The sequence below is a fragment of the Nocardia terrae genome (assembly GCF_009760405.1).
GTDB lineage: Bacteria > Actinomycetota > Actinomycetes > Mycobacteriales > Mycobacteriaceae > Nocardia > Nocardia terrae.
In genome coordinates, this window is sequence record NZ_WRPP01000001.1 from 1,022,423 (window position 1) to 1,134,794 (window position 112,372).

The following is a 112,372-nucleotide window of genomic DNA, read 5'->3' on the forward strand; positions in this document are numbered from 1 at the left end:
TGTGGTCCTCGCGGTATTTGGCGAGGGCGGCGTCCACCTGGTCGGCCAGCCACAGCAGCGCCAGCTCGCGCAGCGCGGTCAGGTTGCCGGGGCGGAAGTAGTTGCGCAGGGCCGCGTCCACCTTCTCGGCGGCGTAGACATTGCCGTGGGACATTCTGCGCCGCAGCGCTTCCGGCGTGATGTCGACCAGCTCCACCTGGTCGGCGGCGCGAACCACCCAGTCCGGCACCGTTTCCCGCTGCACCACGCCGGTGATCTGCTCGACCACGTCGTTGAGGCTCTCCAGGTGCTGCACATTGACCGTGGACACCACGTCGATGCCCGCGTCCAGCAGCTCCTGCACGTCCTGCCAGCGCTTCTCGTGCTTGCTGCCCGGGACGTTGGTGTGCGCGAGCTCGTCGACCAGCACCACCGCCGGTCGCCGCCGCAGCACCGCCTCGACGTCCAGTTCGGGCAGCGTGGTCCCGCGGTACTCGATCATCCGGGGCGGAATCCGCTCGATTCCCCCGAGCATCTCGGCGGTCTTGGAACGCCCGTGGGTCTCCACCACGGCCGCCACCACGTCCCGCCCGCGCTCCAACCGCCGATGCGCTTCCGACAGCATCGAGAAGGTCTTGCCCACGCCGGGGGCAGCGCCGAGATAGATCCGTAGTTGGCCGCGTTTCACTCGTCCATCATCGCGCGGGGTGCGCGGATGCCCTGCTGCGCCGTGCGGACGGGTGCGCGTGTGCCTTCGGCGGCGGCCAGTACGCGCAGTACCAGCGCGCAACCGATGAACCCGAAGATCACCATCAGGGTGACGGCGATGTGCGGCACGGGCGTCTCCTTACATACATGCCTGGTGTGTGTGCCCGGCCGCGCGTTCGTGGGCGCGGCCGGACTCTCCACTTCATACCGTCTGCGCTGGTCAACTAGCTGCCCCTAACGCTTTCTTTACGCCCGCGCGTCGCGATGTTGACGACATCCGAGCGGGCGGCGCGGGCGGTGTGCAAGGCCCGTCACAGACCATCCGGTACGAGATCTCGCGCGGTGAGGATGGCGACCCTAAGCTGTCGCACGTGAATTCCGGGCGGACTCTGGTCGACGGGCGTTTCGAGTTGATCGAACCACTCGGTAGCGGCGGCATGGGGACGGTGTGGCGGGCGTACGACGTCGCGCTGCATCGTGAGGTGGCGTTGAAGGAGGTGCGGGCCGAAGGGGAGGCGACCTCGGCCGAGGTGCAGCGGGAGCGGGTGCTGCGGGAAGCGCGGGCGCTGGCGCGGATCGCGCATCCGAATGTGGTGGCCATCCACCACATCGTGGACACGCCCGCGGAGCAGCATCCGTGGATCGTCATGGAGTTGGTCGCGGGTGGGTCGCTCGCGGATCGGCTGGACCAGGGGCCGATGGCGCCCGCGCAGGCGGCGGCGGTCGGGCGGGGCATCCTGGCGGGGCTGCGGGCCGCGCACGCGGTGGGGGTCCTGCATCGTGATGTGAAACCGCCGAATGTGCTGCTGCGCGCGGACGGTTCGCCGGTTCTCACCGACTTCGGGATCGCCGCCGTCAACGATCTGACCGGGCTCACGTCCACCGGCAGCGTGGTCGGATCGCTGCCCTACGTCGCGCCCGAACGCTTGCAGGGTCACGAGGGCAACCCGGCCTCTGACCTGTGGTCGCTGGGCTTGGTGCTGTTCGCCGCCGTCGAGGGCTATCAGCCCATGCGCCGCGACACCGATGTGGCGACCCTGGCCGCGGTCCTCATGGGCGCCGTCCCGCCGCCTCGTCAGGCCGGACCGCTGACGCCGGTACTGCAGGCCCTGCTGGTCCCCAACCCGGGCCATCGGCCATCGGCCGACCAGGTCGACCACATGCTCGCCCAGGTGGCCTCGACGGGTGGTTCGCCGGTGGAACCGCCTGCGCTCCAATACCCTTCGGCCTCGCAGCAGACGGTGACGTCTCCTCGGCCCCGCGACCACACCCCGCCTCCGCAACCCCGTGCCTTCTCAGCGGTTCGCACGCCGCAGCCTTACACTGCGCCGCAGTCCCAGCCTTTCGCAGTGTCGCAGTCTCAGCCTTTCGCGGTGCCGCAGGCTCAGTCCTTCACGGCAGCACAGCCCTTCCCGCAGACTCCTCCGGACCCGGTTCCGGTTGCGTCGCAGCGCAATCCGGTGCCGTGGATCCTCACGGGCGTAGCGGTCGTGTTGGTCGTCGCCGTTGCCGTGGTCGTGGCACTATGGCCCAAATCCTCGGGCGGCCAAGGTATGTCGGGTCGGCCGAGTGTCCAGGCGCAACCGGGCGGCGTCACGCTGTCGGGTGGGGCGATTTCGCCGACCGTCATCGCTCCCACCACCGCTGCTGGTGACTCCACGGTCGACCTGCTGACCCCCGACGGCGTGCGCAAGGCTGTCACGGCCCTCGAAAAGGCTTCCGGTGGAAAGCAGTTCGCGGAGACCACCATCTATCCCGAATACGTCATCGCGAAGGCGCCGCTGCCGGACCGGCCGAAGCACTACGACGAGTTCACCTACCGCGACGGCGCGGTCAAGCGCCAGACGGGTGGCCAGCTCACCGACGCCACCCTCGAACTGAGCTCCATCAACTGGGACATCCTGCCCGCCCTGCTGGCGGCGGCGAACCAGAACCTCGAGGTGTCCGACCCGACGTCGCGCTACATAATCGTCGACACCGCCGGCACGTTCACCGACGGCGTCCCCTGCCTGCGCGTCTACATCTCCAACGCGTACAACGACGGCGGATACGTCTCCGCGAGCCTCGACGGCACCATCAACCGGACCTACAAGAAATAGGCCCGTGACGGTGTGGGTGCTCAGACGCTCGCGCCACTCCGATTCAATCGCGAAACCAGCAGTACTCCGCCGCCGATCAGGAACAGTGCGCCGAGTCCGATGCCGCCCCAGCCGGTGGTGGTGTTGTCCGACTTCTGCGCGTTGTAGTCGCGCACCGCGGTGGTCGCGCCATGCTTGGTCTCCCGGCATTGATCGCCCTCGGTCATGATCTGACCGCCACACGTGACGTCGGTCTTGTTGAGCTGATTCATGCCCACGAAGATCAAGAAGATCCCGAGTACGACAGCGAAAATAGGCCGAATGATACGCATCGGCTAAGCCCCCCATAAACTTTCATGTCTTTCGAAGTCGAGCGGGTAGAACCTAGCACAGTGGTTTTCGGGGGATCCAAACGTTTCGACGACGAAGCCGCCGCGCCCTTTCGGATCGCGGCGGCTCCTGTCCCGGCACGCCCTGACATGCCGGTGACGGCTGTGCCGGAGGTTCGTCAGCGCTGGCTGGGCCGGTGGCCGTGATTGGCTAGAGCCGGTTGCTCCAGGTGGCCAGCCGGGTGCGGGCGCGCGAATTGCGCACCAGCGCTGCGGCATTCGTGGGTTCGCCGCCTTCGTAATAGCCGCCGTTGCGCACCGGGGTGCCCGGTGCGGCCAGGTGAACCAGCAGGGCCGCGGCGCTGTCGAGCGGCGCGGTGCGGTGGCTGCGCATCTGCGGCATGTCGATCTCGAAGTCGGCCGGGTGGACGCTGACCGTGGTCAGGCCGTCCGGTCCGGTCTCTGCCAGGGAGCGGCTGAACATGGTCAGCGCCAGCTTGGACTGCGCGTAAATGGCCAGCGGCGTGTAGATTCCGCGCCTGCGATCCAGATCCGAGTAGTCGATATTGCCCGCCGCGTGCAGTTTCGAGGTGACAGCGACGACCCGGCCCCGGGCGGCCTCGAGCGCCGGAAGCAGGGCCATGGTGAGGCGCTGCGGGGCGAGATAGTTGACCTGGAAGGTCAATTCGTGCCCGTCCTCGGTGTGGGTGCGCGCGAACGGGGCCGCGATCGACGCCGCATTGATCAGCGCGTCCAGTCGGCCGAGCTCCGCGGCGAGGGTGTGGCCGAGTTCGTCCACTTCGCTCAGCCGAGTGAAATCTGCCTGCACCATGCGCACCTGGCCGGACTTGGCCTCGGCCTGCAGGCGCTGCAGCGTCTCGTCGGCGTGGTTCTTGTCCAGGATGTGCGCGATGACGGTGTCGCCATCGGCGATCACCCGCTGCGCGGTCGCGAAACCGAGGCGCGTATCGGCCCCGGTCACGAGAACGGTGCGGGTGCTGGACAGGGTTGCGGACATAGGTCTCCGATCGTGAGGGTGCGATTGCGCGCCGAAGTGCGCAGCGGCACAGAAAATTTCGCGATTGCGCTCGCGAGAGTGTGGGAACGTCGCACAGTCGATGGCGACGCCGCACAGCCCGAATGCGCTGCGCGGCAAGAAATGTGACGGACCGGCTACACCGGACTCGGCGGCTCGTCCTCACTCTGGAAGCCGAACAGCTCCAGTGCGGACGGCATGCGCTCGACCCGGTGCCGGGCAACGCCGACGGCCACGCGCAGGGCGCGACGAGGGCCGACGGTTGCAGTCACCCTGCGATGACACCGCATTCGGAGACCGCCCGGCAAGATTTCGGGATCCGGATTGATGAATCCTTGACAGCCGCCACGGCTCAGCGCATGGCTCGGATCAGCGCTCGGTTGTCGGCCTGTGGCGCGACTCACTACCGCTGCTGAGGCATAGCCGAGGTCTGATTCGGGTAATCCGCACCTTGTGTCTGCTTGGAGCGTATACAGCCAGGTCACCGGCAAACGCTGGCTCACCTGCGACGGCACGGACTGGTTGGCCGATTCACTGACCACGGCACTATTGGGGCGATCGACCGCCGCCTTCCGAACACCCCCGCGCGGCGCGGAGCTCGACGACACTCAGCCCTACGAATCCCGGCTGCTGATCGCCGCGATGGACGTGATTCCCGCTCCGATCGCAGTAGGACACACCCCGCCTGGACGCGGCCCGAAATAGCAGGTCCTGACGGTTTCTTGATGGATCGGCGGGGTATGTCGACGACAATTGTGCGCCACGCCACGCGACGCTGTAAGTGGAGCGTCAATGCGGCGGTCTGGGACGCTAAGAAGGCGTAAAGGCCCTCGAATATGGGCTTGTCGGGCGCTTGACTCACTCCGGCGCGTCTCGGGACGTGTCACGTAGAGAGAGGTTTCGAGAGATGTCCGTCGTGGTGTTCACTGTGCTGACGGTGGCGATCTTCGCCCTGTTCGGCTTGATCCAACGCGGGGTGGAACGGCTGTGACTCAGAACATTGTCGGTCTGGTCCTGGCCGTCGGCATCGCCATCTATCTGGTGGCGGCGCTGCTGTATCCGGAGAGGTTCTGAGTGAGCACCACAACCGCGGGGATCCTGTTCGCGGCATCCCTGGTCATCGCGCTGGTCGCGGTGCATGTGCCCTTGGGCGACTACATGTACCGGGTCTACAGCAGCGAGAAGCACAACAAGGCCGAAAAGGGTCTCTACAAGCTGATCGGCGTGCAGCCGGGCGTGGAGATGACCTGGGCTGTCTACGCCCGCAGTGTGCTGGCCTTCTCGGCCATGAGCGTGCTGTTCCTGTTCTTCCTGCAGCTGATCCAGGGCAAACTGCCGCTGCACCTGCATGATCCGGGCACCAAGATGACCGCGGATCTGGCGTGGAACACCGCCATCAGCTTCGTCACCAATACGAACTGGCAGAACTACGCCGGTGAGTCGACCATGGGCCACGTGGTCCAGGCGGTCGGCCTGACCGTGCAGAACTTCGTCTCCGCCGCCGTCGGCATGGCCGTGGCGATCGCGCTGGTGCGCGGTTTCGCGCGCCGCCACACCGGCGAACTCGGCAACTTCTGGGTGGATCTGGTGAGGGGAACCACCCGAATCCTGTTGCCGTTCGCCATCATCTTCGCCGTCGTGCTCGTCGCGGGCGGCGTGATCCAGAACCTGCACGTCTACGACCAGGTCGCGCAGACGGTCGGCAACACCGATTCACAGACCCTGCCGGGTGGATTGGTGGCCAGCCAGGAAGTCATCAAGGAGCTCGGCACCAACGGTGGCGGCTTCTTCAACGTGAACTCTTCGCACCCGTTCGAGAACCCGACCGCGTGGACCAACTGGCTGGAGATCTTCCTGCTGCTGGTGATCAGCTTCTCGCTGCCGCGCACCTTCGGCCGCATGGTCGGCTCGAAGAAGCAGGGCGTCGCCATCGCGGCCGTCATGGCCGTCCTGGCGCTCATCTCGGTCACCCTGATGAACCTCTTCCAGCTGCAGCACCACGGCACCGTGCCCAGCGCCATCGGCGCGTCCATGGAGGGCGTGGAATCCCGCTTCGGCGTATCGAATTCGGCGACCTTCGCCACCGCGACCACGCTCACCTCGACCGGTGCGGTGGACTCGGCGCACGACTCGTACACCAGCCTCGGCGGCATGATGACCATGTTCAACATGCAGCTCGGTGAGGTCGCGCCCGGCGGTACCGGTTCGGGTCTGTACGGCATGTTGATCCTGGCGGTCATCACCGTGTTCATCGCCGGTCTGATGGTCGGGCGTACCCCGGAATACCTGGGCAAGAAGATCACTCCCAAGGAGATCAAGCTCGCCGCCGCGTACTTCCTGGTGTCGCCGCTGATCGTGCTCGTCGGCACCGCGTGCGCGATGGCGCTGCCGGGAGAGCGCGCGGGGATGGCCAACTCGGGCCCGCACGGACTCTCGGAAGTGTTGTACGCCTTCACTTCCGCGGCGAACAACAATGGCTCGGCCTTCGCCGGCCTGTCCGGCAATACGGTGTGGTGGAACACCGCACTCGGCCTGGCCATGGTCTTCGGCCGCTTCATCCCCATCATCTTCGTGCTGGCCCTGGCCGGTTCGCTCGCGGCGCAGGGGCATACCCCCGCGTCCGAAGGAACGCTGCCGACGCACCGTCCGCAGTTCGTGGGCCTGGTCGTGGGCGTGACCGTCATCCTGGTCGCCCTGACCTTCCTGCCCATGCTGGCGCTCGGCCCGCTCGCTGAAGGAATCCACTCATGACCACTCCCACACTCGATTCCGCGCCCGCGGACGCGCCGGCCAAGGCCAAGCGCAACGGGCCCTCGGCCGGGTTGTTCGATCCCAAGCAGATGCTGAAGTCGCTGCCGGACGCGCTCAAGAAGCTGGATCCGCGCATCATGTGGCGCAACCCGGTCATGCTGATCGTCGAGATCGGCGCGGTGTACTCCACCGTGCTGGCGCTGGCGAAGCCGAGCTTCTTCGCCTGGGCGATCGTCGTATGGCTGTGGCTGACCGTTATTTTCGCCAACCTGGCGGAGGCGGTGGCCGAGGGCCGTGGCAAGGCGCAGGCCGATACCCTGCGAAAAGCCAAGACCGACACCGTCGCTCGCCGTCTGAAGGACTGGTCTCCGGGCGCGCGTGTGGTCGAGGAGAAGGTGCCGGCCCCGGAACTGCAGCGCGGCGACTTCGTGGTCGTCGAGGCCGGACAGGTCATCCCCGGTGACGGTGATGTCGTGGAAGGCATTGCCTCCGTGGACGAATCGGCCATCACCGGCGAATCCGCGCCGGTCATCCGCGAATCCGGCGGTGACCGCTCGGCCGTGACCGGCGGCACCACGGTGCTCTCGGACCGCATCGTCGTGCGGATCACCCAGGAGCCGGGCGGCTCGTTCATCGACAAGATGATCGCGCTCGTCGAGGGCGCGTCGCGGCAGAAGACGCCGAACGAGATCGCGCTCAACATCCTGCTGGCCGCGCTCACCATCATCTTCGTGTTCGCGGTGGCGACCCTGCAGCCGGCGGCCATCTTCTCCAAGGCCAACAACCCTGGCGTGCTGGACAATCTGGCCCTGGACGGCAATGGCGTCACCGGCATCGTGCTGGTCTCGCTGCTGGTCTGCCTGATCCCGACCACCATCGGCGCGCTGCTGTCGGCGATCGGCATCGCGGGCATGGACCGGCTGGTGCAGCGCAATGTGCTGGCCATGTCCGGTCGGGCCGTCGAGGCCGCGGGCGACGTCAACACCCTGCTGCTGGACAAGACCGGCACCATCACCCTGGGCAACCGCCAGGCCGCGGACTTCGTTCCGATGCCGGGTGTCACCTCCGACGAATTGGCCGACGCCGCACAGCTTTCCAGCCTCGCGGACGAGACCCCCGAGGGCCGCTCCATCGTGGTGTACGCCAAGACCGCGTACAACAAGCGCGAGCGCACCCCCGGCGAGCTCACCGGCGCGACCTGGGTGGAATTCACCGCCCAGACCCGGATGTCGGGTGTGGACCTGCACGACGGCCATCAGTTGCGCAAGGGCGCGGCCTCGGCCGTCACCGACTGGGTCCGCAACAACGGCGGCGAGATCCCCACTGAGCTCGGCGTGACCGTCGACGGCATCTCCGCCTCCGGCGGCACCCCGCTGGTGGTCGCGGAGATCAAGAAGGGCACCGCCAAGCTGCTCGGCGTCATCCACCTCAAGGACGTCGTCAAGCAGGGCATGCGGGAGCGCTTCGACGAGATGCGCAAGATGGGCATCCGCACCGTCATGATCACCGGCGACAACCCGTTGACCGCCAAGGCCATTGCCGACGAGGCGGGCGTCGACGACTTCCTCGCGGAGGCGACTCCCGAGGACAAGCTCGCGCTCATCAAGAAGGAACAGGCCGGCGGCCGCATGGTCGCCATGACCGGTGACGGCACCAATGACGCGCCCGCGCTCGCGCAGGCCGACGTGGGTGTCGCCATGAATACCGGTACGTCCGCTGCGAAAGAAGCGGGCAACATGGTCGACCTGGATTCGGACCCGACCAAGCTGATCGAGATCGTCGAGATCGGCAAGCAGTTGCTGATCACGCGTGGCGCGCTCACCACGTTCTCGATCGCCAACGACATCGCCAAGTACTTCGCGATCATTCCCGCGCTGTTCGTGTCGATGTTCCCGGGCCTGGATCTGCTGAACGTGATGCGGCTGCACTCGCCGCAGTCGGCGATCCTGTCGGCGGTCATTTTCAACGCCATCATCATCGTGGCGCTGATCCCGCTGTCGCTGCGCGGCGTGAACTACCGGCCGTCCAGCGCGTCGAAACTGTTGAGCCGCAATCTCTATATCTACGGTCTCGGTGGCATCATCGCGCCGTTCATCGGGATCAAGCTCATCGACCTTGTCGTCCAATTCTTCCCGGGGATGTAGTCAATGCGTATGTCAGCCTGGATTCGCCAGCACATCGCGGCGCTGCGAGCGCTGCTGGTGCTCACGGTGATCACCGGAATCATCTATCCCGCAGTTGTTCTCGGTATCTCGCAGATACCCGGATTGAAGGACAAGGCGGACGGGTCGCTGCTGAAGCGGGACGGCAAGATCGTCGGGTCGAGCCTGATCGGTCAGGCCTACACCGACGGCAAGGGCACGCCGCTGAACCAGTACTTCCAGACGCGTCCGTCCAACTCGGCCCCGTCCGACGGCAGCATCCCCGACGGGTACGACCCGACCAACACCAGCTTCGGCAATCAGGGCCCGGAGTCGGTGGTGGACAGCCTCGACGCCACCGATCCGAAGAAGGACAAGCTGAGCCTGCTCAGCACGGTCTGCCAGCGCAGCCAGTCGGTCGGTCAGCTGGAGGGCGTCGACGGCAGCCGGCCGTACTGCACCTCGGGCGGGGTCGGCTCGGTGCTGGCCGTGATGGGCAAGCGTGACGCGCATGGCAAGGTCGAGCACCCGACGCAGGTCATCAGCGTCAACGAGGCGTGCTCCACCGACCCGAAGAACCCGACCACGCCGTTCCAGGACGCGTACGAGGGCGTCAAGGTCGAATGCGCCAAGCGCGGCGAGGACTACTCGGCGGGCCAGATCGTGCCGATCCGCGGCGACGCCTCCGCCGACACCCCCGTGCCGACCGATGCGGTGACCGCCTCGGCGTCGGGCCTGGACCCGCAGATCTCCCCGGAGTACGCGGCCATCCAGGTGGCGCGAGTCGCCAAGGCCCGCAACATCTCCGCCGACCAGGTCAAGGCTCTCGTGGACGCCCACAAGAGCGGCCGGGCCCTGGGCTTCATGGGTGAGCCCACGGTCAACGTCGTCGAGCTGAACTACGACCTGGACAGCAAGTACCCGTTCAAGGGCTAGAGCTCCCCCGCCTCCCCGCGACTTTCGCCGGTTGTGGGGAGGCGTTGACCTTTCGCGCCGGGCCGGCGGTCGACGCCGTGGCCGGGTTTCGGGCGTGCCCGGTGAGTTACCCCGGTCGCAGTGAGATCAGTTGTCGCCTCGCTCAACGAGGGCAACCGGGGTCTTTGTCCCTTCACGGCGTGCAGGACGTCGGGTTGGGCAGTTCGCCGCACGGGGTGTTGCCGTGGGCGCGCAGCACGTCCTTGCCGGTGCCGCCGGTGAGGAAGCGCAGGAAGGCCGCGGCCAGGGAATCGGCCGGGAGTTCCCCGTTGCTGTAAGCGTATTCGACGCTCCAGAACGGGTAGGTGTGGCCGAGCACCTGGTCGCGGTCGGGCGTGTGGCCCTCGATGGTCACCGTCTCGACGCCGGAAGCCCTGGCGGCGTCGGAGTATTCGCTGTAGCCGATCGAACCCGGCAGGTCGGCAATGGTTTTCAGCATGTCGTTGGTGACCGGGACCTCGCAGAAGGAGACGCCGGGCGGGTTGGTCGCGGCGATGCCGCGGCAGCTGGTGACGGCCGGCGAAGGGGGCTGGCCGTCACCGAGCACGTGCGCGCGGAAGGCTTCGCGGGTCCCGGAACCCAAGGCGCGATTCACCACGCGCACCGGCAGATCCGGGCCGCCGAGCAGCTGCCAGTTGTCGACGCGGCCCGCGTAGACGTCGCGGATCTGCTGGACGGTCAGATCGTGCACGCCGACAGCGGGATTGACGATCATCGTGAACGTGGACATGGCCAGGGTGCGGGGGACCAGGCTCGGATACCCGACACCCTTGGGCCCGTCGCTGATCGCCAGCAGGCCCGGATTGTTCTTGCCTTCCTCGTCCTCTCGGCTCAAACCCCGGTCGCTGCTGTCGAATTCGAAGGTGAACCGCGCCTTCGCGCAGTGCTTGCCGTACTCGGCCGCGGCGTCGCGGACGGCCGGCTCGAAGGCGGTCGACCCGACCAGCGTGAGCGTGCCGGACACGCAGTCCGCGGCCTCGCCGGAGGCCGGGTTGTCGTCGAGGTTGAACACGAACTGCGCGGCGATGACCGCCACCAGAAAGCCGATGAGCGCCAACAGCTTCGGCGAGACTCCCACCCGGCTGCGGGTCTCCGAGACCCGCCCGCCCTTGAGCTTGGCCCGCACCACCGGTTCCGGATACTCACCCGCCCCGGCGGTCCGCTGCAGGATCGCCAGGATCTTGTAGTGGTCCCCGCGGTCCATCGGCACCTTGGGCAGATCGATGATCCCGACCCGATGCTGGGTGTCCTCGCGGCTCCCGATCCCCGTCCCCGGTTTGAGACTGTCGCCGAGGGCGTCATCGGACAGTTCGGTCACCGCCATCCCGATCACCCGCCGATGCGGAAAATGGATGTGCAGACCCACCGGATCGCTCTCGGGTGACGCGTAATCCGCGCTGTCCACATCGGTGATGCCGCTGTTCTCGATCCGCACCAGCACCACCGACAGGTCCTGCAGATCCGGTGCGGTCGCCCCGCCGTCGGGCCGCAACTGCGGCAGCACCCCCGGAAACACCGACTCGATCTCCCCGGTGACAGGCGTATCCATCTGCACCCGATACCCGAGCCGCTTCCGCCCCACCAGCACGAATTCCCACACGAAGGCCACGATCGGCACCGCGATACCGATGATGGCCAGCACGATGTCGAGGGGAAAGCCGTTCACCGAAACCCCGAATTCTGTTGTCCGACCGCGTCGTCGGTAGAGCGTAGTGACAGCCGTATGAATTCGGTAAAGATGGCGCGTCGCGGCGTCCAGGGGCCGTCAAGATCGCCCGTCCAGCCCACCCGGTGGGCCTAGCGTCGGATCAATGGAGAACCCGGCGGATGAACTATCCGCTCTGCGTGAACTGGTGAACCACCGCGGCGTCGTGGAAATGCTGGACCTGCTCTCGAGCGGGACCCACACCGTGCGGGACCTGCGCATCGAGCTGGGAATGCGCCGCCCCGGCGTCTGGCGGGTCCTGCGACTGCTGGCGGCCTACGGCGTGGTCACCGCCGACACGACCGGCAGCTGGGACGGCCCCCTGGACATCGCCGAACCCGTCCGGTTGACCGAGACCGGCTGGCGCACAGTCGAACTACTCGCCAGCTTCGCGGTCTGGGAAGCCCTCTACCAGCCGGACTCGCCTCAGGCCGCGGGGCGCCCGGCCGAATGAGGCTGCCGCCCCTGCTGCTCGATCAGCTCGATCAGCTCGTCCACGGCGGCCAGCGACGACCATTCGTTGCGTGCGACGAGCCCGGGGTACCGATCGGATCGGGCGATGAATTCGGCATCCTGGGGTGACCAGTGCACCTGGAAAGACGACAGGCAGACACCGCTGTCGATGATGCCCATGATTGCTTCCTCTTCTCCCGGTCATCGGCTCGGGACCTCGATTCAACCCTGGCAGGACGGGCCTCCCCGGGACTTTTACGGATCCATTACCGCGGCGCGCATCGGATTTCCGATTCCTTTGCGGCCAACTCGTTGTCGCGATCACCGGCCGGACTCGTGGAAGGCGGCATCGGATAGGTGTCAGGTTCATGTCAGGTCGATGGCAGGCCGGTCGAGGACGGTAGTAGCCGTCAGTGACCGAACAGCCATTTGGAGCTCATGTCATGCCTGCCGTCGAAGACGCCACGTCGAACCGAGTCGTCCGGTCGCTGTTGAGCGACAGACACCCGCTGCCGCTGTCGATTCTGCTGCATCTGGTGCCCGGCGCTCTCGTCGTCGCGGCGTATCTGCTCATCGGTGAACCGTTCGTGAAGGCCATTCACTATCCGGTCCTGCTCGGCTGGGCGATCGCGCTGTGCCTGGTGCTGATTCCGATCCTGCTCGGATTGCTGTGGCTGGGCCGCACGCGCAACGGCCACCCCGGCCTGCGCGGCGTGCTGCACTACACCGACATGCCGCTCCCGCGAGGGAAACTCGTCGCGCTGGTCCTGCCGCTGATCGCGTGGATGACGGTGCTCAGTGTCGTGACCGGACCCTTGAACCGCTTCTTCCTGCACCACTTCTTCATGTGGGTCCCGTTCACCGAAGGCGCGGGCAGCTTCACCGGATTCATGAGCGGATACTCACACGCGACCATGGTCACCACCATGCTGGTCTGCCTGCCGCTGACCGGAATCTTGTTGCCGCTCATCGAGGAGCTGTACTTCCGCGGCTTCCTGCTGCCCCGCATCGCCTACCTGGGCAACTGGGCGCCGGTGGCCACCACGGTCCTGTTCTCCCTCTACCACTTCTGGACGCCGTGGGTCTTCGTCTCCCGCGTGATCTTCATGTTCCCGGGTTTCTGGCTCGCCTGGCGCACCAAGGACATTCGGGTGTCGATCGGCATGCACGTCGGCGTGACCTCGACCATGGCGATCTTCGGCGCCATCGCCGTCGCCCTGAATCTCTTCTGAGTTCGGCCGGTCACCACCAGCCCAGGATGGGCTGGAGTTCGCGGCCGAGTTCGGGGGCCAGGGAGCGTGAATAGCTTGCGGTCAAATGGTGTTCGTCGTGGTAGATGAGGATGTTGCCCTCGACGACGGCGCACACGTCGGGTTCGCAGACGGCGTTGTTGGGGTCGATGAGGTGCAGGTTCGGGAAGGCGGCGGCGGGGGCGGCGGCCGGGTTCTCGGGAGAGAGGGCCTCGCTGCGCTCGAGGCCGCAGCTGATGCGGTCGCCGCCACCCGCGAGGCAGTCGATGGCGCGGTAGCGGATGCCGTTGCGGCGCAGCCACGGAGTGTCGCGGATGCCGATGATCTGCAGGTTGCGGTCCGACAGAGCCGACCAGACGTCGACGTAGTCCTGCGGGGTCTCGTCGCCGCCGTTGTCGCTGGGGCGGGTGGCGGTGGTGAAGACGTAGTCGGGGTGCTCGACGCCCAGCCGGTCGATGACCTCGGCGGACCAGTCCCGGCAGTCGGGGTTCTGCTGGCCCTTGTACACCGGATCCTCGGCCACCGTGAGCGGACAACCCATCTTGAGGTAGACGACGACGCGGAAGTGGTACTGCTCGCCCAGGATCTGGAAGGCCGGAATCCAGTGCTCGGCATGCGAATTGCCGACCACGGCGATGGTGCGGTGGGCGTTCTGGTCACCGTAGGTGCAGGTGACCACCGCGCGGGTGTCGAAGTCGGCGATGCAGCCGTCGCGGGTGGGGTAGGCGATATCGGCCGGTGCTTCCTCGGTCGTGGGCCGCATGGGTGCGCGCGGCACCAGTGCGTGATCGGTGAGGGCTGCCGCGCCGGGGTATTTGGACGGATCCAGCTCTCCGACGGCATGCGCCTTCGCGCCCATCGTCCACTGCCAGGCCAGGGTCGAACCCAGCAGCAGGACACCGACGGTGGAGACCGCCACACCCGCGAGCAGGCGGCCGCGGGCCGGGGTGGCGGACGGCTTGGACCGCATCCGCAGCGGCTCCTCGACCAGGTGATGGGTCAGGTAGGCCAGCAGCAGCGACACCAGGATGATGGCCAGCCCGCCGACCGCCCCCGCCCGGCGCTGATGCGTCTCGCCCAGGTAGAAGATGAGAATCGGCCAGTGCCACAGGTACAAGGCGTAGGCGAACCCGCCCAGCTGCACGATCGGGCCGGACGCGAGCGCGCGATTGACCAGCGGCTGCTCGGCGGTGTCGCGGCCCGCGCCCGCGAGAATCAGTGCGACCGTGGCCAGTACGGGAATCAGCGCGGCGGGACCGGGGAACACCAGCACACCGTTGACGATCCAGCCGCAGCACGCGATGGCCGCGATTCCGGTCCAGGCGAACACTTCTCGCGTGGGCCGGGGTAGCCGGATGTAGGGCGCGGCGATCGCCAGCAGCGCGCCTGCGAGAGGTTCCCAGGCCCGGGCGAAGGTGTCGTAGTAGTTCCAGCCCTGCTGGGTCGAAACCCCTTCGGTGGCATAGCAGAACGAGGCGACCGCCACGACCGCGAAGATCACCGCGAGGGTCAGCCGCAGCACCCCCTGCTGCCCGGCTCGCCGCAGGAACGCATGCCGCGCGGCCGTTTTCCACGCACCCGCCGCGACGGCCCGCCGCAGCGTCCACGCCACCAGCGCCACCACGGCCAGCAACACCAGATACATCTGCCCCTGCACCGACATCGACCACAGATGCTGCAGCGGGCTCACCGACGGATCGGCGGCCAGATAGTCCGACCACGACAGCGCCAGATACCAGTTCTGGTAGTAGAACAGCGAAGCCAGCGTCTGCCCCGCGATATCCGACCAGCGGGTGTGGGGGAGCAGCGTCACCGTCGCGACCACCACGGCCGCCAGCACCACGACCATGGCGGGCAGCAGCCGCCGCAGCGTGCGGCGCACGGTGGTCAACACGCCCACCGGCCCGCCGTCGGCGCGGCGCACCAGCATGCCGGTGAAGAAGAATCCGGAGAGCACCAGGAAGACGTCCACGCCGCCGGACACGCGCCCGGCCCAGATGTGGAACGCGACGACCAGGGCGATAGCTACGCCGCGTAATCCGTCCAGATCCAGCCGGTAGGCGCCGGGACTGGCGGGGCCGGCCGGGGCGTCCTGGCGGTCGCTGTCCGGCGCGGTCGGATGATCGGTGCTGGATATGGACATGGCGGATGCCATTGTCGGTCAGGGTTCGCGAAAATAGCCAATCGCCACTCGGAAGGTGTCCGTGTTGTTCCCTTTGTCGCTGGTCAGGCGAATGCGAAATAGCGCAGCCACAGATATGGCGCGGCCACCACAATCGTGACCGCGGTCACCACGATGCCCTTCCTGGTGAATTCCCAGAACGAGATCGGATGATCCGAACGCTTGGCGATCCCGAGCATCACCACGTTCGCGCTGGCCCCGACTGCTGTGAGGTTGCCACCGAAATCCGCGCCCAATGCCAGCGCCCACCACAGGGCGTCCGACTGCAGGGGGCTGTTCACGTGATCCGCGAGCTCCGCCACCAGTGGGCTCATGGTCGCCACGTACGGGATGTTGTCGATGACGCCCGACAGCACCGCCGAGACGACGAGTATCAGCATGGTTGCCACGAGCGCGTTTCCGCCGGTGAGTTCGGTCGCGTATTTCGCCAATCGGCCGATCACACCGGTTTTCACCAGCGCCCCGATCATCACGAACAGGCCGGCGAAGAACAGCAACGTCTCCCATTCCACCGCGGACAGGTAATCGCGTTGCGGCAGACCGGAAATCAACACCAGCGCACCGGCGCCCAGCAATGCCACCAGTGACGGTTCGAGATGGAAGATCGGGTGGCCGAAGAATCCCGCGAATACCAGCGCGAGCACAATTCCGCACTTGATCAACAGCTTCGGCTCGCGAATCGCCTCGCGCTCGTTGAGCAGCATGATGTCGGCGGCCCGTTCGGGATGGACGTCGAAGGAGCCCTTGAACAGACGCGGCAGCAGCAGCGTGAACACCAGCAGCTCGATCAGCACGATCGGGGTGAGATTCAGGAAGAAGTCGTTGAACGACAGGCCCGCCCGGCTGCCGATGATGATGTTGGGCGGGTCGCCGATCAGCGTCGCCGCGCCGCCGATATTGGAGGCCAGCACCTCGGCGATGAGGAACGGGGTCGGCGGCACCTCCAGGCGCTCGCACACCAGCAGCGTCACCGGGGCGATGAGCAGCACCGTGGTCACGTTGTCGAGGAACCCGGAGGCGGTGGCGGTGATCAGCACCAGCAGGATCATCACGCGCAGCGCGGATCCCTTGGCGCGCTTGGCCGCCCAGATGGCGACGTACTCGAAGATGCCGGTCTGCCGCAGCACGCCGACGATGACCATCATCCCGAGCAGCAGATAGATGACGTTCCAGTCGATGCCGGTCTCGTGGGAGTAGAACACGTCGTCGGAGTCGACGATGCCGACCGCGATCACCACACCGCCACCCACCAGCGCGGCGATGGTTTTGTGCACGCGCTCGGAGGCGATGAGGATGTAGGAGATCGTGAAGACCGCGATGGCGACGGCGACGGTCATGACCGCCGCCCGGGCGGGCTCAGTTCGCGAGCGCCACTTCCAGCAGCCGCGAGGAGGTGATCACCCCGAGCAGCCGGTCGCCGTCCTGCACCGCGACCAGCGGCGACTTGTACTTGGCCATGAGCGCGGCCACCTCGACGAAATTGTCGTCGGCCTTGGCGGCCGGAATCTTGGTCAGCCGCTCCGGAATCACGTCCCGAACCCGCTTGCCCCGCAACCGCTTCACCACCTGCCCGCACATACCCTCGGTGAGCACCCCCGCCAGCGACGGATCGTCCTGCACATACTTCGGCACGATGAACAACACCACCTGCGAGGCGGGCAGCACCGAGTGCGGTTTCCCATTGGCGTCGATCACCAGGATCCCCGGCAGCCGATGCTCGGCCAGCAACTTCGCCGCGTCGATCGCGTCGGAGTCCAAATCGATCACCGGATATTCCTCGGCCATCTGAGCGGCATGCATAGTTGCAGGATACGACGAATAGCCGAGCGTTCACGGCAAGAGAATACGTCAAGATCGAAAACGATCGCCGCATCGAAACTCCCAGGTCGGACCGTACGGCCCGAGGTTTCGGACCGGCCGACCAGACTTCCCGGCGCGCCTTCGGTAGAGATTTCGTAAAAGAATACCGGCCAGGGGTTCAGGGGTTGCCCGGATGTGTCAGCTCGTACACCCGGTAGGCCGCGCGAATGACCGCGTAGGAGACGTTGCGGACCTCGACGCCGGTCGGGGTGCGGCCGAATTCGGTCCCGCCGTGGGCGTGTCCGTGCACGGCGAACACGGCGCCGCCGCCGTCCACCGCGTCGGCGAGATCCTGGCAGCCGAGGCCGGGGTAGATCTTGGGGTCCTCGCCGACCAGGGTGTCGACCACGGGGGCGAAATGCATGAGGGCGATGCGCATGTCGCAGTCGAGGGAGTCCAGGGCGGCGCGCAGGCGCACGGCGTCGGCGGGGCCGCGGCGGAAGCGCTGCCGGTGTTCGACGCTGCCCTCGGCGGGATTGCCCGGGTGCCCGGGGAATCCGCCGCTGCCGCCCATGACGCCCGCGATGCCCAGGCGAATGCCGTTGACGGTCAGTGCGATCGCGGTGCCGTCGAGCATGTGCACACCGATGTCGTTGAGCTGCACCGAGATCCGGTAGCCCAGCCGCCGATCGTGGTCGTGGTTGCCGAGCACGGCGACCACCGGGATCGGGAGGCCCTCGATCTCGGCGCACAGGGCATCGGTGTCGCGCAGGGTGCCGCCGTTGGTGAGATCGCCCGCCAGCAGCAGTACGTCGGCGTGTGCGCCGAGGTCGAGCAGCGCGGGCCGGAAGTGCCCGCGCATGCTCTCCCGCATGTGCAGATCGCCGACGGCGGCGATCCGCACGCGTCCGCTCGTACCCTCGATGCCGCTGGCCATACCGTCAATCAGCCACAGACCACGCGGCCTGTCAACGGCGTTCCGTGTGCGACTAGGACTCGAGCGGTTCCATGCGCAGCGGCACGCCGAGCCGGTTCCACAGGTTGATCTGGGCGGTCACCGCGACCAGTCCGGCGCGCTGACCTTCGTCGAAGTGCTTCTCGACCCCGGCCCAGACCTCGTCGCCGACCCCGTGCGGGCCCAACTCCGTTGCGGCCTCGGCGTATTCCAGAGCCGCGCGCTCGGCCTCGGTGAACAGAGCCGACTCCCGCCAGGCGTTGAGGTGCCACAGGCGGCGCTCGGTCTCGCCCTCCTTGCGGGCCTCGGTCGAGTGCATGTCGATGCAGAACAGGCAGCCGTTGATCTGGGAGACCCGGATCTTCACCAGTTCCCGCACCGTGGCGTCCAGCGGTCCGCGCCGAATGGCGGTCTCGGCGGCGATCCACGCCTTGTAGACCTCGGGGGCGACCTCGCTGAGGTTCATTCGCGACATGATGTCGTCCTTTCGTCCGGTTCGAATGCATCCCTTGGACGAGGCGGCGTCCGTGGACGTGACGGGTGGTGAGCTATGAGCCCGGTCACACCGGCATGCCACCCGATCTAACCAGTGCGACCGGTCGGGTTGTGACGCCTGGAAGGCTGTGTTTGCCGTAATTGTGCGAAATGCCGCGCATACGGCAATAATCCGCACGTGGGAACCGTGCTCTTGATCGCCGTGGGTGTGTTGTGCTTTGTCACCGGACCCGCACTGGTGCTGGTCATCGTGCAGGCCGTGCGTAGTTCGGCCCGCGCGGCCGCCGCGCCGCGACAGCCGGTCGCCCGCGATGCCGAACGGATACCCGTCCCCGCAAATTACGCACAGCGCCGCTGATTCCGGCGTGAGCCCGGGGATCGCTTGCGGCGGCCGGGTTCCGGTGGTTCCGTCGGGCGAGTCACCGGAACCCGGACCTCTCACCGGTCACCCCTGAGCCGGTGCGTGCAACCCGCTACGGCCGCGTCAGCGCGGCATAACGGGAGATGTGCTGATCGGTGCTGCCGAACTCGTACTGAACGGCCGTGAGGCGCTTGAAGAAATGGCCGATCGCCAGCTCCTCGGTCATGCCCATCGCGCCGTGCAACTGCACCGACTCCTGCCCGATGCGCCGGGCGGCGCGGCCGATGGTGGCCTTGGCGGCCGAGGCGGCCCGGGCCCGCTCCGGCGCGGGCGCGTCCAGCTTCAGCGTCACCAGATAGGTTGCCGCCACGGCTTGTTCGAGCTCGAGCAGCATGTCCACCATGCGGTGCTGCAGCGCCTGGAAACTGGCGATCGGCACGCCGAACTGGCGGCGCTGCTTGGTGTAGGCCACGGTGTCGGCGACCACCTTGCGCATGGCCCCGACCGTCTCGGCGCAGACCGCGGCGATGGCCTCGTCGACGGTGGCCGCGATGGCCGCGCCGGCCTGCGCGAGTAGCAGCGCGTCCGCGGGCACCCGCAGATTCTCGAAGCTCAGGTCCGCGGCCGGACGCTCGTCGATGGTGCGGTAGGACCGCGCGGTGAGCCCGGCGGGCGGGGCGGCGGCGGCGTCGACATCGACCACGAACAGCGCGATATCGCCGTCCACGGCCGCGGTCACCAACAGGTGCGTGGCGATCGGCGCGGAGGTGACGACGGTCTTCTCGCCGGTGAGCAGCCAGTCGTCGCCGTCGCGGACCGCGGTGGTCGCGACATCGGTGTAGTCGTAGCCGGATCGCGGTTCCAGCGCGGCGAATCCGGTGACCACCTCACCGGCGGCGATGCCCGACAGCAGATCCTCGGCCCGCTTGCCGGTACTGCGCTTCAGCAGGCCCCCGCCGACCACGACCGTGTCGACATACGGTTCCAGCACCAGCGCGGCCCCCAGCGCCTCGCTGATGATCATCGTCTCGACCGGTCCGCCCCCGATGTCGCCCGCCGACTCCGGCAGGCTCGCCCCGAGAATCCCGACCTCCTCGGCCAGTCCGCGCCAGATCTCCGGCTGCCACCCGGCCCCGGTGCGGGCCGCCGCCCGGCTGGGCTCCAACCGGTAACGCGCCGCGAGGAATTCGGTGACGGTGTCGCGCAGCAGTTCTTGTTCTGCGGTGAAAGAGAAGTCCATGGTCACAGTCCCAGCGTGGCTTTGGCGATGATATTGCGCTGAATCTCGTTGCTACCGGCGTAGATCGAGCCGGCGCGGTCGTTGAAGTACCGCAGCGGGGCGACCGCCTGCCACTCCTCGCCGGTCACGAAACCGTCGGCGGGCGGGGTGAAGTCGGCGACCGGAGCGCCCGGCATGGTGGCGTGCGGCTGGTAGGCGCGACCGCGCGGACCGGCGGCCTCCACCGCGAGTTCGGTGAGGACCTGGCTCAGCTCGGTGCCCAGGATCTTGATGGTCGAGGCGGCCGGGCCCGGATCCTTGCCGCTGGAAACCAGTGCGAGCGTGCGGTATTCGAGAATCTCGAGCACGTCGGCGCGCAGCCGGGCATCGGCCAGCTTGTGGGCGAAGGCCGGATCGTCGATGAGCGCGCCGCCGTTCGGGCCGGGCTGGTCCTTGGCGGCCTGGGCCAGCTCCTCGGCCATCACCTGCAGCATCGGCGACGCCGCGCCGCCGCCGCGCTCGAAGTTGAGCAGGTATTTGGCCACGGTCCAGCCGTCGTCGATCCGCCCCAGCACATTGGCCTGCGGCACCCGCACCTGGTCGAAGAACACCTGGTTCTGCACCTGTTCGCCGGAAGTCATGACCAGCGGCCGGATTTCGATGCCCGGGGTGCGCATGTCGATGAGCAGGAAGGTGATGCCCTGCTGCTTCTTGGCCTGCTTGGAGGTGCGCACCAGCGCGAAGATCCAGTTGGCCTCGGTGGCGTGGGTGGTCCAGATCTTGGAGCCGGTCACCATGAAGTCCTCGCCGTCGGCGACCGCTGCCATGGACAGCGAGGCCAGGTCCGAACCCGCCTCGGGCTCGGAATAGCCTTGGCAGAAGAAGATTTCGCCGGTGAGGATGCGCGGCAGGAAGAAGTCCTTCTGCTCGGGGGTCCCGAACGCCATGATGGCGTGCGAGACCATCCGGATCCCCATGGGCGACAGGTTCGGCGCTCCCGCCAGCGTGCACTCGCGCCCGAAGATGTAGTGCTGGGTCAGGCTCCACTCGCAGCCGCCGTACTGCACCGGCCACGCCGGCGCGGCCCAGCCCCGCTCGTGCAGGATCTCCTGCCACTTCATGCTGGCTTCGTGGTCCGGATAGACGCTCGTCGCCAGGCGACCCGCCCGCCGAAGATCATCCGTTAACTTTTCGTCGAGAAATTCGCGCACTTCGTCACGAAACGCCAGATCGGCAGGCGACCAGTCAAGGTCCACGATGACTCCTTGTCCGAGAACTGTCACTAACGATCGCATTCCATAAGCCCTGCTGGCAAATGTGCTGGCACCCGCCTTCACTTGAATCGCTTGACATTCCACTTTGGAGGTTTACCCTGGTTCTTACGTTCCACAATGGAATATCAGGCAGCGCCTCACCGTTAGGCATCGACATGGACATCACCACCGGCACCCGAGCCTCCGACACCGAACGCGCCCAGATCGCCGACCTGCTCGGCCGTCACCTCACCGAGGGCCGCCTCGACCTCGCCGAATACAACGACCGCCTCACCCGCGTCTACGGCACCACCACACGCGAAGACCTCCAACTGGTCCTCCAGGACCTCCCGAAACTGACCGAGGCCGCTGCGTCCCAGCCGGTCTCGCGCACCCGGCTACCCCTCTGGCAGCAAATCGAGGGCAGCGCCTGGCTCGGCGTCAGCCTGCTCAGCCTCGTCATCTGGGCCGCGATCTCCATCGCCGCAGGCGAATTCACCTATCCGTGGCCCATCTGGGTCATCGGCCCCTGGGGCGCGGTCCTCGTCTTCCGGGTCGTCATGGGCTGGGAATCCGCCGCCTGGAACCGCCACCGCACCCACTGAGCCCGGCCCCGCCCGCTCCCCGAGGAGGTGGGCCATGCCCGCCTATACCGTCCTGCTGGCCCTCCATATCACCGCCGGCGCCCTCGGCCTGCTCCTCGGCCCGGTTGTCGGCTGGGCCGACGCGAGGTCCCGGCCCGACGCCGCCCGCTCGCGCCACTCCGCCGATTGGTGGCCCTGGTACCTGAGGGCCCTTGCCGCCATCGGCATTACGGCAACGATCATGGTCCTCTGGCACCGCACCGATCTCTGGTGGCTGATCCCGCTCTCGGCTCTCACCTACGCCCTGGCCTTGCTCGGCCGCAGAGCGGCAGGTCGCCCCGAAGCGTGGACCCACGCCTACGTCCACGGTCTCGGCGGCTCCTACATCGCCCTCTGGACCGCAACCCTGGTCGTGGCCTTCGCCCTCCACGGCCCCCTCCGAGGTCCCTTCGAGCTCGTCGCCTGGTTAGGGCCGACCCTTCTCGCTCTCCCCCTGCTGGAACTGTGGCGCCGTCGTCTTCTCGTACCGGTCGGCATCTGATTTCGCCGCGTGCCGCTGGCGACGCGCGACCCGAAGCCACAGGGCGCGATGTCCTGCCGGAGCGGCTGTCGCCAAAGTTCGGCGCGCTGAGTGCACAGGAAGCGGCCACTGTCTGCGGCGTGGTGCCGTGCTTCCCGTTCGTGTAGCACGGCACACTGCTCGGATCTGGACCTGATCCGATGCCCTACGACTGTGCGAGATCGACTCGGAGTGCGGTGGCGAACCATGCGAAAGTGGGGCCCAGGTCCGGCAGCGGCGGCCAGCCGTTGATGGTCGCCACGAGCTGCCAATACCGTTCCACCCGGCGATCATCGGCCATCTCCAGGCGCTCCAGGATCCACTCGCGCAGCGCGCGGTCGTCCGGCTTGTCGAAGGTCTCGGCGTATCGGGCGGTCAACTCGCCGATGATCGCCGCGGCGGCCGGGCCCTCGGGCTCGACGCCGCTCGACAGCGCGTGACCGACCTGGTCGCGCACCGCCTCGGTCAGGTCGTGGTGCAGGCCGGTGTCGTCGCCCGCGGCTCGCTCCTCGGCCTGGTATTCGGCCATGCGGCGGATGGCCGCGCGGAAGTCGTTGTCCTGGACCAGGTCCACCAGGTCCATCCAGGCGCCGACCTGCTCCGGGGTCGGGTCGTCGGGGAGTTCGGGCATGGTCGAGCGGAGCAGTTCGACGACGGCGGGGTTGCCGTCGAAGGCGCCGAAGGTGTCGTCCACGAAGTCGTGGATGATGCGGGCGCGTTCGGCCTCGGACAGTTGGACGAGCTTGTGCATGAATTCCATCTCCTTTTCGGTCGAATCTCGTTTGGCTACCGCGCGCAGGACCGCGCGGCGCAGGCGCAGGACGCGGATCTGGACGTCCACCGCTTCGGCGTGGGCGGCCGCGACCTCGGTCAGGGAGGTTTCGCGGGCGAGCACGCGGCGCACGGTGGCCAGGTCCATGCCCAGTTCGCGCAGGGTGCGGACCAATTCGAGCCGCGCGACGGCTTCGAGGTCGTAGAGGCGGTAACCGCCGTGGCTGTGCGTGGTCGGCGGAACGATCCCTTTGTCGGAGTAGAAGCGGATGGTCTTGACCGTCAGGCCGGTTCGGTCGGCCAGGGCTCCGATGGTGTAGAGCGTTTCGTCGTCCATGGGTCGAAGCTTCGTGCTTCCCCTTGGTGGAGAGTCAAGGGCGGGGGGATCGGCGCAGATGGGACGCGACGTTCGGCATACTCGGGGCAATCGTGGGGGAGCGGGTAGTCTGAGCCGCTGTGCACCTGAAGAGTCTGACGCTGAAGGGGTTCAAGTCCTTCGCGTCCGCGACGACATTGCGTCTCGAGCCGGGGATCACCTGCGTGGTCGGGCCCAATGGGTCGGGGAAGAGCAATGTCGTCGACGCGCTCACCTGGGTGATGGGTGAGCAGGGCGCGAAAGCGCTGCGGGGCGGGAAGATGCAGGACGTCATCTTCGCCGGTACCGCGGGCCGCGCCCCGCTCGGTCGTGCCGAAGTCACGCTGACCATCGACAACTCCGACGGGGTGCTGCCCATCGAGTACTCCGAGGTGTCGATCACGCGCCGCATGTTCCGCGACGGCGCGGGCGAGTACGAGATCAACGGGAACTCCTGCCGCCTGATGGATGTGCAGGAACTGCTGTCGGACTCCGGTATCGGCCGCGAAATGCACGTCATCGTCGGTCAGGGGCAGCTTTCGGCGATTCTGGAGTCGCGGCCCGAGGATCGGCGCGCCTTCATCGAGGAGGCCGCGGGGGTGCTCAAGCACCGGCGGCGCAAGGAGAAGGCGGTCCGCAAGCTCGATGCCATGCAGTCGAATCTGGCCCGCCTCACCGACCTCACCACCGAATTGCGCCGCCAGCTCAAGCCGCTGGGGCGGCAGGCCGAGGTGGCGCGTCGCGCCGCGACCGTCCAGTCCGAATTGCGTGATTCCCGATTGCGGCTGGCCGCCGACGATCTGGTGAGCCGCCGCCGCGAACTGGAGAGCCAGCAGAGCAAGGAAGCCTACGCGCGCGAGCAGCACGTCAATGTGCAAGCCGAGCTGGATGCCGCCAATGCCGCGCTGGCACAGCAGGAATTCGAGCTGTCCAAGCTGACTCCGAGCGCGGAGGCGGCCGCCCAGATCTGGTTCGGGCTGTCCGCGTTGACCGAACGTGTCAATGCCACTATCCGCATTGCGCGGGATCGTGCGCGCAACCTCACCATCGAGCAACCGACCGGCACCGGCCGTGATCCCGAACAGCTGGAGCGCGAGGCGGATCGGGTCGAGGCCGAAGAGGCCGAACTGCGCGAAGCGGTCGAAATGGCCACCGAGACGCTGGAAGCCGCGCGCGAGGCCCTGCACGAACGCGAAATGGCCGCCAAGGCCGCCGAACAGGCCCACCTCGCCGCCGTGCGCGCCGTCGCCGACCGCCGCGAGGGCCTGGCCCGCCTCTCCGGCCAGGTCGACACGCTGCGCACCCGCGCCCAGTCCTCCGACGGCGAGATCTCGCGCATGTCCACCGCCATCGCCGAGGCCCGCCGCCGCGGCGAGGAGGCCAACGCCGAATTCGAGGCCGTCCAGAGCGAACTCAGCGAACTCGACGCGGGCGAGGAGGGCCTCGACACCGCCTACGAACACGCCGCCCAAGCCCTCGCCCTGGCCGACCAGCGCGTCACCGAACTCCGCGAAAAGGACCGCGAGGCAGGCAAACGCGTCGCCTCCCTCACCGCCCGCATCGAAGCCCTCACCATGGGCCTGCGCCGCAAGGACGGCGCGGCCTGGCTCCTCGAACACCGCACCGACGGCCTGCTCGGCCCCCTCTCCGGCCTGATCCGCGTCCACGGCGGTTTCGAAGCCGCCGTCGCCGCCGCCCTCGGCCCCCTGGCCGACGCCGTCGCCGCCGACACCGGCCCCGCCGCCCACGCCGCCGTTCGCGCGCTCAAAGAAGCCGACGGTGGCCGTGCCGCATTGGTATTCGCCGACGCCGCCGATTGCCGCCCGGCCGGAACCTTCGCTACCGGACAGCCCGATGCGGGAATCGGCGCACAGCCCGGCAGCGCCGCGACCGGCGTGCAGGCAGGCATGGGTCCTGACGCCGGTGCCGCGCGGGTGGATTCGCGACTACCTGCGGGCGCGCGCTGGCTGTCCGAAGTGGTGGATTGCCCTGCGAACCTGCGCACGGCGATCGCGGCTCTCACGGCGGGCATTGCCGTCGCCGATGATTTGGACACCGCAGCGTGTGTCATCGCCGAGCGTCCGGAGTCGCGGGTAGTTACTCGGGACGGTGATCTGACCGGCACCGGGTGGGTGCTCGGCGGGTCCGATCGCGCGCCGAGTCAACTCGAGGTGCAGGCCGATATCGATTCGGCCAAGCAGGAATTGGAGTCCTGGCAGCGGCAGGCCGAGGAGCTCGAGGCCGCGCTCGCCGGGGCGCTGGCGGAGCAGACCGATCGTAAGGATGCGGTCGATCACGCGTTGCTCGCGTTGCACGAATCCGATCAGGCGCTGGTCGCCATCTATGACCGGCTCGGGCGGCTCGGGCACAGTGCGCGCACGGCGCAGAAGGAATGCGATCGACTGCTGGCGCAGCGCGCCGATGCCGAAACCGGCCGGGAGGAAACGCTTTCCAAGCTGGCCGAGCTCGAGGATCGGCTGCGCAATGCCGAGAGCGAGCAGGCCGAGATGGATCCGGAGGCCGCCGGGACCGAGACCGCCGGGTACGCCCGGGAGGAGGCGGCGGCCGCGCTCGCCGAGGCCCGGTCCATGGAGGTCGAGGCCCGCCTGGCCGTCCGCACAGCCGAAGAGCGCGCGGAATCGGTTCGCGGCAAAGCGGATTCGCTGCGCCGCGCGGCGCGCGCCGAACGCGAGAACCGGCAGCGCGCCGAACGCGCCCAGGCCGCCCGCCGCCAAGCCGCCGAGGTCGCGGCCGTCGTCGCCGCGTCCGCGGAGCAGGTGGCCGCCGAACTCGAACAGGTGGTGGCCCAGGCCGGTGCCCGCCGCGACGAATTGGTGCGCCGCCGAACAGAATTCGCGGCCCAGGTGGATCAGACCAAGGAGCGGTCGCGCGCCCTGGCCGCGCAGCTGGCGCAGCTCACCGACGCCGTGCACCGCGACGAGGTGGCCCGCGCGCAGGCGGCCCTGCGCATCGAGCAGGTCGAGACCAATATCGCCGAGCAGTTCGGCGTCAGCCTCGAGGACCTCATCGCCGAGTACGGCCCGGACGTCCCCATGCCGCCCACCGCGCTCGAGATGATGGAGTACGAGCAGGCCCGCGAGCGCGGCGAGGACGTCAGCGAACCCCAGCCGATGCCCTATGATCGCGCCACTCAGGAGCGTCGCGCCAAGCGCGCCGAGAAGGACCTCGTCACCCTCGGCAAGGTGAATCCCCTTGCCCTGGAGGAGTTCGCGGCCCTCGAGGAGCGCTACACCTTCCTCAACACCCAGCTCGAGGACGTCAAGAAGGCCCGCCAGGACCTGCTGGATGTCGTCGCCGAGGTGGACGAGCGCATCCTGCAGGTCTTCACCGAAGCCTACGAAGACGTCGAGCGCGAATTCGAAGGCGTGTTCTCGCGGCTGTTCCCAGGCGGTGAGGGCCGGCTGCTGCTCACCGATCCCGCCAATATGCTCACCACCGGCGTCGAGGTCGAGGCGCGCCCGCCGGGCAAGAAGGTCAAGCGCCTCTCGCTGCTCTCCGGCGGCGAGAAGTCGCTGGCCGCAGTGGCTTTCCTGGTGTCGATCTTCCGTGCCCGCCCCTCCCCGTTCTATGTCATGGACGAGGTCGAGGCGGCGCTGGACGACACCAACCTGCGCCGGCTCATCGGGCTGTTCGAGCAGCTGCGCGAGAAGAGCCAGCTGATCGTCATCACCCACCAGAAGCCGACCATGGAGATCGCCGACGCCCTCTACGGCGTGAGCATGCGCGGTGACGGCATCACCCAGGTGATCTCGCAGCGCATGCGCGGGGAGAACCTGGTGGGCGCGAACGCTTCCTAGCGTCCCGTCCCGCTCAGCGGGATCGGGATGGCCGGGCAAAGTGAAACGCCTGCGCGTCGCACTGGGTGGGCGCTAGCGTCCGCGCCATGAGACGCTCCATCGCCGTACTGGCCGCCGGCATCACCGTCGGCCTGGTCGCCCCGCTGCCCGTCGCCCTGGCCGATTCCGGTTCCTCCGCACTGGGATCCGGCTCCGCCTCGGGCTCGGGCACCGGGTCCCTGTCCGGATCGGGCGGCAGCAACAGCAATCTGCCGCCCTACAGCCAATGGATCAGCGACGTCACCACGGTCGCCAACGCCGCCAAGACCTACCTGACGACCGCGCTGCCCGGGGCCACCAAACCCGCCATCGTCTTCGACGTCGACAACACCGTGCTCGAGACGAGCTACCACCCCGGTCCGATCACCCCGGCCATCCCGCCCATGCTGGCACTGGCGCAATGGGCGAAAAGCCAAGGCGCGTCGCTCATCTTCGTGACCGGGCGGCCCGCGCTCATGAACTTCTACACCCAGATCAACCTGAGCTCGGTCGGCTACTCGGTGGACGGGCTCTACGGCGGCGGCCTGACCACCGGCTCCAGCGGCGCGGCCGCGCTGGCCGAATACAAGACCGCCACCCGCGCCTCGATCGAGGGCCAGGGCTACACGATCGTCGCCAATATCGGCAACAGCGACTCCGACCTGTCCGGCGGCCACGCCCAGCAGACCTTCAAGCTGCCCGACTACAACGGCGCCCTGCCCTGATCCGCACCCCGCCCTGGGCGCGGCGGGGAGGGCATCGCGCGACCTCCCCGCCGGTCTCAGTCGGCGAGCAGCGTCTTCAGCCGCGCCGCACCGGATTCCGCCAGCCACGCGTCGAGAGTCCGCAGCCCGGGGTGGATTTCGCGGAGCGCGGGGATATCGGCGTGCCAGCCCTCGCCCTCCCGCGACAACCGCCACACGGCCCCGACCTCCGCTCCCATCGCCTCGGCCTCCTCCTGCGTGGCCTCGACATAGCGGACCGGCTGCCCGATGGCGGCGCTCACCGCGATCGCGGCTTCGGACATGGTGAGGGCGTCACCGGCCAATTCGATGGTCTCGCCGTGGAATCGGGCCGGATCGTCGAAGGCCAGCTGCGCGAACACGGCGATGTCCTCCAATGCGATGGACTGCACCGGCCGGTCGGCCGGGAACAGATGCTTGTGCACGCCGCCGTTGATGCCGTCCACCGGGTAGCCCTGCATGAAGTAGTTCTCCATGAACCGGGCCGGACGCAGAATCGTCCAGTGCAGGCCGCTCTCGCGTAGCGCCGCCTCCACCTGCCGCTTGCCCTTCGCGCCCCACTGGCCGTCCGCGGTCAGGGACGCGACGGTCGTGAACACGAGGAACCCCACCCCGGCCGCCCGGGCCGCCGTGATGAACCGGGTGCCGCGCTCGACCTCCAGATCGACATCCCATCCGTTGGGTCCGAAAGTCGCGGGCGGCACCAGGAAGGCCGCGCCGACACCCGACAGTGCCGCGTCGAGCGTCTCGGCCGCGTCGAAGTCCCCGACGGCCAGTTCCGCGCCCGCCGCCGCGAGTTCCTGCGCGGCAGGCGATTCCGGATCGCGCACCAGCACGCGCACCCGACGGCCGGCCGTGAGCAGCCGCCGCGCGGTCACACCGCCCTGCTTACCGGTCGCGCCGGTCACCAGGATCAGCTCACTCTGAGAAGACATTGTCACCCGTTCGTTCGGTAATATTCGGGTCGGTCGACCCGTATACGGACGCTAGAACCGCCCGATTCCGGTTGGCCAGCACCGGAAAGGAACCGCGTAACGAAATGTCCGCGCCCACCTTGCCCCACGAGCAGCCCGCCGCGCTCCACGAGAAATCCACCGCGCCAGGCGGAAAGGCCACGGCGTCCGGTGCGAAGGGCGCCTCGCCCCGTGCGACGGCTCCCACCTCTGTCGAGCTGGTCGCCAGGCCGAACCAGGCGTCTGCCGCGCCGAGTGTGCGGGCGGACGCGCGTCGCAATCGAGCCCTGGTGCTGGCCGCCGCGCACCGCGCGCTCGCCGAGCGCGGCGCGGCCGTCTCCCTCACCGAGGTGGCCCGCCGCGCGGGTGTCGGCGCGGGCACCGTCTACCGCCATTTCCCGACCAAAACCGCACTGCTGGAAGCGGTTATGGAGCAGCGCATCAATCGCCTCACCGGCCTGGCCCACCGCCTGCGCGATGCCCCCGACCCCGGCGCTGCCTTCTTCTCCTTCTGCACCGAGGTGATCACCTCCACCCATCGCAACCAGGCCCTGTGCGACCTGGTCAGCAACGACGGCTGGCCCCGCGAACTGGTCCGCGACGCCGGCACCCGCTTCCACACCGCCCTCGAAGACCTGCTCACGGCCGCCCAACGCCAGGGCGTGGTCCGCTCCGACCTCACGCTAGCCGATGTTCTGGCCCTCTTCACCGGATGCGTTGCGATCCAACGACTCACCTCGGAACACGAACTGTCGCGCCCCGCGGCCCTGGTCCTGGACTCGATGCGAGCCCACCCCTCCACTATCCCCGTAACGAAACCCCGAACCACCCCCCGCTCCCGTGACGAATCCACCCGCCGTCACGAAACCCCGCACTGCCCGATCTGCACCACCCCCATTCACCCCGCCCCCACCGGCCGCCCCGCCCGCTACTGCTCCCCGGCCTGCCGTCAAAAGGCCCACCGCCGCCGCCACACCCCCGAATCCGCCTGAACACCGGCTGCTTCGTCGCGTCCCTTTCGGTGCCCGCTTCACCCCACCGGCACCGGCCGGCCCGCTACTGCTCACCCGCCTGCCGCCAGAAGGCCCACCGTCGCCGCCACGCCCCCGATCCGCCTGACCTACAGCCACTTCGCCGAGTCGGTATCGAGGGCCCGCCCCGAAACCGCCTGAGCCATGGCCCGCTTCGCGGCACGCGGCTGCTCGGCGACGTCGCCCCGTGCGAGGCCGCATTCCGCACGGCCGGGACTTCTGCCCGGCGTGACCACCACGGCAACGGCCCCCGAATCGGTCGGCGTTATCGCCCGGGATCGACATCCATTTCGTCGAGTGGCCCATCCTGGAGGGGATTTGTCTGATCCCCCCTCCAGGATGCGCCACTCGGTGAATCGGGGAGGTGGGGGTCCCTAACGAGCCCCTAATGCGAGGCTGGGGCGAAAGGTATTGGGGCGCTTCGTGACCTGGGTGTGTCCTAACCGGTGCGAAGGTGTGACGAGAGTGGGTTGTGGGTGAAAAATGCTGGTGGGAGGGGATATTCGGGGGGTTTGTAACGACCCGCAAACGGGCAGTGGGGAAGTACGCTCCCTGCGTGGTTTGGGTGTCGGCCGCGGCGTTCGGTGTCGCATGGTGGCTCGGTTTGTATCTGCTGGCGCGGGATCCGCGAAAGCCGTTGTTACGCAGGGCGGCTATCGGGTTGCTGGTTTATTCGGCGGCGGTGGTGGCCGATCGGCTGGCCGGGGGCGGTCCCTGGTTCGACGGAGTGCGGATCGTGCTGGTGTGTGCGCCGGCGCTGGCCTTCAGCGGGGCGTTCGTGCGGCTGCTGCCGGCGCGGGCGGTCGAGCGGGTGGATCGGGTATGGCGGTTGGGACTGATACCGCTGTGCGCGGTGCTGGCCATTCCGGCGGCCGGCGGCTTCCTGCCCGCCGGGTACCTGCTCGGCGCGCTGACCCTGCTCGCGCTGCTGGGCACCATGCTGGGCATGCTCGGCCAGCACGCCGAATGGTCGGAGGACTCGCGGCGCTCGGCGGGCGGACTGCTCACCGTGGGCGCGCTGCTGCTGGGACTCAGCGCGGCGCTGATCCTGTTGGGCCTCAATGTGCTTCCGCAGACCGCCATGCTGTCGGTGCTGGCCGCCGACCTGGTGGTGCTCGGCCTGGGCATCGCGGTGATCGACGCCTACGACGAGGGAGAGTCCCTGCGGGCGGCCATGATCCACTCCCTGGTCGTCTCGGCGGCCACCGCGGCCGTGTTCGGCGGCCAGGCCGCACTGGCGCTCGCCCTCGCGGGGGAGCGGCCCGCCCTGGTGGCGCTGTTCTTCGCCGCCGTCGCGGCCGCCATCACCCTGCAGGTGCTCAATGCCCCGCTGCAGGCCGGCGCGGATCGACTGGCCTTCGCCTCCGACCCGCGCCTGTGCGCGGCGCGCGTCGAATTGCGCAGTGCCAACGAGGCTTTGCTGCGCGGTGCCAACGAGGCTTTGCTGCGCGGTGCCAACGAGGCGCTGCTGCGCAAGGCCAGCGAGGCGCTGCTCGGCAAGGCCGATGAGACCCCGCTGCGCAGGGGCGACGACAGCGGGCTGCCTACAGTAGGTCGCTGACGTCGTCGGGGACGTCGACGGCGTACTTGCGCAGGGTCTCCATCGGAACGACCTCGAGCGCGTTCTCGTGGGTGGCGGCCAGCACCACCGGTGCGGCCACCCCGTCCTCGTGGGCGTGCAGCCAGCGCACCGCCACCACGCACCATCGGTCGCCCGGCTGCAGGCCGGGGAAGTTGTTCTCCGGCCGCGGGGTGACGAGGTCGTTGCCGATCGACTTCTGGTGCTCCAGGAACTCCGCGGTCACCACCGTGCAGACGGTGTGGCTGCCCAAATCCTCGGGGCCGGTGCTGCAGCATCCGTCCCGGTAGAAGCCGGTGAGAGGATCGGTGCCACACTCCTCCAGCGGTCCCCCAAGCACATTTCGATCGGTCACGTCGCCGATCCTATTGTCTCGGTGTCGCATTCGCCGCTCCTTCCGCACTGTGGCACGTAGTCGAGCAGACCGGTCGGTAGTTGTCGGGATTTCCGAGCCCCACCCCGGCGTGTCGACGCTTGCGCGGCCCAACTGTGTGATAGACGACACTGCTCCCAACGTACGAGCAGGTGTGTGAAACCGGCAATACGACTGCCTCTGAAAGGATGGGGGCGTGACGACTGCAGAAGTTTGGATCCTGATCGCCGCGATCGTCGCGGTGCTGCTCGTGGCGCTGGTTGCCGGATACGCCCTGAACAAGCGCCGCCGTATCTCGCTGACCCCGGAGGCCGCCGAAACCAAGGAGGTCACCGACCGGTCCGGCGGATATCAGGCATCGAGCGGATTCAGCTTCAGCCAAGGAAGCACCGCCGAGAAGGAGAAGGTCCCCGCGGCCGAGTCCAAGCCGGTCCCGCTCCCGCCCGAGCGCACCGACGACGAGGGCCAGCCCCATGTCGGCGACGACGCCGCCGTCCCGCGCGATGCCGCCAGGCGCAGCATCACCGATGTCCGCCTGCCCGAGCCGGTGCAGGGCCCCGAGCCCGCGCCTGCCGCCGCGGAGGCCGTCACGCCCACCGGCTCCGCTCCTGCCCATACCGACCAGGCCGCCGCCGGTCGGGACGCCGCGACCGCAGAGAACGTGCCGTCGGCCGACGCCTCGGCTGCGGGCGAATCCGGCTCGGCGACCCCGACTTCCGTCGCGGGCGGCGCTCCCGCCGCGCCGACCGAGGACGAGGCGCGGACCGCTGCCGTCGAAGCGGCCGGGCAAGCCGGTGAGACCGCCGCCGGTCAGGGCGCGGGAGAGGTTGCCGAGCAGCCCCTCTCGCAGGAGGCCGCCGCCGAGGAGGCCGCCGAAGCCGCGGTTGCCGCCGCCGAGGTCGCCGCCGGCGCCGAGGCCGCTGTCGCCGCTCGGTCGGGCGCACCGGCCGCCGCACCCGAAACCGCTGTTCCGGCCGAGGCTTCCGCCCCGGCCATCGCCGAGATCGAGCCCACCGCGGGCCGTCTGAACCGCCTGCGCGGTCGTCTGTCCCGCTCGCAGAATGCCGTCGGCAAGTCGCTGCTCGGTCTGCTGGGCGGCGGCGATCTGGACGAGGAGTCCTGGGAGGAGATCGAGGACACCCTCGTCATGGCCGACCTCGGCACCGCCAGCACCGCCGCCATCGTGGAGCGGCTGCGCGAGGAGATGGCGTCGCGCACCGTGCGCACCGCCGCCGAGGCGCGCGCCGTGCTGCGCGAGGTTCTCGTCGAAGCCCTACGACCCGAGCTGGACCGTTCCATCCGGGCGCTACCGCACGCCGATCATCCGTCGATCCTGCTGGTCGTCGGCGTGAACGGCACCGGAAAGACCACCACCACCGGCAAATTGGCGCGGGTGCTGGTCGCCGACGGCCGGCGTGTGCTGCTGGGCGCTGCCGACACCTTCCGCGCGGCGGCCGCCGATCAGCTGCAGACCTGGGGTGAGCGCGTGGGCGCGGAGACCGTGCGCGGCAAGGAGGGCGCGGATCCCGCGGCCGTGGCGTTCGACGCCGTGTCCGCCGGTATCGATCGCGGCGTGGATGTCGTGCTCATCGACACCGCGGGCCGCCTGCACACCAAGACCGGCCTGATGGACGAGCTGGGCAAGGTCAAGCGCGTGGTCGAGAAGAAGGCCGCCGTGGACGAGGTCATCCTGGTGCTCGACTCCACGGTCGGCCAGAACGGCCTGATGCAGGCGCGCGTGTTCGCCGACGTCGTGGACATCACCGGCGTCGCGCTGACGAAGCTGGACGGAACTGCCAAGGGCGGCATCGTGTTCCAGGTGCAACACGAGCTGGGCGTACCAGTCAAACTGGTCGGTTTGGGAGAGGGAGCGGATGATCTCGCCCCCTTCGAACCCGGCGCCTTCGTCGACGCGCTGCTCGGTTGATCAACCCTGAACTGCATCGATATCGAAATCAACATCATCCTCACAATGTCGTCGTAACAGTGGCGCGGTTTCGGAAACGTGACCGCAACACTGCACTCTCATCCGTTCACCTACGCGAAACGCCGCAGGATCACGGCTGAAACACCAACTGACGAATCTCATTGCAGGCTTATTCGCAGGTTGCTGCGGGGCTGAAGATGAGGAGGACAAAAGGTGGCGTACCCCATCGTTGATGTGCCGAACACCGGCGACACAGCATGGATGCTCGCGAGCTCGGCATTGGTGTTGTTGATGACCCCAGGGCTCGCGTTTTTCTATGGCGGCATGGTCCGTAGCAAGAACGTGCTCAACATGATCATGATGAGCATCAGTGCCATGGGCATTGTCGGCGTCCTATGGGCGATTTTCGGCTTTTCGGCATCGTTCGGCGACAACAAGTTCGGACTGATCGGCAATCCGACCCAGTTCTTCGGGCTCAAGGGCCTGATCGGCGCGGACGCGCATCCGGCCGTGGCCGCCGACCCGTCGAAGGGCATTCAGGCCGCCGACGCGATCGGCATCCCGCTCGCGGGTAACACCGGCATTCCGATGACCGTGTTCGTGGCCTTCCAGCTGATGTTCGCGATCATCACCGTCGCCCTGATCTCGGGCGCGGTCGCCGACCGCCTCAAGTTCGGAGCCTGGGCGCTGTTCGCCGCCATCTGGGCGACCGTCGTCTACTTCCCGGTCGCGCACTGGGTCTTCGACTTCAACGCCACCGACTCCAGCGGCAACATCATCCACGCGGGTGGCTGGATCGCCAACAAGCTCAAGGTGATCGACTTCGCGGGTGGTACCGCCGTCCACATCAACGCCGGTGCCGCTGGCCTGGCGCTGTGCCTCGTCCTCGGCAAGCGCAAGGGTTGGCCCAAGACGCCCATGCGCCCGCACAACCTGCCCTTCGTCATGCTCGGCGCCGGTCTGCTGTGGTTCGGCTGGTTCGGCTTCAACGCCGGTTCGGCGCTGTCCTCCAACGGCACCGCGGGTTCGACCTTCCTGACCACCACCTTCGCCACCTGCTCGGCCATGCTCGGCTGGCTGCTCGTCGAGAAGCTGCGTGACGGTCACGCCACCTCCCTGGGTGCCGCCTCGGGCATCGTCGCGGGCCTGGTCGCCATCACCCCGTCCTGCTCCTCGGTGAACGTCCTCGGCGCGCTGGCCATCGGCCTGGTCGCCGGTGTGGCCTGCGCCCTGGCGGTGGGCCTGAAGTTCAAGCTGGGCTTCGACGACTCGCTCGACGTGGTCGGCGTCCACCTCGTGGGCGGCATCATCGGCACCCTGATGGTCGGCCTGGTGGCCACCAAGGAGGCGCCGGCGGGTGTCCAGGGTCTGCTCTACGGCGGCGGCTTCAACCAGCTGTGGCGTCAGGCCGTGGGTGCCGGTGTGGTGCTTGCCTTCTCGTTCATCGTGACGCTCATCATCGCGCTCGCCATCAAGTACACCATCGGTCTGCGTGTCACCGAGGAAGCCGAGTTCGAGGGCATGGACGAGTCGGACCACGCTGAAACGGCATACGATTTCGCTGCTGTGGGTGGTGCGGCGCGCACCGCCGCCGTCAAGGAGGCATGACGAAAATGAAACTGATCACTGCGATCGTGAAGCCGTTCACTCTGGAGGACGTGAAGACCGGCCTGGAGCAGGCGGGCGTGCTCGGCATGACCGTCAGCGAGGTTCAGGGCTACGGCCGCCAGAAGGGCCACACCGAGGTCTACCGCGGTGCCGAGTACTCCGTCGACTTCGTCCCGAAGGTCCGGGTCGAGGTGGTCGTGGACGACGCTTCCGTCGAAAAGGTCGTCGAGGTCATCGTCGAGGCCGCCCGCACCGGCAAGATCGGTGACGGCAAGGTCTGGGTGACCCCCGTCGACGCGATCATCCGGGTGCGCACCGGCGAACGCGGAGCAGACGCGCTCTAACCGAAGAAAGATCGAGCGGCGGCCCGCTCCCGCTCACATGAACGGGACGGGCCGTCGCTGTGCTCGCGCGGTATCGGCCGAACAAATTGCATATCCGGTGCATTCGCCCATGTGGGTCGCGGCCCGTCTCGTTCTGGACTGAGCGGAGCGGGGGAGCGAAGCGGAGGAGCGGAGGGAGGGAAGAACGAGACCTCCAGGGCCGCGACCCCGCCGGAGCGCAGCGGAGGCAAACAGACACAGGTGGTGGGTTGTGGGTTTTCAGCAAGCACGCGACGAGAAGGCCGGAGACGACAAGGTTTCCAATGGGGCTTCGGATCTGGTGAAGGCCCGCGACCAACTGCTCGCCGAGCACGGACCCACCGGCCGCGTCACGCGGCTGGACGCCGAGGCGCTGCGGGAAGCGCTGGTGGACCTGTTCGAACTGTGGCTGACCACCAAGGGTCACGAGGTCGGCATCACCGCCGACAGCGGGCTCGCCATCGTCGCGGTGGGCGGACTGGGCCGCCGGGAGATGCTGCCCTACTCCGACCTGGATCTGGTGCTGCTCTACGACGACATCGACCCCGCCCGGGTCGCCGAGGTCGCCGATCAGCTCTGGTATCCGCTGTGGGACGCCCACATCAAGCTCGATCACAGCGTGCGCACCGTCCCGCAGGCGCTGCGCGTGGCCTCCGACGATCTCACCGCCGGCCTCGGCATGCTCGAGGCGCGGCACATCGTCGGCGACGAGGGCTTGAGCAATCTGCTGATCAGCGGGGTGCGACGGGACTGGCGTGCCGGAATCCGGTCCCGTTTCGACGCCCTGCTGGAGCAGGCCCAAACCCGTTGGCGCCGTAGCGGAGACGTCGCGCACCGCGCCGAGCCCGATCTCAAGAACGGGCGCGGCGGACTGCGCGACATCCAACTGCTGGACGCGCTCGCCATCGCACAGCTGACCGATGCCATGCCGGGGCTCGGTCCGGAGGTGCCCGGTGGCGGGTTGCGGCAGGCGCATCGGCGGCTGCTGGACGTGCGGACCGAACTGCACCGGGTAGCGGGCCGGGCCCGCGACCAGTTGCGGGCCCAGGACGCGGACGAGATCGGGGCGGCCCTGCGGATCGGCGATCGCTTCGATCTGGCCCGCACGCTGTCGGACGCGGCTCGCACCGTCAGCTATTCCACCGATGTCGGGCTGCGGACCGCCGGGAACGCGCTGCCTCGGCGCGGTCTCGCGCGCCTGCGCCGGGTCCCGGTGCGTCGACCACTCGATGAGGGGGTGGTCGAGCATTCCGGGGAGGTGGTGCTGGCGCGGGACGCGCGCCCGCAGCGCGATCCGGGTCTGGTGCTGCGGGTGGCCGCCGCGTCGGCGCAGTCGGGGCTGCCGATGTCGGCCACCACGCTCAACCGGCTCGGCGAGGATGCGCCGGAGCTACGCGAGCCGTGGCCCAAGGACGCCGTCAACGACCTGTTGATGCTGCTCGGAGCGGGCCGCGGCGCCGTCGACGCCATCGAGGCATTGGACCGGACTGGCCTGTGGGGCAGGCTCTTTCCGGAATGGGGCGTGGTGCGCGACCTGCCGCCGCGCGATGCCATCCACACCTGGACCGTGGACCGCCACCTCACCGAGACGGTCGCCCAGTCCGCGGCGCTGGCCACCCGGGTCTCGCGCCCGGACCTGCTGCTGCTGGGCGCGCTGCTGCACGATATCGGCAAGGGGCGCACCGAGGATCACAGCGCGGTCGGCGCGGAACTGGCCGTCTCCATCGGAAATCGCCTGGGGCTGTGGCCCTCCGACGTGGCGACGCTCGCGGCCATGGTGCGCCACCACCTGCTGCTGCCCGACACCGCCACCCGGCGCGACGTCACCGATTCCGACACCGTGAAACTGGTGATCGACGCCCTCGACGGCGATCCGCACCTGCTCGATCTGCTGGCCGCCCTGGCCGAGGCGGACGCGCTGGCCACCGGGCCCGGGGTGTGGAACGACTGGAAGGCCTCGCTCATCGGCGAACTGGTGCGCAACTGCCGCCGCGCCATGGCGGGCGAGGAACTGCCCGAGCCGACCCCGATTCCGGACGAACTGCGCGAGCGCGCGGAATCCGGTGGCGTGCACGTGGATCTGAAGCCGGGGGAGGGCCGTTACCACCACGTCGTCACCGTGGTCGCCCCCGACAATCCCGGACTGCTCTCGGACGCGGCGGGTGTGCTCGCGGTGCATTCGCTGCGGGTGTTGTCGGCCGAGCTGGCCAGTGTGGGCAAGTCCGCGATCGACACCTTCGTGGTGGCGCCGCGATTCGGTGACCCGCCGGACCCGGGCCTGTTGCGCCAGGAGCTGATCCGCGCCATCAACGGCGATCTGGATCTGGCTTCGGTGCTGGCGCGCAAGGAGCGCGACGCGGGCGGGACCCAGCCGAGTCCGTTCGCGCAGGCGGAGCCGCGGGTGTTCTGGCACGAGACCGCCGAGCCGGGGCGGGTGCTGCTGGAATTGCGGGCCGAGGATCGGATCGGCCTGTTGAGCCGGTTGGCCGCGGCCCTGGCCGAGGTGGGCGTGAACGTCTCGTGGGCGAAGGTGGTGACCATGGGCACGGCGGTCATCGACACCTTCGGACTGGATCTCGGGGCGACCGACACGCCGGAGCGCCGCGCGGAGATCGCCGCGGCGGTGCTGGCGGTGGTGCCGCCGCAACAACCGAAGAAACCTCTCGAAGCGGACAGCTGAATCGGATCTTCCAGCAGTTTCCTGACCGATCGCCATGGACCGGGATTAGCTGGCAAACCGTACGTTTGCCAGTTAATCAGAATGTTGCAGGCAATTTGCTGTAATACCGGTCGAGTGATCGGTGTCACACCCTAGTATTCGCGTGCAGGTGCCGCTTGCCAGACCCCGGACCTCCTGGGGGTTCGGGGGCGAAGCCCCTGAGAGTCCCGAGAGTTGGGTAGAGCTGTCGCGAGAACGAGGGGAGCAGGTCGGTGGCAATCGAAGTCGTCTCCGCGTCGATGATGACGAGTGATTTGACCTCGCACATCGCCCGCTGTGTGGGCGGCGACCGCTGGGTCGTCTCCTGGCTCCCAGGTCGCACCCTCACCGGTCAGCAGGCGGTGACCGCCATGACCATCGCCTCCACCGTCACCGAGCACCTTCCCAGCGACGTCGAATGGGCGCTGCTCGACGGGCTCGCACTGGAATTGGGGCTGACCGCCCGCGAGGCCGTCGGCATGGTCACCACGGAGAAGCACGACCTGCGGCGTCCGAGCCCGCGGCCACGTTCCCTCGAATAGCCCACTACCCTGGTATCTCGAGTGACAGTCCCTCGAGATCAGGAGCATCGGTGTTCGAATCCCTTTCCGACCGGTTGGCCGGTGCCCTCAAGGATCTGCGTGGCAAGGGACGCCTGTCGCCGGCGGACATCGACGCGACCGCGCGCGAGATCCGGCTGGCCCTGCTCGAGGCCGACGTGGCGCTGCCCGTCGTGCGCGGCTTCATCGCCAAGATCAAGGAGCGCGCCAAGGGCGCCGAGGTCTCCGCGGCCCTGAACCCGGCCCAGCAGGTCGTCAAGATCGTCAACGAGGAACTGATCAATATCCTCGGCGGCGAGACGAGAAGGCTTGCGCTGGCCAAGAACCCGCCGACGGTCATCATGCTGGCCGGTCTGCAGGGTGCCGGTAAGACCACCCTCGCGGGCAAGCTCGCCAAATGGCTGAAGGGGCAGGGGCATACGCCGCTGCTGGTGGCCTGTGACCTGCAGCGTCCCGGCGCGGTCACCCAGCTGCAGGTGGTCGGCGAGCGGGCCGGGGTGCCGGTCTTCGCGCCGCACCCGGGCACCTCCATCGGCGGCGGCGAGAACCCGCTGGGCGTCTCGGCGTCGGATCCGGTCGATGTGGCGCGCGCCGGTATCGACGAGGCGAAGCAGAAGCAGTACGACGTGGTCATCGTCGACACCGCCGGTCGCCTCGGCATCGACGAGGAGCTCATGCGGCAGGCCGCGGGCATTCGCGACGCCGTCAACCCCGACGAGACCCTGTTCGTCCTCGACGCCATGATCGGCCAGGACGCGGTCTCCACCGCTGAGGCCTTCCGCGACGGCGTCGGCTTCACCGGTGTCGTGCTCACCAAGCTCGACGGCGACGCCCGCGGTGGTGCGGCGCTGTCGGTGCGCGAGATCACCGGCCAGCCCATCCTTTTCGCCTCCACCGGCGAGAAGCTGGAGGACTTCGACGTCTTCCACCCCGACCGCATGGCCTCGCGCATCCTCGGCATGGGCGACCTGCTCACCCTGATCGAGCAGGCCGAACAGGTCTACGACGCCAAGCAGGCGGAGGAGGCCGCCCGCAAGATCGGCTCCGGCGAGCTGACCCTGGAGGACTTCCTCGAGCAGATGCTGGCCATCCGCAAGATGGGCCCGATCGGCAACCTGCTCGGCATGCTGCCGGGCGCGGGCCAGATGAAGGACGTGCTGGCCCAGGTCGACGACCGCCAGCTCGACCGCGTGCAGGCCATCATCCGCGGCATGACCCCGGCCGAGCGCGCGAACCCGAAGATCATCAACGCTTCTCGCCGCCTGCGCATCGCCAACGGCTCCGGCGTTTCCGTGTCCGACGTGAACCAGCTGGTCGACCGCTTCTTCGAGGCCAAGAAGATGATGGGCGCCATGTCCCGTCAGTTCGGCATGCCCGGCGCGCGCGCGAACAAGGGCAAGGGCAAAGGCAAGAAGGGCAAGAAGGGCGGGCGCGGCCCGACCCCGCCCAAGGCTGCACGCGGTGGCTTCCCGGGCATGCCCGGCCTGCCGGGCGGCATGCCCGCCGGTATGCCCGACATCTCCAATCTGCCCGCCGGGCTGAACGAACTCCCGCCGGGCCTGGAGGGTTTCGACCTCAGCAAGCTGAAGTTCCCCAAGAACTGACCCGAATCGCCCTGAGGCGGACGCGATCTCGCGTCCGCCTCAGGCGTTTCCGCGGCCCGGGTGCGTCTACTCGACCGGCTCCGAGAGGATTTCGACGTAGCCGTCCGTGCCGTTCACGCGGATGCGCTGGCCGTCCTGGATCAGGTCGGTGGCGTGCTCCACGCCGACGACGGCGGGCAGGCCGTACTCACGGGCGATCACCGCGCCGTGGGTCATCAGGCCGCCGACCTCGGTCACCAATCCCTTGATCGCGACGAACAGCGGGGTCCAGCTCGGATCGGTGTAGGCGGTGACCAGGATGTCGTCGGGTTCGAGATCGGCCTGGGCGATGTCGGCGACGACACGGGCGCGGCCCTCGACGGTCCCGGCGGACACCGCCATGCCGGGCAGCGCGCCCGCGGGCAGATCCTCGCGCCGGTACGCGCCGGTGAGGGCGCGGCCGTCGGAGGTGAGCACCCGGGGCGCGGTGAGCGATCGGTACACGCGGAAGGCCGCCTTGCGTTCGTCGATGAGCTCCGCGCTCGCGCGCTGGGTGCCGACCACCTCCTGTAGCTCGTCGAAGCGCAGGTAGAAGATGTCCTCCGGATCGCGCAGGATCCCGGCCCGCACCAGGCGTCCGGCCTCGGCCAGCAGCGCCCGCTTGTAGACGAAGTAGCGGCTGACCATGCCGTACTTGGGCCACTCGCGATAGCCGGAGAAGGTGCGGACCCGGTCGATCATCTGCTCGGTCTCGGCGGCCTTGCGCTGCCCGTCGGGCAGTGCGCGCAGGCGCTCGAGCAGCCTTTCCCTGGTTCGTTCGGCGTCGCGCAGGCCGTTCTCGAAGCGCTGTCCGCCCGCGCCGGGCTCGAAGTTCTTGATATTGCCCAGGATTGTCGGCACGAGGGTGGCGGGGCTTTCGCTCCACCGCGGCCGGGTGATGTCGATCTCGCCGGCGCAGCGCATCCCGTACTTGCCGAGGAAGTCCTCGAGGGCGGCCCGAGCCTCACGGCCGCCCCGATAGGCGTCCAGCTCGCCCAGGAAGTCGTTTCCGGCGGGACCGGCGTGTTCGATCCGCCGCAGATAGGCCACGACCTCCGGATGGGGCCGGATCGCGTCGGCGACGTCCAGCAGTGCCAGGCCCATCTCCGAGGTCACGTTTCCGGGCACCGATTGGGTCAGGGCATCGGCGGAGTTCTTCTCGCCCAGCCATTCCCGCAGCTGATCGTTGAGCCAGGTCGAGGCGTTCATCGCCGTCGTGATCACGGCCAGGCCGCGCGGGGTGAACAGCACCCGTTGCAGCTCTTGGATATCGGCTCGGATGAAGTCGAGCAGGGCGGGCCCGGAATGGGTTCCGATATCCCGTTTCAAGGCGGCGAGGGAGGCTTCGCCGTCCGCGATCAGTTCGGCGACGAGAGCGGGATCGGCGTCCAGCGGCGGGGCGGCGGCACTGCGCAGGACGGCCGGAGCGGAATCCTCCTGTGGCACTTCGGGAACGAAGCCGCTCTCGATCACGCTGCGCAGGGCGTCGCCGATGAGGGGATCGGAGGAGCCGAGTCCGGCGATCAGCGCGGGCCGGGTGGTCGGTGACGACAGTGCTGCGGTCACATCCACGAACAGCCGGCCGCCCGCGTCGCGCATGGGTGCGCGGCTGGTGAGCTGCCACAGCGAAATGCCCAGGGGTTTCATGGCATCGGTCATCATCTGCTGATGGCCGACCGACACGTAGACGCGGTTGCCGTCGTCCGCGGCCACCGGGATCGGAAACAGGGTGGTGATCGGCCGGCTCTGAACGATGCGGAAATCCGCTCCGTCCAAACACCATTCGATGTCCTGCGGGCTGCCGAAATGCGCCTCGATGCGGCGGCCGAGGGCCGCGAGCCGCAGCACCTCGGTATCGGAGAGGACCGGCTCCTCGCGACGCTCGGGATCGATCTCGCGCACTCGCGTGCCACCGCCGGGCGCCGGTTCGATGGACAGTTTCTTGGCGGCGATCGTCCGCTCGGTGATCTCGCCGTCGCGCACCTGGTAGACGTCGGCGTTCACCAGGCCGGACACCAGCGCCTCGCCCAGCCCGAAACCGGCGTCGATGGAGACGACCGTCCGGTCGGAGGTGACGGGGTCGGCGGTGACCAGAATGCCCGAGGCGCGCGGGAACACCATCCGCTGCACCACCACGGCCATGCGAACCGTCTCGTGCCCGAACCCGTTTCGCTGCCGATAGGTGACCGCCCGCTCGGTGAACAGTGAGGCCCAGCAGCGGCTGACGTGCTCGAGGATCGCCGTCGGTCCCACGATGTTCAGATAGCTGTCCTGCTGTCCGGCGAAGGACGCGCCCGGCAGATCCTCGGCGGTGGCACTGGAGCGGACCGCGTACGCACCCTCGAGGCCGAGCCGCGCGTGCGCGTCGAGGATCGCGGCCGCCACGTCGCCGGGGATCGGCAGCGCTTCGATCTCCCGCCGGATGGCCGCGCTCGACACCCGGATCCGTTCCTGATCATCCGGTTCCAGGCGGGACAGCTCGTCGAGCCGGCCATCGAGCGCCCCCGCCACCGTCTGCGCGAAGGCGTCCGTCGTGACGCAGAACCCGTCCGGCACCGCGACCCCCTCGACCCGGGACAGCTCACCGAGGTTCGCGCCCTTGCCGCCGGCGATCGCGACCTGCGTCCTGTCGATCTCCCCGAAGCCCAGCACATAGGCCATTCCGCAACTCCTCACCTGGTGGTTTGGCATTTCGCGAGCCGATTATGGACCACGATCGGACGCCTCATGAGGACCCGGATTCGTGTATAGAGTGGAAGGGGGAGAGGGACGAACCGGTTCGACGGCTCGTGGTCGAAGCTCGAATTGCCGGTACGGTGCTGCGTGAGCATCCGGCCGGGAGGGACAGCGAGTGAAGATCGATCAGGTTTCCGAATCCGTGTACGTCGTGGCGGGCACGAACGTCAACTGGGCGTTGGTCAGTGACGATCGAGGCGTGACCCTGGTCGACGCCGGATATCCCGGCGACACCGGCGACGTGTTGAAGTCGGTGCGCGAGATCGGGCACGACCTCGCCGATGTCGCCGCGGTCCTGGTGACGCACGCGCATCTCGACCACATCGGCGCGATTCCCACGCTGGTCGAGCAGCTCGGGGTGCCGGTGTACACGGGAGCGGAAGAGGTCCGGCACGCCAAACGTGAGTACCTGCAACAGATCACGCCGGTGCAGATGGTGCAGCGCCTGGGAACGCGGCGCGGAATCGTCTGGGTGGCACAGACATTGCGGGTGTGTGCCGGGCATATCGGGATGAGCGTGCCGACCGCGCAGGCACTCGACGCCGAGGTGCTCGCTGGGCTGCCCGGCGGCCTGATCGAGGTCCCGACGCCCGGGCATACGAACGGCCACACCGCCTACTTCATGCCCGGTGAGGGCGTGCTGTTCTCCGGCGACGCCCTGGTCACCGGGCACCCACTGCTGCTGGAGACCGGGCTGCAACTGCTCCCGGGCTTCTTCAATCACGATGAGCCGGGAACGCTGGCCAGCGCCCGCGGGCTCGGCAGCGTCGACGCCGACATTCTCGTCCCGGGCCACGGGTTGCCGATCCGCGGGGACTTGGCGAGGCAGCTGGTCGAATTCGCTGGATGACGGCTCCGCGCGCGCAGTCGCTCATGGGTCAAATCGTGGAGGTCGCGGGGGTCAGGTGCATGCGTAGGAGGCCGCACGCGCAGCGCGTGTAGGTGACCAGGCCCTCCGAGGTGCGATGGCGCGAAAGGACTTGGAAGGGTTGGTCGATGGGCCAGCCGCAGCGTGCGCAGTGGTGATCGGATCCGGTCATGGGACCAGTCTTCGCGGCGGCGGTAGTCTCGGTCCATCGAAAGTTTTCGCAGCGAATCGTATGGGAAAACCACATGATCGATCCTCGATTGCAGGCCCTGCGGGTATTGCGTGACCACGGCACCGTGACCGCGGCCGCGGCGGCGCTGCATCTCACGCCGTCCACGGTGTCGCAGCAATTGCGCGGGCTGGCAAGGGAACTGGATGTCGAGTTGCTCGAGCAGGTGGGGCGGCGGGTGCAGCTGACCCCCGCCGGGCAGGCGCTGCTGCGGCACGCGGATCTGCTTGCGGCACAGGTGGAGAGCGCGCGGGCGGAACTGGCGGAGCATCGGGCGGGGATCGCCGGGATACTGCGGATCAGCGCCATGCCGACCGCGCTCGCGGCCCTGGTGGCACCGGCGGCCGCCCGGCTGCGGGACGCGAATCCGGGTTTGGCCGTGGAATTGATCGAGGACGAGAGCGCGCACTGCTTCGAGACGCTGCTGACCGGCGACAGCGACATCGCGATCGTGCTGCCCGCGCCCGGCGGCCCCGCGCCCGACGATCCACGTTTCGAGCAGCGGCCCCTGCTCGCGGAGCCGCTGGATCTGCTCGTGCCCGCGGGACATTCGCTCGCCGAGCGGGGCGGTGTCGCCCTGGCCGAGGCGGCGGCCGAGCCGTGGATCACCGGGCGGGCGCGCATCACCCATCACCTGGTGGTGTCGGCGGCTTGCGCCGCCGCCGGGTTCGCGCCTCGAATCGCCGGGCAGGCAGTCGATTTCCCGGGTGTGGCGGCCATGGTGGCGCACGGATTCGGCGTCAGCCTGGTGCCCCGGCTCGCGGTCCTGCCGCCCGACGCGGCCGTGATACGCGTTCCGCTGCGGGACGATCCGGCTCCGGTCCGCCGTCACCTGTCCGCGGTGCGGCGGGGCGGCGCCGAGCATCCGGTGATCGAGGCCGGGCTGGCCGTCATTCGCGAGGTGTGCCGGGAGCGGACCGGCATCACGGTCCTGGGCGACTGATGCGATAGTGGATCCGGGTTTGTGTCGAGACAGATCGTCCCCGGCGAGGAGGTCGGCATGCGGTGGCATTTCCGCGGTGTGGTCCTACCCGACGGTGAGGTGCGCGACCTCTGGGTGCGCGACGGCCGGATCTCCGCCGAGCCGATCCCCGACGCCGACACCGTGCACGCCTCCGGGTGGATCCTGCCCGGGCTCGTCGACGCCCACTGCCATGTCGGCATCAAATACGGTGGCGGACACGAGGATTCCGCGGGCGCGGTCGCCCAGGCCGAGGAGGAACGCGACGCCGGCGCGCTGCTGTTGCGCGACGCGGGCTCGCCCATCGACACCCGCTTCCTCGACGACCGCGCCGATCTGCCCCGCGTCATCCGCGCGGGCCGCCACATCGCCCGCTCCAAGCGCTACATTCGCGAACTGGGCATCGAGCTCGACGACGAACGCGAGCTGCCCGAGATCGTGGCCGAGCAGGCCCGCCGCGGCGACGGCTGGGTCAAGATCGTCGGCGACTGGATCGACCGCTCGATCGGCGATCTGGCCCCGCTCTGGTCCGACCCGATCCTGAAGGCGGCCATCGACGCCGCCCACCGTGAGGGCGCGCGCGTCACCGCCCACGTCTTCGGCGAGGACGCGCTGCCCGGCCTGCTCGGCGCGGGCATCGACTGCATCGAACACGGCACCGGACTCACCGACGACACCATCGCCACCATGGCCGCCAACGGCACCGCCCTGGTCCCGACCCTCGTCAATATCGACACCTTCCCCGAAATCGCCGACGGCGCGGGCAGATTCCCTGCCTACGCCGCCCACATGCGCGATCTGCACCGCCGCTCCCGCGACACCGTCGCCAAGGCCCACGAGGCCGGTATCCCCATCTACACCGGCACCGACGCGGGCGGCTCCATCCGCCACGGCCGCATCGCCGACGAGATCCTCGCCCTCACCGGCGCGGGTTTCACCCCGCACGATGCCCTCGCCGCATCCTCCTGGCACGCCCGCACCTGGCTCGGCCACCCCGGCCTCGAACCCGGCGCCCCCGCCGATTTCGTTGTCTACCAAGAAGATCCCCGACAGAACCTGGCAACACTGTCCACCCCGGCCTGGGTCGTCCTGCGCGGCCGCCTCTACGACCGCCGCTCCCCGGTCACCGCGAATCGGTAACCGAATCCGTCACACGGCCAAGGTGCTCGGCGCCGAGTTGCGTGCCCGGATTCCGGTGACCGATCACGCATGCGAGAGCATGCCGCGCCCGCGCATGGCCTTCGCGCGGCAGTCGCTGGGCGGTCGCGCGGTCGTGGTGTGCGCCGACGCGGCAGACCCGTCCGATCTGGCCAGCGGCCGGTACGGCGATCGCAGCGACCGCGCGCAGACCAGGGTGCGCTGCGCCGACCCCGATGCCGTCGAGCGCGTACTGACCGTGGACACCGTGTACCGGAAACCCGCCGAGCACGAGTGCGTGAATCAGATCGGTCCCGACACGGCGGTCCTGCGTGGCAATGACACGACGGATCTGACCGTGGTGATCTGCCCGGGCCCGATCGACCGGCACGATCTCCGCTACGCCGACCTCTACGACTGCGTGGACGACAAGGCCACGGCCGCCGAGACCCGCATCGTCGACAGGTCTGGTGATTCCGGCCCGCCAATGAAGTGAATCGGTCATGCTTCAGACGTTTGTTGTTCACCGTTTTGAGGAGATGACCGTGGGGTCCATCGAAAGCTTGGCTATCAGCGTGCTGGCGGGTTTGATCGTGCACGCGATCACGTCCGGAAGCTCCGGCCCCGGTCCGGTCCAGCAGTAGCCGGTTGCCGTCCACAGCCCATCGGGGTCGTCCCCGATGGGCTGTGCTGTTTCCCGGGTCGATTCGGGGCGATTTCTTCGGGGGAGCGGGGGTCTGGCAGAATGGTCGATCGTCCTCGTCGAGGACAGTGTCAGCCCGTCCCCGGTTACGTACCGCGCGGCGGTCACAGCACTTGACGCAAAACCGGGTCCACCTCGTGTGGACTGCTGAATTGCGACGTGACCAACCATTTGAAAGGCATCAGCTCATGGCTGTTCGTATCAAGCTGACCCGTATGGGCAAGATCCGCAACCCGCAGTACCGCATCGTCGTCGCCGACGCGCGTACTCGTCGTGACGGCCGCGCCATCGAGTCCATCGGCAAGTACCACCCGAAGGAAGAGCCGTCGCTCATCGAGATCGACTCCGAGCGCGCCCAGTACTGGCTGGGTGTCGGCGCGCAGCCGACCGAGCCGGTGCAGCGCCTGCTGGAGATCACCGGTGACTGGCAGAAGTTCAAGGGCCTGCCGGGCGCCGAGGGCACTCTGAAGGTCAAGGCCCCGAAGCCGTCCAAGCTGGACCTCTTCAACGCCGCGCTGGCCGCCGCCGACAACGAGCCCGTTGCCGAGGCCGTCACCCCGAAGAAGAAGGCCGCCAAGAAGGACGAGGCCGCCGAGGCTGAGGCCGAGGCCACCACCGAGGCCGCCGAGTAATGAGCGCCGTTGTCGCCGATGCCGTCGAGCACCTGGTGCGCGGCATCGTCGCCAATCCCGACGACGTCCACGTCGAGCTGATCACCAGCCGTCGTGGCCGGACCGTCGAGGTGCACGTGCACCCGGATGATCTGGGCAAGGTGATCGGTCGCGGCGGTCGTACCGCGACCGCCCTGCGCACCCTGGTCGCCGGGATCGGCGGTAAGGGCATTCGCGTCGACGTGGTCGACACGGATCAGTAGATGGAACTGGTCGTCGGGCGGGTCGCCAAATCGCACGGTGTGCGTGGCGAACTCGTCGTAGAAGTCCGCACCGACGAGCCGGAACTGCGGTTCGCGCCCGGCAGCGTCCTGAAGGGGAAGCTGCCGCGCGCGAAGCAGACGCAGCAATTCGAAGTGGAGTCGGTCCGGGAGCACTCGGGCCGGCTTCTGCTGCGTCTGGACGGCATCGCCGACCGCACGGCCGCGGATGCGTTGCGGGGCTTGCTGTTCGTGGTGGACACCGCGGACCTGCCGCCCTCGGAGGACCCGGACGAGTACTACGATCACGAGCTCGAAGGGCTGCGTGTCGAACTCGGTGACGGCACCGTCGTCGGCACCGTCAACGAGGTGCTGCATTCCGCTGCGGGAGAACTGCTTTCGATCAAGGCCGGGGACGCGTTCCCGCCGGCGGGCCGGGAGATCCTGGTGCCGTTCGTGCTGGCCATGGTGCCGACCGTGTCGGTGGCCGACGGCTTGATCGTCATCGACCCGCCCGAGGGCCTGCTGGACCCGGAGTAGCGGCATGCGTATCGACGTGGTCACGATCTTCCCCGAATACCTCGAGCCGATGCGAGCGGCCTTGCTGGGCAAGGCCATCGACAAGGGACTGCTCGAGGTCGAGGTGCACGACCTGCGCCGCTGGACCCACGACGTGCACAAGTCGGTGGACGACACCCCGTACGGCGGCGGACCGGGCATGGTCATGAAGCCGACCGTGTGGGGCGACGCCCTCGACGAGGTGTGCCCGGACGACGCGCTGCTGGTGGTGCCGACCCCGGCGGGTGTGCCGTTCACCCAGGCGACCGCCGAAAGATGGTCTGCCGAAAAGCATGTCGTGTTCGCCTGCGGGCGTTACGAGGGCATCGATCAGCGCGTCTTCGACGACGCCGCGCGCCGCGTGCGGGTCGAAGAGGTCAGCATCGGCGACTACGTCCTCATCGGTGGTGAGGCCGCCGTGCTGGTCATGACCGAGGCGTTCGTCCGGCTGATCCCCGGCGTGCTGGGCAATCAGCAGTCCCACGAACAGGATTCGTTCTCCAACGGTCTGCTGGAAGGCCCGTCCTACACCCGCCCGGTATCCTGGCGCGGACTCGACGTCCCCGAGATCCTGTTGTCCGGCAACCACGCCAAGATCGACGCGTGGCGGTACGAACAATCACTGCGCCGCACGGCCGAACGCCGACCCGATCTGCTCCCCGAAGCCGAGGTCTCCCAGCGGGATTGAGCCGAGGCTCAGTGCTTCACCGGAATGACCGCGTAGCCGTTGTCCGGTCCCGTGACGAGCAGGCCCCAGGAAGCCGGGTCGATTCCGGTGTCGACGGCACCCAAATTCATGGTGAGAGTGGGCTTTTCGCCCGCGGCCGTCGGACCGGGACCGGCGACGACGGTGCGCTTGCCGTCCTTCGTGTCATAGGCGATGAGCCACGCCTTGTAGCTCGAGTCCGCGCGCTCGCCCACGAGCGTAAAGACCGCGTTGCCGCTGCTCGCCATGAGCGGCTGGCTCTCTTCCTTCGGGTCGAGCGTGACGGTCCACCGGGTCGTGCCGTCGGGTTCCTGCAGCCGCATGTTCTTGTTGTCGGCCATGACATAACTGTCCAGGGTCAGCGCCGACCCGTCGGCCAGTTGGATGCGAAGTTCCTTGTCGGAGGATGGTTTCCGGCTGCTGAGTGATTTCCCGGTCCCCATGTCGATGGTCTCGAGCTTGCCGTCGATCTCTACGGTGCCGATGCGACCCGGCCCGCGCAGGAAGCTGCCCTTCTCCGGAACTTCGCGATGCCAGGCGGTCGCGCCGGTGGTGCGATCGAGTCCGCCGACGACGAAGCGTCCATTCGGCGCGGCACACCGGAACGTGTCGACGTCCGGGGGTACGGCCAGGCTCGGGACATCCAAATCGAACAGGGCTGGAAGGTCTTTCGACAATGGCGTGGCGCAACCCACGGTGCCGGGATCGACGCTCCACCGCTTCGCGCCGGTGCGGGGGTCGTTGTGCACGAACTGTCCCGTGGAATCGTCCGATTCGAACCACTCCTCGGCGGGCGTGCTCCACAGCTGCTGACCGGTGCCCGTGTCATAGGCGGTCAGTCCCGGCGCGTCTTTTGCCCCCACCACCAGCACGTGGCCGGAGTCCACAACCTGGATCTTGTTCTTGTCAGGCGTCGTGGGTGACGAGATATGCCAAAGCTTCTGTCCGGTATGGATATCCACCCCGGTGATGTCCTGACCTGCGACCGTGTACACGCCATTGGTCATGACCCCGAAACTGTCGTTCGCGTCGAGGGTGAGGGCCTTCACCGCGCCCAGGTCCAGATCGGGAACGACGGGTTTGGCGGAATCCGTGGACGAGTCGTGGGAACCGCACGCCGCGGAACCGGCCAGTACGGCCACCGTGACTGCGGCTCGGAGCGTGCGCTGCGGAAGACGTTCGCGGAGAGTCGAGGTCGGCACCAGGCGATCTTGCCATCGGCAGGTGAGGAGGTTGACCCGGCGCGCCGTGATCCGGACAGAGACCGAATCGTGTGTGGGTGTTGCACGGGACGTCGGGGTGCGCCGGTAGTGTCTGCGGGCGTGACGACAGCCTCCGAAACCGTCAGCGCAGCATCCACCAGTGCCGAGAGCACCGTTCGCCTCGCCAGTGTCGGCAGGCGTATCGCCGATGAGCTGGGGGTGCGCGAGGATCAGGTGCGTGCCGCCGTCGAACTGATCGACGGTGGATCGACCGTGCCGTTCATCGCCCGCTACCGCAAGGAAGTCACCGGCGGGCTCGACGACGCCCAGCTACGCACCCTCGACGAGCGCCTGCACTACCTGCGCGAACTCGACGAGCGCCGGGGCTCGATCATCGAATCCATCCGTGGCCAGGGCAAATTGGACGAAGCGCTGCACGCGCAGATCATGCTCGCCGACACCAAGGCCCGCCTCGAGGACATCTACCTGCCCTTCAAGCCCAAGCGGCGCACCAAGGCGCAGATCGCGCGCGAGGCCGGGCACGAGCCGGTGGCCGACGCGCTGCTGAACGACCCCACCACCGATCCCGCCCAGTACGACGCCGAACAGCTCGACGGCGCGCGGGCGATTCTGGTGGAGCGTTTCGCCGAGGACGCCGACCTGCTCGGTGAACTGCGCGAGCTCATGTGGGAGCGCGGGCAGATCAGCTCCACCGTGCGCCCCGGCAAGGAGGAGGCGGGCGCGAAGTTTGCCGACTACTTCGAATTCTCCGAGCCCTTCTCGAAGCTGCCCTCGCACCGCATCCTGGCGCTGCTGCGCGGCGAGAAGGAAGAGGTGCTCAACCTGCACCTCGAATCCGACACCGAGGAGCTCGAGGACGGGCAGCGCTCGATCTACGAGGGCCGCATCGCCATCAAGTTCGGCATCGCCGAGCAGGGCCGCGCCGCCGACTCGTGGCTGCTGGACACCGTGCGCTGGGCATGGCGGACCAAGCTGCAGGTGAGCCTGGGCATCGACACCCGAATGCGGTTGCGCCAGTCCGCCGAACGCGACGCCGTGGACGTTTTCGCCGCCAACCTGCGCGACCTGCTGCTGGCCGCGCCCGCCGGTACCCGCGCCACCATGGGCCTGGACCCGGGCTACCGCACCGGCGTGAAGGTGGCCGTCGTCGACGCCACCGGCAAGGTGCTGGCCACCGAGGTCATCTACCCGCACAAGCCGCAGGGCCAGACCGAGAAGTCCCTGGCCGTGCTGGGCGCGCTGGTCGCCCGTTTCAATGTCGAGCTCATCGCCATCGGCAACGGCACCGCCTCCCGCGAGACCGACGCCCTTGCCGCCGAACTGATCTCGCGCATCCCCGAAAACAAGCCCACCAAGATCGTGGTCTCCGAGGCGGGCGCGTCGGTGTACTCGGCCTCGGCCTACGCCTCGGCCGAACTGCCCGACATGGACGTGTCACTGCGCGGCGCGGTCTCCATCGCCCGCCGCCTGCAGGACCCGCTCGCCGAGCTGGTGAAGATCGACCCGAAGTCGATCGGCGTCGGCCAGTACCAGCACGACGTGTCCGAGACCCTGCTGGCCCGCTCGCTGGGCGCGGTCGTCGAGGACGCGGTGAACGCCGTCGGCGTCGACGTCAACATCGCCTCGGTCCCGCTGCTGTCGCGGGTCTCGGGCATCTCCAACTCGATCGCGGAAAGCATTGTGGCCCACCGCGACGCCAACGGCCCGTTCCGCAGCCGCGCCGGCCTCAAGGACGTTCCGCGCCTGGGCCCCAAGGCCTTCGAACAGTGCGCGGGCTTCCTGCGCATCCGCGAGGGCGACGACCCGCTCGACACCTCCGGCGTCCACCCCGAGGCCTACCCGGTGGTCCGCCGCATCCTCGATGCCAGTGGCAAGGACATCAAGGAGATCATCGGCAACACCTCCGCCCTGCGCGCCCTGCGCCCCGCGGACTTCACTGATGAGCAATTCGGTGTCCCCACCGTCACCGACATCATCGCCGAACTCGAGAAGCCCGGCCGCGACCCGCGCCCCGAGTTCAAGACCGCCGAATTCGCCGCGGGCATCGAGAAGGTCGCGGACCTGAAGCCCGGCATGGTCCTCGAGGGCGTCGTCACCAATGTGGCCGCCTTCGGCGCCTTCGTCGACGTCGGCGTCCACCAGGACGGCCTGGTCCACGTCTCGGCCCTGTCCCACAACTTCGTCAAGGACCCGCGCGAGGTCGTGAAGTCCGGCGACGTGGTCAAGGTGAAGGTCCTCGAGGTCGACGTCCAGCGCCAGCGCATCGGCCTGTCCCTGCGCCTCGACGACGAACCCGGCAAGCCCAAGCAGGACCGCGGCGACCGCGGACCCCGCAACAACCAGGGCGGCGGCCAGCGCGGCGGCGGCAACCGCGACAACCGCCAGGGCGGCCAGCGTCAGGGCGGCCAGGGCGGCGGCAACCGCGGCAACGACCGCCGCAACCAGCCCGCCCCCAGCGGCTCCATGGCGGACGCCCTCCGTCGCGCGGGTTTCGGCAAGTAAGAACGCACCGACGAGCGGCCCCCGGGACATCCCGGGGGCCGCGTCGTCTCGGTGGCGGAAGCGCCGACGCGAGCTCTCGGCTGGCTGGGCATCCGAGGATGAGCCGGAGGCGCGGGTGCGGCCGCGCTCCCGAGGATCGGGGGAGACCCTGGCCCGGGACCTGTGGTGGCCGCGCGAAATCCCAGGAGGCCGTACGGTTTCGAATATGTCGGCGGCGGAAGGGCCGCGTCGCACCGGTTCTCATCGGATTCGGCGGCGACAAGCCCGCCGAGCGCGCGGACTACGGCTCCGCACGCCGCATCGAATACGCCGGATCAGTCCGGAGCGAGCCGCCAGAGCGAGGTGATCTCGCCGACGCGTGCGGCATGGAGCGGATCGTTCGGGTCGTGCGCGCGCGGGTGCCGGGGCCGGGTGTCGAGACGGTCCAGGACCCGCAGCCCCGCCGAGCCGAACAGGGCCGGAACCTGGCCGGGTGCGCGGAGTCCCAGGCGTTCGGCGAGGTCGGACAGGACGAGCCAGCCTTCGCCATCGGCGGTGAGGTGCTTGGCCATTCGGTCCAGCACCGCACGCAGGACCCGGCTACCCGGGTCGTAGACCGCATGGTCCAGCGGTGACCTCGGTTTCGCGGGCAGCCAGGGCGGATTGCACACCACGAGGGGCGCACGCCCCGGCGGATAGAGGTCGGTGCGCCTCAACTCGACGCGGTCGCCGTAGCCGAGCCGATCCAGATTTTCTCGGGCACAGGCCAGCGCTCGCGGGTCGTCGTCGGTCGCGACGATCGACTCCATCCCGCGCTGTGCCAGTACAGCGGCCAGCACCCCGGAACCGGTTCCGATATCGAACGCCAGCCGGGTCGAGGGCAGCGGCGCGCGGGCGACCAGATCGACATACTCATCGCGCACCGGGGCGAACACACCGTAGTGCGGATGGATGCGCGCCCCCAGCGCCCGCACCGCCACACCCTTTCGCCGCCATTCGTATGCGCTTGTCACGCCGCGCAATTCGCGCAACGACACCACGGCGGGACCGGACGCCTCGCCGTAGGCGTGCCGACAAGCGCGCCGCACATCGGGGGCTCGTCGCAGCGGGACCGAGAGATCAGCGTCCAAGGGCACGAGGACTCCGCCCAGAATCCGTGCCCGCCGCGTCTGTCGTCGGCGATACGCATGGAAGTCGGTGGCCGATCCGCGAACCGACCGTTCGATTCTCCGATCGAGTGCGTTCAGCAGTTGATTCGCGCCGTGGAAATCGCCCCGCCACAGCAGGGCGGTGCCGGCGGCCGCCGACCGCAGCGCGGCATCAGCGTTCAACCGGTCGTCCACGACGAGAACGTCGGTCGGTGGCGGTGTGCCATTGGCGGATAGCCATGAGGCACTGTGCGTTTCGTGATTCTCGACCCACCGCACGGCGGGTTCGACGGAACAGGCGGCCGGATTCGACCGCACCGGAAGGGATTCGAGCATGACGTTCGCTCCTTTATGGGCCCGTCAACGCGCACGCCGGTGACGCGGATGCCGTGAGGTGAGGGGCATCCGCGAGCGTGGCCGGGCACGACGAGACTGTGGTTCGGAAACGGTCGCGCGAAAGCGACCGGAACTACGGCAGTCTCGGTGTCAGTGTGGAACGGCTGCGTGAAGCGGGGTCGTCACCAACCCAACGTATCGCTTACCCACCGTCGCGGGCAAAGCGCGGCGATCAGGGTCCGGGGTGCTCAGATCGGGAGGCTGGAGCCGACGCGGTGGAGGGTGCCGTCGGGGTCGACGTAGGCGAATTCGCGCAGGCCGTATTCGGTGTCGACCGGTGGGACGAGCCGGCCCGGCAGGTCCGCGCCCAGCCACTCGGCGTACAGCGCGTCGGCATCGGAGACGTAGAGATAGACGGCCGAGGCGGTGCGTTTCGGGTCGTGGTCGGGCCACTCCGTCAGGTGCAGGGCGACGCCGCCGCGATCGGCGAAGCCGTAGCGGGCCTGGCCTTCGTAGGCGTAGGCGGTGAACCCGAGACGGCGGTAGCGGTCCAGGGCGGCGTCGAGGTCCAGGACCGGGATCACCGGGGCGACGCGTTCGAATTCGATCTCGTCCGACACGGTGTTCCCTTCCTCGGCGGCGGTTCGCGGCCGAGACTACCGCCCTCCACCGACACCCGTTCGCGTCACGACCGGGTGAAAAACGAAGCGGCCGAGCTGAACCCCGACGGGTCGCCGCGGCCGCTTCGGATGAGGGGCTATTCGACGCCGAGGGAGACCTCGGTCGACTTGATCAGGACCTTCACCCGCTTGCCGTCGGCCAAGCCGAGGTCTTCGGCGGCGTCGCGGGTGATGGAGGAGGTGATCTCTTCACCGCCGTTGAGGCGGACGCGTACTACCGCCATCGCCTCGCCGTGGGTGACCTTGGTGACGGTTCCATCGAGTTGGTTGCGTGTACTGAGCTTCATGAGGCTGAGCCTAGTCACTTCGGGAAGGGCCGATCGCGTTGGCTGTGAGGTTGCTACATCACCGTGCCTGCGATTGTGATCTACCCGTGCCCGTCCCGGGCGCGGGTAGCGTGGCTGTGGTTGGTGTTCGCGCGAGGGTTCCGGGAGACGACGCGGTGATGCATGTGCATCGGTGGTGGGAAGATGTCGTGGTGGCGCACGGCCGATTGCCGCTGGCATGCCTGCTGCTCGGATTCATCGTGGGGTTTCTGCTGATTCGAATCAGCGTGCGGCTCATACGCAAACAGGTCCGCTGGTGGCCGGGCAACGTGCGGGCCGGCGACGTCCACATCCACCACATGGTGTTCGGCGTCATCCTCGTGCTCGGCTCCGGGATGGGACTGGTGGCGCTGTATCAGAGCCCGGTCGGCGTGATCAGCGCGGTGTCCGCGGTCTTCGGGGTGGGTGCTGCGCTGGTGCTCGACGAGTTCGCGCTCATCTACTACCTGCGCGACGTCTATTGGGAGGAGCAGGGCCGCACCTCGGTGGACGCGGTGTTCGTGGCCATCGCGGTGACGGGGCTGCTGCTGCTCGGATTCCATCCGCTGTGGCTGCTCGACGTCGGCAATGTGCGCGACTTCCGGTCGGATCCGAATGTGCCGGAACGGTTGTTCACCGTCGCCTTCGCGCTGGCGAACCTGCTGCTGGCGGCCGTCGTGATCGCCAAGGGCAAGATTTGGACCGGACTGTTCGGCATGTTCTTCCCGCCGCTGCTGGTCATCGGGGCGCTGCGGTTGAGCCGCCCGGGCGCACCGTGGGCGCGCTGGCGCTACGCCTCGGGCTCGGGCCTGATGCGCCGGGCCATGCGGCGCGAGCGTCGCTACCGCCGTCCGGTGATCCGGGCGAAGATCTTCGTGCAGGACCTGCTGGCGGGCAAGCCCGACGCCGCCCACGTGCTGCGCGCCGCCGAGGAGGAGCTGGCCCGGACCGTGGTCCCGGCCCCGCCCGCGCCGCCCTCGGCCCACCTGCACCTCATGCCCCGGCACAGGGTGGCCGATCGTTCCCCGGAAGCCGAGTCCGCGGAGCGACCCACGGAACCTATCGATAGCCAATAGGTTGCTGACTGTCCGTCGGCGTGCCAGTGTTGACCCATGGGCTACGTTGTCGGCGACTACCTGCTCGATCGGCTCCAACAGCTCGGCGTCACCGAGATCTTCGGCGTCCCGGGCGATTTCAACCTCCAGTTCCTCGACCACGTCATCGCGCACCCCGACATCCGCTGGATCGGAAGCGCCAACGAGCTCAACGCGGGCTACGCCGCCGACGGCTACGCCCGCCTGCGCGGCATCGGCGCGGTCGTCACCACCTACGGCGTGGGCGAGCTGAGCGCGGTCAACGCCATCGCCGGCAGCTACGCCGAGCACGTGCCGGTGGTGCACATCGTGGGCGTCCCGGCCAAGGACATCCAGGCCCATCACCGCGTCATCCACCACACCCTCGGCGACGGCGACTTCCACCATTTCCGCCGCATCGCCGCCGAAGTCACCTGCGCCCAGGCCGATCTCGGCGCGGCCGACGCGTGCCAGGAGATCGACCGGGTGCTGAACTCGGTGCGCGTGCACCGGCGGCCCGGGTATCTGATGCTCGCCACCGATACCGCGCGGATCGAGGTCTCGCCGCCCGCCACACCGCTGGCCCCGCCCGCCGACTTCTCCAGCGCGGGCGCGCGGGCGGCCTTCGCCCGAGCCGCCCGTGCGTTCCTCGGCGGCCGTCGGGTGACCGTGCTGGCCGACATCTTCGTCGACCGGGTCGGCGCGACCGGCCGCTTGCGCACCCTGGTCGGCCCCACCTCGGCGCAACCGCACGGACTGCCGCACGCCACCCTGGCGTGGGGCAAGACCGTCGTCGACGAATCCGCGCCGAATTTCCTCGGCGTCTACACCGGCGCGGCCTCCCCGCCGCACGTCCGCACTGCCGTCGAGGACGCCGAACGCCTGGTGACGATCGGTGTCCAGTACACCGACAGCATCACCGCGGGCTTCAGCCAGAGCATCGATCCGCGCCGGACCATCGACATCGGTCCCGAGCGCAGTGTCATCGGGGGAGTCGACGCCTTCGCACCGCTGTCGCTGAGCGCCGCGCTGGACATCCTCACCGAGCTCACCCCCGAATTCGCCTCTCCCGCCACGTTTCCCGCCCACGCCGACACCGAGTTCGCCGAACCCCTCGCCGCCGATGCCCCGCTCACCCAGGCCGCCCTGTGGCCGCTGGTCGCCGAGGCCCTGGGCAACAACAACATCGTCGTGGCCGATCAGGGCTCGGCCTTCTTCGGCCTGGCCACCCTCCGCATGCCCACCGGCATCACCTTCCTGGGCCAGCCGCTGTGGGGTTCCATCGGATACGCGCTCCCGGCCGCGCTCGGTGCGGGCATCGCCTGCCCCGATCGCCGCGCGGTGCTGGTCATCGGCGACGGCGCCGCCCAACTCTCGATCCAGGAACTCGGCACCTGGATCCGCGAACAGATGAACGGCGTGATCATCCTGGTCGACAACAACGGCTACGCCATCGAACGCGCCATCCACGGGCCCGACGCGCCCTACAACGACATCGCGCCCTGGCGCTGGGCCGAACTGCCCCACGCCTTCGGCGGCGACGCCGAATCGGTGCTGACCCTGCGCGCGACCACCGTCGGCGAACTGCGCGAATGTCTGAAAGCCGCAGCGGCGGAGCAGGATCGACTGATATTCCTGCAAGTCGTCACCGGCACGACCGACTACCCGCCGCTGGTCTCGGATATCGCCTCCGCGCTGACCCGCGCGAACACGGGATCCTGACCGGAGCGATTGCGCCACGCCCGGGCCGAGATTCGCATCATGGACACCGCGAGCGGCGTCCTGGATCCCGCCGACACCGCGGATGCCCGGGTGCGGGATTTCCGGGCCGACTGCGTCGCCGAACTGCGCGCCGCCATCGGGATCGTCGACGAGAAGGTGTTCGTCGAGCTCAGCCCCCTCGACGGCGACGGATGACGCCGCCTACCCCGATTCGCGGCCGGATCCGGCCGTCTGGCACAATGCTCAGGTTGCCTTGGGCGTAGTCATGCCCGGGCACCGCCCAAATTATCCGGAGCACGAACCGGTTGAGCACCCTGCCCGGGTGGCCGCCAGGTTCCTCTGTTCGCGCGAACTCCAATAAGGACGGAAATGAACACCCTCGACTTCGTCGACGCCAGCTCGCTGCGTAGCGACATCCCGGACTTCCGCCCGGGTGACACGGTCAACGTGCACGTGAAGGTTATCGAAGGCAACAAGGAACGCGTCCAGGTCTTCAAGGGCGTCGTCATCCGCCGCCAGAACGGCGGCATCCGTGAGACCTTCACCGTGCGCAAGGTCTCGTTCGGTGTCGGCGTGGAGCGCACCTTCCCGGTGCACAGCCCCAACCTCGACAAGATCGAGGTCGTGACCCGCGGTGACGTGCGTCGCGCCAAGCTGTACTACCTGCGCGATCTGCGCGGCAAGGCCGCCAAGATCAAGGAAAAGCGCTGAGGTAGCGACCGCCCGACCAGTTCGGGGACGGTTCCTCACAGTATCCAACGGTCGGCTCGCCGACGCCGAGTAGCCCGGCACCGCATGGTTCTTCGCGGTGCCGGGCTACTCTGTTCCGGTGGCAGACGAGAGCGAGTCGGTGACGATGTCTGGATCAGGCGATGAGAGCGGGGCCGAGGCCCCCGAGGCCCCCCAGCCGAAGCCGAAGAAGAAGCAGCGCCCGTTCTGGCAGGAGCTTCCCATCCTGGTCGGTTTCGCGGCGCTCATCGTGGCGCTGCTGGTGACCTTCATCGGCCGGCCCTACGTGATCCCGTCGCAGTCCATGGAACCCACGCTGCACGGCTGCTCGGGCTGCACCGGCGACCGCATCTACGTGGAGAAGCTGAGCTACTACTTCGGCGACCCCAAGCCGGGTGACGTGGTGGTCTTCGTCGGCCCGACCTCCGACTGGAACCGCCACTACAAGTCGATCCGCTCCTCGAACACCGTGGTCCGCGGTGTCCAGAACTTCCTGTCCTTCTTCGGCCTGGTGCCGCCGGACGAGAACGATCTCGTGAAGCGCGTCATCGCCACCGGCGGACAGACCGTCCAGTGCTGTGACGCGGAGGGCCGAATCCTGGTGGACGGCAAGCCACTCGACGAGCCGTACGTCAAGTTCAACAACCCGTTCGACCCCCAGCACCCCGACGTGCAGTTCAACGCGGGCGGTCGCGCCTTCGGCCCGGTCAAGGTCCCGGACGGCAACCTGTGGGTGATGGGCGACAACCGCGCCGAATCCGCCGACTCCCGCTACCACATGAAGGACGAGAAGCAGGGCACCGTCCCGGTCTCGGATGTGCGCGGCAAGGCCGTGTTCAAGATCTGGCCGCCGGGCCGGATCGGTCCGGTCCGGGCGCAGGACCCCCAGTAACACCGAGGATCGCGGGATAATCGACCGGTGGGGAAGATGGCTGGCGGCAAGAAGATTCAGCGGATCGAGCGCGGTGACTGGCCGCCGCGCGTGGTCATGCGGCAGGCCGGTGGGCTACGCACGCTGGAGGCCGCGCTGATCCGCAGCGGGCTGGGGCCCGTCGCGGGCGTGGACGAGGCCGGGCGTGGTTGCGCGGCCGGGCCGCTCGTTGTTGCCTCATGCTTGCTGCCGCCCAAGGCCTACACCTCGCTGGCCGATCTCGACGACTCCAAGAAGCTCACCGAGAACACACGCGAGAAGCTGTTCCCGATCATCAAACGGCTGGCGCTGGCGTGGAAGGTGGTGGTGATCCCGGCCTGGGAGATCGACGCCATCGGCATCCACGTGGCCAATATCGAGGGCATGCGCCGTGCCGTGGCCGGGCTCGATCCGGTGCCCGGCTATGTGCTCACCGATGGCTTCCGGGTACCCGGCATTCCGGTGCCGTCACTGCCCGTGATCGGCGGCGATGCGTCGGCGGCCTGCATCGCGGCGGCCAGTGTGCTGGCCAAGGTGACCCGCGACCGCATGATGGTCGAGATGGACCGCCAGTACCCCGGGTACGGGTTCGCCGCCCACAAGGGCTACAACACCCCGGAGCACAATGAGGCGCTGACCCGCCTCGGCATCACCCCCGAGCACCGCCGGTCCTGGCGAAACGTCCGGGAGACCGGCCGAGTGGCTACCGACAAGGCGTATGCGGGATGATGTCTCTACACCCAGTTGGGCGACAAGGAGGACGTTCCACCCGATGAGCGCCGAGGACCTCGAGAAGTACGAAACCGAGATGGAGCTATCCCTGTACCGCGAGTACAAGGACATCGTCGGGCAATTCTCGTACGTGGTGGAGACCGAGCGTCGCTTCTACCTCGCCAATTCCGTCGAACTGCGTCCGCAGAACGCCGATGGCGAGGTGTATTTCGAAGTCCGGATGTCGGATGCATGGGTATGGGACATGTACCGGCCCGCGCGCTTCGTGAAGCACGTTCGCGTCATCACCTTCAAAGACGTGAATATCGAAGAGCTGGAGAAGACGGACCTGCGGCTTCCGGAGTAATCCACAGCCCCCGGGTTGTCCACAGCCCGACCGTTTCCCCAGTTCGGCATGGCCGGTCCCGGCGCGGGCCCGGTCATGCTGGCTGAATGGCACAGCATCTGGCGCTCGGAGCGCAGGGGGAGGACCTGGCCGCGGACCATCTCCGCGAGGCCGGTCTGGAGATCATCGACCGCAACTGGCGTTGCCGATCCGGCGAACTCGACCTCATCGCCCGCGATGGCGAGGTCACCGTCTTCGTCGAGGTCAAAACCCGTTCCGGCCTGACCTTCGGCCCACCCGAGGAAGCGGTCACCCGCCTCAAGCAGCAGCGCATCCGCGCGGTGGCCCAGCACTGGCTGCGTGAGCAGCCGGGTCCCTGGCGTCGAGTCCGCTTCGACGTCGTCGCGATTCTCGTCCGTCTCGGCCGACCCCCGGAGATCCGCCACTTGAAGGCGGTGTTCTGAGATGCCGCTGGGCCGGGCCTACTCCGTCGCGGTGAGCGGGGTGGAAGGCCAACTCGTCGAGATCGAGGCCGACATCGGCCAGGGCCTGCCTTCCGTCCACCTCGTCGGCCGTCCCGACACCACGTTGCAAGAATCCCGCGACCGTGTGCGGGCCGCGGTCACCAACACCGGCGAGAAATGGCCCGACGGCAGGGTCGTCCTGGCCCTGTCCCCGGCCACCCTGCCCAAAGTCGGGAGCGTTTACGATCTCGCCCTCGCGGGCGCGGTGCTCGACGCGGCCGGGGCCATTCCCTCGAATCGGCTGTCCGAATCGGTGCTCCTCGGTGAACTGGCCCTCGACGGCCGGGTCCGGCGGGTGCGCGGCATCCTGCCGGCGGTCCTGGCCGCCCGCACCGCGGGCCGCCGCACGGTCATCGTGCCCAGTGCCGCCCTGCCGGAAGCGGGCCTGGTGGACGGCATCCGGGTCCTCGGCGCATCGACCCTGCTCGAACTGCTCGATTGGTTGCGCGGCGGCGGCGAACTCACCCTGCCCGAACCGATCGAACCCGTCGCGAAGCCCTCGATCGGCGACCTGCGCGAGGTGGTGGGCCAGGACGAGGCCCGCTGGGCTCTGGAGGTCGCCGCGGCGGGCGGCCACCACCTGCTGCTGACCGGTCCGCCCGGCATCGGCAAAACCATGCTGGCCCAACGCCTCCCGAGCCTGCTGCCACCCCTGCGGGAACGAGATTCCCTGGAGGTGACCGCGATTCACTCGGTGGCGGGCACGCTGTCCGACGATTCACCCTTGGTCACCGCGCCGCCCTTCGTGGCCCCGCATCATTCCTCCTCGGTCGCCGCCATGATCGGCGGCGGCTCGGGATCGGCTCGTCCCGGCGCGGTGAGCTGTGCTCATCGGGGAGTCCTGTTCCTCGACGAATGCGCCGAGATCTCCGCCAAAGTCCTGGAGGCACTGCGAACACCGTTGGAAGAGGGCGAAGTTCGCATCGCACGGCGCGACGGCGTCTCGCGCTACCCGGCCCGATTCCAACTCGTCCTCGCCGCCAACCCCTGCCCCTGCGCCCCCGCCCGCGACATCGACTGCATCTGCGCGCCTTTGGCCCGCCGCCGCTACCTCGGCAAACTCTCCGGCCCCCTGATGGACCGCATAGACCTCATGGTCCAAATGCACGCCCAGGCGGCGGGGGCCTTCGCCGGTGACGAAGTCGAGAGCAGCGAGACCGTCCGTACCCGAGTGACGGCCGCCCGGGAATCCGCGGCGAAGCGCTGGGCGGAGCTCGGCATGTCGACCAACGCCGAGGTCCCCGGACATGTGCTCCGCCAACGTTTCCGGCTGCCGCGGGAAGCCCTCGCACCAGTGGAACACGCCCTACACCACGGCCGCATGTCGGCCCGCGGCGCCGACCGCGCCATCAGGGTCGCCTGGACCATCAGCGATCTGCGCGGCGGCGAACTCCCGACCGCACAGGATGTCCTGCAAGCCTTGAGCTTTCGGCAGCGGAGTGGTGCGTGAGCGATCTGGTTCGCGCACGCGTGGCGGTCTCGTGAGGGGCCGGGGCGACGAGTGCCTCCCTCGCATGGGTTGAGAGCCGTATACGGCCTTTGTCAGCTGGCAGGTTTGTGGCCGGGATCCGCCGTCGCATCGCCAGGTTCGGTCGCGTGGACATACCGCATGTTCAGGACATTGTGTGGGCATTGAGGTTTCGAAAGGGGCGGAATATGAGCGAGGAGTCGCAGGGCGCCGACAGTGGGCGCGGCTCCGGGATCGGGCGTGGCTCCGGCTGGACCGGGGCGATGTATCGGGGGCGTGTCGGCGCTGCTGCCCGACGTTCGGTGCCGGGTGGGGATGTCGATCAGCGGCGGCTGGCTTGGGTGTATCTGTCGCGGGTGGTGGAGGGGCCGTGTGCGGCGTTGTCGGCGCTGATCGAGTCGGTGGGGGTGGTGGAGGCGGCGCGGGCGGTTCGGGAGTGTGCGCTGCCGGAGGTGTTGCGGGGGCCTACCGAGTTGCGGCGGGAAGTTGATATGGCGGAAAGGGATTTGGTGCAGATGGAGCGTCTGGGCGGGCGGGTGGTGACGCCGGACGATGAGGAGTGGCCGGCGTGGCGGCTGTTGGGGTTGGGGCAGTTGGATCCGGGGCAGGATGCGGATGCGGCTGTGCCGCTGGTGTTGTGGGTGCGGGGGAGGCCGTCGTTGTCGGAGTGCACCGATCGGGCGGTCGCGGTGGTCGGGGCTCGGTGCAGTACGGGGTATGGGAATCATGCGACGGGGGAGATCGCGGGGGAGTTGGCCGCGCGCGGGTGGACTGTGGTGTCCGGGGCCGCATTTGGGATCGATGGAATGGCGCATCGGGCGGCGCTGGCGGTTGGCGGGATGACGATCGCTGTGCTCGCCTGTGGGCCGGATCGGCCGTATCCCGTTCAGCATGATCACCTGCTGGCCGAGATCGCGGACACCGGGCTGGTGGTCACCGAGTACCCGCCGGGGACTTCCGCGCGCAAGCATTACTTCCTGGCGCGCAATCGCCTGATCGCCGCGCTCGCGGATGGTGTCGTCGTCGTGGAGGCCGGAGTTCGCAGTGGGGCACGCAATACGGTGAAATGGTGCCGCCGTCTCGGTCGCCCGGCGATGGCCGTGCCGGGGCCGATCACCTCCGCCGCATCGGTCGGCTGCCATCGGATGATCCGCGAGGGCGAGGCGTTCATCGTCACCCGGGCCGAGGACATTCTGGATGAGGCCGGGCCGCTGCGTCTTTCGCTGCCGGGTGCGGTGCCGCCCAGCCCGGAGGACAACCTGTCCAGGGACGAGGCGCTGGTCTTGGCCGCGCTTCCGCGCACCGGCTCGCGGCTGCCACGCGCCGTGGCAGCGGACACCGGCCTGCCCTTGCCCGCGGTCCGCGCCACCTTGTCCGCGTTGGAGATCGCGGGCCTGGTCGCGTGTGACGGCGATGGCTGGTATCGCCTGAATTCACACGCGACCTCGGCCACCGCCGCCATCGCCGCCGCACACGAGCGTCACCGGTGAGCGGGCGATCCGCGAGGGCGGAGCGGCCCTCAGTCGGGCAGGCCCGCGAGCCGGTGCGGGGCGAGCAGTTCGGCCACCGCTTCCGGTGCGAGCAAACCGAGTTCGGTGGCGACCTCGGCGACCGGTTGCCCGGTGTGCAAGGCGTGCTTGGCGATTCGCGCGCTGGCGGCGTAGCCGATGTGCGGTGTCAGCGCGGTGACGATGCCGATGGAGCGGTGCACACCCGACTCGAGGTGGTCCCGATGGGCGGTGATGCCGTTGACGCACTTGGTGGCCAGGGTGTCCGCGGCCGCGGTGAGGTGCGCGGTGGTGCGCAGCAGGCTGTAGGCGATGATCGGCTCGAAGGCGTTGAGCTGGAACTGCCCGCCCTCGGCGGCCATGGTCACCGTCATATCCGCGCCGATGGCCTCGAAGGCGATCTGGTTGACGGTTTCGGGAATGACCGGATTCACCTTGCCCGGCATGATCGACGAACCCGCCTGTACCGGCGGCAGGCTGATCTCGCGCAGCCCGGTGATCGGGCCGGAGGACATGAGCCGCAGATCATTACAGGTCTTGGACAGCTTCACCGCCACCCGCTTGAGGATGCCGGAGACCTGGACGAACGCGCCGCAGTCCTGGGTGGCCTCGATGAGGTTCTCGGCCGGAACCACCTGTTCGCCGGTGAGTTCGCTGAGTCGCGCGCAGGCCAGCGCCGGGTACAGCGGATGGCCGTTGATGCCGGTGCCGATGGCGGTGCCGCCCAGATTGACCTCGCGCAGCAGCGCGGTGCCCTCCTCGAGTCGCGCGCAGTCCTCACGCAGCATGATCGCGAAGGTGGCGAACTCCTGTCCGAGCGTCATGGGCACGGCATCCTGGAGCTGGGTGCGGCCCATCTTGAGCACATCGGCGAATTCGGCCGACTTGCGCTCGAATTCGCCCGCGAGCCGCTCCAACGCCGCGACGAGCTGCCGAATGTGCCCGATGACAGCGAGTTTCACGGCGGTCGGGTAGACGTCATTGGTGGACTGACCGAGGTTCACATGATCGAGCGGATCGAGTTCGGCATAGCCGCCGCGTTCGTGGCCCAGCAGTTCCAGCGCGCGATTGGCGATGACCTCGTTGGCGTTCATATTGGTCGAGGTGCCCGCACCGCCCTGGATCGGATCGATCGGGAACTGATCGTGCAGCGCGCCACCGCGGATCTCGGCGCAGGCCGCCTCGATGGCCTCGGCGCGGCCCTCGTCGAGCAGGCCGAGCTCGCGATTGGCCTGGCAGGCGGCCTGTTTGACCGAGGCCAGGGCGGTGATCAGCGCCGGGTACTGCCCGATGCGCTCCCCGGAAATGGTGAAGTTGCCCAGTGCGCGGGCGGTGTGAACGCCCCAGTACGCGTCCCGGGGTACATCGAGCGCGCCCAGCGAATCGTGTTCGGTCCTGGTCTCGGTCATTGTCGTCTCCATGCGATCGGCTCGTGGCTGGCAGGGAATGGGGTGGAAATCAGTGCACGGCAGGGGAATCGGCGAGTTCGCCGAGCAGATTGGTCGTCATCCATCGGCGCAGCTCGTCCGCCGGGAGCCCGAGGTCGGCGAGGTGGCCGAGCTTGGCCAGCGCGGCCTCGCGCGTCATGTCGCCGCCCCCGATGGCGCCCGCGGCGAGCAGCGCCCGCCCGGGCTGGTACCGCTCGAGGTCGACGGTTCCGCTGTCGCAGTGGGTGATCGCCACGACGGGCGTGCCGCGCTCGGTCGCCTTGCCGATCGCGGCGACCGCGGCCCGCGACATCGGCATGGTCCCGGCTCCGTAGCACTCGAGCACCACGCCGCCGTGGTAGATGCGCAGCGCGGCATCGAGCAGATCGGTGTCCATGCCCGGAAAGACGGTGAAAAGGCCGACCGGAGCGGCGGTTTCGGCCGAGTCGGCCGCGACCGGGTGGACGACCGGCGCCGGCGGCGGGGTGAGCGGGCGCACGGTGGTGAACCCGTCGTAGCCGTCGCAGCTGCGCTTGCTGGCCCGCACCGCCGGATGCAGCGCCGACCCGAACGCGAGGAACACGCCCGGAGCGGGTTGAGTCGCAATCGAATTCAACGCCAGCATCAGGTTGTCCCCGGCGTCGCTGGCGGGCAGTCCCAAGGGGATCTGCGCGCCGGTCAGCACCACCGGGACCGGGATGTCGTGCAGTTCGAACGCCATCCGCGCGCCGGTGTAGGCCATGGTGTCGGTGCCGTGGATGACGATGACACCGTCGGGCGGGGTGGCGCCGATCCGGGCGCGCACCCGTTCGGCGATCAGGCGGGCGGTGCCGGGCTCGGCCTCCGCGCTGTCGATGACCCGGTCGAGTTCGGTATAGCGGAACTCGACCGGAATCCCGTAGCAGTCGCTGTAGGCGTCGATCAGATCGGCGACCTCGCCACCGATTCCGGCGCGCGGGCGCAGCCCTTCACCGTGGTCGATCATGCCGAAGGTGCCTCCGGTGTACAGGATCTCGACCCGCAGTGTCGAAATATCCTGTGCCACAGCGCTGGACGCGGCGTTGGTCATAGTGCGGACTTCCCTTCCATGCTGTCGGCGGGCGTGAGCACCCCGGAATTCAATCGCCCGCGCACCCGATACCATCCGGCCACCATGGCCGCGACCACGCCGAGGAACACCACCAAGGTGATCCGCCCGACCTCGGCGTCGAAGAACATCAGCACCACGACCGCCGCCAGGAATCCGAGGGTGAGCACATTGAGCACCGGTGCGTAGGGCAGCCGGAACTCCGGCCGCGCGTAGTCCCCCCGCTCGGCGCGGCGCACGAAGATCCAGTGGCAGATCATGATCGACGCCCAGGTGCCGACGATGCCCAGCCCGGCCAGGTTCAACACGATCTCGAAAGCCTTCTGCGGCACCACCAGATTCAGCACCACGCCCGCGATGCCGACCACACTGGTGATCAGGATGCCGCCGTAGGGTACGCCCCGCCGGTTCATGCGTGCGGCGAAGCGCGGCGCGGTCCCCGCGACCGCCATCGATCGCAGTGTGCGCCCGGTGGCGTACAGGCCCGCATTGAGACTGGACATGGCGGCGGTGAGCACGACCAGGTTCATGACATCGCCGGCGTGCGGAACACCGATCCTGCTCATGACGGTGACGAACGGGCTCTCCCCGGCCGAGTAGGCGGTCCACGGCAGCAGCAGCGTGAACAGCACGACCGAACCGGCGTAGAACAGCACGATCCGCCACATGATGGAGTTGACGGCCTTGGGCACCACGGCCCGCGGATTGTCGGATTCGCCCGCGGCCACGCCGATCATCTCGGTGCCGCCGAAGGCGAACACCACGCCGAGCGCGATGGTCAGCATCGGGGCCAGCCCGCGCGGGAAGATGCCGCCGTTGTCGGTGATGGTCGACAGCCCGGGCGTGTGCCCGCCGATGTCGGTGCCGGTGACGATGAATCCGATTGCCACCAGCATGAACACGATGATGGTGCCGACCTTGACCAGCGCGAACCAGAATTCCAGCTCACCGAAGAGCTTGACCGACACCACATTCAGCCCGACGACCACGGCCAGCGCGATCAGCGCGAGCACCCACTGCGGCACCGGCACGAAGAACGACCAGTAGTGCACGTACAGCGCGACCGCGGTGATATCGGCGACCAGGGTCGTCGACCAGTTCAGGAAGTACAGCCAGCCCACCGAGTAGGCGCCGCGCTCACCGAGGAACTCGCGGGCGTACGACACGAACGCCCCGGACGAGGGCCGGTACATGACCAGCTCGCCGAGCGCCCGCACCACCATGAAGGTGAAGACGCCGCAGACGATGTAGACGATGGCCAGCGACGGGCCGGCCAGGGCCATGCGGCCGCTGGCGCCCAGGAACAGGCCGGTGCCGATGGATCCGCCGATGGCGATCATCCGCAGGTGCCGCTTGCGCAGGTCCTTCTGATAGCCGAGATCGCCGGCGTCGATCCGCGCTGATCCGGACGGGGCGGTGGTGTGCGCCGCGGACGGCGGTTGGTCGAGCTGCATGGGAAACCTTCCTCGGGCCGCATCCAGCCTCCGCGAGCGAGGAATGAGCGCTCAGGCAGTAAGGCTGTCAGGCTGTAAGACAGGTGAACGGTAATGGGCGTCACACTCGCTGTCAATGGCGGGATGACTCACCGGTCGCCGGTGTTTTGCGCGGCTCGAGCCGGGTCGCCCATACTGGTCGCGTGACTGTCGAAGAGGGACGTGTGCAGCGCATCGGCGCTACCGAAGCGGTCTTTCGTCGACTCAAGAGCCTGATCACCGGTGGTGAGTACGCCGTCGGTGACCGCATGCCCGGTGAGATCGCCCTGGCGAAGGAATTCGGCGTCAGCCGACCGGTGGTGCGTGAGGCCCTGCAGGCCTGCGCGATTCTCGGGCTCACCGAAACGCGCAGTGGCCGAGGAACTTTCGTGATTTCCGTCGAGGAGAAGCCGCAGCTGACCTTCGCCGGCATCGACGCCGGAGACCTCATCGAGGCCCGCCGCCTGGTGGAGATTCCCGCCGCCGGTTTCGCGGCCGAGCGCCACACCCCCGACCAGTTGGAGCGGCTGTTCACCCTCCTGGACAAGCTGGCCGCCACCGGCGACGCCCGGGAATGGGTCCGCTACGACGGTGAACTGCACACCGCCATCGCCGCGGCCAGCGGAAACAAGATGCTGACCTCGATGGTCGCCGACACCCGCCGCGCCCTCGACGTGCAGTCGGAGTTCCTCAACCTGACCCAGGACCGCCGCGCCGACTCCGACCGTGAACACGAGGCGATCGTGCGCGCGATCCAGGCCCGCTCCGCCGAGGAGGCGCGCCTGGCCATGGCCGATCACCTGGAACGCGTCGCCGAGACGGTCGCCCGCATCGACGGCTGACCGCACAGCCGAAACCGTCGTCCGCATCGGTGTCCGGCACCGCCGCCGATATCGAGGACCGGATCGCTTGAATCGGCGGTGCGAACCCGCACCTGATCCGGGTCACCCGGTAGGGCCTCGCCGCGAAGGTCGCCCGGTGTGAGCGGGTGTCCAGGTGCCGCAATCGGTACCGCGTGCCGGGGCCGGGTGAGGCCGCTCACCGGCGAGGGCGCTTGCCATGCGGCGGGATTCGGGTCAGCGTGGGGGAATGAGTGAGCTGCCCGAGGATTTGGAGGCGTTGCTGGCCGAATATGGGCGGCATCTGCGGTTGGGGAGGAATCGGTCGGAGCACACGGTGCGGGCCTACGTGGGGGATGCGCGGGGACTGCTCGAGCATCTGCTGAACCGGGCCGTGGATTCCGGTGTGGGGGAGGTGGATCTGCCGTTGCTGCGATCGTGGTTGGCGGCGCAGGCGGCGCAGGGCGTGGCGCGGACCACCATGGCTCGCAGGGCCTCGTCGGCGCGGACCTTCACAGCGTGGCTGACCCACACCGGACGACTCGCCGTGGATCCGGGGCCGCGGCTGGCCTCGGCGCGGGCGCATCGGGTATTGCCCTCCGTCCTGGGCAAGGAGCAAGCGCGTGCGGCGATGGAGGCGGCGGAATCGGGCGCGGCGCAACAGGATCCGATGGCTCTGCGGGATCGGCTGATCGTGGAGATGTTGTACGCCACGGGGATTCGGGTCAGCGAGCTGTGCGGGCTGGACGTCGAGGACGTGGACCGGGAGCGGCGGCTGGTACGGGTGCTGGGCAAGGGGAACAAGGAGCGGGCGGTGCCGTTCGGCGGGCCGGCCGAGCAGGCGTTGGAGGCGTGGCTGCGGTTCGGGCGCGCCGCGCTGGCGACGCCGGAGTCGGGGCGGGCGCTGCTGCTCGGGCGGCGGGGGCGGCGGATCGACCCGCGGCAGGCCAGAACGGTTGTGCACGACGTGGTTTCCGCGATTCCCGGCGCACCGGACATCGGGCCGCACGGGCTGCGGCACACCGCGGCCACCCACCTGCTCGAGGGCGGGGCGGATCTGCGGGTGGTGCAGGAGATCCTGGGGCACGCCAGCATGGCGACCACGCAGCTGTACACGCACGTCTCGATCGACCGGCTCAAGAAGGTGCACGACCAAGCCCATCCCCGCGCCTGACATGACCGGCCCGAGCGACCTACCCGACTCGGTCGAGCTGCTGCCCGGGGCCGCCGATTCACCGGTGGTGCTGCACGTACCGCATTCCGCGCGCACGATTCCCGCGGCCGTGCGCGCGGACCTGCTGCTCGACGATCGCGCGCTCGCCGCGGAACTCGGCGCGATCACCGACGCGCACACCGCCCGGCTGGCCGAACTCGCGGCGGACCTCGCTCCGGTGCGGCCCTGGCGATTCGTGAACCGGCTGTCCCGCCTGGTCGTCGATCCCGAACGGTTCCCGGATGAGCGCGAGGAGATGCGCGCGGTCGGCATGGGCGCGGTGTACACGGCCACCACGGACCGCGCCCCGCTGCGTGCGGCCGATTTCGATCCGGATCCCTTGCTGGACCGCTACTTCCACCCCTATGCCCGGGCCATGACCGAGCTGGTCGCCGACCGGCTCTCGGCCGTCGGTCGCGTCGTGATCATCGACGTCCACTCCTATCCGGCCGAGCGGCTGCCCTATGAACTCCACGGCGACGGCCCCCGCCCGCCGATCTGCCTGGGCGCGGACGCCTTTCACACGCCGCCCGAACTGCTCACCCGCGCCGCCGGGGCCTTCGTGGACTTCGGCGGCATCGGCGTGAACAGCCCGTTCGCGGGAACCTATGTGCCGCTGGAGTTCTACGGGCGGGAGCCGCTGGTCTCCGCGCTCATGGTGGAGATCCGCCGCGATCTGTACCTGGCCGAACCCGGTGGCCCGCCCGGCCCGGGAATAGATCGCCTGGCCGCGGCGCTGGCATCTCTGATCGCCGGAATCCCATGATCAACGGCATATCGATTTAGGTATCGACGACCTATCGGAATTCGTGCTAGCGTCACTTAGGTAATCCTAATTATGGAGGTGGCCTCTTGGCACGCGCACGCACGACGCTGGTGGTCCAGAACACGATCCGCCTGACCGATCACCTGATCCGGGTTCGGCTGGGCGGTCCCGGCTTCGCGTCCTTCCAGCCCAACGACTTCACCGACGCCTACGTCAAGCTCGTCTTCCCGGGCGCCGACGGCGACACCGTGCGCACCTACACCGTGCGTGAGGTGGATCCGGCGGCGCAGGAGATCGCCATCGATTTCGTCTATCACGGCGACGAGGGGGTGGCCGGTCCGTGGGCCGCGGCGGCCGAGCCCGGCGACACCATCGAGCTGATGGGCCCCGGCGGCGGGTACGCGCCGCGCGCCGACGCCGACTGGCACCTGCTGGCCGGCGACGAATCCGCGCTGCCGGCCATCGCCGCCGCCTGCGCGGCCTTGCCCACCGACGCGGTCGGGCAGGTCTTCGTGGAGGTCGCCGGTCCCGCCGACGAACTCTCCTTCGCTCATCCGGAAGGCGTGGAGCTGACCTGGATTCATCGCGGCGAGGCCGCACCGGGCGAGCGGCTGGCCGCCGCCGTCCGCTCCGCCCCCTGGCACGAGGGCCGGGTACAGGTCTTCATCCACGGCGAAGCGCAGGCCGTCATGCACGACCTGCGCCCCTACATTCGCAAGGAACGCGGCGTCCCCGCCGAATGGGCGTCCTCGATCTCGGGCTACTGGCGGCGCGGCCGCACCGAAGAGGGCTTCCGCCGCTGGAAGTCCGAGCTCGCCGAACGCGAGAAGGCCGCCCCCGCAGGCGTTTAGGCCACGCGCTCGTCCCAGTCGATGTGATGTTCGTAGGTGCGGCGCATGGACTTGCCGCGCGCCAGGAGCGGCAACACGATCGGCAGGAACAAGCCCTGGACCACCCGCTCCACCCGGCCTGCGGCCTTGGTGCGGTTCACCTTCGCCGCCCGTTCGATGATCTCCTCGACCCGCGGGCGTCGCAGCGTTTCGAAGCGCCGCAATGCCTCGGGGATCGGTAGATCCCGCAGGCAGCGGGCGAGCATCACGCCGTCCTCGATCACCAGTGACGCGCCCTGTCCGGAGCTTCCGGACGGGGCGTGCGCCGCATCGCCGATGACGATCATCCGCTGGCTGTGCCAGTGCGGCAGATGCGGCAGGTAGTAGATGTCGGTCAACGGCATGAGGTCCTCGCCCGCCGCGATGAGCCGGGCGGCGGGGCCCGCGTCATCCGCGAAAAACGATGCGAGCCAATCCCGTAGATCGCCGCCGGTGAAGGTCGGGCCGACAGCCGCGGGCAGGTTGACGAACCACCACACCTCCTCGGCGGACGCCGCGGCGTAACCGAAGAAGCCGTGCTTGCCGAAGATCATGGTGACGGCATTCGGGTCGGCTCGCACCGGCACGCCGAAGGTGTAGCCGCCGCTACCGGTGACGCCGGTGTGGGTAGGTGCGGGTGCCTGCGGGTCGATGAGCCCTCGGACCGTCGAATGGATGCCGTCGCATCCGATCAGCAGATCGCCGAGGGCCGCACTGCCATCGGCGAATATCGCTTGCACCCCGGTGGCTGTCTCCCGGGCGTCCACCAGCCGCTTGTCGTATTCGAACGGAATGCCCCTGGCCGCGGCCTCATTGCGCACCGCCTCGTACAGATCCGTCCGGCGCATGGTCTGGCTGGGTGGAATGTCGTGGCGTGGTGAGCCGGTGGCGACGGTCCCGAGCTTGCGTCCGCCCGCGCTCCTGAGCACCATGCCCGGTGTGGGGAAGCCCGAGGCCAGTACCCGCTTGTCCGCCCCGATGGCGGCCAGTGCGTCGACGCCGTTGGTGGCCAGGGTCAGGAAACTGCCCAGTCCCTCGGCTCCACTCGAATGTGCTTCGTGGACAACTGCATCGATGCCCGCCTGCTGCAGCGCCATCGCGGTGACGGGCCCCGCGATGCCTCCTCCGATGATCAACGCCTTGGTCATGATCGATCCCAACTAGTTCAATCAATTGAATGAAATTAATAGTACGCTCGGCGGCAATGCTCGTGCACCCTTGGAAAGGTCTCGAATGTCCACAGCCCGAGACGATTTGATCGCCCAGGTGATGGCCGCGGGCCGGGCCATGAGTACCGCCGCGGTCATGCACCACGCGGCGGTCGCCGAACACCTCGGCCTGTCCGCCGTCGAAGAGAAGACCCTGGAGTTGTTGCAGCGCACCGGCCCGCTCACCGCGGGCGAGCTGGCCCGCCGCTCCGGCCTGGCCCCCAACACCACCACGTATCTACTGGATCGCCTGGCGCAGAAGGGTTTCGTGCGCCGCGCCAAACACCCGGACGACGGCCGCAAGGTCCTCGTCGAGGTGAACGAGCACCACATGGTCGGCGGCGCTCGCTTCTTCGTCGAATTCGCGCGGCAGACAGAGCAATTGCTCGCCGGTTACACCGACGAGCAACTCCGCACCATCCTCGATTTCTCGCTCCGCATCACCGAGATCAACCACGAGGCCACCGCCCGACTCGCCGCCGATTGACTGCGAAAAATACTCGACGCGACCGGTTTGCCGCCGTACGGTCCCGATCATGACCGCCGAGACCAGCCCCCTTCGCGACCGCCTGCGCACCGCTCTCCCCGCCGCGATGAAGGCCCGCGACCGTGCAGCCACCGCTGCCCTCCGCTCGGCCCTTGCCGCGATCGACAATGCCGAGGCGGTGGACGGCTCCGAAATCCGCGCCGGGGCCATCGAAAACAGTGCGGTCGGTCTGGGTACCGCCGAGGTCGCGCGCCGCGAGCTCACCGAGGCCGACGTCGCGGCCATCGTCCGTGCCGAAATCGATGATCGCCTCACCGCCGCAAAGGAATACGAGACCCTCCCCGGCGGATTCGACCGCGCCGCCGCCCTCCGCGCCGAAGCCGCCGCCCTCACCACCCATCTCACCGGCAACTGACAATGCCGGCTACGACCCGCGTCGTGATCGAGGTTCGCTCGGCGTGCCGGGTGGGAGCACCGGAGTCACGCCGTAGCGATGGGGGAGAGGTGGAATCGTTCGGCGAATTCCGACATCTGGTCGTGTTGCTGGGCGGGGTCGGCACCGGCGAAGCCGACCACGAGCCGGTTCACCCCGTGGTCGGCGAGATTCTCGACGTCTTCGAGGGACATCCCGGCTGATCCCCAACGGGTGTACTCGATTTCGGCCGGATCGCGGCCCGCCTCGACGGCTGTCTTGCGGGCCAGTTCGATCTGGCGGTCACGTTCGTCCTCGGTCAGCCTGCCACCGGCGAAGTAGCCGTCACCGCGGCGTCCGGTCCGCACTGCCGCCGCTGCGCTGGAGCCACCGATATGGATTGGCAGCGTGGGTGTTTCGTGCGGTTTGGGATAGCTGCACAGGTCGTCGAAGTCGAAGAACTCGCCGTGGTAGCCGACGCCCTCCGGGCCGCCCTCCCACAGCAGGCGCAGTACATCGATGGCCTCATCGGTTCGGCGACCCCGGCTGCGGAAATCCACCCCCATCGCGTGGGCTTCCTTGGGCAGAGCGCCGAGGCCGACGGTGAGCAGCCGCATTCGGCCGCGGGACAGGATGTCGATGGTGGCCAGTCGCTTGGCCAGGACCACGGGATGCCGATACGGCAGGAGCAGTACGCCGGTTCCGAGTAGAAGCTTGTGCGTGGTCGCGGCGACGAAGCCCAGGCAATCCAGCGGATCCAGATACGGCAGCGTCGGCGGCAGCGGGCCCGCGCCGTAGTCGGCGCCGGGATACAGCGCGATGTGGTCCTGAACGTAGAGCGCTTCGAACCCCAGGTTTTCCGCGTGCTGGGCGAACGCTACGAGGCGATCGGGATCGGTGCCGTTGAACGCCGTGCCGTAGCTGACCGCGAACCGCATGACATATGCCTTCCTGGTACTGAGGGGAGTCGGTCATCGCCACAAGGGCTCGACCGTGACCAGCAGTTCTAGAGGGAGAACTCGCATTTCGGGGGTGTGTCGGCCACGGCGCGGATTCGCGCGCTCAGCTGTTGCCGCGCGGTCGAGAGCTTGTCGATCGCTTCGTCGATCTCGGCGAGTTTGGCCTGCAAGGACTCCACGGATTCGGGGCATTCGTCGCCGGACCGGTGGCCGCTGCGCAGACAGGTGACGAACGGACGGGCATCGACCAGGTCGAAACCCAACTCCAGCAATGCCCGGATCTTCCGTACGATCTCGAGCTCTTGCTCATCGAAGACGCGGTAACCGTTGGCCGATCGCCCGGGCCGGACAAGCCCGTGTTGCTCGTAGTAGCGAATCGTCCGCGTGCTCGTACCGGCGCGCTCGGCCAGCTCTCCGATGCGCATGGGATCTCCTCTCGGGACTGCTGCGGCCAGGCTAAACCTTGACGCCGACGTCAAGGCAAACGCGTTTTCCTCCAGCTTCGGCGCGGGTCAGCGGGGTCGGAGAGTGGCGATGTAGCGGTGGGCGAACCAGCGTTGGAGTAGGCGGACGATCGGGCCGCCGAGTCGGACGTACCAGACGCCCGGGCGGGAGAAAGCGGCGATGAGGCCGTTGACCGTGTCGTCAGCGGGGTCGTATTCGACGGCGAAGAGCTCCTCGCCGCTCTCGGGGTGGCCGGGCAGGGTGCCGTAGGCGAAGCCGCGGCGATTGGGCTCGTCGAGAACGTAGACGACTCGGCAGGGGGCGGTGATGCCGAATGGGCCGACGCCGAGGCGGACGGTGAGGTCGGTCCCGGGTTCGGCGGTCGGGGTGCTCGCGTACTGGAAGATGCCGGTGCCGTGCTGGATTCGGTAGGCGCGGATCTGCTCACCGGCCCGCTCGAAGAGGTCCCGGCCCGAGCCGATGCGGCGGCGCAGCTGGAAATGGTCGTAGCCGGGCGGGAATTCGCCCGCGGTCGCGCCGACATCGGTGTAGGTGAACGGCACGGCAGCGGGCTGTTGCGACATGGCTTCATCCTCGCGCCGGGAGCCGGGGGACGCGACGTGAGAGTGGTCTCGTGATGCGGGCATGGGGGTCTCCGGTGCGAGGTGGGTTCTCAGCCGTGCGGTGGTTCCGGGGTCAGGGGTTTGAGGCGCACGGGAGTGTGCCGCAGGAGTCCCAGCGGATCCAGGTATTCACGGTCGCGGCGTGCGCCCCAGTGGAGGCAGGGGGAACAGGGCGGGTGGCCGGGTCGCAGGGTTCCGATGGGGGTGCCGCGAGTTACACGGCGGCCCAACGGAATTGCGGGGGAGACCGGTTCGTAGGTGGTGCGCAGGCCGCCGGGATGGTCGATGGAGATGACCGGCTTGTCGGCCACGGATCCGGCGAACACGACCACGCCGTCGCCCGCCGCCAGCACCGTCTGGCCGTCGCTGCCCGCCAGGTCCACGCCGCGATGGCCCGGGAGCCAGTCGTGTTCGGGGTTGTCGAAGGGGCGAACCACCGACGGACGGGGCTGTAGGGGCCAGTCGAAATCGCCGTCCGACGCCACCGGGCTCGGCGCGGCCAGGAACATCGTGCTCAGGACGGCTGAAATCGTCGTGATCGGACCCATGCGAATCAGCGTGCCCGCTCGAATGAGGGCATGCCACGTCCACTTCGGCGAGTGTGTATGACACAATCAATTGTGAATAGTGCCAACTCCACTCACCCGATAGCGCGATTCCGCTACGTCGGTCGGTGAACGAAGCGGGCGGCGATGGTATTACCAGATCATCGTCTGGCCTTGCTGGGGTTGATGTTCTAACTGTTCCGCATTTCCGATAATTCCGGCGCGGCGGAGAATGTTGGCTTTCTGCCTGACTTTTCTTCGTCGAACCTCGGCGTACCGCACAACCGAGCCGGGAGCGAGCGACCGGACCCACAGCGGCCTGCCGATCATGATTCGCTCGGCCAGGGCCAGCTCGTCGTGAACATGACGCTTGTCGTCCTTGCCCAGGAGGACATCGGCGTATATCTCGGCGAAATACTCGCACCTGTCTGCGTGGCCGACAGTGAATCCGCGGCTCGCCGGTCTGCCCTCGTGCTCTTCGTCTCTGCCGGTGGATCCCTGGTAGAGGGCAACCTTCAAGGCCTCGATGCATTTGTCCTTGTCGTTGAGCCAGTGGGCTGTGTTCTCTTTTCCTCGGCTGGTGACGAGTTCGCCGATCGGAGCGGCGGATGAGGAGGTCCATCCGTGCGGAAAACTGTCATACGGTGCGAAACCGCGGACATTGTCCATGCTGCCGAAAAGGCAAAGATCCACGCGGCGACCCGATTGCGAGTATGTCCGGACGTGGAGGAGCGCGCCCTCGTTCTTGGCGTAGGGGTTGTCGAACTTGGCGAAGGAAACGCTGTCGCAGCCTTTGGCGAAGTGCGCCCGGGGTGGGGTATCGAAGTCTGCGACGGCGGGGATGGCGGCTTCGAGCCTCTTGGATTCCTCTAGCAGGTCACGGGTGGGGTTCTCGGGCGGCTTGGTCCCGAACTGGAGGAACTTCAGGTTGACATTGACACTCCAGGATGGGCGTCCGCGGAGCTCGACGCCGTTCTCGCTCGCCACGGTCTGGATCGCGCGGTCCGACCAATAGAGGAACTTGCCGGTGGGTCGTTGCCCGAACACATTGCTCCTTGGTGTCTGAAGAGTCCCGTCTGACTCGAAATTCGTTGACCAGGTGGGACATCGAGGGTGCCGCTGAGAGTTGGGAGCCATAACCCGCATCCAGAGGCTAGCCGCAATGACCGACACCTGACGCTGGCTTTTCGAGCAAGTAATGGATCATCGGTCCGAGTACGCCGGGAACGGTCTCGAACGCGCGCATGCCCAGTCGCTCGACCACCGCGATCGAGGCCGTGTTGCCCTCGTCGATCTCGGCGAGCACGCGGTCGAGCCCGAGCACCTCGAAGGCGTAGGACACGACCGCCGCGGCGGCCTCGCTCGCCAGCCCGCGACCCCGGTACCCGGGATCGAGGCTGTAGACGACCTCGAGTTCCGGCCCGCCGTCCAGCCGTCGCAGACCGGCCGTGCCGAGCAGAATTTCGTCCACCCCGGTCTCCCGCAGCCCCCAGAATCCGAAATTCTCGGTGGCGAAATCCTTTTCGGAGTCGGCGATGATCGCGGCGACCTGCGCGCTCGACAGCACCTCCCCGTCGAAGAGGAATTCGCGAACTTCCGGCATCCGCCACAGCCGCAGCAGCGCGTCGTGATCGCCGCCGCGCAGTGGCGAAAGCGTCAGTCGCGAGGTCCGGAGCATGACCTCACGATAGGCCGCTGACCTGCGGCTCAGCACCCGCTCATCGGTGACCGCCAGGGGCGATTTCGGTCTGGGGCCACCACTGCGTAAACTGGTCCAGCGGTTTGCGTGAATGCGAACCGACTTCGCGCGCCCACAGTGAGTGTCGCCGGCTGGTCCCCTGATTCTTTTTCGGAGGGTTCCGGTGGCCGTGGGCGCCAGGACAGGAATCGCCGATTCCTGTGTCAACCAGCAACGAGAGGAAGTTACGGAGCCATGGCTGTCGTAACAATGAAGCAGCTGCTCGACAGCGGCGCGCACTTCGGTCACCAGACCCGCCGGTGGAACCCGAAGATGAAGCGGTTCATCTTCACCGACCGCAACGGCATCTACATCATCGACCTGCAGCAGACGCTGACCTACATCGACAAGGCCTACGAGTTCGTCAAGGAGACCGTTGCCCACGGCGGCACCGTCCTCTTCGTCGGCACCAAGAAGCAGGCCCAGGAGTCGATCGCTTCCGAGGCGACCCGCGTCGGCATGCCCTACGTGAACCAGCGCTGGCTGGGCGGCATGCTCACCAACTTCTCGACCGTCCACAAGCGGCTGCAGCGCCTGAAGGAGCTGGAGTCGATGGAGCAGACCGGCGGTTTCGAGGGTCGCACCAAGAAGGAAATCCTCATGCTGACGCGTGAGAAGAACAAGCTGGAGCGCACCCTGGGCGGCATCCGGGACATGGCCAAGGTTCCCTCGGCCATCTGGGTTGTCGACACCAACAAGGAGCACATCGCCGTCGGCGAGGCTCGCAAGCTGAACATCCCGGTCATCGCGATCCTGGACACCAACTGCGATCCCGACCTGGTCGACTACCCGATCCCGGGCAACGACGACGCGATCCGTTCCGCCGCGCTGCTGACCAAGGTCGTGGCGTCGGCCGTCGCCGAGGGCGTGCAGGCTCGTGCCTCGCGTGCCGCCGGTGACTCGAAGCCCGAGGCCGGCGCCGGCGAGCCCCTGGCCGAGTGGGAGCAGGAGCTGCTGGCTCAGGCTGCCCCCGCCGCCGAGGCTGCCCCGGAGACCGCTGCCGAGGCGGAGCTGAAGGAAGACCCGGCCACCAAGACCCCGGCCGACTTCTGATCCACCCGCCGCGAGGCATCTGTTCACCTTGCCGACCGTTCTCGTACGAAAACGGTCGGCAAGGTTGACCACCACAGACTTTCACTCACAAAGGGAGGCTCGCCCGAGATGGCGAACTACACCGCCGCCGATGTGAAGCGGCTCCGCGAGCTCACCGGCTCCGGCATGATGGACTGCAAGAAGGCGCTCGAGGAGAACGCGGGCGACTTCGACAAGGCCGTCGAGTTCCTGCGCATCAAGGGCGCCAAGGATGTCGGCAAGCGCGCTGAGCGCGCTACCGCCGAGGGCTTGGTCGTCTCGCAGGACGGCGTCCTGGTCGAGATCAACTCCGAGACCGACTTCGTGGCCAAGAACCAGGAGTTCCAGGACGTCGCGAACGCGATCGTCGCGGCGGCCGCCAAGGCTCGCCCGGCCGACCTGGACGCCCTGAAGGCGGTCGAGGTCGACGGCAAGACCGCCGATCAGGTGCTGCAGGAGCTGGCCGCCAAGATCGGCGAGAAGCTCGAGCTGCGCCGCGTCGCCGTGTTCGACGGCCAGACCACCGTCTACCTGCACAAGCGTGCCACCGACCTGCCGCCGTCCGTCGGCGTGCTGATCGAGTACACCGGTGACAACGCCGAGGCCGCCCGCGCCGCCGGCATGCAGGTCGCCGCCCTCAAGGCCAAGTACCTCACCCGCGAGGACGTCCCGGCCGAGCTCGTCGCCAAGGAGCGCGAGATCGCCGAGGCGACCGCCAAGGAAGAGGGCAAGCCGGAGGCCGCGCTGCCGAAGATCGTCGAAGGCCGCGTCAACGGCTTCTACAAGGACGTCGTGCTGCTCGAGCAGGCCTCGGTCACCGACTCCAAGAAGACCGTCAAGGCCCTGCTGGACGAGGCCGGTGTCACCATCACCCGCTTCGCCCGCTTCGAGGTCGGCCAGGCGTAATCGCCTGACATACACGAAAAGGCCCCTCGCCCATCGGTTTCCGATGCGCGAGGGGCCTTCTCTTTGCCCCGCCCGGGCAGGTGGTGTCGCTTCGGTCAGTGGGGTCCGTTGGGGTCGTAGCACGTGCCGCCGATTCCCAGTTCACAGTTGCTGGAACCGGGACCGGCTCCGAGTCAGGTGCCGGGTGGCAGCAGCGGGTTCGCGGACCCGGTCCCCCCGAAGGACCCGGTGTTCGGGATCGGCGCGGCGGTAGCGCGAGACGCCGAGCCCAGTGCCCAACCGAGGAAGACGGCGAGCGGACTGGCTTGTACCGGCTCGTTGTCGAGGTAGACCGGGTCCGCGGCCGACGAGGACGGACCGAGGGGAATGCCGGCGGTGGCCGGGCCCGCGGCGGCGAGCGCAGCTGCGAAGGCGACGACGGCGAATCCTGTTCGGAGCACCCAGGTTTTCGAGGTCATGAGTGCGGATCGTATTTGAAATCTTCGTGTTTCAAGTTGAATCGCTGCCCCGAGTTACCGGGGCAGCGATCGGATGCATCGGAAGCCACCGAGTTGCCGATCGGGCTGTCGCTCAGTCCACCGGGCGATTCTGCAGCGGCGTCAGCTGGTGGATGTCGTGCTTGAGGCGGACCTCCGCGATGAGGTCGGGGGTGGCCTCGCCGGAGAGCAGGAGTTCGCTCAGTTCGGCCAGGTACTTCTCGTGACCGGAGGGGGTGACCAGGAAAAGCATTTTGGCCGTGGTGGTTCCGGGGTTGTAGAAGGCGTGGGGGCAGCCTGTGGGGACGTACATGAAGGAGCCGGGGCCGCCGCGGTAGACGGTGGTGCCGTCCTCGGCTTCCCAGGTCAGCCAGTCGCCGATGGCCTTGGCTTGCGGGTGGAAGGCGAGGAGGTTCAGTTCGCCCTCGACGACGTAGAAGATTTCCTCGGCGTGGCCGTGCCAGTGCGCGCCGACGTCGAAACCCGGTGGGACCTCGGCTTCGAAGGCCGACCAGGCGTCGGAGCGGTCGGCGCCGAGTTTCATGGTCATGCCGGGCTGGACCGGCTCGCCCACGCCGGGTGGCAGCAGTAGGCCGTCGGCGGCCAGGAGTCCGTCGGTCATGGTGTGCTCCTCAGAGTTTCCAGTCGGTGTGACGCACCCAGTCCTCGAGCGTCATCAGCTCGGGCAGGGCCGCGCGCAGGGCGGGGACGTCGGCGGCGGGGGTGGGGTGGGTGTTGAAGAAGGCGAACATCTTGCCCACCTGCTCGTCGAAGGCGCGGATCTGCTCGACCGGGACCTGGACCACGCGCGGGGTCAATCCGGCCGCGCGGGCGAGGGTTTCGGCGATCTGCCGGGGCGTGAGGATGTCGCCGGCCAGTCCGACGACGCGGCCGATGTACTCCGCGGGCCGGTCGAAGACCAGCGCGGCGTAGCGGCCGATGTCCTCGATGGCGATGAGCGGCATCGGCGCGTCCGGCGGCACCGCCAGGGCCAGCACCAGGTTGTCGCCGTCGCGGGTCGGCTTGCTGTAGGTGGCGAAGTTGTCCATGAACGACACCGGACGCAGCATGGTGGCGGGCAGGCCGAGGGCGCGGATGTGGTCCTCGATGTGCTCCTTGGCGTCGTAGTACTCGATGCCCGAGCCCATGCCGACCCCGTTGAGCGAGCTGTAGACCAGATGCGCGACACCGGCTTTGGCGGCCAGGTCGGCGACCGCCTTGCCGCGCCGCTCCTCGGCCGCGACGGCCTCGAGGCTGATGTGGACGCCGTCCATCATGGTCAGCATGAGGAAGATGCCGTGCACGCCGTCCATTGCCGTGCGCAGGGAATCCTCGTCGTCGAGGTCGCCCACCGTCAGCTCGGCACCGGCGTCGCGCAGTGCGCGGGCCTTGGGCGCCTCCGGATCTCGTACGAAAGCCTTGACCGGCCAGCCCTTTTCGAGCAATGCCGTCACCGTGGCGCTGCCTTGCCGTCCGGTTGCGCCGATGACCAGTATCGGTCCGTGTTCCGCGTTCATAGTCGGCTCCTGCCCTGTCGGTCTGGTTTCGACGGTAGGAAGCCGGGCGCGACCCTGTCCTGGTGGCCATACTGCTAGGCAGGCATCTGTACAGGGAGACGCCGAAATGGTAAGCGGCAATGGCACTTCTGCTCCGCGAGAGGGCTCCTCGCCGACCCGGCACCAGCAGCTGGGCGAGTTCCTGCGCGCGCGGCGGGCCCGATTGCAGCCGCGGGACGTGGGTTTGGTGCCCTACGGGGATCCGGCGCGCCGCCGCACGCCCGGCCTGCGGCGCGAGGAGGTCGCCGAGCTGTCGGGGGTGGGCCTGACCTGGTACACCTGGCTCGAGCAGGGCCGTGAGGTGGACGCCAGTCGCCAGGTCATCGACGCGCTGGCCCGCACGCTGCGATTGGACGCGGACCAGCATCGCCACTTGCGTTTCCTGGCGGGGCTTGCCGAACCCGAGGACCATCGCGGTGCCGCCGACCGCGCCCGCCTGCAGCGGCTCGTGGACGCCGTCATGCCCAATCCGGCCAGCATCTACGGCGAGGACTTCGACTACCTGGTGTGGAATCGGGCCTACGTGCGGATCCGCGACGACCCGCTGGAGCTGCCGCCGGGGCGGCGCAATCTGCTCTGGATGATGTTCACCGACAAGACGAATCGCATGCGCATGGCGCACTGGGAGGGCGCGGCGCTGGCGGTGCTGAGCCAATTGCGTGATGCGCTGGGCCGCCGCCCGAGCGATCCGCGCCTGACCGAGCTGGTGGCCGCGTTGATCGAGGAGAGTCCGGAATTCCGGCGCTGGTGGTCGGAATACCCGGTGCGCCGGTTTCGTCCGGCCACCATCGGGGTATGGCATCCGGCGGCGGGCCTGGTGGAACTGGAGGTGTTCCAGGTGCGCCCGGTCGAGAATCCGTTGCTGCTCATGGTGGTGCAGGTCCCCGCCACGCCGGTGGCGGCGGAGCGAATCGCCGCGGTGCTGGCGGCGGAATGATCTACAGACTGTTCAGTCGAATTGTCACGAATCGGTAGGCGGTATCGAGGGTCGGCTCACCGTCGTGACCGTGCGTGAGGCAGGATAGATGAAGCTTTGTTGCCGTCCCGTGCAATTCGTCGGCCGGGATGGTCTTTTCATGTGCCTGCGCACGCTCGACCGCGAAGACAAGGAGACCGATGACGGACCCGGATACCGCCCCCGATCGCAAGGGCTATCGCCGAGTGCTCCTCAAGCTGGGTGGCGAGATGTTCGGCGGTGGCCGGGTGGGTCTCGATCCCGATGTGGTGCAGATGGTCGCCGAGCAGATCGCGGAGGTCGTCTCCGAAGGCGTCCAGGTCGCGGTCGTCATCGGCGGCGGCAACTTCTTCCGTGGCGCCGAGCTCGAGGAGCGCGGCATGGAGCGGGCCCGCTCGGACTACATGGGCATGCTCGGCACCGTCATGAATTCCCTTGCGCTGCAGGACTTCCTGCAGAAGCAGGGCATCGACACCCGGGTGCAGACCGCCATCACCATGGGCCAGGTCGCCGAACCGTATCTGCCGCTGCGCGCCAAGCGGCACCTGGAGAAGGGCCGCGTCGTGATCTTCGGCGCAGGGATGGGCATGCCCTACTTCTCGACCGACACCACCGCCGCGCAGCGCGCGCTGGAGATCGGCGCCGAGGTGGTGCTCATGGCCAAGGCCGTGGACGGCGTCTACACCGCGGATCCCAAGGAGGATCCCGACGCCACCATGTTCACCGAGATCACCCACAAGGAAGCGCTGGAGCGCGGCCTCAAGGTCGCCGATGCCACCGCCTTCAGCCTGTGTATGGACAACCAGATGCCGATGCTGGTGTTCAATTTGTTGACCAAGGGAAATATCGCCCGCGCTGTCGCCGGTGAGAAGATCGGCACCCTGGTCAGGTCGTGACCGTGGACAAGGACCGGTTGTGACCGACGACAAGAACCATGACGCAGTGGAGGAAACGCCGTGATTGAAGAAGCGCTCTTCGACGCCGAGGAAAAGTTCGAGAAGGCCGTCTCGGTGGTGAAGGACGACCTGGGTTCCATCCGGACCGGTCGCGCGAATCCGGGCATGTTCTCGCGGATCGTGGTCGAGTACTACGGCTCGATGACGCCGATCACCCAGATCTCCTCGATCACCGTGCCCGAGCCGCGCATGGTCATCATCAAGCCGTACGAGCAGGCGCAGATGGGCCCCATCGAGACCGCGATCCGCAACTCGGATCTCGGGGTGAACCCCACCAACAACGGTGACATCATCCGCATCTCGATCCCGCAGCTCACCGAGGAGCGGCGCCGGGAGATGGTGAAGCAGGCCAAGTCCAAGGGTGAGGACGCCAAGGTCGCCATCCGCAATGTGCGCCGCAAGGCCATGGACGAGCTGGGCCGCATCCAGAAGGACGGCGAGGCCGGCGAGGACGAGGTCGGCCGCGCCGAGAAGGAACTGCAGAAGACCACCGACAAGTACGTGGCACAGATCGACGAGCTGGTGAAGCACAAGGAAAGCGAACTGCTCGAGGTCTAGTGCAGCACCGGGACGGCCGGGCTGCGGCCGGGGGTAGGGACGAACGGACGACAAGTTGAGCGACGGGACAATCGTGGCCGAAGAGACTGCCGCCACCGGCGAGGTGCCGGAGGACGCCATCGCGCCGACGGCCGCTTCGGCGGGCACGAACGCGGCGGTGCCCGGCAATGGTTCGGTCGAACCGAACCATGCCGGCGGGTCCGAGGGCGACAAGCCGGTGGACAAGCAGCCCGCGTCGAAGGCGGGCCGCAATCTGCCGGCCGCGCTGGCGGTCGGATTCGGGCTGGGGTTGTCCCTCATCGCGATTCTGCTGTGGGCGCCCAAGGTGCTCGTCGGCGTGATCGCGGTGGCGGTCGCGGTGGCCACCTGGGAGGTGACCAAGCGGCTGCGCGAGGCCGATGTGCTGGTGCCGCGGATTCCGCTGCTGCTCGGCGGTCAGGCGGTGGTCTGGCTGGCCTGGCCGGTCGGGCCGCAGGGCGTGCTGGGCGCGTTCGGGGCGACGGCGCTGACGCTCATGGTGTGGCGGCTGTTCGACCACGGACTGCGGGCCACACCGCGAAACTACCTGCGCGACACCGCGATCTCGGTGTTCACCCTGACCTGGATTCCGCTGCTGGCCGCGTTCGCGGTGCTCATGCTGTCCGAGGACAAGGGCAACCTGCGGGTGCTGACCTTCATGATCCTGGTGGTCTGCTCCGATGTCGGCGGGTATGTCGCCGGTGTGCTGTTCGGCAAGCATCCGATGGTGCCGCACATCAGCCCGAAGAAGTCCTGGGAGGGCTTCGGCGGTTCGCTGGTGTTCTGTGTGATCGGCGGTCTGCTGACGGTGACGCTGCTGCTGCAGGCGAATTCGATGATCGGCGTGCTGCTCGGCGTGGGCCTGGTGCTCGTGGCCACCAGCGGCGACCTGATCGAATCCCAGATCAAACGCGAGCTCGGCATCAAGGACATGGGCACCCTGCTGCCCGGACACGGCGGCATCATGGATCGACTGGACTCCATGCTGCCGTCCGCGTTCGTGGCCTGGCTCGTGCTGACCGCGCTGCTCTGACAATGACGGTCGGGGGGCCTTGCCTCCGGTATCCCTCGGTCCTCCCGATTACTTCGCTTTCTTGGCGGCGCGCCGCAATTGCAGGATGCGGTAGCCGCCGATGAGGGCGGTGAACAGCGCGCCCGCGATCACCGACAGCAGGACCAGCACGCCCAGGGGGAGATTCCAGTCCCAGGCGAATGCGGTGACGTTGACCTGCTCGAGGTTCTGCAGGATGAAGACCAGCACCGCAATCCCGAGCAAGGCCGCGATGACCAGGCCGACCCAGGCATAACCGGCGCGAGTCTTGAGCGCGCCCTGACCCTTGTGCTTGGAACTGCCTTGGCTCGGGGTCGGGTCCGCTCCCGAAGCTGGCACGGCGGTAGTCATAGCTCGATCATTGCCGATCGCTATGACGGAAGCTCGGATATCGGGTCGTCGGCCTGTTCCGCGTCGTCGAGCCTGGCCAGCGCGGCGTCGAGTTCCCGGCCGATGTCGTCGAGCCCGGCGATGAGCCGGTCCAGCTGCTGGTTCACGCCGGCGAACTCGTCGACGACGTCGAACTCCGCGTACATCGCGCGCAGCATGGCCCGCTGCTCCGCGAGCTCGTCCAACTGCGGATCCGGTTCGGTCACGGGGTGAGGGTACCGCCGCGGCCCGGAATCCGGCCGTAACCGGGAAAACGCCGGTACGTACACTGGACGGGTTATGACTACCCCCTTGCCCCTCGTTTTCGATGCCCCGCGTCGCGGCATGCCGCCGCGGCATCTCGCCGACCTCGATTCGCAGGAGCGCAAGGCGGTGGTCGAGGAGCTCGGGCTGCCCAAGTTCCGCGCCGACCAGATCGCGCGGCAGTACTACGGCCGGTTGGTGGCCGATCCGGAACAGATGACCGACCTGCCCGAGGCCATGCGCGCCAAGGTCGCCGAGGCGCTGTTCCCGACGCTGCTCACCGAGATCCGCCACATCGAATGCGACGACGGCACCACCCGGAAGTCGCTGTGGCGGGCCAATGACGGGACGCTGCTCGAATCGGTGTTGATGCGTTACCCCGACCGCAACACGCTGTGCATCTCCTCCCAGGCGGGTTGCGGCATGGCCTGCCCGTTCTGCGCCACCGGCCAGGGTGGTCTGAACCGCAATCTGTCCACCGCCGAGATCGTCGACCAGGTCCGCGCCGCCGCGGCCGCCCTGCGCGACGGCGAGGTGGCCGGTGGTCCGGGCCGCCTGTCCAACATCGTCTTCATGGGCATGGGCGAGCCGCTGGCGAACTACAAGCGCGTGGTGAACGCGGTGCGCCGCATCACTTCTCCGTCCCCGGAGGGTTTCGGCATCTCCCAGCGCTCGGTCACCGTCTCCACCGTCGGTTTGGCCCCCGCCATCCGCAAACTGGCCGACGAGGACATGTCGGTGCGGCTCGCGGTCTCCCTGCACACTCCGGACGACGAACTCCGAGACACCTTGGTACCGGTCAACAATCGCTGGCCCGTCGCCGAAGTCCTCGACGCCGCCCGCTATTACGCCGACAAGTCCGGCCGCCGAGTCTCCATCGAGTACGCGTTGATCCGCGACATCAACGACCACGGCTGGCGCGCCGATATGCTCGGCAAGAAACTCCACAAGGCCCTGGGCCCCCTGGTCCACGTCAACCTGATCCCCCTCAACCCGACCCCGGGCAGCAAATGGGACGCCAGCCCCAAGCCCGTCCAGGACGAATTCGTCCGCCGCGTCCAGGCCCAGGGCGTCACCTGCACCGTCCGCGACACCCGCGGCCAGGAGATCGCCGCCGCCTGCGGCCAACTCGCCGCAGAGGGCTGAAGCCTCCGGCGAACGGGCGGCTGCGAAGCGAATTCCGGCTCAGCAGGAGGCTGGGGTGGTGGGGGCGGTGACCTGGACGGTGACCGGGCCGTAGTGGCCGGCGCTGTCGTTGAGCATGGGGAAGCCTTGCATGTAGTCGCCGTAGATCTGGTGGGTGCCGACGACCGTGGGCGTCCAATTCGCGGTGGCTCTTCCCGTTGCGGATGCGGTGGCGCTTCCGAGGAACGTGCCCGACGAGTTGAGTCGGCTGACGCTGTTCTGGTCGGCCGTGTCGGTGAAGCCGTAGAGGTCGGACGGGCCTGACAACGTATAGGTGCAGCCGACGTGATAGTTGGACCCGCTGACGGTGATGCCGTCGGCGGTGGTGTCCGCGGCGGCGGTGGTGGTGGCGATGGCGGCGGCGGTGGCCGCGAGAGCGGCGAGTGCCAGTGTGCGAGTGGTGAATGCCATTGTCGGCCCCTGGGTCTGCGTATCGGCAAGTCTGTGAAACGTATGTGTTTCAGTGCCGCGATGGTAATGGATCGGACCTGGCGATTCGCGGTGTTCGGCGTGGTGAATCGTGCGCTCTGGCAAGGTTGTCCGATGGGATCGATCGCTGTCGCGCCGCATCGGTTACCCGTGCTGGGGCACATGGTGTCGCTGCTTCGCGATCCACTCGAATTTCTGAGATCGCTTCCCGCCCACGGTGATCTGGTGCGGGTCGGGCTCGGGCCGGTGAGTGCGGTCGCGGTGTGCGATGCGGAGTTGACGCGGGAGCTGTTGCGGCGCGATCGGGTTTTCGACAAGGGCGGGCCGTTGCTGGATCGGGTTCGGGAGATGCTCGGTGACGGGCTGGTGACCTGCCCGTATGCGGTGCATCGGAGGCCGCGGCGGCTGGTGCAGCCGTTGTTCCATTCCGCGCGGACCGTCGAGTACGCGTCGATCATGAGCGAGCGGATCGCCGCGGTCGTCGAATCCTGGTGCGACGGTGAGGTGCTCGATGTGAAGGCGCAGATGCACGCGCTCACCTCGGCGGTCACGGCGGCCACGCTGTTCGGGCACACGGTGCCGGGGCCCGTTCAGCGGCGGATGCTGAGCGATGTCGACCGTGTCGTGGCGGCGATGATGCTGCGCGCGCTGGTGCCGACGGCGCTGCTGCGGTTGCCGACCCCGGGGAACCGCGCCTACGTGCGGGCGATCACGAATCTGCGTGCGGCACTGGCCGAGATCATCGCGACCCGGCGCGCCGAGGGCGGCGGCACGGATCTGCTCGCCGCGCTGATCGCCGCACACGACGGCGGCGGGGAGCGGTTGAGTGATCTCGAGATCAGCGATCACGTCATCACCTTCTTCGTCGCGGGCACCGAGACCACGGCCACGGCGCTGGTCTGGGCGCTGGCGCTGCTCGATGCCCACCCCGCGATCGCGGACCGGCTGTACGCCGAGGCCGAGACCGTCCTGGCGGGCAGACCCGCACGCTACGAAGATCTTTCCCGGCTCCCGCTCACCGCCCGCGTCCTCACCGAGACGCTGCGCCTGCGCCCACCGGTCTGGTTCGTCACCCGGACCGTCGGCGAGGACACCGAACTCGGTGGCCGATCGCTGACCGCGGGCACCACGGTGTTGTACAGCGCCTTCACGATTCAGCATCGCGCGGATCTGTATCCCGATCCCGAGCGGTTCGACCCGGACCGGTGGCTCACCGCGAAACCGTCTGCGCGCACGGGATTCCTGGCCTTCGCCGACGGAGCACGCAAATGCGTCGGTGAGGACTTCGCCATGACCGAGATGACCCTGGCGCTGGCCACCATCGCTGCCCGCTGGCGACTGCGCACCGCGCCCGGCAGCGATCCCCGGCCCGCCCGATCCGCGACCTTGCAGCCGCGGCGACTGCGCATGCGGGTGAACGCGGCGATGCCTCAGGCCGGAAGCCGCGAGTAGCGACCGGATTTCACGATCCACCCGATGTGACCGCTCACCCAGTCGCATACTCCGCGGCTGAAATCGGCCGCGGCACTCTCGGCCGGTTCGGCGAAGTACTCCGAGAGCTCCAGCAGCGTCCGCATGCGGGCATTCCGGAATTCCACCACCGCCCGCGTGGCGGCGGCGAGATCGGGAGCCCCGTGCAGCACGGCCGCGGTCACCCCGTTGATCGGGAACTCCTCCTCGGGCCCGCTCTCCCGCGCATAGGAGAGCAGGTCGTTGTCGAGATCGGCGAGATCGGCCGCGGCCTGCAGCAATTCGGTCATCGGTCGTGCGCACATGATCTCGGCCGGAACCTCACGGCCCAGGCTCACATCGGTCAGCATGAGACAGGCGACGTTCGCTCCGCCGAGCCTGCGCATGTGCGTGTACGAGTTCAGCGGTGGCAGTGACCGCGCTTGCCGCCGTCCCGCTTCCCACAGCTTGGCCAGCAGATACCGCTCGGTGTCGGCCACCCACCGCTGCCGCTGTACCGCCGACCCCATCGCCGCGACCCGCTCGTGCAGATCCCGCAGGGCCCGCATGATCGGAAATTCGCCGGAGCTCACCGATCTCGGCGCCTCGAGCACTTGGATCAGATCCCCGATCACCGCGCTGAACCCGACCGGATCGCTGCCCAGCCGATTCCCGTCGCAGTACAGATCGTCGAACGCGAACAGCCACGTGATGAAGTCCGACGCCAGCTGCGTCCCCGCCCGGGTCCCCCGCGGATAGGTGTACGACCCCAGAGCGCCCGGCGCCCCGGCCCGAAACCGCGTCAACCGCTCCGCCGACATGACCGAGTGCCCCGCCAGCCACCCGATGCTGTCCGCCTCGATGGCCTCGACCATCGGATGCACCGAACTTCCCAGCGGACACCACAATCGCTGATCCCCGACTGCCGACATGACGGACCCCCGTACTCCGACCGACCGGTCGCGGACCGATCGCCTCCAATGATCCTTCGCCGCCGGCGAGGGGACAGCGGATCGCGCACATTCTCAAAACTTCGTTACGGGTGATCTTCCGTGTGGACGAGCGCTACGACCCCGCCGCCGGGAAGTGATTCATGGGCTACCCCATGGACCTCTCGGGGGAGACCCGTGGTGATACTGGAAAACCCCTCGGCGGCTCAGCAATTCACCGAGTGTCCGGCACCGGGGGATGGGGTCTGGCAAGGTGGGGCGGCATGGGATCGATTGCGGGGGTCCCGGATGGCTCGTTCGGGGAGAGGCTGCGGCAGTGGCGGCGGATCCGGCATGTCAGTCAGGCGGAGTTGGCCGGGCGGGTGGGGCTCGCGGCGCGGCAGTTGTCACTGATCGAGAGCGGGCGCTCCAACCCCGAGCGGGACCTGGTGCTGCGGGTGATCGATGCGCTGGACCTGGGGTTGGTGGACCGGAATCTGTTGTTGCAGGCGGCGGGGTTCGCGCCGGTGTATCCCGATGTGCCGGTGCACGATCCGCGATGGCATCCGTTCACCACCGCGGTCGATCGGCTGTTGCGGGCGCACGAACCGTTTCCGGCGCTGGTCGTGGACGCGTACGGCACGGTGGTGGCGGCCAATCGCGGCTGCAAGGCGCTGTTCGGTCAGGATCCGGTGGGTACCAATATGATCGACCGCTACGTCGCCGACAGCGCCACCTCCGATACCGACTGGCGGGAAGTCGCCTGGGCCGCCCGGGCGCGGCTGCGCGGTCAGCTCGCCCGTGCGCCGCTCGACGAACGGCTGCCCGGGCTCATCGCGCGTCTCGACACCCTGCTCGCGACCCTTCCGGCCCCCACTCGCGATGAGGCCGACCTCGTCGCCTGTCCCGCCTTCCGCATCGGCGATCGGCTGATTCGCATGGGCCTGCTCGCCGCCTGCTTCGACGCCGCCAACGACATCACCCTCGAAGAGCTGCGCATAGAACTCTTCTATCCCCTCGACCCCGGCTCCGAGGAGTTCTTCCGGCTGCGGTGAGGCGGGCGCGAAGATCGGTGGTCGTGTTCGACTCCCGCGCACGGACGCGGTGCGCGGCTTATGCTCGGGATGACTGGCTCGTTTCTCGTATCGGGGTCGCTGTGGCGCATGTCGATCCGTTTTCTACGCGCCGCGATGTGACCGTAGGGTTCGCGGCGGAGCTGGAGGCTGCCGGGTTCGGGGCGGCGGTCGAGATCGGGCGCGGGGGCTTCGGGGTGGTGTACCGGGCCTTCCAGCCGAGCCTCGAGCGGACCGTCGCCATCAAGGTGCTCACGGCCGATCTGGAGTCGGAGGCGCTGGAGCGGTTCGTGCGCGAGCAGCTCGCCATGGGGAAGCTGAGCGGGCATCCGAACATCGTGCCGGTGTTCGAGGTGGGGTCCACCGATGCGGGGCGGCCGTTCATTGTGATGCCGTATCACGCGCAGGGGTCCCTGGACGCGCGGATTCAGCGGCGCGGGCCGATCGGGTGGCAGGAGCTGTTGCACGTCGGGGTGAAGCTGTCGGGTGCGCTGGAGACGGCGCATCGGCGGGAGCTGCTGCATCGGGATGTGAAGCCGGGCAACATCCTGTTGACCGAGTACGGGGAGCCGCAGCTGGCCGATTTCGGGATCGCCCGGCTCGCAGGGGGTTTCGAGACGGCCGCGGGGACCGTGACCGGGTCGCCCGCCTACACCGCCCCCGAAGTGCTGCAGGGCCAGGCCCCGGATGTGACGGCCGATATCTACGGGCTGGCGGCCACGCTGTTCTGCGCGGGGACCGGGCATGCGGTGTTCGAGCGGCGCAGCGGGGAGCAGCTGGTGGCGCAGTTCGTGCGGATCACCAAGCAGCCCATGCCGGATCTGGGGGATGCGGGGCTGCCGCCGGATCTGACCGAGGTGATCGAAGCCGCCATGGCCCGCGAACGAGGCGACCGGCCGGTATCGGCGGCGGAATTCGGGACGGCGCTGCGCGAGATCCAGGGGCGGCACGGGCTCGCTCCCGACGAGATGGCGGTCCCGCTGCCCGCCGCCGAACCCGACGTGCAGTCCGACGGCATCGCGTCCGGCCCGGGACGCACCACGCCGGGATTCGCCGTCAGCACACCGACTTCGGGTCGCCGCCGGCGCACCACCACCGCGACGCCACCGGTCCCCGCGACCCGGCTGCGCCCACCCACCCTCACTCGCGCGCTGGTCGACCGCTCCCGCCTGCTCGACGCCCTGCGCTCGGCCAGCGACCGCCGGCTCGCGGTCATCCACGGCCCCACCGGTTTCGGCAAGACCACCCTGGCCGCGCAATGGTGCGGCGCGGTCACCGCGGCGGGCGGCTCGGTGGCGTGGCTGACCGTCGACAGCGACGACGACAATGTGGTGTGGTTCCTCGCCCACCTGATCGAGGCCATTCGCGCGGTCCGGCCCGCCCTGGCCCGCGAGCTCGGCGAGCTGCTCGAGGAACACGGCGACGAGGCGGGCCGGTTCGTGCTGACCTCGCTGATCAACGACATCGACCGCCGCGCAGAGCAATTGACGGTCGTCATCGACGACTGGCACCGGGTCGCCGATGCCACCACCCAGGCCGCGCTGCGCTTCCTGCTGGAGAGCTGCAGCCCCGCCCTGCACCTGGTGGTGACCAGCCGCCGCCAGACCGGCCTGCCCATGAGCTCCATGCGCGCCCGCGGCGACCTAGTGGAGATCGACACCGCCGCACTGCGTTTCGACGCCGACGAGGCGTACGCGCTGCTGGTCGAACTGGGCGGACTGGACCTGGACCGCGGCGATGTCGAGGATCTCACCGAATCCACCGGCGGCTGGGCGGCGGCCCTGCAGCTGGCGGCGCTGTCCATGCGCGGCAGCGAGGATCCCGGCATGCTGATCGGCCGGCTCACCGGCCGCCATCACGCCATCGGCGAATTCCTGGCCGAGAACGTGCTCGAGACCCTCGAACCCGGCGTGCTCGACTTCATGGTGGCGACCTCGATCACCGAACGCACCTGCGGCGAACTGGCTTCCGCGCTCACCGGCGTCCCCGACGGGCAGGCGCTGCTCGAGCAGATCGAACAGCAGGACCTGTTCCTGCGCCGCCTCGACGGCGGCCAGTGGTTCCAATACCACCAGCTGTTCCAGGATTTCCTGCGCCAGCGCCTCGAGCACGCCCGGCCCGAGGAGATCGACGACCTGCACCGCACGGCCTCCGAGTGGTTCGCCGAGCACCGCCACGTCAGCGAGGCCGTCGATCACGCGCTGCTGGCCGGTGACGAGCGCCGCGCCGTGGAAATCGTGGAACGTGACGGCATGTCGCTGCTCGAGTACGGGCAGATGGCCAGCCTCATCGGCCTGGTCAACAAGCTGCCGCCCGCGGTGATCGAAACCCATCCGCGGCTGCAGCTCGATCTGGCGTGGGCGAACATCCTGCTGCATCGTGCCGGTCCGGCCGAACGCGCGCTGGCGCTGGCGGAGTCGACCTTGGAGAGCGAGGGCATCGAGGCGGCGACGCGGGATCGGCTGCGCGCCGAGGCAGGTGTGGTGCACGCGGTCGTCAGCTGCCGCGCCGATGTGCTGACCGGTGTGGAGGACCTGCTCGCACCGTGTTTCGCGCTGGCCGACGAGCTCTCGCCGTATGTGGTGGCCATCGGCGCGAATGTGGCCAGTCTCGCGGCGGGCTACCGCTACGACTTCGACGAGGCGATGCGGGTGCACGAGTGGTCGGCCCCGTACATGCGCCGGAATCGGGGCGTCTACAACAACATCCACGGTTTGTGCTTCCTCGGCCTGGCCGCCAGCCTGCAGGTCGACATCCCGCGCGCCGAGCAGTACTTCCGCAGTGCGCTCAAGATCGCGAAGCAGTCCGGCGGCAGCCACTCCTACGGCGCGCGGCTGGCCGGCTCGCTGCTGGGCGAACTGCTCTACGAGCGCGGCGAACTCGTCGAGGCGGAACGCCTGCTCGACGACGGCTACAAGCTCGGCCCCGACGCGGGCACCGTCGATTTCAAGCTCGCCCGCTACGTGGTCGGCGCGCGGGTCAAGGCCCTGCTCGGCGACCGCGCCGCCGCTATCCGCCGCCTGAACGAGGGTGCGCGCGTGGCGATCTCGATGTCGCTGCCCCGCTTGCGCGCAGAGGTGGAGAACGAGCGGCTGCGCCTGGGCCTGCCCCCGCACCCCGAATTCGGCCCGGTCCCCGTCGTCGCCTACGCCGACCGCCGCGTCCCGACCGACACGATCGACGAATTCACCGCCCTCTACGAGGAATTCACCGCCATCCGCCTGCTGCTGGCCGAAGCCACCCCCGACAGTCTCGAACTCGCCCGCGCCTGGTCGCAGGAGTGGATCGACCGCCTCGAATCCGCCCACCGCCCCCGCGCCCTCCTCAAGGCCCGCCGCCTCCACATCGCCTGCCTGGCCGCCACCGGCCACCTCGACGCCGCCAAGGCCCTGCTCGCCACCGTCACCGCCCAATGCGCCGAACACGGCTCGGTCCGCTACATCCTCGACGGCGGCCCGCTCGTCGTGGCCACCCTCGCCGCCCTCCACGCCGACCGGCTCGCCGGCCGCTGGCACCCCGACTGGCCCGAAGTCCCGCCCGCCTTCCTCCGCGCCCTGGTCGACGCCCACGCCGCTCAGACCATCTGAGCTGCCCGCATCGGCGGTGTGCGCTGCCCGTGCGCGGGGATCGGTGAGCGCGGCCTGCGCCGGAACCGCTCGGCGATCGTCGGCGTATGCGCCGGCCCGGACATCGCGGCGCGCGGGGGTGTCGGGGGTGCGGATTACGATGGCGGGGTGGCCGATTCGGGGACTGCGTACAGCGCGATCCTGGCCCGGTGTGTGCTGAGACAGGCGGGGAGTGCTGTCGATGCGCGGGTGGTGCTGGGGGAGTGCGGGATCGGGGAGGCGCTGCTCGGGAGTGAGCACGGGATGGTGTCGAGTGGGTTGTATCTGAGGTTGTGGGAGCGGGCGGAGTTCCATCGCGGGGATCCGGCGGTGGGGGTGGCCTTGGCCCGCGACTATCGGCTGGGGCAGTTGGGGGTGTTCGATTATCTGTTCTCCACCGCGCCCACCGTTGCGGACGGGCTGGCCGCGATTCGGCGGAGTCCGGCGGCGATGGCCACCAATCATCGCTATCGGGAGGCGGATTCGGATCGGGACGGGGAGCGGACCACGGTGCTGGAGCTCGTCGAGGGGGAGGGGCGCGGGGCCGAGCTGACGGTGCAGGCCGCGTACGCGACCACGCTGGGGCGGATTCGGCAGACCACCGGTGTGGATGTCGTTCCGGCCCGGGTCACGTTGAGTCAGCCCGCGCCGCGGCGGGCGGGTCCGTTCGTGGCGGCGTTCGGCACCGACCGCATCGAGTTCGGCGCGTCCGCCGACAGCATGACGTTGCGGACTCGGGATCTCGAACTACCGCTGCGGACAGCCGATCCCGTGCTGGCCACCATCGTGCACGGACACGCCGATGCGGCGCCGACCCCGCTGCTGGACGATCCGTCCTGGCCGGAGCGGGTGCAGCGGGTGCTCGCGGACATATTGCCGACCGGCGAGGTCTCCCTCGAGGTGGTGGCCCGCCGTCTGTCGGTCGGGCACCGCACGCTGCAACGTCGCCTGGCAGAGGCGGGCACGACCTGGCGGCGCGAATTGGATTCGGCCCGTGCGGCCGCCGCGCGCGGCAACGGCCGCGCGCACTCCCAGGCTGCGCTGGCCGCCCGCCTCGGCTACTCCGATCCGCGCGCCCTGCGCCGCGCCGTGCGCCGCTGGAACACCCAGCCACCCCGCGAGCGAGCCGGCTGACCGGCCCACTCGCTACGCTCCGAGGCCCGCGTTCGGGGGTTCGACTCGACGCCGCACTCAGGGTGTGATTCGGGGCCACGCTCGGGGGTGTGATTCGGGGCCCGCTCGGAGCTGTGACGAGCGCCCGCGTTCGAGTGCGACTCGGTTCCCATGTTCGCTGAGGGCCGCAACGCGCGAGCCGCCGTCGCGGTTCCGGCGCGGTTAGAGTCGATCCGCTGGATATGGAGCTAGGCAGGGAATTACGGGCGTGACGGAACCGGAACACGAGGCGCACGAGCGGGCCAGCTGGGCGGAATTGTTCTTCGATCTGGTGCTGGTCTTCGCGGTGACGCAGGCGGCGCACCTGGCGTTCGCGGGGCAGAACTGGGGCGCCGTCGGGCAGATGGTGCTGCTGCTGGGAATCATGTGGTGGTCGTGGGTCGGTACCACGCTGGCGGTGCACGGCGTGGAGGACTCGAATCGGCAGCGGCTGTTCCTGTTCGCTTGCGGCCTGTGCATGTTCGTCTTCGCGATCACCGCGCCGCACGCGTTCACCGGGCACGCGCAACCGCTGATCCTGGCCGTCGCGCACCTGGTGCTGCGGGTGCTGCTGTGGGCGGAGATGCAGCGCAAGCGGGCGTTCGCGCAGGCGGGGGCCTTCGGCAACTGGTTCAATCCGTTCACCGTCACCGTGATCGCGGCGGTGATCCTGGTAGTGGCCGCACTGGTCCCCGCGGGCGGAATCCGCAACGGGCTGTGGATCATCGCCGTGCTGCTGGCCTTCGGCGGTCCGGCGCTGCTGGCCCGGCGATTGGCGACCGTGCATTTCGGGGCGACGCATCTGCCCGAACGCTTCGCCCTCTTCGTCATCATCGCCCTCGGCGAGATGGTGGCCTCGGTGGGTTCCCAAGCGGCCGAAGCCCAGCTGGGCGCGGCGTCCTGGCTCGCGGTGGTGCTGATCTTCCTGCTCGGCTGCGGCCTGTGGTGGCTGTACTTCGCCTACGGGTTCTCCGCGGTCGAGCATTCCCTGCGCACCAACCAGATTCGCGGCACCGTGGTGCGCGATGTGCTCAGCTACGGACACATGCTGCTGGTCTCCGGCCTCGTGCTGGTCGCGGTGGGCGCGCGCACCATGGTCGAGCACCCGACCGCGGCGGCGCACGGCACGGCCGGATATCTGCTCCCGCTGGGCGCCACCCTGTTCGTGACGGCCTTCCTGTTCACCCGCTGGCGCATGTTCGGCGCGGCGACGCTGGGCCGCCTGATCACCGCCCTGGTGCTGGCGGTCCTCACCGTCGCCGCCCCGCTGCTCCCGCAGCTCGCGATCCTGGCCCTGACCACCGCGATCCTGGCCGGGCTCAACGTCTTCGAGCACTGGATCGTGTCGACCGGCCGCCCGCTCCTGCTGCTGCGCAACCCGCTGCGCGCGCGTTAACCCACCGGCACGATGGTCGCCGCGATGGACTGGATGAGACCGTCGCGGATGACGAAGCTCTCGGTGATGTCCACGGTCACCAGGCGCACGCCGCCGAAGCCGGAGTCGAGCAGGTAGCGCGTGTTCACCACATCGCCGTCCTCGGAGATGCGCACATCGTGGATGCGCTGGATGACCGAGTACTGCACGCCGTGCTCGAGGTCGTTGCTGAGTTGCGGTCCCGAGTAACCGGTTTGGATCCCCGCCTCGACCCGCGTCGCATCGGGAGCGAAGGGCACATTCGACGCGTCGTGGCTGACCAGCGCGTCGATATAGGCCATCGCGATGGCGGCGTCGCGGGTCCGGAGCGGCTGCGGTTCCGCGGCGGCGAGGCCGGAGGCGAGATCGAGCGCCGCGGCCGCCGCCACCGACAGAACTGCAACATGTCCTAATTTCATGCGCTGATGCTGGCTCGAGAGCCGCTGCCGCGCAAGCGGTTCCAGCATGTCGCGAGCCCGTCGCGCCAGGTCGGCCGAACCGGCTCGGCCCCGACCCAGTCGGCGATATCGGAGATCACCGCCGGATCGACATGATTCGGCCGGGCGTAGTCCGAGGGCTTCGACGGACCGGTACCGGGGTAGAGCATGTGATCGACGGCCGGATACACGCGCACGGTGACCTCCGGCGTCCCGGCCAGCCCGGCCTCCCAGCCGGGCAGGTCCTCGTCGGCGGTGACCTGATAGTCGCGCCCGCCCTGCACGATCAGGATCGGCCGCCCCAATCCCGCGGCGGTCGCCACCTGGTCGTACTCGCGCAGGTCCAGCCAGTAGGAGGCGGGCCAGTCGAACAGCAGTCCCGCGGTGGGGGTTTCGGGGGTGAGCATGGGACTTTCGGTGGCGGCGACCTGCAGCCGGGTGGACGCCATCATCTCGGTCAGGTCCCGCTCGGGCTCGACCACGGCGATGTGGTCCAGGGCCCGCAGGATCGAGCGGGGGAGCGGGACGGTGTCCGCGGCGAGCAGGACCACCCCGGCGATCGCCGGATCCGCGGCCGCGATGCGCGGGGCCGCCTTGCCGCCGCCGCTGTGCCCGGCCACGTACACCCGCGCCGGATCGACGCCGGGCTGCCGCCGCAAGATCTCGGCCGCCGCGAGGGTGTGGGGCACGTACTCCTCGACCATGGTGAACCCGGGTGCGCTCTCGAATCCGCTGTGCGCGTAGGTCAATTTGTCGAAGCGCAGCACCGCGACGCCGCGCGCGGCCAGTCCCCAGGCCAGATCCTTGAACGGCTTGTTCGGGCCGGTGGTGACGTCGCGGTCGAGGGGGCCGGAGGAGACGAGCACGATGCCGGGCCGGTCGCCTCGACCCCTCGGCAGGGTCAGGGTGGCGCCGACCGCCGTGTCCCCGGTCCCCACGGTGACCTCTCGCTCGGTGAACAGCCGGGGGTCCGCGTAATCGGGTGGGTTCCAACCGGATTCGTCGGCCGAGGCCAAACGCAGGCCGTGCAACCGGCCGTCGCCGTCCACGGCCAGATGGACCGCGAGCGCGCCCCGCTCGCAGGTGACGGTCACCCGCGCGGAGTCCAGGCCGTCGGCGGCGGGCGCGACGACGGGCGTGCCGATCGTGCGGACCGCGCCGATCTTGGCGATCTCGCCGATCCAGGCGACCCGGACGGTCTCGGCGGATACCACCGCGGCCAGCCTGGGCGCGAACAGCGCCGAGAGGTCCTCGAAGCGTTCGTCGCGCAGGAGTTCGGCGACTTCGGTGGCCACGGACGCGGAATCGATGTCAACGGTCATGCCGTCACACCTTTCTCAATCGGTGCAATCATTCTTATGATTGAGAAAGGTAGCAGGCTATGAGAAGGTTGGGAAGTGGAAACCTACGAGCTCCTGGTGCATCCCGTGCGGCTGCGCATCGTGCACGCCCTGCGCGGAGATCGGACCCTGACCACCGGCGAACTGTGTGACCGGCTGCCCGACACCTCCAAAGCCACGGTGTATCGGCACGTCGACGCGCTCACCGCCGCGGGCATCCTGGAGGTCGCCGAGGAGCGGCGGGTGCGCGGCGCGGTGGAACGGCACTACCGGCTGCGCCAGGACCGGGCCGCCATCCCCACCGAGGCCGCCGCCGAACTGCCCGCCGAGGGCTATCGCTCGGTCTTCGGCATCGCCATGGCGGTGCTGATCGCCGAGTTCAACGCCTATCTCGACGGCGAAAAAGCCGATCCGGCAGCCGATCTCGTCGGCTTTCGTCAGCACGCCATGTGGCTCAGCCGCGAGGAACTCGAGACGATGATGGCCGAGCTGAGCGAGGTGATCGTCCCGCGCCTGGCCCATCGGGAGGCCGAGGGACGCGATCAATACCTGTTGAGCCCCATCATCTTTCCGATCGAACAAGCTCGCTGAGACGGCGTTCGAGGTGCCCGGCGGGGCGGATCGCGGCATTCCCGCCGAGGCCACCGCGAAGGTAGTGGCCACCTTCCTGAGCCGGGATGGTTACGGTGGGTAAGGAATTTGGTGAGGAGTGATCGCATGTCGAACGAGCGGGCGGATCTGCTGATCCGCGCGGAAGCCATCCACACGCTGGTACCGGGCCAGCCGCCGCAGCGAGCGCTGGCGGTGCGCGGCGACCGCATTGTCGCGGTGTCGCCGGACCGGAACGGGCTCGACGCCTGGGCCACCGGCGACACGGTGGTGATCGACCGCCCGGACGCCGTGGTGCTGCCGAGCTTCGACGACACCCACACCCACCTGATGATCGCCGCCAACAGCGCCCACGACGTGCCGGTGCACACCGCGCGCGACATCCCGGAACTGCTGGAGCTGATTCGCGAACGCGCCCAGCAGACCCCGCCCGGACAGTGGATCCGCACCACCGCCAACTGGCAGGAGATCAACCTGCCCGAGCGGCGCTTTCCGACCGCGCGGGAACTGGATTCGGCCACCGACAAGCATCCGGTGCTGCTCATGCGCGGCGGCCACAATATCGTCGTCAACAGTGCCGCACTGGAATTGGCGGGCATCACCGCCGAGACGCCCGTGCCCGCCGGTGGCCACATCGGCCGCGACGCCGACGGCGCGCTCAACGGCTGGCTGCAGGACAATGCGATTCCCCTGATCGCGCGCCTGCTGCCGCAGGCCACCCTCGAACAGCGCATCGACGGATTCCGCGCCGCCACCCAGGATTACGCGGCCAAGGGCATCGGCGCGGTGCGCGACGCCATGGTGCCGGTCGCCGACCTGCCGGTGCTGCGGGCCGCGCTCGAGGCCGACGCCCTACGGGTACGGGTGCGGGTCATGGTCTCCGCCTTGGGCTTCGGCACCGTCGAAGCCGTCGACGACATGCTCGACCGCATGGAGGAATGGCGCTACCTGCCGGGTCCGCGACTCGGCGTATGGGGTGTGAAGTTCGGTCTCGACGGCGGCATCGAAGCCGGAGCGACCCGCGAGCCCTACGCCTGCGACCACGCCTTCCACGGCTATCTCACCTGGGAGCCCGAGGTTTTGGTGGAGGCCATGGACCGGGTGATCCGGCGCGGCTGGCGGATCGGCACCCACGCCTACGGGGATCGGGCCATCGAGAAGCTCCTGGACGTGTACGCCGAACTCCAGGCCCGCCACCCGGCCCTGCCCGCCGGATGGCTGGTCATGGAACACGGCGGCCTGGCCGATGCCGGGCTGCGCGCCCGCGCGGTCGCCATGGGCATCCCGGTCACCATCCAGCAGCCGCTGCAGCACGATGTCGCCCGGATCCAGGACACCTACTGGGGTCCGGAGCGGGTGGATCGGCTCTTCCCGGCGCGCGGCTGGATCGACGCGGGCGCGCTGGTGACCGGCGGGTCCGACTATCCCGTCGGCGCGTACGGCGCGATGCGCTCGGTGTGGGGGATGGTGACCCGCGAGACGGTGACCGGTGTGCGCGGTCCCGAGCACGCCATCACCGCCGCCGAGGCCATCGCCCTGCACACCACGAATGCCGTTGCACTGCTGGGGGAATCCGACAGCCGCGGGCTGCTCGCACCCGGTCGGCTCGCCGATCTGACGCTCTGGGAGCTCGACCCCGCCACCGCGCCGGCGGATCGGCTGCGCGACCTGGAACCCACCCACACGGTGATCGGCGGGCGCCTGGTGCACGGCGAGCCCTGAGCGGTGTCGCGGTGCTGTCCGGATGGCCTGGCGGCGCACCGCCATCTCCGCGATGGCCGGTGGCGCGCTGTTCATGAAGGTCGCCGTGGAAGGCGGTGTGGGCTGGCGGCCCACCGGGCTGCTGCCCACCGCCGCGGCCCTGGTCATGGTGCTGGTCGCGGTCGTGGCCGTCATGCGGAATCGCGGCCTGCGGCGGGGTGGGCGCCCAGCGTCCGGTCTGCTGCTGTCGGCTGTGGCATTCGGGGTGGCCGCGATCGGGGCGGCGTCGATCGTCATGGTGGTGACGCAGTGGGCCGGCTGAACGACTCAACCAACTAAGCGGATGCTTTTTTTCGGGAACTCCCCGTAACTGCAGTTCTCCTGCATTACTGTCGCCCGCATGAGTGGTACCGGTCACTGGCGTCGCGACCTGCGGGACGCCCGGGGGAAATTTCTCGAGCACCACGGGCCTCGGCACATCGCCGACGGCGCCGCGCCCGCCCTCGGGTTCCTGCTCGGCTACAAGCTCTACGACCCGTGGATCGGTATCGCGGTCGCGCTCGCGGTGGCGGTGGCGCTCGGCGGATTCCGGCTCGCACGCGGCGAATCCGTCCGGGTGGTCGGCATTTCCATCGCCTTCGTCGCGGTGTACTCGGTGTTCGTCATGTGCACCGGGCAGGGCCGCGACTTCTACCTGCCCGACCTGATCCTGTGCGTGCTGTTCGTGGCGGGCTTCGGTGCGACCCTGCTCGGCCGTCGCCCGCTCACCCTCTGGACGACCCAGCGGCTGCGCCTGGAACCGGCCGCGATCTCCGGTGCGCACCTGGGCACCCACCGCCGCATCACCCTCGGCTGGGTGATCTTCTGGCTGGTCCACCTGGTGGTGATCGTTCCGCTGTATCTCGCGAATCAGGTTGTGCTGCTGGGTGTGGCCACCCTGATCCTGGGCAAGCCGTCGATCATCGTGATGATCCTGGCGACCTGGCTGCTGCTGCGCCGCTCGAATCATCGTGAACAACGGCCGATTTCGGCCGTGGCGACCGACGTCGTCCGGGTCGACCGCAGCCTCCCGGATCGGTAGCTGATTCATTGCTAATCTGACCGAATGAGCGCAGATCAGCGGGTTTTCCGGTCGCCGCCACCCGGTCGCCGATGACGATCCGGTGGAGCGGGGAGGGCGTGGAAACGGTCACCGCGTTCCTGGCGGCGCTCGTCGCCGGACTCTCGCTCATGGTCCCCATCGACTTCGCGTGGACCTCGCGCAGTTCGGCGCTGCACCTGGACCTGCTGGTCTTCTCACTGCCGCAGGCGATCGCGGCCGGTGCCTTGATCGCCGTGGTCGCGGCGGTGCTGTCCACGGCGTTGGGCGGGCAGAGCCTGCGCTGGGGCGTGGCCCTGGGCGGGGTGGCGCTGCTGTTCGTGAACCATCTGCTCGGCCGGAACGCCGTACTGGGCACCTCGCTCGCCACCCTGAACTTCCTGGATTCCATTGCCGGCGGCCTGATCCTCGGCGGCTCCGGTGCGGCGGTGCTGGCCCGCTCCCGCGTCGAATCCCGGTACTCCTGGGCGGCGATGGCCTGGCTGCTCGGAGCCATCGGCGGGGTGGTGGCCGAGGAGATCCGGCCCGAAACCCGTTCCGCGGTGACCGATCAGCACTTCCCGCAGAACTGGCCGGCCCTGGACGCGCCGCCGATGTGGCTCATCGTGCTCGCCGTGATCCTCATCGGCGTGCGCTTCCTGCGCGAACCCGGTTCACAACCCGCGGAACCCTATTCGATCCAGCTGCCCATCGTGCCCATTATCGCGGCCGCGTTCATGATCGGGGTGAGCCTGCTCTGCTCCAGCGTGCTGGCCCGCCACGGCGACAGCCTGCGCGATATCGCGGTGATGACCGCCGCCACGGTGGTGGCCGCCGTATTCGCCGCGCTGCTGCTGCCCGACCGCGACGGCACCCAGGTGCTGCTCGCGGTCGCGCTGGCCGGTGCGGGCAGCGTCATCCTGGAGAACCGGGTGCCGGGCTGGTCGGTGCCCCCGCTCATGCTGGCGGTCGCGGCCGGACTGCTCGCCGGAACCCGTTGGCCCGGAGTGCGCGTCGCCGCGGTCGGCGTGATCGGGCTGGCGGTGTTCTCGGTACTGGTGGTCGCCACCGGGCACAATGTCGTGCTCGGCGGCCTCGGACACGTGCTGCTCGCACTGCTGTCCGGCTACTGCTTCGGCGCGGTCGCCCCGCGCTACGGCTCCACCCGGGTGCTCGGCATCGCCCTCATCTACGTGCCCTCCCCGGTACTGGCCCTGCGCGATTACACCCGCCGCGGCCACTGCCTGCTGATCGACCCCGGAAAACCCTGCACCATCGGCGATTACACCTCGTTCGCACCCGGCTGGACCGCGACCGCGCTGGCGACGGGCTGCGCACTGGGCCTGTGGGGGCTGCTGCGCCGGCGACCCGAGCACGATCCCGCGGCCTGAGCGCGCGGCACCTGGGTACGGTGGCGGACATGAACGCGCTGCTGCACCGGATATTGGATATCGCCCCGATCTGGGTGTATCTCGTCGTCACCCTGCTGGTGTTCGTCGAGGACGCCATCTTCGTCGGCTTCGTGGTCCCCGGTGAGACGGCCGCGGTGCTCGGCGGGGTGGCGGCCAGCCAGGGGCACGTGGTGCTCGGGGTGATGATCGTGCTCGTGGTGGCCGCCGCCATCCTCGGCGACAGCGTGGGATACGAGGTCGGCAAGCACGTCGGCCCGCGACTGCTGCAGGTCAAAATGCTCGACCGTCATCGCGGGCGGCTCGACAAGGCCCAGGACTACCTGGCCCGGCGCGGCGGCTGGGCGGTCTTCCTGGGCCGGTTCACCGCTTTCTTCCGGGCCATGATGCCCGCTCTCGCGGGCACCTCCCGCATGCCCTATCGCCGGTTCCTGATCTTCAATGCCGCGGGCGGAATCGTGTGGGGCACAACCTTCGTGGTGCTCGGCTATGTGGCCGGGCAGTCCTACGAGAAGGTGGCCAAGACGGTCGGCCGCGACCTGGCCATCGCGGTCGTCGCCGTCGTCGTGCTGGCGCTCATCGTGTGGAAGCTGCGGGAACGCCGTCGGGAGAAGACGTTCGAGGCGGAGTACGAGGCGGCACACGAGGCGGACTGACCTGCTGCGGCCCTTCGACATTCAGCGTCGGCAGGACCCGGTCGAGGCGACCCGGCAGCCACCACGCCGCCCGGCCCAGCAGCGCGAGCACGGCCGGGACCAGGGTCAGGCGCACCGCGAACGCGTCCACCAGCACACCCACCGCCAACGCGAACGCGATCGGCTTCACCAGGGCGTCCTCGGTCGAGACGAAGGAGGCGAAGACCGCGACCATGATGGTGGCCGCCGCCGTCACCACCCGGGCATTGTGCCGGGCGCCCTCGATGATCGCGGCCGTGGCCCGGCCCGGCGCCTCGGAGTCCTTGCGGCGCAGCCACTCTTCCCGAATCCCCGACACCAGGAACACCTCGTAGTCCATGGCCAGCCCGAACAGCACTCCCACCAGGATGATCGGCAGGAAGCTCACCACCGGGCCCACCTTCGCGACACCGAGAAGCTCAGCGGCCCAACCCCACTGGAAAACCGCCACCGTCGCCCCCAGCGCGGCCGCCACCGACAGCAGGAAGCTCAGCGCCGCCTTCACCGGCACCGCGATCGACCGGAAGACCACGACCAGCAGCACCAGGCTCAGCCCGACCACGATCGCGAGGAACGGCAGCAGCGACGCCGAAAGCCGTTGCGATACATCGGTGGTGACCGCGGTGTCGCCGGTGACGGCCAGTTTCGCATCGGGCACCCGGGTCGACACCTCATCACGAATGGCATGCACCAGATCCGCGGTCTGCTGGGATTCCGGCGCACTGGCCGGAACGACCATGATCAGCGACTGCCCCGCCCGCTGCGTCGGCTGCGGAGCGGCGACATAGGCGACATCGGGCAGCGTGCGCATCGCGGCGGCGGCCGTCGCCGCGGCGTGCGGATCGCCGTCGGCGGCATCCACGACCACCACCAGCGGGCCGTCGAAGCCCGGCCCGAACTTCTCGGCGATCGTGTCGTAAGCCTGCCGCTCACCGCTGCCGACGGCGGCGGAACCATTGTCGGGCAGGGACGTTCGCAATGACGCGACCGGCAACGCGAGCAGCATCAGCGCCCCCACCACAGCCACCACGGTGACCACCGGCCGAGCGGTCACCAGCCGCGCCCACCGCGCCCCCGTGCTCTCCCTTTGCGGGGAGGCGTTCTCGATGTCGCCGGTGCCGGTGATCCGGCGGTGGGTTCGGGACCCGGGGCGCGGGGCGAGGCGGTGGCCGGCGAATCCGGCGAGGGCGGGGAGCAGGGTCAGGGCCACGAGGACCGCGATGAGGACTGCGCCCGAGGCGGCCAGGCCCATGGTGGTCAGGAACGGGATGCCGATCACGCTCAGTGCCGCCAGGGCGATGATGACCGTGGTGCCCGCGAAAACGACTGCGCTGCCCGCGGTTTCGTTGGAGCGGCGGGCCGACTCGCGCGGTGTCAGTCCGGCCGCCAGCTGGGAGCGGTGGCGGGAGAGGATGAACAGGGCGTAGTCGATGCCGACCGCGAGGCCCAGCATGAGGGCGAGGGTCAGCGCGGTGGAGGAGACCGGCACGGTGGCTGACAGGGCGATCAGCCCGCCGACCGTGACGGCGATGCCGAAAAGTGCGGAGAGGATGGGCATTCCGGCGGCGAGCAGCGAGCCGAAGGTGATCACCAGGACCAGCACCGCCACCGCGAGCCCGAGGACCTCGATGATGCCCGGGCTCATCTGGCCGATGCCGTACATGGAGCCGCCGACCGACACGTCGAGTCCGGCGTCGCGGGCCGGGGTGATGGAGTGTTGGACCGCCTCGCGTGCGGTGTCGGTGACCTTGGAGCGGTCGCCGTCGAAGTGGACGACGCCGATCGCGGTCCGCTGGTCGGGGGAGACGGCTCCCGCCTGTTGCGGCGTGGTGACTCCGATCGCGCCGGGCGCGGTCCCGGCGGTCTCCAGGGTGCGCTGGATGGCCGCGCGATAGGGCGCTTCGGTGATGAGGTGGCCCTCGGGTGCGGTGAAGACGATTTGCGCGTTGGACCCGGCCGCGTCGGGCGCGGTCTCGGAGAGGGTGTCGAGGGCGTGCTGGGATTCGGCGCCCGGCACGGTGAAGCGGTCGTCGAGGCGGCCGCCCGCGAGGGTCGCGCCGCCGACCACGGCGATCAATACGAGAGCCCAGATCGAGACGACCAGGCCGCGGCGTCGGAAGGCGAAGTCGCCGATGCGCCCCAGAAGTGCGCTCATGGGTGATTCCTCTCGGAAGCGAGGGGGATGTTGACGGGTGTGAACTTTATGGGTGTTAACTTGCCAGTGAATCTGTACAGGTGTCAACATCGATGTCGTGGACATCACCGACGATGCGGCTCAGCGCCCGGTTCGCGAGGGGCCCTACCACCACGGGGACCTGCGCAACGCGCTCATGCGGGCCTCCGCGCAACTGGCCGAGATCGGCGGGCCGTCCGCGGTCACCGTGCGCGCCGCCGCCCGCGCGGTCGGCGTCACCGCCACCGCCGCCTACCGGCACTTCGCCGGGCACGAGGAACTGCTGGCCGCGGTCAACGAACAGGCCGAAGCGGCACTGTTCGAGGCGCTCGCCACCGCCATGAACGACGTTGCCGATCAATCCGATCCGACCGCGACCGCCATCGCCCGCCTGGCCACCGCGGGCCGCGCCTACATCGAATACGCCGACCGCGAGCGCGGGCTGTTCCGAACCGCGTTCTGCGGCAGCGATATCGACGTCCACAAGGACAAGGACGTGCTCGAGGACCCGATCTTCCAGCTCATCGGTGTCGGCCTCGACGCCCTGGTCGCGGTCGGCTTCATGGATCCGCGCCAGCGCCCGGGCGCGGAGTTCACCGCCTGGGCGGCCGTGCACGGGCTGGCCACGCTCATCGTGGACGGCCCGCTGGTCGACGCCGAGGACGCCGACCGCGAGGCGGCCATCCACCACGCCGTCGCCACCGTGCTGCGCGGTTTCGCCACCGGTCCCCAGGCCGAGCCGTACCGTTCCACCGACCCGAATATCGCTCTGCCCGGCTGATTTCGGGAACACGCCACCCGAATCGGCGCGTGTTCACCCGCATGTCGTGAGTCCGTAAGCTTGCGGCGTTTTGATGACGCCCGTAACGAACCCACGGTGACAAGGTTTCCTCGATGCTGAACCCCCACGGCACGGTGCCCCGCACGGGCATTCCGGCGCACCTCGCCGCGCAGATGACGATGGACGAGCAATACGAATGGCACCGTTCGTACGTGCGCAGGCATCGCGTGAGCCGCCGGAACTTCCTGCGCGGCAGCACCGCCGCCGCCCTGGCCGCCGGACTCGGCGCGGCCTTCGGCGGGCGCGGCGTCGCCTACGCCGACGACGCCCCGCTGACCGTCGGCGGCCGCCGCGTCGGCTACGGCACCGACGCCGCCAGCCAGCTCCGCTTCTCCGCGCAGCTCTCGCGAAACCCGGGCGCCACCAAGGTCTTTCTCGAACACGGCCCCACCCCCGCGCTGGGCGGCACCCTCGAGGCCGAGGTCCGCAACCTGGTCACCCAGCTCCCGCGCACCGACGGGGGAGTGCTCTCGGCCGAACAGTTCTACGTGCACGCGCCCGTCGACGGCCTGCCCGGACGGATGCCGCACTTCTACCGCTGGCGCACCGCCGACGGCTATGTCAGCGACGTGCTCTCGGCCAATACCGCCATGCCCAGCGCGCGCGCGGCCCTGCTGCCCTTCCGCTTCACCATGATGGGCGACCAGGGCATCGACGACACCCCCGCGCAGCCCGGCGGCATGCCCGCCGGGGCCTACCGCAACAAGTACGGCGAAGGCGACGCCCCCAGCTCGCGCAATGCCGAGAACATCCAGCGCCAGATCGTCGCCAGCAACCCGGAATTCCACATTCTCGCCGGCGACATCTGCTACGCCGACACCTCACACGGCGGCGGCCCGGACTGGTTCGTGCCCAACGGCAAGGCCGGCCGCGAGGACATCGACGCCTACAACCCGTTCGTGTGGGACACCTACCTGCAGGCCATCGAATCCAGCGCGGGCCACGTGCCGTGGATGTTCGCCACCGGCAACCACGACATGGAAGCCGTCTACGGCAATCACGGGTACGGCGGGCTCATGGCGCGCATGGACTTTCCCGACAACGGTCCCGCGGGCTGCCCGTCGGTGTACTCGTTCACCTACGGCAATGTGGCGGTGCTGTCGCTGGACGCCAACGAGGTGAGCTGGCAGGTGCGCGCCAACCTCGGCTATTCCGGTGGGGCGCAGAACAGCTGGGTGGAGTCCACCCTCGCCGCCTACCGGGCGAACCCGGCCATCGACTTCATCGTCTGCTTCTTCCACGAATGCGCCTACGCCACCGGCATCGGCGGGGCGAGCGACGGCGGCGTGCGCGGCGCGTGGGCCGACCTGTTCGACAAGTACCAGGTCGATCTGGTGCTGCAGGGCCACAACCACAACTTCGAGCGCACCGACCCGATGCGCGGCGGGTCGCCCACCAAGGCCGCGCCCGACAACTCGATCGTCTACCCCGACACCGACGGCACCGTCTACTACGTCGTCGGTGGCGGCGGCGCGGCGCACGGCACCTTCGCCGCGGGCGACACCTACCGCGGTAACGAGAAGCCCGACACCTTCGTGCCGGAGAGCACCCTGTGGGGAGCCGACGGCAAGGACGGCAAGGAAGCCGCCCCCTGGTCGCGAGTCCGGTTCAGCCGCTACTCGTTCATCCGCGTGGACGTGCGGCCGGGCGTGTTCGCCAGCGAGATGGACGTGATCGCGGTCGACGAATTCGGGCGCGAGTTCGACAAGGTGACCTACCGCCGCACGGTTTCCCGCTGACCGTGCCGCCGGGGCGGATGAACCGTCCCGGCGGCACGGCGCATACTTGACGCCGTGGTTGGGATCGAAACACCGCTGCACATGAGCAGTTTGGTGAGCTCATGGCGGTGGGACACCTCGACTGTGCTGGTCGTCGCGCTGCTGGGGCTCGCTTACGCGGTCTGCTTCGTGAAGGGACGCCGACGCGGCGAGAAACTCTCGACGGGACGGGCCGTGTGCTTCGCCGTCGGCGGGTTGGGCGTGTGGTTGTACTCGGGCCTCGGCGTGGTCGGCGTCTACTCCGGCACGCTGTTCTGGGTGCGAGCCCTGCAGGTGCTGGTGCTGTTGTATCTGGTGCCGTTCGCGCTCGCCGCGGGCACGCCGTTCACCGTGGTGCGCGCGGCGCTCGGACCGGCGGGCCGGAAACGCCTGGATGCCATGCTCTCCGGCGGCGTCGCCCGGGCGCTCACCCATCCGGCCACCGCGTCCGTGCTGATCCTGCTGCTCCCGTGGGCGCTGTTCCTCTCGCCCTGGTACGAGGCGGTGCTGCGGCACGGGGTGGTCGACGCGCTCACCCGGATCGTGATCGTGGCCGTCGGATTCCTGTACTTCTACTCGCGGCTGCAACTCGATCCCGTGGCCAAACACTTCACCCAGGGCCTGTCCCTGCTGATCACCATCGCGGAGTCTCTCGCCGACGGCATCCTCGGCATCGTGCTGTGGCTCGGTCCGCTCGTCGCCACCGGCTACTACTCCTCGATCGGCCGCACCTGGGGTCCGGACGCGCGCATGGACCAGACCATCGGCGCGGGCATCTTCTGGCTGCTCGGCGATCTGCTCGGACTCGTCTACTCGCTGGTCGTCATGCGGCGCTTCGCCGCCGACGAGAAGCGCAAGGCGAGTGAGATGGACGCCGAACTGGATGCGGCCGAAGCCGAACGGGTGACGCGGAAAGCGGTGCGGCGTAGTGCCGCTCGCGCGGTGGAAGAAGACGACGAGCCGGTGTCCACCGGGCTGTGGTGGGAGAACGACCCGCAGTTGCGGGGGCGCTTCCGGCGCTGAAACAGCTGGTGGGTGGCGTGCCTCACGATCCGGTGGGTTAGTGAGGTTTGCTATCAAAGGACGTTTGTAGCTATTTCTCAGCTGATTCTTAATGGACACTTGACCTGGACGCCAGAAAGCCCCGTCCACTTCGCTCTCGGGAAGCGCCCAGAGGAAGGCCAGTCCAGCAAGAAAGCAAGTGTCATGCAGTTGAGCAAACTCGCCGCCACTTCGGCGATGGTTATCGCAGCACTCGGTATCACCGCCGGCACCGCCCACGCGGATCCCACTCCGGCCCCCGCTCCCGTTCCGGTTCTGCCCTCCCTGCTCGACGGCGTGAACCAGGGCATCGACCAGATCGCCCCCGGCATCCACTGGAACGCCAAGATCGACGGCAACGCCGTCGTGGTCGACGTCGACCAGGGCTCGCTTACCACCGACAACGGCCAGCTGCAGGTCCGTGACAACGGCGGCAATATCGTCACCGCGGTTCCGCTGGCCTACACCGTGGACGACCTCGACCACCCGATCCAGGCCACCGTCGAGGGACTGCGTGCCACCCTGGTCCCCAATACCGACCCGGCCGCCGCGCGTCCGACCAACCTGCCGCTGCACGAGGTGACCAGCGACAAGCAGAAGAGCTTCGATGACGCGGTGGGCGCCGCGGCCACGCAGTTCGGCC

Annotated in this window: 111 protein-coding genes (2 of these 111 cut by a window edge); 68 read left to right on the forward strand and 43 right to left on the reverse strand. The window is 68.6% G+C overall.

What is annotated here, in order from left to right; translation table 11 throughout:
• Together GPX89_RS04685 and GPX89_RS04690 are read right to left on the reverse strand one after the other, a co-directional pair.
• A protein-coding gene (locus GPX89_RS04685) for a sensor histidine kinase KdpD (protein WP_328601503.1) crosses the window boundary here: on the reverse strand, positions 1-667 show its start. It extends 1,853 nt beyond the left edge of the window; only the first 667 of its 2,520 coding nucleotides appear in the window; it begins with the start codon at positions 665-667; its stop codon lies beyond the left edge, outside the window.
• Positions 664-816 carry a hypothetical protein gene (locus GPX89_RS04690; protein ID WP_157355303.1) on the reverse strand — a complete coding sequence of 51 codons (153 nt, stop codon included), beginning with the start codon at positions 814-816 and terminating at the stop codon, positions 664-666. Before GPX89_RS04690 ends, GPX89_RS04685 begins: the two co-directional genes overlap by 4 nt.
• Positions 817-1,058: 242 nt before the next feature.
• Between GPX89_RS04690 and GPX89_RS04695 the strand changes: the two genes are divergently transcribed.
• Positions 1,059-2,786, forward strand: a complete 1,728-nt coding sequence (locus GPX89_RS04695) for a serine/threonine-protein kinase (RefSeq protein ID WP_198347258.1) — start codon at positions 1,059-1,061, stop codon at positions 2,784-2,786.
• Between the two features lie 20 nt (positions 2,787-2,806).
• On the opposite strand, the gene GPX89_RS04700 is transcribed toward GPX89_RS04695, so the two are convergent.
• The 3 genes from GPX89_RS04700 to GPX89_RS45315 all read right to left on the reverse strand — a co-directional run bounded on the left by GPX89_RS04700 (position 2,807) and on the right by GPX89_RS45315 (position 4,402).
• A complete protein-coding gene (locus GPX89_RS04700) occupies positions 2,807-3,097 on the reverse strand; it encodes a hypothetical protein (protein ID WP_157355304.1) in 291 nt (96 codons plus the stop codon).
• A 208-nt stretch (positions 3,098-3,305) separates the two neighbouring features.
• Entirely contained in the window at positions 3,306-4,112 is an 807-nt protein-coding gene (locus tag GPX89_RS04705; protein WP_157355305.1) for an SDR family NAD(P)-dependent oxidoreductase, read from the reverse strand.
• Positions 4,113-4,267: 155 nt separating this feature from the next.
• A complete protein-coding gene (locus tag GPX89_RS45315; RefSeq protein ID WP_268893247.1) occupies positions 4,268-4,402 on the reverse strand; it encodes a hypothetical protein in 135 nt (44 codons plus the stop codon).
• Between the two features lie 181 nt (positions 4,403-4,583).
• On the opposite strand from GPX89_RS45315, the gene GPX89_RS04710 reads away from it, so the two are divergent.
• From GPX89_RS04710 to GPX89_RS04730, 5 genes are all read left to right on the forward strand, one after another.
• The gene (locus GPX89_RS04710) at positions 4,584-4,835 is read left to right on the forward strand and encodes a hypothetical protein (protein WP_157355306.1); all 252 of its coding nucleotides are present in this window, start codon (positions 4,584-4,586) and stop codon (positions 4,833-4,835) included.
• 282 nt (positions 4,836-5,117) lie between these two features.
• Positions 5,118-5,204: a K(+)-transporting ATPase subunit F gene (kdpF, locus tag GPX89_RS04715; protein WP_328601648.1), complete on the forward strand. Its 87-nt coding sequence runs from the start codon at positions 5,118-5,120 to the stop codon at positions 5,202-5,204.
• Positions 5,205-6,881 (forward strand): potassium-transporting ATPase subunit KdpA, encoded by a 1,677-nt coding sequence (gene kdpA, locus GPX89_RS04720; RefSeq protein ID WP_328601504.1) that lies wholly within the window; start codon positions 5,205-5,207, stop codon positions 6,879-6,881.
• Positions 6,878-9,025, forward strand: coding sequence for a potassium-transporting ATPase subunit KdpB (gene kdpB, locus GPX89_RS04725; protein ID WP_157355307.1), 2,148 nt, complete (start codon positions 6,878-6,880; stop codon positions 9,023-9,025). Before kdpA ends, kdpB begins: the two co-directional genes overlap by 4 nt.
• 3 nt (positions 9,026-9,028) lie before the next feature.
• The gene (locus tag GPX89_RS04730; RefSeq protein ID WP_157355308.1) at positions 9,029-9,958 is read left to right on the forward strand and encodes a potassium-transporting ATPase subunit C; all 930 of its coding nucleotides are present in this window, start codon (positions 9,029-9,031) and stop codon (positions 9,956-9,958) included.
• Positions 9,959-10,130: 172 nt separating this feature from the next.
• Here GPX89_RS04730 and GPX89_RS04735 read toward each other — a convergent pair whose 3' ends face one another.
• Positions 10,131-11,663 carry a substrate-binding domain-containing protein gene (locus GPX89_RS04735; protein ID WP_328601505.1) on the reverse strand — a complete coding sequence of 511 codons (1,533 nt, stop codon included), beginning with the start codon at positions 11,661-11,663 and terminating at the stop codon, positions 10,131-10,133.
• Positions 11,664-11,808: 145 nt separating this feature from the next.
• Here GPX89_RS04735 and GPX89_RS04740 point away from each other — a divergent pair, with 145 nt between their 5' ends.
• Positions 11,809-12,156 (forward strand): helix-turn-helix domain-containing protein, encoded by a 348-nt coding sequence (locus GPX89_RS04740; protein ID WP_157355309.1) that lies wholly within the window; start codon positions 11,809-11,811, stop codon positions 12,154-12,156.
• Here GPX89_RS04740 and GPX89_RS04745 read toward each other — a convergent pair.
• A complete protein-coding gene (locus GPX89_RS04745) occupies positions 12,129-12,335 on the reverse strand; it encodes a hypothetical protein (RefSeq protein WP_157355310.1) in 207 nt (68 codons plus the stop codon). The two genes, GPX89_RS04740 and GPX89_RS04745, sit on opposite strands and share 28 nt — an antisense overlap.
• A 263-nt stretch (positions 12,336-12,598) precedes the next feature.
• Here GPX89_RS04745 and GPX89_RS04750 point away from each other — a divergent pair, with 263 nt between their 5' ends.
• A complete protein-coding gene (locus GPX89_RS04750; protein WP_157355311.1) occupies positions 12,599-13,387 on the forward strand; it encodes a CPBP family intramembrane glutamic endopeptidase in 789 nt (262 codons plus the stop codon).
• A gap of 10 nt (positions 13,388-13,397) precedes the next feature.
• On the opposite strand, the gene GPX89_RS04755 is transcribed toward GPX89_RS04750, so the two are convergent.
• From GPX89_RS04755 to GPX89_RS04775, 5 genes are all read right to left on the reverse strand, one after another.
• Positions 13,398-15,548 carry an acyltransferase family protein gene (locus GPX89_RS04755; RefSeq protein ID WP_157355312.1) on the reverse strand — a complete coding sequence of 717 codons (2,151 nt, stop codon included), beginning with the start codon at positions 15,546-15,548 and terminating at the stop codon, positions 13,398-13,400.
• Between the two features lie 83 nt (positions 15,549-15,631).
• The gene (locus GPX89_RS04760) at positions 15,632-16,924 is read right to left on the reverse strand and encodes an ArsB/NhaD family transporter (RefSeq protein ID WP_157355313.1); all 1,293 of its coding nucleotides are present in this window, start codon (positions 16,922-16,924) and stop codon (positions 15,632-15,634) included.
• Between the two features lie 19 nt (positions 16,925-16,943).
• Positions 16,944-17,387 (reverse strand): CBS domain-containing protein, encoded by a 444-nt coding sequence (locus tag GPX89_RS04765; protein ID WP_157355314.1) that lies wholly within the window; start codon positions 17,385-17,387, stop codon positions 16,944-16,946.
• A gap of 178 nt (positions 17,388-17,565) precedes the next feature.
• On the reverse strand, positions 17,566-18,324 hold the full coding sequence (locus tag GPX89_RS04770) for a metallophosphoesterase family protein (RefSeq protein ID WP_157355315.1): 759 nt from the start codon (positions 18,322-18,324) through the stop codon (positions 17,566-17,568).
• Positions 18,325-18,376: 52 nt separating this feature from the next.
• Positions 18,377-18,817, reverse strand: coding sequence for a carboxymuconolactone decarboxylase family protein (locus GPX89_RS04775; RefSeq protein ID WP_235946659.1), 441 nt, complete (start codon positions 18,815-18,817; stop codon positions 18,377-18,379).
• 198 nt (positions 18,818-19,015) lie between these two features.
• On the opposite strand from GPX89_RS04775, the gene GPX89_RS04780 reads away from it, so the two are divergent.
• Complete coding sequence (locus GPX89_RS04780) at positions 19,016-19,195, forward strand: hypothetical protein (protein ID WP_157355316.1); 180 nt, start codon at positions 19,016-19,018, stop codon at positions 19,193-19,195.
• 115 nt (positions 19,196-19,310) lie between these two features.
• Here GPX89_RS04780 and GPX89_RS04785 read toward each other — a convergent pair whose 3' ends face one another.
• Both GPX89_RS04785 and GPX89_RS04790 read right to left on the reverse strand, forming a co-directional pair.
• Positions 19,311-20,438 carry an acyl-CoA dehydrogenase family protein gene (locus tag GPX89_RS04785; protein ID WP_157387037.1) on the reverse strand — a complete coding sequence of 376 codons (1,128 nt, stop codon included), beginning with the start codon at positions 20,436-20,438 and terminating at the stop codon, positions 19,311-19,313.
• A gap of 2 nt (positions 20,439-20,440) precedes the next feature.
• Positions 20,441-21,673: an acyl-CoA dehydrogenase family protein gene (locus GPX89_RS04790; RefSeq protein ID WP_328601506.1), complete on the reverse strand. Its 1,233-nt coding sequence runs from the start codon at positions 21,671-21,673 to the stop codon at positions 20,441-20,443.
• Positions 21,674-21,846: 173 nt separating this feature from the next.
• Between GPX89_RS04790 and GPX89_RS04795 the strand changes: the two genes are divergently transcribed.
• Together GPX89_RS04795 and GPX89_RS04800 are read left to right on the forward strand one after the other, a co-directional pair.
• Positions 21,847-22,275 (forward strand): DUF1707 SHOCT-like domain-containing protein, encoded by a 429-nt coding sequence (locus GPX89_RS04795; protein WP_157355318.1) that lies wholly within the window; start codon positions 21,847-21,849, stop codon positions 22,273-22,275.
• Between the two features lie 34 nt (positions 22,276-22,309).
• Positions 22,310-22,795, forward strand: a complete 486-nt coding sequence (locus GPX89_RS04800; RefSeq protein ID WP_157355319.1) for a hypothetical protein — start codon at positions 22,310-22,312, stop codon at positions 22,793-22,795.
• A gap of 184 nt (positions 22,796-22,979) precedes the next feature.
• Here GPX89_RS04800 and GPX89_RS04805 read toward each other — a convergent pair whose 3' ends face one another.
• Positions 22,980-23,921 (reverse strand): MerR family transcriptional regulator, encoded by a 942-nt coding sequence (locus GPX89_RS04805; protein WP_157355320.1) that lies wholly within the window; start codon positions 23,919-23,921, stop codon positions 22,980-22,982.
• A 119-nt stretch (positions 23,922-24,040) separates the two neighbouring features.
• Between GPX89_RS04805 and GPX89_RS04810 the strand changes: the two genes are divergently transcribed.
• Positions 24,041-27,757 carry an AAA family ATPase gene (locus GPX89_RS04810; protein WP_328601507.1) on the forward strand — a complete coding sequence of 1,239 codons (3,717 nt, stop codon included), beginning with the start codon at positions 24,041-24,043 and terminating at the stop codon, positions 27,755-27,757.
• Positions 27,758-27,843: 86 nt separating this feature from the next.
• Positions 27,844-28,500, forward strand: coding sequence for an HAD family acid phosphatase (locus tag GPX89_RS04815; RefSeq protein ID WP_157355321.1), 657 nt, complete (start codon positions 27,844-27,846; stop codon positions 28,498-28,500).
• A gap of 56 nt (positions 28,501-28,556) precedes the next feature.
• Here GPX89_RS04815 and GPX89_RS04820 read toward each other — a convergent pair whose 3' ends face one another.
• Positions 28,557-29,453 carry an NmrA family NAD(P)-binding protein gene (locus GPX89_RS04820; protein WP_157355322.1) on the reverse strand — a complete coding sequence of 299 codons (897 nt, stop codon included), beginning with the start codon at positions 29,451-29,453 and terminating at the stop codon, positions 28,557-28,559.
• A gap of 104 nt (positions 29,454-29,557) precedes the next feature.
• Between GPX89_RS04820 and GPX89_RS04825 the strand changes: the two genes are divergently transcribed.
• Together GPX89_RS04825 and GPX89_RS04830 are read left to right on the forward strand one after the other, a co-directional pair.
• Positions 29,558-30,463, forward strand: coding sequence for a TetR/AcrR family transcriptional regulator (locus GPX89_RS04825; protein ID WP_157355323.1), 906 nt, complete (start codon positions 29,558-29,560; stop codon positions 30,461-30,463).
• A gap of 595 nt (positions 30,464-31,058) precedes the next feature.
• Entirely contained in the window at positions 31,059-32,063 is a 1,005-nt protein-coding gene (locus tag GPX89_RS04830; RefSeq protein WP_157355324.1) for a hypothetical protein, read from the forward strand.
• On the opposite strand, the gene GPX89_RS04835 is transcribed toward GPX89_RS04830, so the two are convergent.
• Positions 32,047-32,436 carry a DUF2237 family protein gene (locus GPX89_RS04835; RefSeq protein ID WP_326357779.1) on the reverse strand — a complete coding sequence of 130 codons (390 nt, stop codon included), beginning with the start codon at positions 32,434-32,436 and terminating at the stop codon, positions 32,047-32,049. The two genes, GPX89_RS04830 and GPX89_RS04835, sit on opposite strands and share 17 nt — an antisense overlap.
• Before the next feature lie 214 nt (positions 32,437-32,650).
• On the opposite strand from GPX89_RS04835, the gene ftsY reads away from it, so the two are divergent.
• The 6 genes from ftsY (at position 32,651) to ffh (ending at position 41,213) form a co-directional block, all read left to right on the forward strand.
• A complete protein-coding gene (gene ftsY, locus GPX89_RS04840; protein WP_328601508.1) occupies positions 32,651-34,381 on the forward strand; it encodes a signal recognition particle-docking protein FtsY in 1,731 nt (576 codons plus the stop codon).
• Between the two features lie 261 nt (positions 34,382-34,642).
• A complete protein-coding gene (locus GPX89_RS04845; RefSeq protein ID WP_157387040.1) occupies positions 34,643-35,989 on the forward strand; it encodes an ammonium transporter in 1,347 nt (448 codons plus the stop codon).
• A 5-nt stretch (positions 35,990-35,994) separates the two neighbouring features.
• A complete protein-coding gene (locus tag GPX89_RS04850; RefSeq protein ID WP_157355325.1) occupies positions 35,995-36,333 on the forward strand; it encodes a P-II family nitrogen regulator in 339 nt (112 codons plus the stop codon).
• A 250-nt stretch (positions 36,334-36,583) separates the two neighbouring features.
• Positions 36,584-39,031 carry a [protein-PII] uridylyltransferase gene (locus GPX89_RS04855; RefSeq protein WP_328601509.1) on the forward strand — a complete coding sequence of 816 codons (2,448 nt, stop codon included), beginning with the start codon at positions 36,584-36,586 and terminating at the stop codon, positions 39,029-39,031.
• Between the two features lie 251 nt (positions 39,032-39,282).
• A complete protein-coding gene (locus tag GPX89_RS04860) occupies positions 39,283-39,591 on the forward strand; it encodes a hypothetical protein (protein ID WP_328601510.1) in 309 nt (102 codons plus the stop codon).
• Positions 39,592-39,641: 50 nt separating this feature from the next.
• A complete protein-coding gene (gene ffh / locus GPX89_RS04865) occupies positions 39,642-41,213 on the forward strand; it encodes a signal recognition particle protein (protein WP_328601511.1) in 1,572 nt (523 codons plus the stop codon).
• Between the two features lie 66 nt (positions 41,214-41,279).
• Here the strand turns inward: ffh and rph are convergent, their stop codons facing one another.
• A complete protein-coding gene (gene rph / locus GPX89_RS04870; RefSeq protein ID WP_157355326.1) occupies positions 41,280-43,892 on the reverse strand; it encodes a rifamycin-inactivating phosphotransferase in 2,613 nt (870 codons plus the stop codon).
• 190 nt (positions 43,893-44,082) lie between these two features.
• On the opposite strand from rph, the gene GPX89_RS04875 reads away from it, so the two are divergent.
• Positions 44,083-44,817 carry an MBL fold metallo-hydrolase gene (locus GPX89_RS04875; RefSeq protein ID WP_328601512.1) on the forward strand — a complete coding sequence of 245 codons (735 nt, stop codon included), beginning with the start codon at positions 44,083-44,085 and terminating at the stop codon, positions 44,815-44,817.
• A 28-nt stretch (positions 44,818-44,845) separates the two neighbouring features.
• Here the strand turns inward: GPX89_RS04875 and GPX89_RS43725 are convergent, their stop codons facing one another.
• Positions 44,846-45,007 carry a hypothetical protein gene (locus tag GPX89_RS43725; RefSeq protein ID WP_198347259.1) on the reverse strand — a complete coding sequence of 54 codons (162 nt, stop codon included), beginning with the start codon at positions 45,005-45,007 and terminating at the stop codon, positions 44,846-44,848.
• A gap of 73 nt (positions 45,008-45,080) precedes the next feature.
• Here GPX89_RS43725 and GPX89_RS04880 point away from each other — a divergent pair, with 73 nt between their 5' ends.
• The 7 genes from GPX89_RS04880 (at position 45,081) to trmD (ending at position 49,982) form a co-directional block, all read left to right on the forward strand.
• On the forward strand, positions 45,081-46,007 hold the full coding sequence (locus GPX89_RS04880; RefSeq protein ID WP_157355327.1) for a LysR family transcriptional regulator: 927 nt from the start codon (positions 45,081-45,083) through the stop codon (positions 46,005-46,007).
• Between the two features lie 57 nt (positions 46,008-46,064).
• The gene (locus GPX89_RS04885) at positions 46,065-47,165 is read left to right on the forward strand and encodes a metal-dependent hydrolase family protein (RefSeq protein ID WP_157355328.1); all 1,101 of its coding nucleotides are present in this window, start codon (positions 46,065-46,067) and stop codon (positions 47,163-47,165) included.
• A 55-nt stretch (positions 47,166-47,220) separates the two neighbouring features.
• Positions 47,221-47,658 (forward strand): hypothetical protein, encoded by a 438-nt coding sequence (locus GPX89_RS04890; RefSeq protein WP_157355329.1) that lies wholly within the window; start codon positions 47,221-47,223, stop codon positions 47,656-47,658.
• Between the two features lie 395 nt (positions 47,659-48,053).
• Positions 48,054-48,497, forward strand: coding sequence for a 30S ribosomal protein S16 (gene rpsP, locus GPX89_RS04895; RefSeq protein ID WP_157355330.1), 444 nt, complete (start codon positions 48,054-48,056; stop codon positions 48,495-48,497).
• Entirely contained in the window at positions 48,497-48,739 is a 243-nt protein-coding gene (locus tag GPX89_RS04900; RefSeq protein ID WP_029930032.1) for an RNA-binding protein, read from the forward strand. Before rpsP ends, GPX89_RS04900 begins: the two co-directional genes overlap by 1 nt.
• The gene (gene rimM, locus GPX89_RS04905) at positions 48,740-49,276 is read left to right on the forward strand and encodes a ribosome maturation factor RimM (RefSeq protein WP_157355331.1); all 537 of its coding nucleotides are present in this window, start codon (positions 48,740-48,742) and stop codon (positions 49,274-49,276) included.
• Between the two features lie 4 nt (positions 49,277-49,280).
• Positions 49,281-49,982: a tRNA (guanosine(37)-N1)-methyltransferase TrmD gene (gene trmD, locus GPX89_RS04910; protein WP_157355332.1), complete on the forward strand. Its 702-nt coding sequence runs from the start codon at positions 49,281-49,283 to the stop codon at positions 49,980-49,982.
• Between the two features lie 8 nt (positions 49,983-49,990).
• Here the strand turns inward: trmD and GPX89_RS04915 are convergent, their stop codons facing one another.
• Positions 49,991-51,202 carry an outer membrane protein assembly factor BamB family protein gene (locus GPX89_RS04915; protein WP_157355333.1) on the reverse strand — a complete coding sequence of 404 codons (1,212 nt, stop codon included), beginning with the start codon at positions 51,200-51,202 and terminating at the stop codon, positions 49,991-49,993.
• A 120-nt stretch (positions 51,203-51,322) separates the two neighbouring features.
• Between GPX89_RS04915 and GPX89_RS04920 the strand changes: the two genes are divergently transcribed.
• Positions 51,323-53,725 (forward strand): Tex family protein, encoded by a 2,403-nt coding sequence (locus tag GPX89_RS04920; protein WP_407939321.1) that lies wholly within the window; start codon positions 51,323-51,325, stop codon positions 53,723-53,725.
• Positions 53,726-54,039: 314 nt separating this feature from the next.
• Here the strand turns inward: GPX89_RS04920 and GPX89_RS04925 are convergent, their stop codons facing one another.
• The 3 genes from GPX89_RS04925 to GPX89_RS04935 all read right to left on the reverse strand — a co-directional run bounded on the left by GPX89_RS04925 (position 54,040) and on the right by GPX89_RS04935 (position 56,155).
• Positions 54,040-55,188: a methyltransferase gene (locus tag GPX89_RS04925; RefSeq protein ID WP_157355334.1), complete on the reverse strand. Its 1,149-nt coding sequence runs from the start codon at positions 55,186-55,188 to the stop codon at positions 54,040-54,042.
• 248 nt (positions 55,189-55,436) lie between these two features.
• Positions 55,437-55,808 (reverse strand): bleomycin resistance protein, encoded by a 372-nt coding sequence (locus GPX89_RS04930; protein WP_407939322.1) that lies wholly within the window; start codon positions 55,806-55,808, stop codon positions 55,437-55,439.
• Between the two features lie 137 nt (positions 55,809-55,945).
• Positions 55,946-56,155: a TOBE domain-containing protein gene (locus GPX89_RS04935; RefSeq protein ID WP_157355335.1), complete on the reverse strand. Its 210-nt coding sequence runs from the start codon at positions 56,153-56,155 to the stop codon at positions 55,946-55,948.
• A 164-nt stretch (positions 56,156-56,319) separates the two neighbouring features.
• Here GPX89_RS04935 and GPX89_RS04940 point away from each other — a divergent pair, with 164 nt between their 5' ends.
• The 10 genes from GPX89_RS04940 to dprA all read left to right on the forward strand — a co-directional run bounded on the left by GPX89_RS04940 (position 56,320) and on the right by dprA (position 65,146).
• A complete protein-coding gene (locus GPX89_RS04940; protein WP_407939356.1) occupies positions 56,320-57,249 on the forward strand; it encodes a hypothetical protein in 930 nt (309 codons plus the stop codon).
• Between the two features lie 36 nt (positions 57,250-57,285).
• Complete coding sequence (locus GPX89_RS04945) at positions 57,286-58,968, forward strand: alpha-keto acid decarboxylase family protein (RefSeq protein ID WP_157355337.1); 1,683 nt, start codon at positions 57,286-57,288, stop codon at positions 58,966-58,968.
• A gap of 39 nt (positions 58,969-59,007) precedes the next feature.
• Complete coding sequence (locus tag GPX89_RS04950) at positions 59,008-59,163, forward strand: hypothetical protein (protein WP_157355338.1); 156 nt, start codon at positions 59,008-59,010, stop codon at positions 59,161-59,163.
• Positions 59,164-59,337: 174 nt separating this feature from the next.
• The gene (gene rplS / locus GPX89_RS04955; RefSeq protein WP_157355339.1) at positions 59,338-59,679 is read left to right on the forward strand and encodes a 50S ribosomal protein L19; all 342 of its coding nucleotides are present in this window, start codon (positions 59,338-59,340) and stop codon (positions 59,677-59,679) included.
• Positions 59,680-59,797: 118 nt separating this feature from the next.
• Positions 59,798-60,589, forward strand: coding sequence for a signal peptidase I (gene lepB, locus GPX89_RS04960; RefSeq protein ID WP_407939323.1), 792 nt, complete (start codon positions 59,798-59,800; stop codon positions 60,587-60,589).
• A gap of 36 nt (positions 60,590-60,625) precedes the next feature.
• Complete coding sequence (locus tag GPX89_RS04965) at positions 60,626-61,336, forward strand: ribonuclease HII (RefSeq protein ID WP_157387048.1); 711 nt, start codon at positions 60,626-60,628, stop codon at positions 61,334-61,336.
• A 43-nt stretch (positions 61,337-61,379) separates the two neighbouring features.
• Complete coding sequence (locus GPX89_RS04970; protein ID WP_019929973.1) at positions 61,380-61,685, forward strand: DUF2469 domain-containing protein; 306 nt, start codon at positions 61,380-61,382, stop codon at positions 61,683-61,685.
• A gap of 86 nt (positions 61,686-61,771) precedes the next feature.
• Positions 61,772-62,128: a YraN family protein gene (locus GPX89_RS04975; protein WP_157355340.1), complete on the forward strand. Its 357-nt coding sequence runs from the start codon at positions 61,772-61,774 to the stop codon at positions 62,126-62,128.
• A gap of 1 nt (position 62,129) precedes the next feature.
• A complete protein-coding gene (locus GPX89_RS04980) occupies positions 62,130-63,638 on the forward strand; it encodes a YifB family Mg chelatase-like AAA ATPase (protein WP_157355341.1) in 1,509 nt (502 codons plus the stop codon).
• A gap of 281 nt (positions 63,639-63,919) precedes the next feature.
• Positions 63,920-65,146 carry a DNA-processing protein DprA gene (gene dprA, locus GPX89_RS04985; protein WP_157387049.1) on the forward strand — a complete coding sequence of 409 codons (1,227 nt, stop codon included), beginning with the start codon at positions 63,920-63,922 and terminating at the stop codon, positions 65,144-65,146.
• A gap of 29 nt (positions 65,147-65,175) precedes the next feature.
• On the opposite strand, the gene GPX89_RS04990 is transcribed toward dprA, so the two are convergent.
• The 3 genes from GPX89_RS04990 to GPX89_RS05000 are packed head-to-tail and all read right to left on the reverse strand — an operon-like array spanning position 65,176 to position 69,132.
• Positions 65,176-66,573: an aspartate ammonia-lyase gene (locus tag GPX89_RS04990; protein ID WP_235946661.1), complete on the reverse strand. Its 1,398-nt coding sequence runs from the start codon at positions 66,571-66,573 to the stop codon at positions 65,176-65,178.
• 49 nt (positions 66,574-66,622) lie between these two features.
• Positions 66,623-67,660, reverse strand: coding sequence for an asparaginase domain-containing protein (locus tag GPX89_RS04995; RefSeq protein WP_157355343.1), 1,038 nt, complete (start codon positions 67,658-67,660; stop codon positions 66,623-66,625).
• Positions 67,657-69,132 (reverse strand): amino acid permease, encoded by a 1,476-nt coding sequence (locus tag GPX89_RS05000; RefSeq protein ID WP_157355344.1) that lies wholly within the window; start codon positions 69,130-69,132, stop codon positions 67,657-67,659. The genes GPX89_RS04995 and GPX89_RS05000 overlap by 4 nt, the downstream gene beginning before the upstream one ends.
• Positions 69,133-69,314: 182 nt before the next feature.
• On the opposite strand from GPX89_RS05000, the gene GPX89_RS05005 reads away from it, so the two are divergent.
• From GPX89_RS05005 to GPX89_RS05020, 4 genes are all read left to right on the forward strand, one after another.
• Positions 69,315-69,992, forward strand: coding sequence for a FadR/GntR family transcriptional regulator (locus tag GPX89_RS05005; protein ID WP_198347261.1), 678 nt, complete (start codon positions 69,315-69,317; stop codon positions 69,990-69,992).
• A 247-nt stretch (positions 69,993-70,239) separates the two neighbouring features.
• On the forward strand, positions 70,240-71,163 hold the full coding sequence (locus tag GPX89_RS05010; protein WP_157355345.1) for a tyrosine recombinase XerC: 924 nt from the start codon (positions 70,240-70,242) through the stop codon (positions 71,161-71,163).
• Between the two features lies 1 nt (position 71,164).
• Positions 71,165-71,968 (forward strand): N-formylglutamate amidohydrolase, encoded by an 804-nt coding sequence (locus tag GPX89_RS05015; RefSeq protein WP_157355346.1) that lies wholly within the window; start codon positions 71,165-71,167, stop codon positions 71,966-71,968.
• Between the two features lie 86 nt (positions 71,969-72,054).
• Positions 72,055-72,819 carry a siderophore-interacting protein gene (locus tag GPX89_RS05020; protein ID WP_157355347.1) on the forward strand — a complete coding sequence of 255 codons (765 nt, stop codon included), beginning with the start codon at positions 72,055-72,057 and terminating at the stop codon, positions 72,817-72,819.
• Here GPX89_RS05020 and GPX89_RS05025 read toward each other — a convergent pair.
• Positions 72,816-73,985, reverse strand: a complete 1,170-nt coding sequence (locus GPX89_RS05025; protein WP_157355348.1) for an FAD-dependent monooxygenase — start codon at positions 73,983-73,985, stop codon at positions 72,816-72,818. The genes GPX89_RS05020 and GPX89_RS05025 overlap by 4 nt on opposite strands.
• A gap of 85 nt (positions 73,986-74,070) precedes the next feature.
• On the opposite strand from GPX89_RS05025, the gene GPX89_RS05030 reads away from it, so the two are divergent.
• Both GPX89_RS05030 and GPX89_RS05035 read left to right on the forward strand, forming a co-directional pair.
• Positions 74,071-74,532, forward strand: a complete 462-nt coding sequence (locus GPX89_RS05030) for a MarR family winged helix-turn-helix transcriptional regulator (protein WP_157355349.1) — start codon at positions 74,071-74,073, stop codon at positions 74,530-74,532.
• A 49-nt stretch (positions 74,533-74,581) separates the two neighbouring features.
• Positions 74,582-74,947, forward strand: coding sequence for a GatB/YqeY domain-containing protein (locus tag GPX89_RS05035; protein ID WP_157355350.1), 366 nt, complete (start codon positions 74,582-74,584; stop codon positions 74,945-74,947).
• A gap of 65 nt (positions 74,948-75,012) precedes the next feature.
• On the opposite strand, the gene GPX89_RS05040 is transcribed toward GPX89_RS05035, so the two are convergent.
• The 6 genes from GPX89_RS05040 to GPX89_RS05065 form a co-directional block, all read right to left on the reverse strand.
• Entirely contained in the window at positions 75,013-75,882 is an 870-nt protein-coding gene (locus tag GPX89_RS05040) for a TIGR03619 family F420-dependent LLM class oxidoreductase (protein WP_157355351.1), read from the reverse strand.
• 68 nt (positions 75,883-75,950) lie between these two features.
• A complete protein-coding gene (locus GPX89_RS05045; RefSeq protein WP_157355352.1) occupies positions 75,951-76,328 on the reverse strand; it encodes a MerR family transcriptional regulator in 378 nt (125 codons plus the stop codon).
• 87 nt (positions 76,329-76,415) lie between these two features.
• Positions 76,416-76,931 carry a DUF1990 family protein gene (locus GPX89_RS05050; RefSeq protein WP_157355353.1) on the reverse strand — a complete coding sequence of 172 codons (516 nt, stop codon included), beginning with the start codon at positions 76,929-76,931 and terminating at the stop codon, positions 76,416-76,418.
• An 89-nt stretch (positions 76,932-77,020) separates the two neighbouring features.
• Complete coding sequence (locus tag GPX89_RS05055) at positions 77,021-77,518, reverse strand: M23 family metallopeptidase (RefSeq protein ID WP_157355354.1); 498 nt, start codon at positions 77,516-77,518, stop codon at positions 77,021-77,023.
• Between the two features lie 150 nt (positions 77,519-77,668).
• Positions 77,669-78,562 (reverse strand): hypothetical protein, encoded by an 894-nt coding sequence (locus tag GPX89_RS05060; RefSeq protein ID WP_157355355.1) that lies wholly within the window; start codon positions 78,560-78,562, stop codon positions 77,669-77,671.
• Positions 78,563-78,668: 106 nt separating this feature from the next.
• On the reverse strand, positions 78,669-79,193 hold the full coding sequence (locus GPX89_RS05065; protein ID WP_157355356.1) for a GNAT family N-acetyltransferase: 525 nt from the start codon (positions 79,191-79,193) through the stop codon (positions 78,669-78,671).
• Between the two features lie 255 nt (positions 79,194-79,448).
• On the opposite strand from GPX89_RS05065, the gene rpsB reads away from it, so the two are divergent.
• Both rpsB and tsf read left to right on the forward strand, forming a co-directional pair.
• Positions 79,449-80,306, forward strand: coding sequence for a 30S ribosomal protein S2 (rpsB, locus tag GPX89_RS05070; protein ID WP_157355357.1), 858 nt, complete (start codon positions 79,449-79,451; stop codon positions 80,304-80,306).
• 108 nt (positions 80,307-80,414) lie between these two features.
• The gene (gene tsf / locus GPX89_RS05075; RefSeq protein ID WP_157355358.1) at positions 80,415-81,230 is read left to right on the forward strand and encodes a translation elongation factor Ts; all 816 of its coding nucleotides are present in this window, start codon (positions 80,415-80,417) and stop codon (positions 81,228-81,230) included.
• A 173-nt stretch (positions 81,231-81,403) separates the two neighbouring features.
• On the opposite strand, the gene GPX89_RS05080 is transcribed toward tsf, so the two are convergent.
• The 3 genes from GPX89_RS05080 to GPX89_RS05090 form a co-directional block, all read right to left on the reverse strand.
• A complete protein-coding gene (locus tag GPX89_RS05080; RefSeq protein WP_157355359.1) occupies positions 81,404-81,688 on the reverse strand; it encodes a hypothetical protein in 285 nt (94 codons plus the stop codon).
• A 112-nt stretch (positions 81,689-81,800) separates the two neighbouring features.
• The gene (locus tag GPX89_RS05085) at positions 81,801-82,328 is read right to left on the reverse strand and encodes a cupin domain-containing protein (RefSeq protein WP_157355360.1); all 528 of its coding nucleotides are present in this window, start codon (positions 82,326-82,328) and stop codon (positions 81,801-81,803) included.
• A gap of 10 nt (positions 82,329-82,338) precedes the next feature.
• On the reverse strand, positions 82,339-83,223 hold the full coding sequence (locus tag GPX89_RS05090) for an NmrA/HSCARG family protein (RefSeq protein ID WP_157355361.1): 885 nt from the start codon (positions 83,221-83,223) through the stop codon (positions 82,339-82,341).
• A 106-nt stretch (positions 83,224-83,329) separates the two neighbouring features.
• On the opposite strand from GPX89_RS05090, the gene GPX89_RS05095 reads away from it, so the two are divergent.
• From GPX89_RS05095 to GPX89_RS05110, 4 genes are all read left to right on the forward strand, one after another.
• Entirely contained in the window at positions 83,330-84,199 is an 870-nt protein-coding gene (locus GPX89_RS05095; protein WP_157355362.1) for a helix-turn-helix transcriptional regulator, read from the forward strand.
• Positions 84,200-84,378: 179 nt separating this feature from the next.
• Positions 84,379-85,113 (forward strand): UMP kinase, encoded by a 735-nt coding sequence (gene pyrH, locus GPX89_RS05100; protein ID WP_040810948.1) that lies wholly within the window; start codon positions 84,379-84,381, stop codon positions 85,111-85,113.
• Positions 85,114-85,173: 60 nt separating this feature from the next.
• Complete coding sequence (gene frr / locus GPX89_RS05105; RefSeq protein ID WP_328601513.1) at positions 85,174-85,731, forward strand: ribosome recycling factor; 558 nt, start codon at positions 85,174-85,176, stop codon at positions 85,729-85,731.
• A gap of 217 nt (positions 85,732-85,948) precedes the next feature.
• The gene (locus tag GPX89_RS05110; RefSeq protein WP_328601651.1) at positions 85,949-86,782 is read left to right on the forward strand and encodes a phosphatidate cytidylyltransferase; all 834 of its coding nucleotides are present in this window, start codon (positions 85,949-85,951) and stop codon (positions 86,780-86,782) included.
• A gap of 48 nt (positions 86,783-86,830) precedes the next feature.
• Here the strand turns inward: GPX89_RS05110 and GPX89_RS05115 are convergent, their stop codons facing one another.
• A complete protein-coding gene (locus GPX89_RS05115; RefSeq protein ID WP_157355364.1) occupies positions 86,831-87,151 on the reverse strand; it encodes a LapA family protein in 321 nt (106 codons plus the stop codon).
• Between the two features lie 20 nt (positions 87,152-87,171).
• Positions 87,172-87,396: a hypothetical protein gene (locus GPX89_RS05120; RefSeq protein WP_157355365.1), complete on the reverse strand. Its 225-nt coding sequence runs from the start codon at positions 87,394-87,396 to the stop codon at positions 87,172-87,174.
• A 73-nt stretch (positions 87,397-87,469) separates the two neighbouring features.
• Between GPX89_RS05120 and rlmN the strand changes: the two genes are divergently transcribed.
• A complete protein-coding gene (gene rlmN, locus GPX89_RS05125; protein ID WP_157355366.1) occupies positions 87,470-88,579 on the forward strand; it encodes a 23S rRNA (adenine(2503)-C(2))-methyltransferase RlmN in 1,110 nt (369 codons plus the stop codon).
• A 39-nt stretch (positions 88,580-88,618) separates the two neighbouring features.
• On the opposite strand, the gene GPX89_RS05130 is transcribed toward rlmN, so the two are convergent.
• Entirely contained in the window at positions 88,619-89,029 is a 411-nt protein-coding gene (locus GPX89_RS05130) for a hypothetical protein (RefSeq protein WP_157355367.1), read from the reverse strand.
• Positions 89,030-89,161: 132 nt separating this feature from the next.
• Here GPX89_RS05130 and GPX89_RS05135 point away from each other — a divergent pair, with 132 nt between their 5' ends.
• A complete protein-coding gene (locus tag GPX89_RS05135; RefSeq protein WP_157355368.1) occupies positions 89,162-90,499 on the forward strand; it encodes a cytochrome P450 in 1,338 nt (445 codons plus the stop codon).
• On the opposite strand, the gene GPX89_RS05140 is transcribed toward GPX89_RS05135, so the two are convergent.
• Positions 90,478-91,371: a terpene synthase family protein gene (locus GPX89_RS05140; protein ID WP_235946873.1), complete on the reverse strand. Its 894-nt coding sequence runs from the start codon at positions 91,369-91,371 to the stop codon at positions 90,478-90,480. The two genes, GPX89_RS05135 and GPX89_RS05140, sit on opposite strands and share 22 nt — an antisense overlap.
• A gap of 338 nt (positions 91,372-91,709) precedes the next feature.
• Here GPX89_RS05140 and GPX89_RS05145 point away from each other — a divergent pair, with 338 nt between their 5' ends.
• The 4 genes from GPX89_RS05145 to GPX89_RS05160 all read left to right on the forward strand — a co-directional run bounded on the left by GPX89_RS05145 (position 91,710) and on the right by GPX89_RS05160 (position 98,651).
• The gene (locus tag GPX89_RS05145; RefSeq protein ID WP_157355370.1) at positions 91,710-92,480 is read left to right on the forward strand and encodes a helix-turn-helix domain-containing protein; all 771 of its coding nucleotides are present in this window, start codon (positions 91,710-91,712) and stop codon (positions 92,478-92,480) included.
• 101 nt (positions 92,481-92,581) lie between these two features.
• Complete coding sequence (locus GPX89_RS05150; protein ID WP_328601514.1) at positions 92,582-96,085, forward strand: protein kinase domain-containing protein; 3,504 nt, start codon at positions 92,582-92,584, stop codon at positions 96,083-96,085.
• 147 nt (positions 96,086-96,232) lie between these two features.
• Positions 96,233-97,237, forward strand: coding sequence for an AraC family transcriptional regulator ligand-binding domain-containing protein (locus GPX89_RS05155; protein WP_157355371.1), 1,005 nt, complete (start codon positions 96,233-96,235; stop codon positions 97,235-97,237).
• Between the two features lie 247 nt (positions 97,238-97,484).
• Positions 97,485-98,651 (forward strand): low temperature requirement protein A, encoded by a 1,167-nt coding sequence (locus tag GPX89_RS05160; protein ID WP_157355372.1) that lies wholly within the window; start codon positions 97,485-97,487, stop codon positions 98,649-98,651.
• Here the strand turns inward: GPX89_RS05160 and GPX89_RS05165 are convergent.
• Complete coding sequence (locus GPX89_RS05165) at positions 98,648-99,088, reverse strand: hypothetical protein (RefSeq protein WP_157355373.1); 441 nt, start codon at positions 99,086-99,088, stop codon at positions 98,648-98,650. The two genes, GPX89_RS05160 and GPX89_RS05165, sit on opposite strands and share 4 nt — an antisense overlap.
• Positions 99,085-100,428, reverse strand: coding sequence for an alpha/beta hydrolase (locus GPX89_RS05170; RefSeq protein WP_157355374.1), 1,344 nt, complete (start codon positions 100,426-100,428; stop codon positions 99,085-99,087). Before GPX89_RS05170 ends, GPX89_RS05165 begins: the two co-directional genes overlap by 4 nt.
• 75 nt (positions 100,429-100,503) lie before the next feature.
• Between GPX89_RS05170 and GPX89_RS05175 the strand changes: the two genes are divergently transcribed.
• The 6 genes from GPX89_RS05175 (at position 100,504) to GPX89_RS05200 (ending at position 105,899) form a co-directional block, all read left to right on the forward strand.
• Positions 100,504-101,037 (forward strand): helix-turn-helix domain-containing protein, encoded by a 534-nt coding sequence (locus tag GPX89_RS05175; protein WP_328601515.1) that lies wholly within the window; start codon positions 100,504-100,506, stop codon positions 101,035-101,037.
• 126 nt (positions 101,038-101,163) lie between these two features.
• Positions 101,164-102,777 (forward strand): amidohydrolase, encoded by a 1,614-nt coding sequence (locus tag GPX89_RS05180; RefSeq protein ID WP_157355375.1) that lies wholly within the window; start codon positions 101,164-101,166, stop codon positions 102,775-102,777.
• Positions 102,778-102,799: 22 nt separating this feature from the next.
• The gene (locus GPX89_RS05185) at positions 102,800-103,078 is read left to right on the forward strand and encodes a DUF202 domain-containing protein (RefSeq protein ID WP_157355376.1); all 279 of its coding nucleotides are present in this window, start codon (positions 102,800-102,802) and stop codon (positions 103,076-103,078) included.
• A gap of 78 nt (positions 103,079-103,156) precedes the next feature.
• Positions 103,157-103,837 (forward strand): DUF3159 domain-containing protein, encoded by a 681-nt coding sequence (locus tag GPX89_RS05190; RefSeq protein ID WP_157355377.1) that lies wholly within the window; start codon positions 103,157-103,159, stop codon positions 103,835-103,837.
• Between the two features lie 71 nt (positions 103,838-103,908).
• Complete coding sequence (locus GPX89_RS05195; RefSeq protein WP_157355378.1) at positions 103,909-105,225, forward strand: hypothetical protein; 1,317 nt, start codon at positions 103,909-103,911, stop codon at positions 105,223-105,225.
• 29 nt (positions 105,226-105,254) lie between these two features.
• Positions 105,255-105,899: a DedA family protein gene (locus GPX89_RS05200; RefSeq protein ID WP_157355379.1), complete on the forward strand. Its 645-nt coding sequence runs from the start codon at positions 105,255-105,257 to the stop codon at positions 105,897-105,899.
• On the opposite strand, the gene GPX89_RS05205 is transcribed toward GPX89_RS05200, so the two are convergent.
• Complete coding sequence (locus tag GPX89_RS05205) at positions 105,820-108,072, reverse strand: MMPL family transporter (protein ID WP_157355380.1); 2,253 nt, start codon at positions 108,070-108,072, stop codon at positions 105,820-105,822. The genes GPX89_RS05200 and GPX89_RS05205 overlap by 80 nt on opposite strands.
• 97 nt (positions 108,073-108,169) lie before the next feature.
• On the opposite strand from GPX89_RS05205, the gene GPX89_RS05210 reads away from it, so the two are divergent.
• The 4 genes from GPX89_RS05210 to GPX89_RS05225 all read left to right on the forward strand — a co-directional run.
• On the forward strand, positions 108,170-108,871 hold the full coding sequence (locus GPX89_RS05210) for a TetR/AcrR family transcriptional regulator (RefSeq protein WP_328601516.1): 702 nt from the start codon (positions 108,170-108,172) through the stop codon (positions 108,869-108,871).
• 113 nt (positions 108,872-108,984) lie between these two features.
• Entirely contained in the window at positions 108,985-110,670 is a 1,686-nt protein-coding gene (locus GPX89_RS05215; protein WP_157355381.1) for a metallophosphoesterase, read from the forward strand.
• Positions 110,671-110,751: 81 nt separating this feature from the next.
• Positions 110,752-111,711 (forward strand): cytochrome c oxidase assembly protein, encoded by a 960-nt coding sequence (locus tag GPX89_RS05220; RefSeq protein ID WP_157355382.1) that lies wholly within the window; start codon positions 110,752-110,754, stop codon positions 111,709-111,711.
• Positions 111,712-111,894: 183 nt separating this feature from the next.
• Positions 111,895-112,372 carry the 5' portion of a hypothetical protein gene (locus tag GPX89_RS05225; RefSeq protein WP_157355383.1) on the forward strand. Its footprint extends 239 nt past the window's final position, so the window shows 478 of its 717 coding nt (coding positions 1-478); it begins with the start codon at positions 111,895-111,897; its stop codon lies beyond the right edge, outside the window.

Excerpts from the sequence above, each read along its gene's own strand:
- GPX89_RS04700 (WP_157355304.1), bottom strand. The coding sequence starts at position 3,097 with ATGCGTATCATTCGGCCTATTTTCGCTGTCGTACTCGGGATCTTCTTG.
- GPX89_RS04705 (WP_157355305.1), bottom strand. The coding sequence starts at position 4,112 with ATGTCCGCAACCCTGTCCAGCACCCGCACCGTTCTCGTGACCGGGGCC.
- kdpB (WP_157355307.1), top strand. The coding sequence starts at position 6,878 with ATGACCACTCCCACACTCGATTCCGCGCCCGCGGACGCGCCGGCCAAG.
- GPX89_RS04730 (WP_157355308.1), top strand. The coding sequence starts at position 9,029 with ATGCGTATGTCAGCCTGGATTCGCCAGCACATCGCGGCGCTGCGAGCG.
- GPX89_RS04740 (WP_157355309.1), top strand. The coding sequence starts at position 11,809 with ATGGAGAACCCGGCGGATGAACTATCCGCTCTGCGTGAACTGGTGAAC.
- GPX89_RS04745 (WP_157355310.1), bottom strand. The coding sequence starts at position 12,335 with ATGGGCATCATCGACAGCGGTGTCTGCCTGTCGTCTTTCCAGGTGCAC.
- GPX89_RS04750 (WP_157355311.1), top strand. The coding sequence starts at position 12,599 with ATGCCTGCCGTCGAAGACGCCACGTCGAACCGAGTCGTCCGGTCGCTG.
- GPX89_RS04755 (WP_157355312.1), bottom strand. The coding sequence starts at position 15,548 with ATGTCCATATCCAGCACCGATCATCCGACCGCGCCGGACAGCGACCGC.
- GPX89_RS04760 (WP_157355313.1), bottom strand. The coding sequence starts at position 16,924 with ATGACCGTCGCCGTCGCCATCGCGGTCTTCACGATCTCCTACATCCTC.
- GPX89_RS04765 (WP_157355314.1), bottom strand. The coding sequence starts at position 17,387 with ATGCATGCCGCTCAGATGGCCGAGGAATATCCGGTGATCGATTTGGAC.
- GPX89_RS04770 (WP_157355315.1), bottom strand. The coding sequence starts at position 18,324 with ATGGCCAGCGGCATCGAGGGTACGAGCGGACGCGTGCGGATCGCCGCC.
- GPX89_RS04775 (WP_235946659.1), bottom strand. The coding sequence starts at position 18,817 with ATGTCGCGAATGAACCTCAGCGAGGTCGCCCCCGAGGTCTACAAGGCG.
- GPX89_RS04785 (WP_157387037.1), bottom strand. The coding sequence starts at position 20,438 with ATGGACTTCTCTTTCACCGCAGAACAAGAACTGCTGCGCGACACCGTC.
- GPX89_RS04795 (WP_157355318.1), top strand. The coding sequence starts at position 21,847 with ATGGACATCACCACCGGCACCCGAGCCTCCGACACCGAACGCGCCCAG.
- GPX89_RS04800 (WP_157355319.1), top strand. The coding sequence starts at position 22,310 with ATGCCCGCCTATACCGTCCTGCTGGCCCTCCATATCACCGCCGGCGCC.
- GPX89_RS04805 (WP_157355320.1), bottom strand. The coding sequence starts at position 23,921 with ATGGACGACGAAACGCTCTACACCATCGGAGCCCTGGCCGACCGAACC.
- GPX89_RS04815 (WP_157355321.1), top strand. The coding sequence starts at position 27,844 with ATGAGACGCTCCATCGCCGTACTGGCCGCCGGCATCACCGTCGGCCTG.
- GPX89_RS04820 (WP_157355322.1), bottom strand. The coding sequence starts at position 29,453 with ATGTCTTCTCAGAGTGAGCTGATCCTGGTGACCGGCGCGACCGGTAAG.
- GPX89_RS04825 (WP_157355323.1), top strand. The coding sequence starts at position 29,558 with ATGTCCGCGCCCACCTTGCCCCACGAGCAGCCCGCCGCGCTCCACGAG.
- GPX89_RS04845 (WP_157387040.1), top strand. The coding sequence starts at position 34,643 with ATGCTCGCGAGCTCGGCATTGGTGTTGTTGATGACCCCAGGGCTCGCG.
- GPX89_RS04850 (WP_157355325.1), top strand. The coding sequence starts at position 35,995 with ATGAAACTGATCACTGCGATCGTGAAGCCGTTCACTCTGGAGGACGTG.
- rph (WP_157355326.1), bottom strand. The coding sequence starts at position 43,892 with ATGGCCTATGTGCTGGGCTTCGGGGAGATCGACAGGACGCAGGTCGCG.
- GPX89_RS43725 (WP_198347259.1), bottom strand. The coding sequence starts at position 45,007 with ATGACCGGATCCGATCACCACTGCGCACGCTGCGGCTGGCCCATCGAC.
- GPX89_RS04880 (WP_157355327.1), top strand. The coding sequence starts at position 45,081 with ATGATCGATCCTCGATTGCAGGCCCTGCGGGTATTGCGTGACCACGGC.
- GPX89_RS04885 (WP_157355328.1), top strand. The coding sequence starts at position 46,065 with ATGCGGTGGCATTTCCGCGGTGTGGTCCTACCCGACGGTGAGGTGCGC.
- rpsP (WP_157355330.1), top strand. The coding sequence starts at position 48,054 with ATGGCTGTTCGTATCAAGCTGACCCGTATGGGCAAGATCCGCAACCCG.
- GPX89_RS04900 (WP_029930032.1), top strand. The coding sequence starts at position 48,497 with ATGAGCGCCGTTGTCGCCGATGCCGTCGAGCACCTGGTGCGCGGCATC.
- rimM (WP_157355331.1), top strand. The coding sequence starts at position 48,740 with ATGGAACTGGTCGTCGGGCGGGTCGCCAAATCGCACGGTGTGCGTGGC.
- trmD (WP_157355332.1), top strand. The coding sequence starts at position 49,281 with ATGCGTATCGACGTGGTCACGATCTTCCCCGAATACCTCGAGCCGATG.
- GPX89_RS04925 (WP_157355334.1), bottom strand. The coding sequence starts at position 55,188 with ATGCTCGAATCCCTTCCGGTGCGGTCGAATCCGGCCGCCTGTTCCGTC.
- GPX89_RS04935 (WP_157355335.1), bottom strand. The coding sequence starts at position 56,155 with ATGAAGCTCAGTACACGCAACCAACTCGATGGAACCGTCACCAAGGTC.
- GPX89_RS04945 (WP_157355337.1), top strand. The coding sequence starts at position 57,286 with ATGGGCTACGTTGTCGGCGACTACCTGCTCGATCGGCTCCAACAGCTC.
- GPX89_RS04950 (WP_157355338.1), top strand. The coding sequence starts at position 59,008 with ATGGACACCGCGAGCGGCGTCCTGGATCCCGCCGACACCGCGGATGCC.
- rplS (WP_157355339.1), top strand. The coding sequence starts at position 59,338 with ATGAACACCCTCGACTTCGTCGACGCCAGCTCGCTGCGTAGCGACATC.
- GPX89_RS04965 (WP_157387048.1), top strand. The coding sequence starts at position 60,626 with ATGGCTGGCGGCAAGAAGATTCAGCGGATCGAGCGCGGTGACTGGCCG.
- GPX89_RS04970 (WP_019929973.1), top strand. The coding sequence starts at position 61,380 with ATGAGCGCCGAGGACCTCGAGAAGTACGAAACCGAGATGGAGCTATCC.
- GPX89_RS04975 (WP_157355340.1), top strand. The coding sequence starts at position 61,772 with ATGGCACAGCATCTGGCGCTCGGAGCGCAGGGGGAGGACCTGGCCGCG.
- GPX89_RS04980 (WP_157355341.1), top strand. The coding sequence starts at position 62,130 with ATGCCGCTGGGCCGGGCCTACTCCGTCGCGGTGAGCGGGGTGGAAGGC.
- dprA (WP_157387049.1), top strand. The coding sequence starts at position 63,920 with ATGTATCGGGGGCGTGTCGGCGCTGCTGCCCGACGTTCGGTGCCGGGT.
- GPX89_RS04990 (WP_235946661.1), bottom strand. The coding sequence starts at position 66,573 with ATGACCGAGACCAGGACCGAACACGATTCGCTGGGCGCGCTCGATGTA.
- GPX89_RS04995 (WP_157355343.1), bottom strand. The coding sequence starts at position 67,660 with ATGACCAACGCCGCGTCCAGCGCTGTGGCACAGGATATTTCGACACTG.
- GPX89_RS05000 (WP_157355344.1), bottom strand. The coding sequence starts at position 69,132 with ATGCAGCTCGACCAACCGCCGTCCGCGGCGCACACCACCGCCCCGTCC.
- GPX89_RS05010 (WP_157355345.1), top strand. The coding sequence starts at position 70,240 with ATGAGTGAGCTGCCCGAGGATTTGGAGGCGTTGCTGGCCGAATATGGG.
- GPX89_RS05015 (WP_157355346.1), top strand. The coding sequence starts at position 71,165 with ATGACCGGCCCGAGCGACCTACCCGACTCGGTCGAGCTGCTGCCCGGG.
- GPX89_RS05025 (WP_157355348.1), bottom strand. The coding sequence starts at position 73,985 with ATGACCAAGGCGTTGATCATCGGAGGAGGCATCGCGGGGCCCGTCACC.
- GPX89_RS05030 (WP_157355349.1), top strand. The coding sequence starts at position 74,071 with ATGTCCACAGCCCGAGACGATTTGATCGCCCAGGTGATGGCCGCGGGC.
- GPX89_RS05035 (WP_157355350.1), top strand. The coding sequence starts at position 74,582 with ATGACCGCCGAGACCAGCCCCCTTCGCGACCGCCTGCGCACCGCTCTC.
- GPX89_RS05040 (WP_157355351.1), bottom strand. The coding sequence starts at position 75,882 with ATGCGGTTCGCGGTCAGCTACGGCACGGCGTTCAACGGCACCGATCCC.
- GPX89_RS05045 (WP_157355352.1), bottom strand. The coding sequence starts at position 76,328 with ATGCGCATCGGAGAGCTGGCCGAGCGCGCCGGTACGAGCACGCGGACG.
- GPX89_RS05050 (WP_157355353.1), bottom strand. The coding sequence starts at position 76,931 with ATGTCGCAACAGCCCGCTGCCGTGCCGTTCACCTACACCGATGTCGGC.
- GPX89_RS05055 (WP_157355354.1), bottom strand. The coding sequence starts at position 77,518 with ATGGGTCCGATCACGACGATTTCAGCCGTCCTGAGCACGATGTTCCTG.
- GPX89_RS05065 (WP_157355356.1), bottom strand. The coding sequence starts at position 79,193 with ATGCTCCGGACCTCGCGACTGACGCTTTCGCCACTGCGCGGCGGCGAT.
- rpsB (WP_157355357.1), top strand. The coding sequence starts at position 79,449 with ATGGCTGTCGTAACAATGAAGCAGCTGCTCGACAGCGGCGCGCACTTC.
- tsf (WP_157355358.1), top strand. The coding sequence starts at position 80,415 with ATGGCGAACTACACCGCCGCCGATGTGAAGCGGCTCCGCGAGCTCACC.
- GPX89_RS05080 (WP_157355359.1), bottom strand. The coding sequence starts at position 81,688 with ATGACCTCGAAAACCTGGGTGCTCCGAACAGGATTCGCCGTCGTCGCC.
- GPX89_RS05085 (WP_157355360.1), bottom strand. The coding sequence starts at position 82,328 with ATGACCGACGGACTCCTGGCCGCCGACGGCCTACTGCTGCCACCCGGC.
- GPX89_RS05090 (WP_157355361.1), bottom strand. The coding sequence starts at position 83,223 with ATGAACGCGGAACACGGACCGATACTGGTCATCGGCGCAACCGGACGG.
- GPX89_RS05095 (WP_157355362.1), top strand. The coding sequence starts at position 83,330 with ATGGTAAGCGGCAATGGCACTTCTGCTCCGCGAGAGGGCTCCTCGCCG.
- pyrH (WP_040810948.1), top strand. The coding sequence starts at position 84,379 with ATGACGGACCCGGATACCGCCCCCGATCGCAAGGGCTATCGCCGAGTG.
- GPX89_RS05115 (WP_157355364.1), bottom strand. The coding sequence starts at position 87,151 with ATGACTACCGCCGTGCCAGCTTCGGGAGCGGACCCGACCCCGAGCCAA.
- rlmN (WP_157355366.1), top strand. The coding sequence starts at position 87,470 with ATGACTACCCCCTTGCCCCTCGTTTTCGATGCCCCGCGTCGCGGCATG.
- GPX89_RS05130 (WP_157355367.1), bottom strand. The coding sequence starts at position 89,029 with ATGGCATTCACCACTCGCACACTGGCACTCGCCGCTCTCGCGGCCACC.
- GPX89_RS05135 (WP_157355368.1), top strand. The coding sequence starts at position 89,162 with ATGGGATCGATCGCTGTCGCGCCGCATCGGTTACCCGTGCTGGGGCAC.
- GPX89_RS05140 (WP_235946873.1), bottom strand. The coding sequence starts at position 91,371 with ATGGTCGAGGCCATCGAGGCGGACAGCATCGGGTGGCTGGCGGGGCAC.
- GPX89_RS05145 (WP_157355370.1), top strand. The coding sequence starts at position 91,710 with ATGGGATCGATTGCGGGGGTCCCGGATGGCTCGTTCGGGGAGAGGCTG.
- GPX89_RS05165 (WP_157355373.1), bottom strand. The coding sequence starts at position 99,088 with ATGAAATTAGGACATGTTGCAGTTCTGTCGGTGGCGGCGGCCGCGGCG.
- GPX89_RS05170 (WP_157355374.1), bottom strand. The coding sequence starts at position 100,428 with ATGACCGTTGACATCGATTCCGCGTCCGTGGCCACCGAAGTCGCCGAA.
- GPX89_RS05180 (WP_157355375.1), top strand. The coding sequence starts at position 101,164 with ATGTCGAACGAGCGGGCGGATCTGCTGATCCGCGCGGAAGCCATCCAC.
- GPX89_RS05185 (WP_157355376.1), top strand. The coding sequence starts at position 102,800 with ATGGCCTGGCGGCGCACCGCCATCTCCGCGATGGCCGGTGGCGCGCTG.
- GPX89_RS05190 (WP_157355377.1), top strand. The coding sequence starts at position 103,157 with ATGAGTGGTACCGGTCACTGGCGTCGCGACCTGCGGGACGCCCGGGGG.
- GPX89_RS05195 (WP_157355378.1), top strand. The coding sequence starts at position 103,909 with ATGACGATCCGGTGGAGCGGGGAGGGCGTGGAAACGGTCACCGCGTTC.
- GPX89_RS05200 (WP_157355379.1), top strand. The coding sequence starts at position 105,255 with ATGAACGCGCTGCTGCACCGGATATTGGATATCGCCCCGATCTGGGTG.
- GPX89_RS05205 (WP_157355380.1), bottom strand. The coding sequence starts at position 108,072 with ATGAGCGCACTTCTGGGGCGCATCGGCGACTTCGCCTTCCGACGCCGC.
- GPX89_RS05215 (WP_157355381.1), top strand. The coding sequence starts at position 108,985 with ATGCTGAACCCCCACGGCACGGTGCCCCGCACGGGCATTCCGGCGCAC.
- GPX89_RS05220 (WP_157355382.1), top strand. The coding sequence starts at position 110,752 with ATGAGCAGTTTGGTGAGCTCATGGCGGTGGGACACCTCGACTGTGCTG.